The sequence below is a fragment of the Arthrobacter sp. TJ-236 genome (genome assembly GCF_058269235.1).
Genome location: NZ_JBZCNI010000002.1, coordinates 281,185 through 393,643, shown reverse-complemented (window position 1 = coordinate 393,643; position 112,459 = coordinate 281,185). Strand labels below are relative to the sequence as shown.

Sequence of the window (112,459 nt, the reverse complement as noted above, 5' to 3'; positions counted from 1 at the left end):
CGCCGGCTCCTCGTCGGAGGACTCCTCGATCTCGATGTCCTCGGCGATCCTGACGCCGTGACCGAGGCGCAGTGCGCGTCCGGCGACGAGCGCGTCCGCGATGCTGTCGAGGCCCGCGGCCTCACCCGCGTGGATCGTGACCGGGAACTGCTCGGAGGCGAGGTAGGTGAACGCATCCGCGAAGCGGGAGGGCAGGAAGCCGTTCTCCGCACCGGCGATGTCGAAGCCCACGGCGCCGCGCTCGCGATGCCGCACGGCGAGCTCCGCGATCTCCTGGCCACGGTCCGCGTGGCGCATCGCGGTGATCAGCTGACCCACCTGGATGACGGACCCGGCCGCGATCGCCGCCGCCGCGCCCGCCTCGAGCCCCTCCTGCACGGCCTCGACGGCCTCGTCGAGTGTCAGGCCGTTCTGGAGATGCTGTTCCGGCGCCCACCGCACCTCGGCGTAGATGACGCCGTCGGCCGCGAGGTCCTCGACGAACTCGCGGGCCACCCTGATGAGGCCCTCGCGCGTCTGCATGACAGCGATCGTCTGGTCGAAGGTCTGAAGGTACCGCTCGAGCGATCCCGAGTCGGCGGACTCCCGGAACCAGGCACCGAGGGACTCGGCGTCCGTGGCGGGCAGGGAGTGGCCGATCTCCGCCGCCAGCTCGAGGATCGTGGCCGGCCGCAGCCCGCCGTCCAGGTGGTCGTGGAGGGAGATCTTCGGCAGGGTCCGGATGTCGATCGCTGAGTCTGAGGGTGTCTGGTTCACGCAGGAAAGACTACGCGATGCCTGTGGGGCCGGGCCGGTCATGCACCGTCGGCAGGGGCGACTTGCGGAGCGCCGAGCCGGGTCGCTGCCGACTGCGAGGAGCCGGGAACGAGGACCGGCTCAGTGGCTGGGTCATCCTTTGCGACGTCGCGGTGATCCGCCCCCGGCGTCGGCGTGGGCCCCCGGAGCCACGCGATCACGCGGTCCACCACGACCCCGAGGGAGACGGCGATGACGACGGCCACAACGACCCCGAGGAGGTGGTTGTTCTCGAACCAGGTACCCGCGAGGGCTCCGATCCCCACCGAGTAGGCCGCCCACACGACTCCGGAGAGCGCCGTCAGGGCCACGAACCGACGCTGTGAGTAGCCGGTGGCCCCCGCGGTCAGATTGACGGCCACGCGCCCGATCGGGACGAACCGGGCCACGAGGATCAGCGAGGCGGCGCGCTTCGAGAGCTCCTGGCCCGCCCAGCGGACCGACCGCTGCATGCGTGGCCGCCGCATCCACCGGAAGCGCGTGGTCCCGATGCTCCGGCCGATCACGTAGGCGATGTTGTCGCCGAGGAAGGCACCGAGGGCGGCGACGACGATCAGCAACCAGGGGTTGGGTACGCCCTGCGTGATGATCAGGGACGCGAGGCCGACGACGACCGACTCGCTGGGGAAGGGCGGGAAGAATCCGTCCACCACGCAGCAGATGAGGACCAGCAGGTACACCCAGGGCTGTTCGGCCGCCGCGAGGACGAAGGCGCTGATGCCGTCGAGTGCACTGGTGATGGTGTCCATCGGGGGCTCCTGCCGCTCGTCCGCCCCGCCGACCGCTCTCCGGCTGCTGGAGCCGCAGGAGCTTGGGGACGGGAACCGGCGCCGGGCGGCGCCACTCGGGTCGAGCCGCGCCGCGCTGCCGTGCGCCTGCCTTCGACGCTACCGGCGGGCCCCCGGCCACGTCGTCGCCCTTCCGGCCGACATCCGAGGCGGCCGGTGTCACCCCTGGGAATGAGACGGGCCGCCCCAACCCCTAGGGGGATCCCCCATGGTCGGAGCCTTCAGTGGCGGTGACCGCGGGGTCGCGCCGTGGGACCAGGACCGCCCCCGCGGTGTCAGGCGATGCGGTCGATGATGAGCTGCCGGGCAGGCCGTGAACCCTCCGGGGCGATCACGACGGCGTCGGCGAGAGCCGCCCGGGCGCGGTTGAACCTGTCCGGGGTGTCGGTGAGCAGCGTCATCAGCGGCTCCCCGGCCCGCACGTACGCTCCGGGCTTGGCGTGCAGGCGGACGCCGGCGCCCGCCTGCACCTGGTCCTCCTTGCGCGCACGGCCCGCACCGAGCCGCCACGCGGCAACGCCGACGGCGAGCGCGTCGAGGCCCACGAGCACGCCGTCGGCCGGGGCGAGAATCACCTCGGACTCCTTCGCGACGGGGAGGGTGGCCCGCGGGTCGCCACCCTGGGCCTCGATCATCCGGTTCCAGACGTCCATGGCCCGGCCGTCCCTCAGCGCGGCCGCGGGGTCGGCGTCGTGCACGCCCGCACAGGCGAGCATCTCCTCCGCGAGGCGGACGGTGAGCTCGACGACGTCGGACGGCCCTCCGCCGGCGAGGACCTCGACCGACTCCTCGACCTCGATGGCGTTGCCGGCCGTCAGGCCGAGCGGGGTACCCATGTCGGTGAGGAGCGCGACGGTGGTGACGCCGGCGTCCTTCCCCAGGGCCACCATGGTCTCGGCGAGCTCACGGGCCTGGTCGACGTCCTTCATGAACGCGCCGCTGCCCACCTTCACGTCGAGCACCAGCGAGCCGGTACCCTCGGCGATCTTCTTGCTCATGATCGAGGACGCGATGAGCGGGATGGCCTCGACGGTCCCGGTGACGTCACGCAGGGCGTAGAGCTTCTTGTCGGCGGGCGCGAGGCCGGTGCCGGCCGCACAGATGACGGCGCCCACCTCGGCGAGCTGCCGCAGCATGTCCTCGTTGCTGAGGTGCGCCCGCCAACCGGGGATGGACTCGAGCTTGTCCAGCGTGCCACCGGTGTGGCCGAGGCCGCGGCCGGAGAGCTGGGGCACGGCGACGCCGAACACGGCGACGAGCGGGGCCAGGGGCAGGGTGATTTTGTCACCCACGCCGCCCGTGGAGTGCTTGTCGCTGGTGGGGCGGCCGAGCGAGGAGAAGTCCATGCGCTCGCCCGAGGCGATCATGGCGGCCGTCCACCGGGAGATCTCGGCGCGGTCCATGCCGTTGAGCAGGATCGCCATGTTGAGGGCGGCCATCTGCTCGTCCGCGATGGCCCCGCGCGTGTAGGCGTCGATCGTCCAGTCGATCTGCTCGGGCGTGAGGGTGCCGCGGTCGCGCTTGATGCGGATGATGTCGACGGCGTCGAAGGCTTCGGTCATTGTGTGTCCTCGGGAAGTGGTGTGGAGGGCGGCTCGGCGGAGACGCTCAGGGGCACGGCGCGTCCTGCGGACGGACGCGCGGGCGATGCAGGGCGCTTCAGGCGAGGTGCTGGGGCCCGAAGGCGTCCGGCAGGACCTCGTCCATGGTGCGGATGCCGCTGACGGTCATGAGCACCATGTCGGGCGCCCGGAACTCGTACAGGAGCTGGCGGCAGCGGCCGCAGGGCATCAGTGTGTTGCCCTCGCCGTCCACACAGCTGAAAGCGCGGATGCGTCCGCCCCCGCTCATCGCGAGGGCGCTGACCAGGGCGCACTCGGCGCACAGCGTCAGCCCGTAGGAGGCGTTCTCGACGTTGCAGCCCGAGATGATGCGGCCGTCGTCGAGCAGTGCCGCGGCCCCGACCGGGTACTTCGAATAGGGAACGTACGCCCTGGTCATGGCCTCGCGCGCGGTGGCGGCGAGCTCGTCCCAGGGCAGATCGGTCTCGGTCATGCGGGTCTCCTAGCCCTTGATGTACGGGATGCCGCTGGCTCCGGGCGCGCGCGAGCGGCCGACGAGGCCGGCGACGGCGAACACGGTGACCACGTAGGGGAGCATGCGCAGGAACTGGTCCGGCACCGCAGTACCGGCCACGCTCAGGACGTTGGACAGGTTCGTGGCGAAGCCGAACAGCAGGGCCGCGAAGAAGGCGCCGATGGGGTTCCAGCGACCGAAGATCAGGGCCGCCAACGCGATGTAGCCCTGACCGGCGGTCATGTCCCGGCCGAAACCGGAGACGGCCACGAGGGTGAAGAAGGAACCGCCGATGCCTGCGACCACTCCGGCGAGCAGGACGTTCGTGAAGCGCATCCGGTTGACGTTGACGCCGAGCGTGTCCGCTGCCTTCGGGTGCTCCCCCACGGCTCGCGTGCGCAGGCCCCACCGCGAGTGGTAGAGAGCCACGTAGATCACGGCGACGGCCACGTACATGAGGTAGCCGACGATGGTCTGCGCGAAGAGGATGGGCCCGATCACGGGGATGTCAGCGAGGAGCGGGATCTCGACCACGGGCAACCGCGGAGGGGTGTTCCAGCGCTCGGGATCGGCGGTGAGCACCGTCGAGAAGAGGAAACCGGTGAGGCCCGAGACGAGGACGTTGAGCACGACGCCGACGATCACCTGGTTGACGACGTAGCGGATGCTGAACACCGCGAGGACCAGGGAGACGAGGGTTCCGGCGAGGGCCGCCGCGAGGAGCCCGACGAACGCGCTGCCCGAGAGCGAGGCCGCGACGGCCGCCGCGAAGGCCCCGAAGAGCAGCTGCCCCTCGATCGCGATGTTGACGACACCGGACCGCTCACAGAGGACACCCGACAGTGACCCGAAGATCAGGGGGACGGCGAGGCTCACCGATCCGGCGAGCAACCCGTAGAGGGCGATGTTCGGCGTGCCCGCGCTCCCGACCACCCAGGTCAGGAAGGCCACGACGAACAGGAAGGCGAACACCGCCGGCACCCACACGGGCACCACCCGGGCCGCGCGGGTCCGAAGGACGGCGACGACGGCCAGCGCGACCATGGCGAGTGACATGACCCAGCCGATGATGGGCGCGGAGACGACGATCGACGGCAGGACGAAGCGGTCGGCTTCCTCCGACAACCGGAAGGTGACGTCGTTGTCCGGAGCCCCGAGGGCGAAGACCAGGAGCGAGACGAGGGCCACCACGGAGAGGATCACCGGGTTCTTCCAGTTCCGCACCGTCGCGGTCGCGGGCGTGGGCTCGGGTGCGTCCGTGGTCCGGGCGGTTGCTGTACTGGTGCTCATGCTGCTGCTCCGGTCGAGGCTGGCGTGCGTGCGGGGGTGCTGCCCTTGCCGGAGCTCAGCGCACCGGGCGTCGGCAGGCGGAACAGCGCGCGCACCAGCGGCGGTGCGGCGATGAAGAGGACGATCAGCGACTGCACCACGAGGACGATGTCGATGCTCGTCCCGGTCTGCGCCTGCATGGTCACGCCGCCGGCACGGAACGCCCCGAAGAGCACCCCCGCCGCGAACGTTCCCCAGGGCGACGAGCGCCCGAGCAGGGCGACGGTGATGGCATCGAATCCGAAGCTCGCCGCGACGCCGGAGGTCAGCACCTTCTCGGTGCCCGCGACCTGCGCCACTCCTGCGAGGCCCGCGAGGGCACCGGCGATGGACATCGCGAGGATGTAGCCCTTGCTGACGCTCACGCCCGCCGTGCGGGCCGCGCTGGCATTGGCGCCGACCGCGCGCAGTTCGAAGCCGACCGTCGAGCGGTTGAGGAGCCACCAGACGAAGACCGTCGCGAGCACGGCGACCACGAAGCCCCAGTGCAGGCGGAAGTCCGGACCGAGCAGCAGCGGGTAGACCGCGGACCCCTCGAGCTGGGGGCTGATGGGGTTGGTCGAACCGGGGCGCTGGAACGAGGGGGTGCTGAGGAAGTACAGCACCAGGTTCGTGGCGATGTAGTTGAACATGATCGTGAGGATGACCTCGTTGGCGCCGGTGCGTGCCTTGAGGAGACCCACGAGACCGGCCCAGACGGCTCCGCCCACCATGCCGGCGATGATCACGAGCAGGAGGTGGACGCCCACGGGGAGGTCCAGCGTGAAGCCGATCCAGCCGGCGAAGGTGGCACCGATGAGGATCTGACCCTGGGCGCCGATGTTGAAGAGGCCCGCCCGGAAGGCCAGAGCCACGCCGAGGCCCGCGCAGATGAGCGGGGTCGCCACGGTGAGGGTCTGCGTGAGCGGGTAGATCATGCGGCTGAACGTCTCGCCCTCGGCGTTGAACACCGATCCCTGGAACAGAGCGAGGTAGGCGCTCGACGCAGCGGTCCACGCCGCCAGGAGGGTGTCCTGGGGGCGGCTGAAGAAGTACGACGACGCCGCCGCCACGTTCTCGTCGGTCACCGCGATGAGCAGGCCGCCGAGGATCAGGGCGAGCACCACGGAGAGGAACGCGACGAGCGCGTTCCCCGTCATGATGCGCTGGAGGATCCCGGCGGCGCTCGGGGCGCCGGCTCCGAGAGCGGCCGACGTGGCCGGCACGGCGGGCGGGGGCACGTCTCCCCCGGCGGTCTCGACGGCGATGTCGAGGCGTACCTCGTCCTGCCGCGCGGCCTCCTTCGCCTCACGTCGCGTCAGCGACGCTCCGGCGTCGCCGTCCGACCCGGGAACGCCCGGCTTTCCGTCCTGCGCACTCACAGGTCTCCTCCTTGAACGTCGTGGGCCTGCGGCAACGCCTCGTCGGCGTGCATCCCGGCCATCATGAGGCCGAGCACATCGCGGGACACCGTCCCGGGCACGATGCCCATGAGGCGTCCGCGGTAGAGCACCGCGATTCGGTCGGCGAGTTCGAGCACCTCGTCGAGCTCGGTGGACACGATGATCACGGGCGTGCCGCCGTCGCGTTCGGCGACGATGCGGCGGTGCAGGAATTCGATGGATCCCACGTCCACGCCGCGGGTGGGCTGGGACGCGATGAACAGCTTGAGGGGCCGCGAGAACTCGCGGGCCATGACGACCTTCTGCTGGTTGCCGCCCGAGAGCGTACCCGCGGCAGCGGACGACGACTGCGTCCGTACGTCGTACTCCGCGATCTTCTCATCGGCGTTTTTCCCGATGGCCGACGGCGACATCGAGAGTCCGCGCGCGAAGGGCGCGGTGTCGTAGCGGTTGAGGATGAGGTTCTCGGCGACCGTGAACGTGCCCACGAGACCCTCCACGCTGCGGTCCTCGGGCACGAACCCGACGCCGGCATGGATGATGTCCTTCACCCGGCGCCCCACGAGCTCCTCGCCACCCAGGGTGATGGACCCTGTGACATGGTCCTGCAGCCCCATGATGGCTTCGGTGAGCTCGGTCTGGCCGTTGCCCTGGACACCGGCGATCGCGAGGATCTCGCCCTCGGCGACGTCGAAGCTCAGGCCGTCCACCACCCGCTGACCGTTCGGGGCCTGCACCGTGAGGTCGCGGACCCTGAACGTGGCCTCGCCGGGGGTCGCCGGCTTCTTGTCGAGCGTGAGGCTCACCGACCGGCCGACCATGAGGGAGGCGAGCTCCGTGGTCGACGCGCTCGGGTCCGCCGTGCCGACCACCTTCCCGCGACGGATCACGGTGATGACGTCCGAGACGGCCTTCACCTCGCGCAGCTTGTGCGAGATGAAGACGATCGAGGTGCCGTCGGCCTTCAGCTGCGCCATGATGCCGAGCAGCTCGTCGGTCTCCTTCGGCGTGAGCACGGCGGTCGGCTCGTCGAGGATCAGTACCTCGGCGTCGCGGACGAGTGCCTTGATGATCTCCACGCGCTGCTGCACGCCCACGGGGAGGTCCTCGACGACCGCGTCGGGGTCGACGTCGAACCCGTACTGGTCGGAGATCTGCCGGATGCGTGTGCGCGTCTCCTGGAGATTGAGCATTCCGCCGGCGGACGTGGCCTCGTTGCCGAGCGCCACGTTCTCGGCCACGGTGAAGACCGGGACGAGCATGAAGTGCTGGTGCACCATCCCGATGCCCGCGGCCATCGCGTCGCCGGGCCCCTTGAAGGTCACCGGCCGGTCGTTCACGCGGATCTCGCCCTCGGTGGGGTCGTACAACCCGTAGAGCACGTTCATCAGCGTGGACTTGCCGGCTCCGTTCTCGCCGAGCAGGCTGTGGACCTGACCGGGTTCGACCACGAGGTCGATGTGATCGTTGGCGACGAGCGAGCCGAAGCGCTTCGTGATGCCGACCAGTTCGAGTTTCACTCAACAGCCTGTTCTGTGTCGTTGACGTCCGCTGGGACGTCCGGTGGGAACCTGCGAGGAGGCCCCGTGAAGGATACCGGTTGCCGTGGCGATGCGCTCACCCGGTACAAACGCAAACCGCCCTCCCCCCGGCGTTGCTCCGCGGGAGGAGAGCGGCGTGCACTGCGTGGAACTACTGGGGGCTTGCCGCCGACTCGACGGTGATGTCGCCCGCGATGATCTGCTCCGTGAGTTCGTCGAGCGTGGTCTGCAGGTCCGCCGGTACGTTGGCCTCCTGGTCGTGGAACGGCGCGAGGGCCACCCCGCCGTTCTCCAGAGTGCCCACGTACGGGGTGTTGTCGAACTCACCCTCGACGTCCGTGGTAATGACGTCCTCGACGGCGTCGCCCATGAGCTTCATGACCGAGGTCAGGATGAACTCCTCGCCCTTCCCAGCCGTCTCGTAGCCGTCCGAGTCGACCCACACCGCCTTCGCGTTGGCGCCGGCACCGTTGGCCTCGATGATCGCATCGAGTGTGCCGAGTCCCACGGGTCCGGCGACCGGCATGATGATGTCGGCACCCTCATTGAGGAAGTTCTGCGTGTTGGTGGCTCCGGCCGCCTGGTCGTCGAAGTTACCGATGAACGTACCGTTCTGGCTCTCCTTGTCCCAGCCGAGCAGTTCGACGTTCTCGCCCGTCTCCTCGTTGTAGTACGCGACGCCGTCGGCGAAACCGTCCATGAAGATGGTGACCGTGGGGATGTTGATGCCGCCGTACGTGGCCACCTTGCCTGTCTCGGTCGTTGCCGCGGCGGCGTAGCCGGCGAGGAACGCTGCCTGCGCCGTGTCGTAGATGATCGGCTTGACGTTGGGCAGATCGATCGAGTTGTCGTCGACGATCGCGAAGTTCGTCTCGGCGTTCGCCTCCGCGGCCGCCTTCGTGGTGTCCGCGAGCAGGAAGCCCACGGTGACCACGAGGTTGCAGCCGCCCTGGACCATGCTGTCGACGTTCGGGCCGAAGTCGGTCTCGCTCTGGGACTCGGCCTGGTTGATCTCGATGCCGAGGTCGGTCTGCGCAGCTTGCAGGCCCTCGTAGCTCGACTGGTTGAACGAGCGGTCGTCGAAGCCTCCGGCGTCGGACACGATGCAGCCGAGGTAGTCGGTGGTTGCGGCGCCACTAGCGCCGTCGGCAGCCGGGGCGTCCGCAGGGGGCGGGGCGCCGCAGCCGGACAGCACGAGGGCGGAGACGCCGAGCACGGCGGCGGACAGGCCTGTGCCGCGCGTGATCTTGCGCAGTGAGTTCTTCAAAATGCCTCCAGGAGAAAGATGCGCCACGGGGACGACCACCCGTCGACCGAGAACAGGGACAGGGAAGCCGTGTTTTCGCTGAGTGACCGCGGCGCCGCCGCACCATCGGTGCAGCGCGTATGCGAACATCCTAAGGGCTCACGTGACGGACGACACTACGAGGTTCCGCAGGCCCGGGGGAATCGTTCAGGTTTCGTTATCCGGGCGTTCACGCCGCCCCGCCCAGCGGTGCCGCGACTCGCGCACTGCTCAGGCGCCGCCGTCGTACACGGCCTGCAGGGCGGCCGCCGCCATGACCCTGATGCCACACCCGATGGCGCGCTCGTCCGGCAGGTAGTCGCCGCGGTGGAGATCGAAGGTCTCCCCGCCCGGCGTCCGTGTGCCGAGCCGCATCATGGCTCCGGGCACCTCCTGCGTCATCCAGGCGAAGTCCTCCCCGCCCATGGACTGCGGGGTCAGGACGACGGCGCCGCGGCCGAGCTCGGCGCGTGCGGCGGCTTCCAGCAGCCCCGTCTCCGCCTCCTGGTTGACCACCGGAGGCACACCGCGGATGTGCTCGAGCTTGACGTCGACGCCGAACGGCGCCGCGACCTGCCGGACCACGCTGTCGAGGAGTTCGCCCGCGGACTCCCAGGCCTCCCCGTCGAGGCAGCGCAGCGTCCCGGACATGAAGCCGTGAGCGGGGATCGCATTCGGCGCCGACCCTGCGTGGATCTGACCCCAGACCACGGAGACCGCGCTCCGGACGTCGATACGGCGGGAGAGGACGGCCGGGACGTTCACGGCGATCGACGCGAGCGCGAACACGAGGTCCTCGGTGAGATGCGGCCGCGAGGTGTGCCCTCCCCGGCCGGTCAGCTCCACGCGGATGGTGTCGGAGGCGGAGGTGATCGCCCCGATGCGCGTGCCAACCAGACCGACGTCGATGCGGGGATCGCAGTGCAGCGCGAGGATGCGCGGCACGCCCTCGAGCACGCCCTGGGCGATGACGTCGATCGCCCCGCCGGGCATCATCTCCTCGGCGGGCTGGAAGATGATGCGCACGGTGCCGGGCAGGGGGTCCGCCGCGTGGAGTCGGGCGATGACGAGTGCCACGCCGAGCATCACGGTGGCGTGGATGTCATGACCGCAGGCGTGCGTCACGCCGGCGGTCGAGGAGGAGAACGGCAGACCCGTCTCCTCGACGATCGGCAGGGCGTCGATGTCCGCGCGCAGGCCGATGCGCAAGGGCCCGTCCCCGATGTCCACGAAGGCACCCGTGCCCTCGAGCACCTGCGGCTCGAGCCCCGCACGGCGGAGCCGCTCGACGATCAGCGCCGTGGTGCGGTGCTCCTTGTAGGACAGCTCCGGATGGCAATGGATGTCGCGTCGGACCTCCGTCAGCTCGTCGAGGAGAGGATCGAGCTCGGCGCCCACGCGTGTCGGCAGGGGTGTCTGTTGGCTGGGCGTGTCCACTTCTCAAGCCTACCGATCGCAGCAGCGCTGCCCGTCCGCCTCAGAGGACGTCCGTGTCCCCACTCGCCCGCAGGCGCTCGACCGCGGTCTTGACCTCCTGCGCGTGCTCCTTCGTGGTCACGAGCAGGGCGTCCGGCGTGTCCACGATGACGACGTTCTCGATCCCGATGAGCGCGATGACCCGCTTGGTGTCCGAGACGACGATGCCCGAGGCGTTCTCGGAGAAGACCCGGGCCCCCTCCCCCATGACCGTCAGCTCGCTGTTCTCCTCGGCCGGGTTCAGGCGGCCGATGGCCGCGAAGTCACCGACGTCGTCCCAGTTGAACTCGCCCGGGATCATCGCGACGTCGCCCGCGGCGGCCGCGGGCTCGGCGACGGCGTAGTCGATGGCGATCTTCGGGAGGTGCGGCCAGACGCGGCGGGCCACCTCGACCCGCCGGGGGGTGTCCCAGGCGCCGGCGATCTCCATGAGGCCCGCGTAGAGCTCGGGCTCGTTGGCGGACAGGTGCTTGAGCATGAGATCCACGGGCGCCACGAACATGCCGGCGTTCCAGGAGTAGTTGCCGCTCTCGATGTACCCGTCGGCCACCTCCTGCGACGGCTTCTCCACGAACTCGATGACGGCGCGGGCGCTGGGCGCACCCTCGGACGCGAGGGACTCGCCGGCGCGGATGTACCCGAAGCCGGTGGAGGCGTGGGTCGGCTTGATGCCGATCGTGACGATGTATCCCCGGGCGGCGGTGTGGATGGCCTCGCGGACGGCGGCCTGGAAGACCTCCACGGGTGCGATGACCTGGTCCGCGGCGAAGGAGCCCATGATGATGCTCGGGTCCCGCTGGTGCAGGATGGCGGCGGCCAGGCCGATCGCGGCGCCGGAATCCTTCGGCTCCGATTCGAGGACCAGGTTCATGTCCTCGATCTCGGGCAGCTGCGCGAGGACCGCCCGACGGTGCACGATCCCCGTGACCACCATGGTGCGGCCGTCGCACAGGGGGCGGAGCCGGTCGTAGGTCGCCCGGATCAGGGTGCTGCCGGAACCGGTGAGGTCGTGGAGGAACTTCGGAGCGGCCGCCCGCGAGAGGGGCCAGAGCCGTGTCCCGGTGCCTCCGGCGGGGATCACGCCGTGGAAGCGGGCCATCACCGGGTCGCTCGCGGCGTGCGCGGTGGCGTCCGCCGTGGGATCCGTCTCGGTGTCCGCCGGTGCGTCGGGCAGAGGGTCAGGGGTGTGGGCAGCCGCCCGCTCGGTACTCATCCGTTCCACGGTAACGGACGACGTCACGGTATCGCCCTCCGCCGCCTCGGAGGATCACCGCGCTCCCGGTCCCGCACCCAGGCGGCGAGCACGAGGGCGGCGACGGAACCTTCTGCCGCGCGCACGTGTTAACAAGGTCACAGGTGAGGGACCCCTAAATTGAACGGGGAGTGTCACCGCCCTACATTATTCTTACTAGAAGAGTGCTGTCGCACCGGCGTCACCCCTGCGCATCACGCGCGAACGCCCTCGCGATGCAGGGAGGTAATTTCAATGCCGAAGACACTGACTAAATCGCTGGTTCCAGCGGGCACCCTCTACCGCGGCCGCGAAGGTCAATGGTCCTGGGTTGCGCATCGCATCACCGGGGTCGTGATTTTCTTCTTCCTCCTCGTACACGTCCTGGACACCTCGTTGGTCCGCGTGTCCCCCGAGGCCTACGACGCCGTCATCGCGTCCTACAAGAACCCCATCATGGGCCTGGGTGAACTCGGTCTCGTGGCAGCCATCGTGTTCCACGCCTTCAACGGGATCCGCGTCATCCTCGTCGACTTCTGGAAAAAGGGGCCCAGGTACCACCGTCAGATGCTGTGGAGCGTCGTCGGTCTCTGGGCTGTCGTCATGATCGCCTTCTCGATCCGCCATCTCTCGCACGTCTTCGGAGGTTAGAACGCCATGGCTACCCCAACCATCGAGAGCCCGCGCTCGGGTCGAGTGACCCCGGGCTACTCACGCTCCACCGGATCGCGCGGCAACTTCGAGATGATCGCCTGGCTGTTCATGCGGCTCTCCGGCGCCATCCTCGTGGTCCTGATCTTCGTGCACCTCTACGTGAACCTGGTGGCCGGCGACGGCATCAGTGGGATCGACTTCGGTTTCGTCGCGGGTAAGTGGGCGGACCCGGTGTGGCAGATCTGGGACCTCACCATGCTGTGGCTGGCCATGCTGCACGGCACAAACGGCATCCGCGTGATCATCAACGACTACGCCGAGAAGAACAGCACGCGCATGTGGCTCAAGGGAGTCCTGTACACCTCCACGGTGGTCATCGTGGTGCTCGGCACCCTCGTGATCTTCACCTTCGATCCCTGCCCGGTCATCGACGGCGTGGCACACGTCGCGGAGTACTGCCCCGCTCCGTAAGCAGGATCGTCGCCTGCCGCAGGTCGGCAGTTCCCGCATGACAGGCCCGACGGAGCGCCCTCATGCACTCACACCGGTTTCAACAGAAAGAGCGACCAGCATGCAGGTCCACAAGTACGACGTCGTCATCGTCGGAGCGGGCGGCGCAGGGATGCGCGCAGCCATCGAGTCCGGCCAGCGCGCCCGCACCGCCGTCCTGACGAAGCTCTACCCCACGCGGTCGCACACGGGTGCGGCCCAGGGCGGCATGTGCGCCGCCCTCGCCAATGTCGAAGAGGACAACTGGGAGTGGCACACCTTCGACACCGTCAAGGGTGGCGACTACCTCGTCGACCAGGACGCCGCAGAGGTCATGGCGCGGGAGGCGATCGAGGCCGTCCTCGACCTCGAGAAGATGGGGCTGCCCTTCAACCGGACACCCGAGGGCCGGATCGACCAGCGTCGCTTCGGCGGTCACACACGTGACCACGGCAAGGCTCCCGTCCGCAGGTCCTGCTACGCGGCCGACCGCACGGGCCACATGATCCTCCAGACGCTGTACCAGAACTGCGTCAAGCACAACGTCGAGTTCTACAACGAGTACTACGTCCTCGACCTCCTCATGGTCGACGAGGAAGTGGTCGTCGACGGCGAGACGCGGATCCAGAAGCGCGTCGCCGGGGTCGTCTCCTACGACCTCGCATCGGGCGAGCTGCACGTCTTCCAGGCGAAGTCGATCGTCTTCGCCTCGGGCGGCGTCGGCAAGGTCTACAAGACGACCTCCAACGCGCACACCCTCACCGGTGACGGCATGGGCATCGCGTTCCGTCGGGGCATCCCCCTCGAGGACATGGAGTTCTTCCAGTTCCACCCGACCGGACTCGCCGGTCTCGGCATCCTCCTCTCGGAGGCCGCCCGCGGTGAGGGTGCCATCCTCCGCAACTCGGAGGGCGAGCGCTTCATGGAGCGCTACGCACCGACCATCAAGGATCTCGCTCCCCGTGACATCGTGGCGCGGTCCATGGCGAACGAGGTCCGCGAGGGCCGCGGTGCGGGGCCGAACAAGGACTACGTCCTCCTCGACCTCACCCACCTCGAGCCCGCCCACATCGACGCGAAGCTCCCGGACATCACCGAGTTCGCCCGGACGTACCTCGGCGTGGAGCCCTACACCGAACCGGTCCCCGTCTTCCCGACGGCGCACTACGCGATGGGCGGCATCCCCACCAACATCAAGGCCGAGGTCCTCGCGGACAACGACACCGTGGTGCCGGGGCTGTACGCCGCCGGCGAGGTCGCCTGCGTCTCGGTGCACGGATCGAACCGACTCGGCACCAACTCACTGCTGGACATCAATGTGTTCGGCAAGCGCGCCGGCCTGGCTGCCGCGGAGTACGCCCTGACAGCCGACTTCGTGGAGATCCCCGAGAACCCGACCACCGAGACCGAGGAGCTCCTCAACCGGGCCCGCAGCTCGGAGGGCGGCGAGCGCGTGGCCCTCATCCGCAAGGAACTCCAGGACATCATGGACGCCAACGTGCAGGTGTTCCGCACGGAGGAGACCCTCCTCGAGGCGCTGCGCGTGATCGACTCGCTCGAGGAGCGCTACACACGCATCACCGTGCAGGACAAGGGCAAGCGGTTCAACCTCGACCTCCTCGAGGCCGTGGAACTGGGCTTCCTGCTGGACATGGCGAAGGTCATGACGGCAGCTGCACTGCACCGCAAGGAGTCCCGTGGCGGTCACTTCCGGGAGGACTACCCGGAGCGCGACGACGAGAACTTCATGACCCATTCCATGGCCTACAAGGACCCCAGCGCCGTCGAGACGAGCGGTGTGCGCCTTGAGACCAAACCGGTGATCTTCACCCGATACCAGCCCATGGAGCGAAAGTACTGATGAGCACCGAAACGATGGAGAAGGAGCCGGCCTCCAAGGTCGAGCTCGCACCGGGTGTCGGCGGTGGCGGAGAGATCCCCACGTTCGACATCACCCTGAAGGTCCGCCGCTACGACCCCGAGATCTCCGACGAGGCGCGGTGGGACGAGTGGCAGCTGACCATGTACGGCACGGACCGCGTGCTGGACGCCCTGCACAAGGTGAAGTGGGAGCACGACGGTTCGGTGTCGTTCCGACGGTCCTGCGCCCACGGCGTCTGCGGGTCCGATGCCATGCGCATCAACGGCCGCAACCGCCTGGCGTGCAAGACGCTTCTGAAGGACCTCGACACGTCGAAGCCCATCCTCGTCGAGCCCATCAAGGGCCTGCCCGTGGAGAAGGACCTCATCGTCGACATGGAGCCGTTCTTCCAGTCGTACCGCGAGATCATGCCGTTCCTCGTCACGAAGGGCCACGAGCCCACGAAGGAACGGCTGCAGTCCGCCGAGGAGCGCGAGCGCTACGACGACACCACCAAGTGCATTCTCTGCGCGGCGTGCACGTCGTCCTGCCCCGTCTTCTGGACCGACGGTCAGTACTTCGGTCCCGCAGCGATCGTCAACGCACACCGCTTCATCTTCGATTCACGTGATGACGCCGGTGACATGCGCCTCGAGATCCTGAATGACAAGGAAGGCGTGTGGCGCTGCCGCACCACCTTCAACTGCTCCGAGGCCTGCCCTCGCGGTATCCAGGTCACCAAGGCCATCTCCGAGGTCAAGCAGGCCATCCTGACCCGCAGGGTCTGATTCGCACGCAGGGTCAGATCCGGCCGGTAACGCCGGCCGGCACGATGAAGGGCGGTCCGTCACCGACGGGCCGCCCTTCGTCATGTCCGGGTCGGATGCTTCGTCACGTCAGGGGCAGGCGACCGGCCGGAACGATCATCCTTCGGAATCCTGCTTCCGCCGGCTGCGCTGCTGCAGGCTGCCCGTCCTGGCCCCGCGCCGTCGATCCTCCCTGACCTCGCGGTCGGCCGTCCCGATGGCGCACCACGCCGTCGCCAGCAGGTACACCTGGTTCAGGAAGAAGAACCAGATGAAGAGCCCGAGGATCACGGCGAACTGCAGCAGGATGACGTTCCGGCCGAGGCCCGCGAGGAGGAGCGTCGAGAAGGACCGCAGGAGGGTGCTTCCGATACCGGCGATCACAGCTCCCTGCAGGAGCACGGGCCGCGGCATGTCTATGGCGGACGCCGAGCGCAGCAGGACGACGGCGACGAGCGTGTCGAGGACCACCATGACGGCGAACCCCGCCACCTGGGTGAGCCAGCGGCTCGCGTCGGTCAGGTGGAGGAAGGTGAGCACGGCGCCGAGCGTGGTGTTGGCGAGTACACCGACCACCGTGGTCACGAGCATCACCACCGCGAGCAGGGCGAGCGTCCCGAGGTCCTTGAGCTTGATCACCACAGGGAGCCCCACGAGCGGCGGCAGGTCGAAGATCCGCCGCATGGCCTCCCTGATCCCCGCCACCCAGCCGAGGGCCGTGGCGAGGGTCACCACGGCCGACACGAGGAGGGCCAGACCGAACCCGGTGTCGCCGTCGAACAGGACCTCCGGTCGCACGAGCCCCTCCTGATCGCCCTCGGCGATCAGCCCGGGCACGGCCGCGTCAAGGGCGCCGATGACGATGCGCTGGAGCGTCTCGTTGCCGGCGAGCACGAGCCCGAAAATCGCGAAGCCCACGAACAGGAGTGCGGCGATGGTGAAGAAGAGCCGGTAGGCGAGCCCGGCGGCCATCAGGGGGCCGCTCCGCACGAGGTAGAGCTGGAACACCCGGACCGGACGGAGGGTGTTGAACCGCGACAGGGCGAGATCGGTCCGCGCGAGGAACAGCTCCGCTCCCCCGCTGCCGGATCGTCTCAACCGACCGAGCCGCACCTGTGCGTCGATCACCTTGCGGTGGAGCTCGGGCAGGCTGGCGGGTGACGGCTGCTCAGGAACAGGGGGTTTGGGAGCGGTCAGCGATGCCAAAGTGCAGCTCCTCCCGCAACCTCCACAGGCCCGAGGGCAGGTGTTCGTAGAGCCCCATGGCTCCCACCTCGAAGGACGCCTCGAAGTCCCCCAGCTGCTCGAGCGCAGCATCCATCCCGGCGTCCGAGACGTCGTGGGCCACGGTCACGTGGGGGTGGAACGGGAATTCGAGGTCGCGCTCCAGGGGGCCCGTCTGGAGCCGCGTGTGCAGATCCACGCACTCCTCGTAGCCCTCGACGAGGTTCAGGAACACCACCGGTGACACCGGACGGAAGGAACCGGTTCCCCTCAGGGTCACACCGAAGGACTGTTGACCTTGCGCGACCTCCCGCACGTGGTCGATCGTCGCAGTCCAGTCCGTGGCCTGGGTGGTGGTGATCAGGGTGACGTGGGGCGGCACCACGGACGCCATCGGATCACCGAAGGAGGCGCGCCAGGTCACGAGCCTGCCGGCGAGCGGCTCCGGTATCGGGATGGTGATCCCCACGCAGCTCTCCGCCCGCAGTGCGTCCGCAGCGTCTGCAGAGGACGGACGACCGGCGAGGGCACACATGGGTCAGCGAGCTCCGGCGGCGGGCAGGAAGCCCACGCGCGCGTACACGTCGGCGAGTGTGGGTGCTGCCAGCGCCCGTGCCTTCGCGGCTCCCTGGGCCAGCAGCCGGTCGAGCTCCGCCGGATCGGCGAGCAGTTCCTCGGTCCGCGAGCGGATCGGCGCGAGCGCCTCGACCACCACGTCGGCTAGGTCGACCTTCAGATGGCCGTACATGCGGCCGGCGTACTCGGCCTCGAGCTCGGCTACGCTCCGACCCGACAGCAGGGAGAAGATACTGAGCAGGTTCGAGACGCCGGGCTTCTCGGCCCGATCGAAGCGGATCTCGGTACCCGCGTCCGTGACGGCCGACTTGATGCGCTTGGCCGTGACCTTCGGGTCGTCGAGCAGGTTGATCAGGCCTGCGACGGACGGTGCGGACTTGGACATCTTCGCCGTCGGGTTCTGGAGGTCGTAGATCTTCGCCGACTCCTTCTGGATGAAGGGCTCCGGCACCACGAAGGTCTCCCCGAACCGGGCGTTGAAACGCTGTGCGAGGTCCCGGCTCAGCTCCACGTGCTGTCGCTGGTCCTCACCGACCGGGACGCCGTCGGGCCGGTACAGCAGGATGTCCGCGGCCTGCAGGATCGGGTAGGTGAAGAGCCCCACGCTCGCCGCGTCGGTGCCCTGCTTGGACGCCTTGTCCTTGAACTGCGTCATGCGCGAGGCCTCACCGAAGCCGGTGAGGCAGTTGAGGACCCAGGCGAGCTGGGCGTGCTCCGGGACATGCGACTGCACGAACAGTGTTGCGGTGTCCGGATCCACACCGCCTGCGATGTACTGCGCTGCAGTGAGGCGGGAGCGGTGCGCCAGTTCCTGCGGGTCCTGCGGCACCGTGATCGCGTGCAGATCGGGGATGAAGTAGACGGCGTCGAAGGTCTCCTGCAGACGGACCCAGTTGACGAGCGCGCCGAGGTAGTTGCCGAGGTGGAGCGAGCCGGCCGAGGGCTGCATGCCGGACAGGACGCGCTGGCGGGCACCCTGTGCGGCAGGCGCCGCGGAAGAGGTGGTGGGAGCTGCGGTAGGGATGGTCATGGTGCGTCTGCGTCCTCGGGTTGTATCCGGTAGTCGACGACGAGCGGCGCGTGGTCCGAGAACCGCGTGTCCCAGCTCGGCGCCCGGTCGACGTCGGCGCTCACGGCGCTCTCCGCGAGGGCCTGCGTGGCCAGCTGGTAGTCGATGCGCCACCCGGTGTCGTTGTCGAAGGCCTTTCCACGCCAGGACCACCAGGTGTACGGCCCGTCGATCGGCCCGGCGAGGGATCGCGCGACGTCGATGAAGCCGCACTCGTTTGAGAAGAACCTGTCGAAGTACGCGCGTTCCTCGGGCAGGAAGCCGGCGTTCTTCACGTTGCCCTTCCAGTTCCGGATGTCCAGCTCCGTGTGCCCCACGTTCAGGTCACCCATCACGACGGCGTGGTCCGCGCGGTCCCGCAGGTGCGGCAGGCGGGCGGCCATGGCGTCGAGGAACCGGTACTTGTCGTCCTGTTTCTGGGTGCCCACCTCGCCGGAGTGCACGTAGGCGCTGACGACCGAGAGCGCCGTGCCGTGGATCTCGAAGTCGGCCTCGACCCAGCGTCCGGCGGTGTCGAAGTAGGAGTCACCGATGCTGGTCCTCGTGGCGACGGGCTCCTGGCGGGATGCGATGGCTACCCCCGCGCGGCCCTTCGCCTCGGCCTCGGTGTGGAGGATGTGCCAGCCGTCACCGAGCAGGGAGCGGACCACGGCATCGGGCGCACGGACCTCCTGCAGACACAGGATGTCGACGTCGCGCCCGTCCAGCCACTGCTGCATGCCGCGCTTGTAGGCGGCGCGGATGCCGTTGACGTTCACGGAGGCGATGCGCAGGGGCTTCAGCTCTGGGGTGGATGCCGGACTCACTCGATCCACCTTACCCCGCAGTTTTGCGCGCATCACGTCCGCCGGAACGGCCTCCACTCAGTCGACCACGGTGCCTTCGACAGGGCCCTCCGACGAGCCCTTCATCATGGACCGGGCGTTGTGCGAGGTGATCTCGATGGTCTCGAGCGCACGCTCCACCATCCCCTCGTCCTTACCCAGGTACTCCCTGACGACACCCACCTGCACCTGCACGATCTTGAAGCTGTGGTCCAGCTTCAGATCCCGCGAGCGGTCGATCGCGGCTGGTGGCACACTCCCGCGCGCATCGAATCCCCCGTGCGTCTGAAGGCGGGCCGCAGCCTTGCGAGCAGCGGACCGCAGGCTGACCACCACATAGCTGAAGATGAGCAGCCAGCCGAGCGAGATGAGGGCCACGAGCCACCCGATGACGTCGTTCTGGTTGGCCGCGAACACCACGGCCACCAGGAAGACGATCACCATCACGGCCATGCCGGCGGTACCCATGCGCATACTCACGCCCCGGCCCGCGGGCCGTCCGTTGTTCCCGATGCTCTGCATACGGTCATTGTTCCGCATGCGCGCCACGAGCCGCCGAGCTTCCACCGCTGGCGAACTGCCAGCCCCTTCAAAGATTTTTCACATCTTCCCCCATCCGTGATGGGTGTCACCCCGAATCAGGGTTACGCGCGCCCTCTCGGTGCGCTTCACTCGCACTATGGAGGAATACCCCATGAACAAGAAGATGCGTCTCATCGCCGTTCCGGCCCTCGCCCTCGGCGCTGTCGCCATGGCAGGTGCCCCCGCGATGGCCGACCACGCCACAGGCACCTACTCGTCCACGCTGGGCCAGCTGAACGGCACCACGGGCACCGGAACCATCACGGTCGACGTGAAGGGCGCCAGCGCCACCATCAACCTGCAGGTTTCCGGCCTCGCCGAGACCTTCATGGACATGCCGTACCCCCACGTCCAGCACATCCACGGCGGCGCTGCAGGCGTCTGCCCCACCCCCGCCAACGACGCCGATGCCAACGGCATCGTCAGCGTTTCCGAGGGTGCAGCCGGCTACGGAGGAATCCTCACCACGATCACCACCTCCGGTGCAACCACGCCTGCCGAGGGCCTGAACCTCGCTCTCGGTGGCCAGGGTGGAACCTACTCGGTCGAGCGCAAGATCGAGCTCGACCAGGCCACTCAGGACGCCCTCGCCGCCGGCACCGCCGTCGTCGTCGTCCACGGTCTGGATCCCGCAACCACCCCCGCAACGGCTGAGGTCTTCAACAGCCGTAGCGACCTGACCCCCGAGCCCCAGGAGGCGCTGCCCCTCGGCGCCACCTCGCCCGCACTGTGCGGCACGCTCGTGAAGACCCAGATGGGCGAAATGCCGTACGGCGGAGCCGACACCGGTGTTGCCACCGAGTCCTCCAACACCGCAGGCATGATCGCCCTCGGTGGCGGGCTCGTCCTCGCAGCAGCAGCCGGTGGCACCTACGCCGTTCGTCGCCGCGCCAACGCGTAATACCTATCCTTCACTGTGATCGGTAAAGCAATCGGCCACCGCTGGGGCTTCACGGCCCCGGCGGTGGCCGCCCTTTTTCTCCTGACCGGCTGTGGCTCCGGGGACGCCCCTGCCACCACAACCGAGACCTCCGTCAGCGCGGCGCCCACCGTGGCGCCGACGTCGCAGGCTCCTACGCAGGCTCCCGCCGCGCCGTCGTCCCCGCCCGCTGCGGCTCCCGCCCCTGCGGAACCCGCCCAGCCGGCGGTCCTCCCGGCATCGGAACCCGTCACCCTGGAGATTCCGACGATCGGCGTGCGGACGGACCTCCTCAGTCTCGGTCTCCGCGAGAACCGGAGCCTCGAGGTACCGCCGGACGGACCGGGCGCACCGGCGAGCTGGTACAACCAGTCCCCCACCCCGGGTGATCGCGGGCCGGCAGTGATGCTCGGGCACGTGAACGCTACCGATGGCGGCAAGGGCGTCTTCGCCGATCTCCGCGCCCTGAAGGCGGGAGACCGCATCAACGTCATCCGTCAGGACGGCTCGACGGCGGAGTTCGAGTTCCAGCGTGGCGAGCAGTACGAGAAGGACAACTTCCCGACCTTCACGGTCTACGGCAACACCCCGGGCTCGGAACTGCGGCTCATCACATGCGACGGCTACAACCCGGACACGGGCGAGTTCGACGACAACTACGTGGTGTACGCGACACTCGTCATCTGAACGACACGTCCCACGGCCGAGCGGTCCTGACGACACTCGATCCTGACGATGGCATGGTCGGGCACCGGTAGGACCCGCACCGCCGCGACGGGTCACAGCACACGAAGCGACGGCCGGGCCCCAGCCCCGACCGTCGCTTCGTCGTTGCGCGTACCGCCCTGTCCACCAGGACCAGACCGGACAGTAGCCGGCTGTGCGCCTGCGCACGGCGGACGACGTCGCTCACTCCCGCCGTCCCGACAGTCGTCGGAAGCCACTCCGCCACTCTACTTCTGGAAGAGCGTCCGCAGCCGGAGAGTCGTCAGGAACAGTCCCACGGCGATCATCACGAGGAAGTAGCTTACGTGGATGACCGTCGCCGGCGTGAAGGACGCGATGCTGATCTGCCGGAGGAGCTCGACACCGTGCCACAGCGGCAGGGCCTGGATGAACCACTGGATCCCCTGCGGGTACACGCTCAGGGGGTAGAAGGTGGCCGAGAACAGGAACATCGGCAGCATGACGAAGTTGATCCACTCCATCTGCTGGAAGGTCTTCATGAAGCTCGTGATGCCCATGCCGAAGGAGGCGAACCCGAAGGCGATGAGCACGGCCGCAGGGATGACGAGCAGCGCCACCGGGCTGGTGATCAGACCCATGAGAGCCATCACCGCCGTGAAGCCCGTCGCATACATGGCACCGCGGAGCAGGGCCAGGACGATCTCCCCGATCGCGACGTCGAGCGGACCGAGCGAAGTGGACAGCATGCCCTGGTAGAGCTTCGCGAAATTCATCCGGAAGAAGACGTTCCAGGTGCTGTCGTACACGGCACCGTTCATCGCCGAGACCGCGAGGAGTGCCGGGGCGATGTACGCGGCGTAGCTGATCGGCTGCCCGTCGGGTCCCTCGACGGTTCCGACGAGGGCTCCGAGTCCGACGCCCATCGACAGCAGGTACAGCACGGGCTCGAAGAAGCCAGAGACCATCACCAACCAGTTGTTGCTGCGCGTGGCCAGCAGGCCCCGGGCGATCACCGCCTTCGCGTTGCGCGAGTACAGGGCCGCGAGCGGTCTGCGCGACCCCTCGAGCGCGTAGTCGGCGGCCGTCAGCTGCGTGGTCATTTCCCCAACCGCCGTGCATAGACGCGACGCGCGAGCCGCAGGCCCACGATCGCCAGGACCACCAGGAAGGCGACGTGCACGACGGCGAGCCACGCCGGCAGGTCCTGGCCGTAGGTGAGCGCCCGGCCCAGCTCCGTGCCGTGCCAGAGCGGGGAGATCCACCCGATCCACTGGAGGAAGACGGGAAGTGTGGTCAGCGGGTAGAAGGTGCCGGAGAAGAGGAACAGCGGCATCACGATGAAGCGCATGACGAGGGCGAACTGGCCCTTGTCGTTCTCCACGCTCGCGGCGTAGGCCATGAGCGGCAGACCGAAGGCAAGGCCCGTGAGGACGGCGACGGGGACGGCGAGGACACCCGTCGCCTCGGGTGAGGCGCCGAAGGCTGCCACGATGAGGAAGTAGATCACCGTGGTCACCGTCAACCGCGTGGCGATCGCGAGGACGTGGCCGTGGACGATCTGGTCGGTACTGAGCGGGGAGGCGTGCGGCCCGTAGTAGACGCGCCGCCACTTGAAGCCGTCCATCACCGGGTAGGTGAACTCGGTGGCCGCGGTCATGATCGTCGCCGAGGCGAGCAGGGCTGGTGCAATGAAGGCGAGGTAGCTCACGCCCCCGAAGACGCTGCCGGAGGTCTGGTCGACGAGTGTCGCGAGCCCGACGCCCATCGCGAAGAGGTACATGACGGGCGTGCCGACGCTCGTCGCGAGCAGCGTCCACTTGTAGCTGTTCATGGCGCGCAGGACGTGCTCCGCGTAGTACAGCGACCCGAAGGTCCTGGCGCGGCGGGCCGAGACCTGCGGAGGGTGGGCGTGCAGGCGGTACGGCGTGCCGGGAGGGGCGTCGGGCGTCGCGGGTGTCACAGGAGCGGCGGCTGTGGGGCGTGGATCAGTCAACGAGGCTCCGTCCCGTCAGGCGGAGGAAGACGTCCTCGAGGGAGGATCTCCGGACGAGCGAGGTCACGGGCCGGAGCCCCCGCGAGATCACCTGCTCGAGGGCCGCTTCGCCGTCGTGCGCGTAGATGAGCACGCGGTCGGGCAGCGGCTCGAGCCGGTCACCGATGTCCAAGAGTTCGGCGGCGACGGTGGTGTTGCGTTCGGAACCGAAGCGCAGCTCGAGGACCTCCCGGGTGGAGTGCTCGCGGATGAGCTGCGCGGGTGACCCCTCGGCCATGATCCGGCCCTTGTCCACGACGACGAGCCGATCGCAGAGCTGTTCGGCCTCATCCATGTAGTGGGTGGTGAGGATCAGGGTCACGCCGGATTCCTTGAGCCGGAACAGGCGGTCCCACAGGATGTGGCGGGCCTGGGGGTCCAGCCCCGTGGTCGGCTCGTCGAGGAGGAGGATCTTCGGCTCGTTGATGAGCGAGCGTGCGATGGTCAGGCGCCGCTTCATGCCTCCGGACAGCGCATCCACCTTTGCGGAGGCCTTGTCCGTGAGCTGGGCGAATTCGAGGAGCTCGTCCGCCTTCGGCTTGAGGTAGCTCATGGGGAGCCCGAAGTAGCGCCCGTAGACGAGCAGGTTGTCGCGTACCTTCAGTTCCTCGTCGAGGTTGTCCTGCTGCGGCACTACGCCGAGGTGCGCCCTGACCTCGGGGCCGTGCTCCTCCGGGTCCAGGCCCATGATGGTGAGGTCACCGGAAGTGCGCTGCGACACCCCGCCGATCATGCGCATGGTCGTGGACTTGCCTGCGCCGTTGGGTCCGAGCAGCCCGAACGACTCCCCCGCGGGCACCTTGAACGAGATGCCGTCCACCGCCCTGAAATTGCCGTAGTGCTTGTGGAGGTCGACAGCTGAGATGACCGGCGGACCGGCGGGGGTGATGGGCACCCGTCCAGCCTAGGCGAGTGGAGCGATTGGCAGAAGCCAAGTGCCCCTCAGAGGCCGGCCAGGCGCTCCGCTGCCTCGACCACGTTCGTGAGCAGCATCGCGCGGGTCATGGGACCCACTCCGCCCGGGTTCGGGGAGAGCCAGCTGGCCACACCCGTGGCTGCCGGGTCGACGTCGCCCGTCAGCTTCGCCTTGCCCGTCTGCGCGTCCTCGACCCGGCTGACGCCGACGTCGAGCACGATCGCTCCCGGCTTCAGCTGGTCCGCCGTGATCATGTGGGGGATGCCTGCTGCGGCCACGACCACGTCCGCACGGCCGAGGTGGCCTGCGAGGTCCACCGTGCCGGTGTGCGCGAGTGTGACGGTCGCATTGATCTGCTTGCGGGTCAGGAGCAGCCCGAGCGGCCGGCCGACGGTGACGCCCCGCCCGACCACGAGTACGTCGAGCCCCTTGAGCTCGATGTCGTGACGCCGCAGGAGCTCCACGATGCCGTGCGGCGTGCACGGCAGGGGCGAGTCCATCGGCGCGTTGACGTTGAGCACCAGCTTGCCGAGGTTCGTCGGATGCAGGCCGTCCGCGTCCTTGGCCGGTGTGATCCGCTCGAGGATCGCGTTCGTGTCGATATGCGCGGGCAACGGCAGCTGGACGATGTACCCCGTGGTCGCATCGTCGTCGTTCAGTTCGTCGATGACTGCTTCGAGCTCGTCCTGCGTGACCGTGGCCGGGAGGTCGCGCCGCACCGACGTGATCCCCACCTGTGCACAGTCGCGGTGCTTGCCGGCGACGTACGAGTGGCTGCCCGGATCATCACCGACGAGCACGGTGCCGAGACCGGGGGTGATGCCACGCTCGCGGAGGGCGCTCACACGCTCGGCGAGTTCCTCCTTGATGCGGGCTGCTGTGGCCTTGCCGTCAAGGATGCGTGCGGTCGTGGTCATGGGAACCGTCCTTCTGGTACTCGTCGAGCTGCTCGAGGAGGAACGCCTTGCCCCGGTCGCAGCACCCGGTGAAGCAGCATTCGCTGGTGGGGATGTCGTAGTCCGACGACGCGGCCGCCCTCGAGGAGAGTGCGGCGGGCGGCAGCGGGTCTACCACTCCTCCTGGCCCGGGTAGAGCGGGAAGTCCGCGGCGAGCGCGGAGACGCGCGCGCGCAGGGCGGCGACGTCGGGAGACGGCTTCAGCGCTGCGGCGATGATCTCGCCCACCTCACTGAACTCCCGCGCGCCGAAGCCCCGGGTGGCCAGTGCCGGCGTACCGATGCGGAGCCCCGAGGTGACCATGGGCGGGCGGGGGTCGAACGGCACGGCGTTGCGGTTGACGGTGATGCCGACCGAGTGGAGCACGTCCTCCGCCTGCTGGCCGTCGAGCACGGAGTTCCGCAGGTCCACCAGCACGAGGTGGACGTCGGTGCCACCGGTGAGCACCGAGACGCCGTGCTCGGTGACGTCGGATGCCGTGAGGCGCTCGGCGATGATGCGCGCACCTTCGAGGACGCGCTCCTGCCGCTCGCGGAACTCCGCGGACCCGGCGATCTTGAAGGCCGTCGCCTTACCGGCGATCACGTGCATGAGCGGCCCGCCCTGCTGACCGGGGAACACCGCGGAGTTGAGCTTCTTGGCCCACTCCTTCTTCGCGAGGATCACGCCGGAACGCGGACCCGCGAGGGTCTTGTGCACCGTGGAGGTGACGACGTCGGAGTGCGGCACGGGGCTCGGGTGGACGCCGGCTGCCACGAGGCCCGCGAAGTGCGCCATGTCTGTCCAGAGGAGCGCTCCGACCTCGTCGGCGATGGACCGGAAGGCGGCGAAGTCGAGCTGCCGCGGGTAGGCGGACCAGCCGGCGATGAGGACCTGCGGCTTCTCCGCGATCGCCTGCGCGCGCACGCGGTCCATGTCGAGGCGGTGGGTGTCCTCCTCGACCCCGTAGGCCGCCACCTCGTAGAGCTTCCCGGAGAAATTGAGCTTCATGCCGTGCGTGAGGTGACCGCCGTGGGCGAGCGAGAGGCCCATGATCTTGTCACCGGGCGTGATCATCGCGGCCAGGGCAGCGGCGTTCGCCTGCGCACCCGAGTGCGGCTGGACGTTCGCGAACTCGGCACCGAACAGGGCCTTGACCCGCTCGATCGCGAGGTTCTCGGCGACGTCCACGTGCTCGCAGCCGCCGTAGTACCGGCGTCCGGGATACCCCTCGGCGTACTTGTTGGTGAGGACGCTCCCCTGGGCCTCGAGGACGGCACGCGGCGCGAAGTTCTCGGAGGCGATCATCTCGAGGGTGTCGCGCTGCCGGGCGAGCTCGTCGCGGAGCACGGCGGCGATCTCCGGATCAACTTCGGCGAGCGGCGCGTTCGTCACCGAGTTCGCGTGCACCGGGGTGGGAGCGGAGTGGGACGGAGCCATGGATGAGGTGGTCATCGGTTGATCCTTCTCTGGGTCTCGCGGGAGGTCAGTCTGACTCGCGGGCGGCACGGGTACCCCGGCCGCTCGAGAAACGTGACCCGCGGCCCAGGCGTGCGATCCGTGGTCTGCACCGGCGCTCGTCCCTGCGGTGCTGCTGGGACCAACTCCATGCCGCTTCCTGGTGGTTGCCCACCCTACGCCAGTCGCGACGCTCCCATGCTAGCCGCAGCGTCGATGCAGCCGCCACCGGGCCGCAGGTCACGGCAGGCTGGAATAGCCGCGACGCCGGTGCGGTTCCGGGAGGCAGAGCACCCTCGGGAGCGTATGCCGGAGCCGGCACATCGTCCGGTCGGGTGAGGAGAGGTTGATCGTGATGGACGAGGCACCGAGGGCAGGGGCAGCAGGACTCCCCGGCGTGGGCGAGGAACGGCGGGTCCGTGTGGTGGTGATCGGCGCGGGTCAGGCCGGCTTGAGCAGCGCTCACCACCTCCTGCGCCGCGGCCTCGCACGGCACGAGGACGTCGTCGTCCTGGATGCGAACGCCGCCCCCGGCGGCGCCTGGCTGCACCGCTGGCCCTCCCTCACCTTCGGGACCGCCCACGCACTCCACGACCTCCCCGGCCTGCCGCTCGGAACGCCGGATCCGGCAGAGCCGGCGTCGGCTGTGGTCAACCGGTACTACGGGGAGTACGAGCGGACCTTCGACCTGCCGGTGCTCCGCCCGGTCGGCGTGACCCGGGTGGAGGCGGACGGCGCGGACGGCCCCCTCCGCGTGGTGACGAGCAGCGGCACGTGGGTGGCCGACGTCGTCATCAGCGCCACCGGGACATGGGACCGCCCGTACTGGCCCTACTACCGTGGGCGCGACGTCTTCGCCGGTCAGCAGCTTCACACCCACGACTTCCGGTCCGCCGCCGCGTTCGCGGGGCGGCGGGTCCTGGTGGTGGGCGGCGGGACGTCCGCCGTGCAGTTCATGCTGCAACTCCAGGCAGCCGGGGCCCTGCCGGTCTGGTCGACGCGGCGGCCGCCGTCGTTCACGCGCCGCACGTTCGATCCCGAGTGGGGGCGGCAGGTGGAGTCCGACGTCGATGCGCGGACGCGGGCCGGGCTCCCTCCCGCCAGCGTGGTGTCCGTGACGGGGCTCGCCCTGACCCAGGAGTACCAGCGCGGTATCGAGGCGGGAGTGCTGGTCTCCCGCGGGCCACTGGCAGAGCTGCGCGAGCACTCCGCGGTGTTCACGGACGGCACGGTGGCGGAGATCGACGTCGTCCTGTGGGCCACGGGGTTCCGTGCATCCCTGGACCACCTGGCTCCGCTGCGCCTCCGCGAGCCGGGCGGCGGGATCCTGATGGACGGTGTGCGGGTGGTGCGCGAACCGCGCCTGCTGCTCGTGGGCTACGGCGCCTCGGCGTCCACGTTGGGGGCCACGCGGGCGGGCCGCGCCGCTGCGGTGGCCGCCGTCACGAAGGTGAAGGAACGTCCACCCCTCGGGACATCGACCGGTAGCCTCGCCTAGGTGACCTCCTCCGCGCCGCGCTCCCCCTCCTCCTACTCGCTGACCCTCTCCTGTCCGGACCGCCCGGGAATCGTCCACGGCGTCTCGGGGGCACTCGTGGACGCCGAGGCGAACATCACCGAGTCCCAGCAGTACGGCAGCCCCGACACCGGGACCTTCTTCATGCGGGTGGCACTCACCACGCCCACCGACGAGCAGGCCCTCCACGCGGCGCTGCAGCCGGTGGCGGAGTCCTTCGGCATGACGTGGTCACTCGTGGAGGCGCAACGCCGCACCCGCACGCTGATCATGGTGTCGAAGGCTGCGCACTGCCTCAACGACCTCCTCTTCCAGCACCGCTCGGGCACACTGCCCATCGACATCCCCGTGATCGTCTCGAACCACCCCGACCTCGCCGACCTCGCGGCATTCTACGGCGTCGAGTTCCACCACATCCCCGTGACACCGGACACCAAGGAGGACGCCGAGAACGCCCTTCGCGCCGTCATGCGGCGGTACGAGATCGAGCTGGTGGTGCTCGCCCGCTACATGCAGATCCTCAGCGACGACCTCTGCCGGGACCTGCTGGGGCGCGCCATCAACATCCACCACTCGTTCCTGCCCTCCTTCAAGGGCGCGCGGCCCTACCACCAGGCACACGCCCGCGGCGTGAAGCTCATCGGGGCGACGGCGCACTACGTCACGGCGGCGCTCGACGAGGGGCCGATCATCGAGCAGGAAGTCACCCGCGTGGACCACGTGCGCACCGCGGAGCAGCTCGCCACGATCGGTCGCGAGCTCGAGGGGCGCGCCCTCGTCCAGGCGGTCCAATGGCACGCCGAACAGCGCGTGCTGCTCGACGGGCGCCGGACCATCGTCTTCAACTGACGCGTGCACCCGGTAGGAGCGGCCGCGCGCCGACGACACGTCGCCTAGGCTGACGGGATGTCCCGGCACACCTTCCGCGGGAAGACGCCCGTCGTCGCCCCCTCCGCCTTCATCGCCCCCACCGCGACCCTGATCGGCGACGTCACCGTCGGGGACCACGCGAGCGTCTTCTTCGGCGCTGCCGTCCGCGCCGACGCCGCGACGATCAGCATCGGCGCGGGGTCCAACCTGCAGGACAACGTAGTGGTGCACGCCGACCCCGGCTTCCCCGCGCGGATCGGCGCGCGCGTCAGCGTGGGCCACGCTGCCGTGGTGCACGGCTGCACCATCGAGGACGACTGCCTCATCGGCATGAGCGCCACCGTCATGAACGGCGCGGTGATCGGTACCGGCTCACTGGTGGCCGCCGGCGCCGTGGTGCTCGAGGGCACCGTGGTGCCTCCGCGCTCGCTGGTCGCAGGAGTACCGGCGAAAGTGCGGCGGACGCTCGCCGACGGCGAGGTGGACGGCGTGAAGGAGAACGCGACGAGTTACCGGAAGCTCGCGCAGGAGTACTTCACTGCGTTCACTTCTTGACGGCAACGGGTCGGTCCTGCACCCTTGGTTCCATGCCCGCTGAAACACCCTCGACGGCGAGGACACCGTGAGTGCCGCCCGCAAACCCGGTTCGCAATCCGCCCTGCGCGAGCAGAACCAGCAGCGCGTCATCGGGGCCCTCCGCTCGGGCGGACCACAGACGCAGGCCGAACTCTCGCGACAGACCGGCCTCTCCACGGCCACCATCTCGAACATCGTCAAGGTGATGGCGACCTCGGGGATCGTGCGCACGGCTCCGACCACGAGCTCCGGTCGCCGCGCGCTCTCGGTGATGCTCACCGACAACGGCCAGGTGGCGGTCGGTATCGACATCGGGCGGCGGCACCTCCGGGTGGCCCTCGCCACCCCGGATTACCGCGTGCTGCAGGAAGCATCGGTGGCACTCCCCCTCGGGCACTCGGCAGCCGACGGGCTGTCCGCGGCAGCCGACCTCATGGAGACCCTCCTCGAGAACAGCCGCGTGGACCGACGCGCCGTGCTCGGAGCCGGGATCGGCATCCCGGGGCCCATCGACCGGCGGACGGGGACCGTGGTGCAGGGTGCGATCCTCCCCGAATGGGTGGGCATCAACATCCGACAGAGCTTCGGCGAGCGGTTGCAACTACCCGTCCTCATCGACAACGACGCGAACCTCGGCGCTCTCGCACAGGTGACCTGGGGGCCCCACAGCGCCGTGGAGAACCTGATGTTCATGAAAGTGGGCACGGGCATCGGGTCCGGTCTGGTTCTGAACGGCGCGCTCTTCTACGGCAATGTCGGGGTGACGGGCGAGATCGGCCACACCACCATCAACGAGCAGGGCCTCGTATGCCGGTGCGGTAACCGCGGGTGCCTCGAGACCGTGGCATCGACCGCGACCATGATCGAGCTGCTCGGCCGCGGGAGCACGGAGGCGGTGGACACCCAGCGCATCATCGACTGGGCACTGCGGGGAGACACCGCGGCGCTGCGCGTGATCGACGACGCCGGCGTGGCCATCGGGCGGGCGATGGCGCACGTCGCCAACCTCATCAACCCGGAGACCATCGTGATCGGTGGGCCGCTGACGGAGCTCGGCGAGATCCTGCTCGCGCCGGTACGTCGCGGACTCGCGCGCCATGCGGTCCCGATCATCGGGGAGACGACGAGCGTGTGCATGTCCTCGCTCGGGGATCGCGCGGAGGCACTGGGCGGGGCCGCCGTCGTTCTCGCGCACCTCGGCGGGAAGCCCGCGCTGGCCATCCCCGCATAAAGATTCGGCGTACTTTTCCCGATGTTTGCGTTCACTAGTTGACGGCAGCTGGCTGCTACGTGTTCAATCCTTGTGGGCCGCACTCCGGCCAGCATCATGACAACGCCGTCGCCGCGGGAGGGCCCTTTGAACAACCACACCATCCTCGAGATGCGATCGATCACGAAGGAGTTCCCCGGAGTACGGGCTCTTTCCGAGGTGTCGCTCGAGGTACGGGCCGGCGAGATCCACGCCATCTGCGGCGAGAACGGTGCCGGCAAGTCCACGCTCATGAAGGTGCTCTCGGGGCTCTACCCCTACGGCGACTACAGCGGCGAGATCGTCTTCCAGGGCGAGGAGGTCCGCTTCAAGGACATCCGCTCGAGCGAAGCCGCCGGGATCGTGATCATCCATCAGGAGCTGGCGCTCATCCCCGAACTCTCCATCGCCGAGAACATCTTCCTCGGCAACGAGCCCACGCGCTTCGGCGTGATCGACTGGGACTACGTGAACCGGACCACCCTCGAGCTAATGGCCCGAGTGGGCCTCGACGAGGACCCCCTCACGAAGATCAAGGACATCGGGGTGGGCAAGCAGCAGCTCGTGGAGATCGCGAAGGCGCTGAACAAGTCCGTCAAGCTCCTCATCCTCGACGAGCCCACGGCCGCGCTCAACGAAGCGGATTCGCAGCACCTCCTCGACCTCATGGCCGGTCTGAGGTCCAAGGGGATCGCGTGCATCATGATCTCCCACAAGCTGAACGAGATCGAGCGGATCGCCGACTCCATCACGATCATCCGCGACGGCCGATCCATCGAGACCCTGCACGTCAAGGACGACGGCGTGGACGAGGACCGCATCATCCGCGGCATGGTGGGGCGCTCCCTCGAGTCCCGCTTCCCCGACCACACGCCGTCGATCGGCGAGACCTTCTTCGAGGTACGCAACTGGACCGTGGGGCACCCCACGGTGCCGGACCGGCTGGTCGTCAAGAATTCCAGCTTCCACGTGCGGCGAGGGGAGATCGTCGGTATCGCGGGGCTCATGGGGGCTGGACGCACCGAACTCGCCCGCTCCGTCTTCGGTCGGTCCTACGGCACGTTCCAGTCGGGTCAGATCCTGATCGACGGCAAGGAGGTGACGCTGAAGTCCGTGCCGCAGGCCATCAAGGCCGGGCTCGCCTACGTCACCGAGGACAGGAAGTCGCTCGGACTCAACCTGCTCGACGACATCAAGACCACCACGGTGTCCGCCGACCTCAAGAAGATCACGCACGGCCTGGTGGTGGACCGCGACGAGGAGTTCCGCGTCGCCGAGGAGTACCGGACGTCCCTGCGCACCAAGACCCCGAGCGTCAACGAGGGGGTCGCCAAGCTCTCCGGGGGGAACCAGCAGAAGGTGGTCCTCGCGAAGTGGATGTTCACCGACCCCGAACTCCTGATCCTCGACGAACCCACACGCGGCATCGACGTCGGCGCCAAGTACGAGATCTACGGGATCATTCAGCGGCTCGCGGACCAGGGCAAGGGCGTGATCGTGATCTCGTCCGAACTCCCCGAACTGCTCGGACTCTCCGACCGCATCTACACGATCTTCGAAGGGGCCATCACGGGCGAACTCACCCGTGAGGACGCCAACCAGGAATCCCTGATGAAGCTCATGACCGCCAGCCGAACCGCTGCCTGACCGAAGACCCCCAAGGAAAGCCACATGAACTCCCTCAAACAACTCTTCGGCGGCAACGTCCGCCAGTTCGGGATGATCTTCGCGCTGGTCGCGCTCGTCCTGTATTTCCAGTGGGCCACCGGCGGCAACGTCCTGACGCCCGGCAACTTGATGAACCTGTTCAACGGCAACTCGTACATCCTGATCCTCGCGATCGGTATGGTGCTCGTCATCATCGCCGGGCACATCGATCTCTCGGTCGGCTCGATCGCCGCCTTCGTCGGGATCGTGGTGGCCATCGCCATGCGTGACTGGGGCATCCCCTGGTACCTCGGAGTGTTGCTCGGCCTCGCCCTCGGAGCCCTGATCGGGATCTGGCAGGGCTTCTGGGTGGCCTACGTCGGCATCCCCGCGTTCATCGTGACGCTCGCCGGCATGCTCCTGTTCCGGGGCGCGAACCAGGCGGTCGGCAACTCGCTCACCGTTCCGGTGCCCGAGGGCTTCCGGTACCTGGGAGCCGGTTATCTGCCGGAGGTCGGGCCCGACCTCGGGTACAACAACCTCACGCTGCTCATCGGATTCGCGCTCGTGGCCTTCGTCATCTACAACGCGATACGCGCCAGGCGGAAGCTCGAGACGATCGGGGCCGCCGTGCCACCGGTGTGGGTACCCGTCGTGAAGGTCGGGCTGCTCTCCGCCGTCATCCTCTATGCCACCTACATGTTCGCCACGGGTCGCCCGGGAACCTCGTTCCCCGTGCCCGGGATCATCCTCGGCGTCCTCGTCATCATCTACGCCTTCGTCTCGAACAAGACCATCCTCGGGCGCCACGTCTACGCCGTCGGCGGCAACCGCCACGCCGCCGAGCTGTCGGGTGTGCAGAGCAAGCGCGTGAACTTCGCGGTCATGATGAACATGTCGGTGCTGGCAGCCCTCGCCGGCATGATCTTCGTCGGACGCTCCACCGCGTCCGGACCGTCGGACGGTGTCGGGTGGGAGCTCGACGCCATCGCAGCCGTGTTCATCGGCGGCGCCGCGGTCTCCGGCGGCGTCGGCACCGTGGTGGGGTCGATCATCGGCGGACTCGTCATGGCCGTCCTCAACAACGGCCTGCAGCTGCTGGGCATCGGCACCGACACCACGCAGATCATCAAGGGCCTCGTGCTGCTCGCAGCAGTCGCCTTCGACGTCTACAACAAGAGCCAGGGCAAGCCGTCCATCATCGGCCTGCTCACTCGCAACTTCGGAGGCGGGTCGGGCAAGGGCACGGCGGCCTCCGCCACCCCCGCGACGCCGGCACCCAACCAGCAGCCCGTCGGGACCAAGGAAGTCATCTCCCACGACGTCTAGGGCGAGCCGCTCCCCCGGAACCTCCCTGTCCGCTCCATCCATTCCACTCGAGCAAGAGCAACAGAAAGAGAAAGCAATGCGTAAGTTCGCACAATCCTTCGCAGCGATCGCTGCAATTTCAGCACTGGCGCTGACCGGTTGCGGCCGCGAAGAAGCAGCCCCTGCCGCGGAGGGCGGCGAGTCCGCCGCCGCCGGATTCGAAGAAGGATCCGCCATCGGCGTCGCGCTGCCGCAGAAGACCTCCGAGAACTGGGTCCTCGCCGAGCAGCTGTTCAATGACGGCCTCACCGAGGCCGGCTACGAGCCCAACGTCCAATTCGCCAACGGCGGTGTCTCGGAGCAGCAGAACCAGATCAGCTCCATGATCACCAACGGCGTGAAGGTCCTCGTCGTCGGCGCGATCGACGGCGCTCAGCTCGGCACCCAGCTGGCTCAGGCCAAGGAGGCCGGTATCACGGTCATCGCCTACGACCGGCTCCTCACCAACACCGAGAACGTGGACTACTACGTGGCCTACGACAACTTCCAGGTCGGCGAGCTGCAGGGTCAGGCCCTGCTGGACGGCATGAAGGCGAAGAAGCCGGAAGGCCCTTACAACATCGAACTGTTCGCCGGATCCCCCGACGACGCCAACGCCCAGGTCTTCTTCGACGGCGCGATGAGCATCCTTCAGCCCGAGATCGACAACGGCAACGTCGTCGTGGTGTCCGGTCAGACGGACTTCAGTGCTGTGACGACGCAGGGCTGGACGGCTGAGAACGCCCAGGAGCGCATGGACACCCTGCTTTCCGGGAACTACGGCTCCACCGAGCTCGACGGCGTCCTGTCCCCCAATGACACGCTCGGCCGCGCGATCATCACGTCGGTCGAGAGTGCCGGCAAGCCCGTTCCCGTCGTAACGGGCCAGGACTCCGAGGTCGAGTCGGTGCGCTCGATCATGGAGGGCAAGCAGTACTCCACCATCAACAAGGACACCCGTGCCCTCGTGGAGCAGGCCATCACCATGGTCGGCGCCCTCCAGGCGGGCGAGGAGCCGGAGATCAACGATCCCGACTCCTACGACAACGGCGTGAAGACGGTTCCCGCGTACCTGCTCGAGCCGCAGATCGTCACCCGGGAGAACGCGGCAGAGGCCTACGCCGACAACCCGACCCTCTCCGCCATCACGAACGAGTAGAGCTTCCCGTTCTTCTCGACAGGAACGCCCCGGCGACAGCCGGGGCGTTCTTTTCGTCCCGAAGCTAAAGGACTCTTGCGCAAGAAGTCTTTACCGGCGAGGATCGTCCCATGACCGACCTGGTGACGAAGGACCCCGTGCGTATCCGCGCTCTCGCCCATCCACTGCGGCTGACCCTGCTCGACGTCCTCGACGACGTGGGTCCGGCCACCGCCACACAGTGCGCCGAGGCAACCGGGGAATCGGTGGCGAGCTGCTCCTACCATCTCCGGATCCTCGCGCGTCACGGCTTCATCGAACGGGCCGAGGGTTCGGGGCGGGACCGGCCGTGGCGTGCCGTGTCGACGAGCCGCACGCAGTCGATCGACCGCGACGTCCCCGGGTCGGTGCACGCCGTGGCCGCACTCGCCGGCACCGAGGTCCGGCGGCAGTACGAGAGGATCGCAGCCTGGCTGGAGCGTGCGCCCTCACGCCCCTTCGACGAGGTGCAGCTCTCCTGCATCACCACGAGCCTCATCCACGCCACCCCGGCCGAACTCGAGGAGCTCCGGGCACAGCTGATCGCGCTCACCGCCCCCTTCGAGGACCGTCGGCAGCACGCCGATCAGCGGCCGGAGGGCACGGTACCTGCCCGCTTCTTCGCCGTTCTGAACGTCGAGTCGCCGACCGACCCCTCAGCCCACCCCACGACGGCCACCTCGTGACGCACGCCACCGCACCGGGCGATGTCGCGACCAACCGCGAGGTCCTCGCCGTCCCGGCCTTCCGCCGTCTCACGCTGACCTGGTTCTTCACGAACCTCGGCGACTCCGCCCTCTACATCACCGCCGCCATCTGGGTGAAGAACCTGACGGGCAGCGACGCCGCCGCAGGGCTCGTCTTCGCAGCGCTCGGCCTGCCGGCGCTGCTCGCTCCGATCGTGGGGCAGCTCGCCGACCGCTTCCGCCGGAAGCCGCTCCTGATCGTCAACAACCTGGCCGCGGCCGCCGTCGTGCTGCTCCTGCTGACCGTCGACACGGTCGACGACGTGTGGATGGTCTACCTCGTCATGTTCCTCTACGGCACCGCCTCCTACCTGACGGCGGCGGCGCAGTCCGGCATCCTCAGGACCATGCTCGAGGACCGGTTCCTCGCACCCGCGAACGGGCTGCTCAGCAGCATCGACCAGAGTCTGCGGATCATCTCCCCCTCGTCGGCGCTGCCCTGTTCACGGTGGGCGGCATGGACGCCGTCACGCTGCTGACGGCGTCGAGCTTCGTTGTCGCCGCCGTGGTCCTGACCACGCTGAAGCTCACGGAGCCCCGTCCGCACCGCGAGGCCGGGGAGTCGTTCTGGCAGAGCACCACGGCGGGGGTGCGCTTCCTCGCAGGCCACCCCTTCCTCCGGAGGGGAGCCCTCGCGATGATCATCGCCGTCGGAGCGACCGGCGTCATCAACATCACGATCTTCGCCACGATCGAACAGGGCCTCCAACTCCCGCTGCAGACCCTCAACATCGGCATCGCCGTGCAGGGGGTGTTCGCCGTCCTCGCGGGGCTGATGGTCGGCACGGTGATCCGGAGACTCGGCATCAGGGGCACGATGATCGCGGGGCTGCTGATGCTGTCCGTGGCCGTCGCGGGCCAGGCGACCACAATGGTGCCCGTTGCGCTGGGAGCCGTCGCGATGACCGGGGCAGGCGTGGTGTTGGCCCTCGTCGCCTTCGTCACCACGCGTCAGCAGCTCACGCCACCCGGCATGCAGGGACGGACGTCCGCCGCTGCCAACATGCTCATGAACGTGCCGCAGGTCCTCACGGCGCTCGTCACGTCCACCCTGATCGGGCTGGTCGACTACCGCGTGCTCATCATCGGCACGGCGGTGCTCTGCGCGACCAGCACCGTCCCACTCCTGTTGACACCCAGAGCGCTCCTGACAGATGGACGCCCGAGTGGCCAGCAGCAAGGATAGGGTCATGAACCCACAGATACGCATCGCCGTTCCCCCCTGCGCCGAGGTCGGCGCTCCCAGCCCGATCGTCGCCACAGGAAAGCCCCTGAAGTGGGGGGTCATCGCGACGGGTGGCATCGCCACGAAGGTCACCGAGGATATCGCGCTCCTCGAGGACGCTGTGCTCCACGCCGTCAGCTCGCGGAGCGCGGACAGCGCAGCGGCGTTCGCTGAGCGTTTCGGTTTCGCCGTCAGCTACGGGAACGACGGCGACACCCCCGGTTACCAGCGCCTCATCGACGACCCCGAGGTCGACGTCGTGTACATCACGACCCCGCACGGTCAGCACTACGACGTCGCCAAGGCCGCCCTGACGGGCGGCAAGCACGTGCTGTGCGAGAAGCCCTTCACCATGAACGCCGCGGAAGCCGAGGACCTCGCCGGCCTGGCCGCCGAGCGGGGTCTGTTCCTCATGGAAGCCGTCTGGACGCGTTTCCTGCCCACGGTGAACCGCGCCTGGGACATCATCCACTCCGGCGAGCTGGGCGACGTCCGATGGATCCAGGCGGACCTCGGCTTCGCGGCTCCCGATGATCCGACCAGCCGGCTCTGGGACCCGAAAGCGGGCGGTGGTGCCCTCATGGACCTGACCGTGTACCCGCTGACCTGGGCCCTCGGTTCGGTCGGATTCCCGGACTCCGTCACCGCCATCGGAACGCTCAACGACGACGGCGTGGACCTGCAGACCGCGGTCACCCTCGGGTACTCGAGCGGCGCGTACGCCCAGCTGTCGTCGTCGTTCATCGCCTCGTGCCCCGGCCAGGCGACGGTCTGCGGTTCGCAGGGCTGGCTCAAGACCGGCGGAGGCAACCTGCACAACCCGACCGAACTCAGCGTGAAGGCCGGGCACGGCGAGGTACGGGTGGAGCAGTTCGAGCAGGTCGGAGCGGGTTACACCTACGAGCTGCGTGAGGTGACCCGCTGCATCCAGCAGGGGCTCACGGAGAGCCCGACGATGCCCGTGGCAGACACGCTGAAGACCATGCACCTGCTCGACGACGTGCGCTCGCAGATCGGTCTGCGCTACGCGAACGACGACGCCTGACGCTCTCCCCGGAGATCGAGGAGCGCACCTCAGTGTGTGCTCGAGGTGCCCTGAACGCACGAGAACGGCTCCCGCGGCGTAGGCCGCGGGAGCCGTTCCTCATGGAGCGCCTCGGTCAGAGGGCGGCCTTCGAGCGGCGGGCGGCCGCGAGGCCACCGATGCCGCTCAGCAGGAGGAGTGTTCCGAACAGCATGATCTGCTGAGCGTCGAAGCCCGTGGATGCGAGCGTCTTCGAGGAGTTCGACCCAGCGGGGGCCGAGACCTTGGCTGTCGGCGCAGCGTTCGTCATGGTCACGCCGGCGCTCGCCACCGAGACCGTTCCGGGAGCAGTGGCGATGCCGGTCGTGACCGGTGCTGCGGGCGTCGTTCCTGGGGTCCCGTCGACCGTGCCCGGCGTGGTTCCGCCGTCGCCCGGACCATCAGTACCCGGCGTGGTTCCGCCGTCACCGGGTCCATCAGTACCCGGCGTGGTTGCGCCGTCGCCCGGTCCGTCCGTACCCGGCGTGGTTCCGCCGTCGCCCGGTCCATCCGTACCGGGATCGGTCGGCGTCGTGGGAACGATCGGGCCAGTGGGCGTGGTTGCTCCGCCACTGCAGGCGGGGTTGCTGTTACCGATCACGGTGACCGTGTTACAGCCGACGTTCACCGGGATGGTGACGATGGGCGAGATGACGTTTCCGTCGAGGATCCCGCCACCGACGATTCCGCCACCGGTGCCGCCACCAGTACCGCCAACCGTGCCGCCACCGGTCGAGCCCGTGGTGCAGTCCGAGCCGCTGTCGCCGATCACGGTGACCGTGTTGCAGCCGACGTTCACCGGGATGGTGACGATGGGCGAGATGACGTTTCCGTCGAGGATCCCGCCGTCAAGGATGCCGCCGTCGAGGAGCCCTCGGCCGGTCGAACCGTCAGTGCCGCCGGTACTGCCACCCGTGCCACCGGTGTTGCCACCAGTCGAACCCGTGGTGCAATCCGAGGAGATGTCTCCGATGATCGAGACCGTGTTGCAGCCGACGTTCACCGGCACCGTGACGATGGGCGAGATGACGTTTCCGTCGACGATCCCGCCGTTGACAGTGCCGCCATCGAGGAGCCCTCCGCCAGCCGAACCGTCAGTGCCACCATCAGTACCGCCACCGGTGCCACCGGTGCTGCCGCCGGTGCTGCCACCGGTCGAACCCGTGGTGCAATCCGAGGAGGTGTCTCCGATGATCGAGACCGTGTTGCAGCCGACATTCACCGGGACCGTGACGATGGGCGAGATGACGTTTCCGTCGAGGATCCCGCCGTCAAGGATGCCGCCATCGAGGAGCCCTCCGCCAGCCGAACCGTCAGTGCCACCAGTGCCACCGGTCGAGCCCGTGGTGCAGTCCGAGCCGCTGTTCCCGATCACGGTGACCGTGTTGCAGCCGACATTCACGGGGACCGTGATGACGGGAGTCAGCACGTTCTCGTTGAGGAGCCCGCCATCCAGCAGGCCTCCGTCAGCAGGAACGGGGGCAGGAGCCGGGGCGGGCGTGGTGCCGCCCGTGGAACCCGTCGACCCGGAGGTGCCGCCCGACGTGGAGTCGCCGATCACCGAGACCGAGTTACCGGGCACGTTGATCGGAGCGACGACCACCGGCGAGACCACGTTCTCGTTGAGCAGTCCGCCGTCGAGCAGACCGTCGCCCGCAGGAGCAGGTGCCGGCACAGCCCCGGTGTCGCTCGTCGTCGTGCCGGTGGTACCGGACTCCCCGGTGGACGATGAGTCCCCTATTACTGACACAGAGTTACCGGACACGTTGATCGGAGCGACGACCACCGGCGAGACGACGTTGCCGTTGAGCAGACCGCCGTCCAGCAACCCGCCCTCGATGAGACCCGCGCCCGCAGGAGCAGGAGCAGGTGCAGGAGCAGGTGCGGGAGCGGGCGCAGGAGCCGGCGCAGTGCCCGCTCCGATGCCGAGGTCCACGCCCAGATCGAGCGACGCGTCGAGCGCCACGACGGCCTCGTCGAGGATCGAGGAGCTGGTGGTGCCGCCCTGAAGCGGGGTGGAGATGATGCTCCCGAGGCCCGATGTGGACTGGGAGGTGGACGTTGTCGACAGGTCGGCAGCTGTGGCCGACCCTGCCGCGAGGACTGCGAAGCCCCCTGCGAGGATGACTCCGTAGAGCCCTCGCTGCACGCATGTGCGCATGGTATTTCTCCTGGTATGAAAGTGGGTTGGAGGCGCCGGAACGCCGAGAGCCGTCAGCCGCGCGAGGGCGCGGCAAGGCCACCACTAATCAGGAGATGAGCCGGGATCGAACGTCGGAGCGGCAGGGAGATGAGCCGTGGCGTCGCGACGGGCACGCCCGCCGACGAGTAGGACGAGGAGGAACAGCGCGCCGCCGAGGGCCGCCACGGGGGCGGCAGAACCGGCTCCGGTGATGGATGCGGACCCGCCGAAGGCACCAGCCGGGGCGAAGGAGAGCGGTGAGGAGTCCAGCGTCACCGAGCCGGCCGCTGCGAGGACCGGCAGGACGGCGATGTCCATGACGCTCGCGGCGCCCGGCGTGGCTGCGACGCGGACGGCGGCCGTGGTGAGCTCGGCGAGAGCCGTCCGAGCCTCGATGGTGGCAGCGGCAGTGAGCTGGACCGGTGCGTCCACAGCCGCACCCTGCGCTGCCACGGGTGTGGCGACCTCGGGCGCAGAAAGCGCCGCGGGCGCCTCGGGTGCAGCATCGGTGGTCAGCACGGGAGCCGGGGCCGGAGCGGCATCCGGCAGGACGGTCTCCGGCTGGGCGGCGGGAGCGGGAACGACGACGGGAGCGGGAACCACGACCGGAACGGCCACGATGGCGGGAACCGGTAGGAGCTCGACCACGGGGTCGATGACCTCGGCGACGGGTGCCAGGACGACCGGCTCCACGACGTCTAGCACGGGCTGCGTCACTCCACCGACGACGGCGTCGACCGTCCCCACGACGGGGCTCGTCACTTCGGTCACGGTGTTCTGCGGGACGACGGACCGGACGATCGGTACCTGAGCGATGACGTTGTCGACGGTAGCTGTCACGGGAGGGAGGACGGAGCCCACGGGCTCCGTGAGGAGCTGAGTGACCTGCGGCGCCACGGGGGCGGGCGCCTGAGCGCTCCGGGCCGCTGACGCGAGGGGGTCCGTGAGGGCCGTGACGGGTGCGGCAGCGGTCTGGACGACGTCGGACACGGAACCGAGAAGACCTGACGAGGCGGGAAGTTCGGCTGCGGACGCTCCGCCGGCTCCGAGGGCCATCCAGCCGAGGGCGCCGGCTCCGGTGAGGAGGGAAAGGCGCAGGGTGGTAGCGAGAGACCGACGCTTTTGCATCTTCATCGCACTTACACCACCCAGGCTGAGACCGTTGAGCAACCATAAGCCCACTGCCGAGCGCCTGTAAACACCCGGCCGGAACGAGATCAGCCGGTGGGCCCCGAAGGGACCACCGGCTGATGGAGGAGGGACTGCTACGAGGCGAGGTGCTCGAGGACCTCGGAGAGCTTCGCAGAGGGTCGCATGACCTCCGTGACCTTCGTGACGTCCGGGTGGTAGTACCCGCCGATGTCCACCGGGGAGCCCTGCACGGCGAGCAGCTCGGCCACGATGGTGTCCTCGTTGCCCGTCAGCGCCTCGGCCACGCGGGCGAAGCTCTCGGCGAGCTCGGCGTCGTCGTCCTGCTTCGCCAGCTCCTCCGCCCAGTAGCGGGCGAGGAAGTAGTGGCTCCCCCGGTTGTCGATCTCCCCCGCCCTGCGGCTCGGGGATTTGTTCTCGAGCAGGAACGTTCCGGTGGCGCGGTCGAGCGTGTCCGCGAGGACCTGCGCGCGCGGGTTGTCCGTCGTCGTCGCCAGGTGCTCGAAGCTGACGGCGAGAGCAAGGAACTCACCGAGGCTGTCCCAGCGGAGGTGGTTCTCCTTGACGAGCTGCTGCACGTGCTTGGGTGCGGAGCCCCCCGCGCCGGTCTCGAACAGCCCGCCGCCGTTCATGAGCGGGACGACCGAGAGCATCTTGGCGCTCGTACCGAGCTCGAGGATGGGGAACAGGTCCGTCAGGTAGTCGCGGAGCACGTTGCCGGTGACCGAGATGGTGTCCTCACCCTTGCGGATGCGCTCGAGGGTGAAGGCCGTGGCGTCCACCGGCGTCATGATCTCGAGCTGGATGTCCTCCACGCCGTGCTCGGTGAGGTAGGCCTTCACCTTGCCGATGACGTTGGCGTCGTGGGCCCTGGTCTCATCCAGCCAGAAGACGGCGGGGGTAGCGGAGGCACGGGCGCGGGTCACGGCCAGCTTCACCCAGTCGGTGATGGCGGCATCCTTGGTCTGGCACGCGCGCCAGATGTCCCCGGGGGCGACGTCGTGCTCGATGAGGACGGTCCCGGCGGCGTCGACCACCTGCACCTTGCCCTCGGACTGGATCTCGAACGTCTTGTCGTGGCTGCCGTACTCCTCGGCCGCCTGCGCCATCAGGCCGACGTTCGGCACGGTGCCCATGGTGGTGGGATCGAACGCGCCGTTCGCGCGGCAATCGTCGATGACCACCTGGTAGATCCCTGCGTAGCTGCTGTCCGGCAGCACGGCGAGCGTGTCAGCCTCCGAGCCGTCGGGGCCCCACATGTGGCCCGAGGTGCGGATCATCGCGGGCATCGAGGCGTCCACGATGACGTCGCTCGGGACGTGCAGGTTGGTGATGCCGTTGTCGGAATCGACCATGGCGATCGCCGGGCCGTCCTCCATCCCCTTCGCGATCGCCGCTTCGACACCCTCGCGGACGTCCGCGGGCAGCTTGTCGAGGCCCCCGAGGATCGACGCGAGGCCGTTGTTGGGGCTCAGGCCTGCTGCAGTGAGCTGCTCGCCGTAGGTCGCGAAGAGCTCGGGGAGGAACGCACGCACCACGTGACCGAAAATGATGGGGTCCGAGACCTTCATCATGGTGGCCTTGAGGTGGGCGGAGAAGAGCACGCCCTCCTCCTTCGCGCGGGCCACCTGGGCGGTCAGGAACTCGTTGAGGGCGGCAGCGCGCATGACCGTGCCGTCGACGACCTCGCCTTCGAGGACCCGGATGGCTTCCTTGAGCACGGTCACGGCGCCGTTCGCCCCGACCTGCTGGATGGTGATGGTGGTGTCCGCGTCGATGACGACGGACTGCTCGTTCGAACGGAAGTCGTCGCGCGTCATGTGAGCCACGTTCGTCTTCGACTCCGACGTCCACGCCCCCATGCTGTGCGGGTTCTGGCGTGCGTAGTTCTTGACGGAGAGCGGCGCGCGGCGGTCGGAGTTGCCCTCCCGCAGCACCGGGTTCACGGCGCTGCCCTTGACCTTGTCGTACCGCGACCGGACGTCCTTCTCCTCGTCGGTGGACGGGTGGTCGGGGTAGTCCGGCAGCGCGTAGCCCTGCGACTGCAGCTCGGCGATGGCCGCCTTGAGCTGCGGGATGGAGGCACTGATGTTCGGCAGCTTGATGATGTTGGCCTCCGGCGTCTTCGCCAGAGCCCCCAGCTCCGCGAGCGCATCGGGCATCTGCTGTTCCGGCGTGAGGCGGTCACCGAAGAGTCCGATGATGCGTCCGGACAGTGAGATGTCGCGGATCTCCACCTCGACGCCGGCCGTGGACGCGAACGCCTCGACGATCGGCAGGAACGAGTAGGTGGCCAGCATCGGCGCTTCGTCGGTGTGGGTGTAGATGATCTTGGCCATGCGGTGGCGTCTCCCTGGTGGTCTGCGTACTGCGGTCGGGTGGGGGTCGGGCATCGGCTCTAACTTACCGAGGTGGCGCGGGCTTCGCCTAACAACTGGGAACGCCCGACGACGGCCTCGACAGGCCGACCATGCGTCAGTGGAAGAAGTGGCGGGCGCCCGTGAGGTAGAGCGTCACGCCGGCGGCGTTCGCGGCGTCGACGACCTCCTGGTCGCGCACGGACCCGCCCGGCTGGACCACGGCGCGGACACCGGCGCCGAGCAGGATCTGCAGGCCGTCGGCGAAGGGGAAGAAGGCGTCCGACGCGGCGACGGAGCCGCGGGCGCGCTCGGTGTCGGCGAGGGTGTTGGCCCGCTCGACGGCGAGGCGGCAGGAGTCCACGCGGTTGACCTGACCCATGCCCACACCCACGGAGGCGCCGTTGGAGGCGAGGAGGATCGCGTTGGACTTCGCGGCGCGGCACGCCTTCCAGGCGAAGGCGAGGTCGGCCAGCGTGGCGTCGTCGGCAGGCTCACCGGCGGCGAGGGTCCAGCCCGAGGGGTCGTCGCCGTCGGCGTCGAGCCTGTCCGCGACCTGCATCAGCACTCCCCCGGAGACCTGGCGCATCTCCAGGGGGTTCCGGCCGTACCCCTCCGGCAGGGTGAGCAGCCGGATGTTCTTCTTCTGGGAGAGGATCTCGACGGCCTCGGCCGAGAACGACGGCGCGATGACCACCTCCGTGAAGATGTCCTTCACACTCGCCGCCATGCCCGCCGTGACCTCGCGGTTCGCGGCGATCACGCCGCCGAACGCCGAGACCGGGTCGCAGGCGTGCGCCTTCGCGTGGGCGTCCGCGATCGGGTCCGCGGCGTCCGCGGAACCGACGGCCACGCCGCAGGGGTTGGCGTGCTTGATGATCGCGACGGCGGGCTCGTAGAAGTCGAAGGCTGCGCGGAGGGCGGCGTCGGCGTCCACGAAGTTGTTGTAGCTCATGGCCTTGCCGTGGAGCTGGTCCGCCTGGGCGATGCCCGGCGTCGCGCCCCTCTCCACGTACAGCGCGGCCTCCTGGTGCGGGTTCTCGCCGTAGCGGAGCACCTCGGAACGCTCGAGCGCGAGGCCCGCGTAGCCGGGGAAGGTGAAGGCGTCGTCGTCCGTGTCGAACTGCTCGGCCGTCCAGGAGGCGACGGCGGTGTCGTACGCGGCGGTGTGCGCGAAGGCGAGCGCGGCCAGCCGGCGTCGCGCCCTCAGATCGAAGCCGCCCTCGGCGGCGGCGGTGACGACGTCGGCATAGCGCGCCGGGTCGACGACGACGGCGACCGACGGGTGGTTCTTGGCGGCGGACCGCACCATGGCCGGGCCGCCGATGTCGATCTGCTCGACGACGGCGTCGGAGTCCGCACCCGAGCGGACCGTCTCCACGAAGGGGTAGAGGTTCACGACCACGAGGTCGAAGGCCTCGATGTCGAGCTCCGCCAGCTGGTCCACGTGCTCCTGGCGACGGCGGTCCGCGAGGATTCCGGCGTGCACCTTGGGGTGGAGGGTCTTCACGCGCCCGTCGAGGGTCTCCTGGAACCCGGTCACCTCGGACACCTCGGTCACGGGGACGCCTGCAGCCGCGATGCGCTGCGCCGTCGAACCGGTGGAGACGATCGAGACGCCGGCGCGATGCAGTCCCTGGGCCAACTCCTCCAGACCGGTCTTGTCGAACACCGAGATGAGTGCTCGTCGGAGGGGGACGCGGTCGAGGTGGGTCAGGCTCACGCAGGTGTCCGTTCGTGGTGGGTCGCCGGGGTCGCCCACGAGTCTATCGGGGCGGACGGCGGGGCCCGGGGCCGGTGCTCGACGATGTCGGTGGTGGATGGCACGCTGGGAGCCATGACGGACGCGCGTCCTGCCCTCACCGAGGACCTCTCGGGCAACGAACTGCTGCGCTGGTACTGGCTACGGAGCGAACTCGCGGCCTTCGCCCGGTCCGTCGGGGTCAGCACTGCGGGCGGCAAACAGGATCTGACGGCGACGCTCGTCGCGTACCTCGATCGCGATGCGTCCTTCTCCGGGTCGACGCCGGACGCGGGGTCGACGCCGGCCGTAGGGCGGGCAGTGCCCGTGAAGCCCCGGCGGCCCGCGGCAGCCGCGGCCCTCGTGGAGCCCCTGACTCCCGGGACGGTCCTCCCCGCGGGCCAACGCTGCTCCCAGCAACTCCGCCGGTACTGCACCGAGGTGATCGGGCCCGCCTTCCGCTTCGACGAGGCCATGCGCGAGTTCATCGCGACCTCCGGCGGCCGCACGCTGGGCGACGCGGTGGAGCACTGGTACGCCACCCGATCGACGCCGGGCAGGGAGATCGGTGCGCAGTTCGAGCTCAACCGCTTCATGCGTGAGTGGCACCGGGGCCACCCGGGCGAACCGCGCTCGGCCGGGCTCGATGCCTGGGCGGTGCACCGATCCCTCCCCGTCGAGGCGCGCGGGCAGACCACCTGAGCGCCTCCGGGCAGGCCGGTCGCGCCGCACCGACGCCCGTCCAGGAGCCCGACGTCGCACGCCGTCACCCGTGAAGCGGGGCAGCAGCACGGCGGTACAGTTCTCCCAGACACCCGCCCCTTCCCCGGAGGCTTCATGAGCATCGACACCCAGCTCCCCACAGGCGACCAGGTGGTCCAGGAGCTTCCCTGGCGCTGGAAGGTCCAGGGGAAGATCTTCCTCATCGGCGGCCTCGGCTTCATGTTCGACGCCTGGGACGTGACCCTCAACGCCTATCTGATCCCGCTGCTCATCGCCGACTGGGGCATCGAACCGGGACAGGCCGCGTGGGTCGCCACGTCCAATCTGCTCGGCATGGCGATCGGCGCCTTCGCCTGGGGCTCGATCGCGGACATCATCGGCCGCAAGAAGGCCTTCGCGCTCACGCTGCTGGTGTTCTCGATCTTCACCGTGCTCGGCGCCTTCTCCCCCGACATCGTCTGGTTCTGCGTCTTCCGCTTCTTCGCGGGCGTGGGCCTCGGCGGGTGCATCCCCGTGGACTACGCCCTGGTGGGCGAGTTCACGCCGCGACGCCAGCGTGGCAGGGTCCTCACCGCGATGGACGCCTGGTGGCCCATCGGTGCGTTCCTCTGTGGCGTGGTGACGACGGCGGTCATCGCGAACGGCGGGGACTGGCGCCACGCCATGCTGGTCCTGGTGCTTCCCGCGCTCCTCGTCTTCTGGGTCCGGCGCGGAGTGCCGGAGTCACCCCTCTACCTCGTGCAGCGCGGCCGGAGCGAGGAGGCCCGTGCCGTCATCGACGACCTCGTGGACCGCACGGGCGCGAAGCGGCGTGCGTGGCGCCTGCCCGAGCCCGAGGCGACCCCGAAGCTCTCGATCGGCAGTGTGTCCGGGCAGCTGACGGGCCTCTGGCGCTTCAACTGGCGCATCACGCTCACGGCCTGGAGCCTGTTCCTCACCATCCTGCTGGTGTACTACGGCGCCCTGACCTGGATGCCGCGCATCCTGATCCAGTCCGGCTACGGGCAGTCGGTGGCCTTCATCACGACGACCTTCATGACCGGCGTCGGGTTCCTCGGGGTCGTGGCCGCCGCGCTGCTCGTGGAGCGCGTGGGCCGCAAGTGGCTCCTCGCCATCACCGGCCCGGGGTCGGCGCTGCTCCTCGTGATCTTCGCCCTGACGCTCGACCTCCCCGCCGTCGCGACGGCCTGGCTGCTCGGCTTCGGCTTCGTGGTGCAGGTGGCCATCCCGGTGCTCTACACCTACGTCTCCGAGCTGTACCCCACGGAGCTGCGCGGCAGCGGCTTCGGATGGGCGTCCACCATCTCGCGCATCGGCGCCGGCCTCGTACCGCTGATCTTCGGCACCCTGCTGTGGCCCTACCTCGGCCTCCCGCTCACCTTCGCGCTGATCGGCGGCCTGGTTGTCCTCGCGGTGGTCTTCATGGCGTTCAACGCGCCGGAGACCAAGGCCGAAACCCTGAGGTGACCGCGGGTCCCCCGACCCGCGTCCCGACCACGGAAGGAGTGCCACCCGCGAGGGTGGCACTCCTTCCGTTCGTGGTGATGCCGTGGTGCGGTGGTGCGGGTGGAACCGTGGCCGACTACGCCTCCGGCAGCTCCGCGTCCGGGGTCTCCTCGAGCGAGACGAGGGCCCAGGCGCCGTCCGCGTAGCGGACCGTCGCGGTGTAGATGGTTCCCTCGGACGAGTACGGGCGCTGCTCGGTGACCGAACCGTCCTCGGCGAACTCCGTGTAGGCATCGGGGTTCACCGGGATCAGCGCGGTGACGTCGGCGCCCTCCGTGACGTCCTCCTCCGCCGTGGTCAGCAGCACGTTCTCGACCTTCGGCTGACCGCCCAGCACCCAGCCGCCGTCGTCGTACACGCCCTGCAGGCGCTCGGCGTCCTCCTGCTCGGACGCAGCGCCGTCGAGGACCTCGGTGACCGCAGCGGAGTCGCCGGTCTGCAGCACATAGGACTTGAGGTCGAAGTAGTAGTAGAGGAAGGCCTTCGCTCCCGCGGGGGTCGCCTCGGCCACGAGGTCGTTGCTCGCGGGGCGCGAGATGTTGGCTGCGGCCGCCGTCGAGCTCGCAGGCGAGGGGCGGGTGTCCGCCGTCGTAGCGGGCGTGGACTCGGGGGTGCCGGCACAGGCCGTGAGTGCCAGGAGGGTGATGGCGGCGGTGGCCGCCGTACGTGCGAAGTTCATAGTGGTCCCAACGGAGTTCGAGAACGGAAGTGGCGCGAAAGCCCTCTCCACTTTACCGATGCCCAAGGCAACTTCCCGACGCCGACCGCCACCGCATGCCCGAGGTGCGCACATTCGGCCCGGAACGTCGGACGTGCCCATACTGGATCGATGAAATCCCTTCTCATCGCCCTCGCCCTGATCGCCCTCGTGCTCCTGGTTCTCGGAATTGCAGTCGAGACCCTGAAGTTCCTGCTCTACATCGGTCTCGTCGTGCTGGTCGCGTCGGCCGTCCTCCTCGTGCTCCAGCGCGTCCGTTCGCGGGTGCAGCGATAGTTCGCAGGTCGGCCGGACCGGCCGTCGATCCGCCGACGGCCGGGCTCCTGTCCGGGAGCCGGTTCCTGCATCAGAGCCAGTTGTTGCGCTTGAAGGCCCAGTAGAGGCCGCCGCCCATGGCCAGCATGAGGACGAGGGCGAACGGGTAGCCGAGCGTCCAGTGCAGTTCCGGCATGACGTCGAAGTTCATGCCGTAGATCGAGGCGATCAGGGTGGGAGCGAAGAGGATGGCCGCCCAGGAGGAGATGCGCTTGACGTCCTCGCCCTGGTGGAGCGACGTCTCGCTGAGGCGCGTCATCTCCTCGTTCTGGCGCTGCGCGACGAGCGTCGAGTGCACCGTCAGCGCGTTCTGCAACAGTGCCCGGAAGGTGTTCACGCGCTCGACGACGCGGATCACGTGGTCCTGTACATCGCGGTAGTTCCGGCTGAGCTCGGCGTCCAGCTGGTATTTCTCCGAGCCCCTCAGAAGCGCCTCCATCATGTTCTCGAGTGGCTGCGTTGCCCGCTGGAACTCGATCACCTCCCGGTGCAGTTCGTAGATGCGCCGCGAGACGTCCGGTGATCCGCCGAACAGTTCGTCCTCGATCTCGTCGATGTCGTTCTCGAGGCCCTGGACCACGGGTTGGTACTCGTCCACCACCTGGTCCAGCAGCGCGTAGAGCACGGCCTGCGGACCGAGGCACAGCAGCGTCGGGTCCGCCTCGAGCCGGCGGCGCACCACCGCGAGGTCCGGTGACTCGGCATGGCGCACGGTGACCACGAAGTCGTGTCCCACGAAGATGTGGAGCTCCCCGAACTCCACCTTCTCCTCGGCGTCGAGGTAGCGGGCCGGGCGGAGCACCACGAACAGCGTGTCCTCGTAGCGCTCCAGCTTGGCGCGCTGATGCCCGTTGTGGGCGTCCTCGACGGCGAGCGGGTGCAGGTTGAACTCCGCCTCGACGGCGCGCAGCTCCTCGCGCTCGGGCCGGTACAGCCCTATCCACCCCATGCCGCCGCTGTCCCTCATCAACTCGAAGGTCTGGTCCAGCGTCTCGGGGTTGATGCGTTTGCGTCCGTCCACGTAGACGGCGTTGGCCACGAGGGTCATCGGCGCGGCGCCTCGGGTGCCCCGGCCGCGAGCGCGGCGAGGGTCTCGATGAGCAGCCTGCGTTCCTCGACCTTGATGCGCTCGTGCAGTGAGGCCTCGGTGTCCCCGGGCAGCACGGCCACCGGCGCCTGCGCGAGGATGGGCCCGGTGTCCACGCCGGCGTCGGCGATCATCACCGTGCAGCCCGTGATCTTCACGCCGTAGGCGAGGGCGTCGCGGACCCCGTGGGCACCGGGGAAGCTCGGGAGGAGGGCGGGGTGCGTGTTCAGGTACCGGTCCGGGAAGCGGTCGAGGAACTGCTGGTCGACGATCCGCATGAAGCCGGAGGACACCACGTAGTCGGGTTCGTGCGCGGCGACGGCCTCCGTGAGTGCCCGGTTCCACGCGGCGCGGTCGTCGAACCGACGGAACTCGACCTCGAAGGTGGGGATCCCTGCGTCAGCGGCGCGCTGCACTCCCCCGGTGCCGGTCCGGTCCGCTCCGACGGCGGCGATCGTGACCGGCAGCGTGCCCTCGCCGACGGCGTCGATCACTGCCTGGAGGTTGGATCCGCTCCCGGAGACGAGGACTACGATGCGCATGGACCAACCATAGGGTCTCCCCTCACCTAGGGTTGAACCGGCGGACCACGGTCGCGGAACGATCCGCAGGCGGAGTCGGAACACGGAGGAATCATGGCGGGGCAGGGCACGCCGAAGGGCGCACGTACGACCGGGAGCGAACGCGAGCGGCCCGACGACCCCGCGAAGGCCTCCGCGCAGCTGTGGTTGAGGCTCTTCCTCCTGGCCCTCTTCGGCGCCGTCCTGACCAGCAGCCTGGCGCTTCCGTGGAAGGTGGCCGGGCTCGTCCTGGCGCTCACCGCACTGGCCCTCGGCGTCGTCGCCCTCGTGAAGGTGCTCGGCGCGAAACTCCACCGCATGGTGCTCATCGCGACCTGCCTCGGGCTCGCCGCCTCGCTCTTCCTGGCGGCCGGCGTGGGCGCCTCGGTTCTCCTCTGGCCCGTGACCGAGCGGTACGAGGACTGCATGTCCCGTGCCCTCACCCTCCAGGCCACGAGTGAGTGCGAGGAGGGGCTGCGCCGGCTCGACGGCGTGAGCGGCTGACGCCTCCAGACAGCCGTAGAAGCCCACGCGAGCGCGAGCGGCCCGGTCCTCCCCGGCGGCGGTTCGGTCAGCAGCGGTTCGTCAGCGGCGGCGCGGCTCCCGTTCGAGGAGCGGCCCGACGGCGTGTCCGAGCACCGCTCCGACGAAGACCTCCAGCGCGAGCCACAGCCCCACCAACAGGGGATCCGGCCCGAGGTCCGTCAACCGGCCGAGTCCGAGCGATGCCCGCGAGAGCAGCGCGACGCCGGCGCCCGCCAGGCCCGCGGTGACACCGATGAGGAGCGCGAGCGCGAGCGTCGAGGCGGTGGACGTCAGCCAGCGGAGGTCGCTGTGGAGGACGAGCCATTCGTCGAAGTGGTTCTCCCCCTCGCGGAAGAACCACCAGCCGGCCAGCAGCCCGGCGAGGACGGGGATGGCGAGGGCCGCGTAGCCGTACTCCAGCACCCCGGCGGGCAGGGCCCCGAGCACGGGCAGCGCCGGCAGCGGACCCACGCTGCTCGCCAGCGGCGTGATGGCGCTGCCGCTGCCGAGAGCGAAACCGGCACCCGTGGACCACGCCATGGTCCACGCGGCAAAGTTGGGCAGCAGGCCGAGCTGCACGAGGGTGACCACCGAGGCCCCGGCGATCCCGCCGTCGATGCGCTCGTACACGGCCGCGATCTCCGCCCAGTTCCAGCCGACGGCGACGGCCAGCAGCACGGACGCGAGCGCCAGCGTCACGAGGACCGCGAGGAGACCGGCGCGGATCACGGACCACGCGTAGGAGCCCGCCCAGCGGGAGTGCTGACTGGTGCGCGACACCCAGGCCGCGGCGTCGACCCCCACGAGTCGGCTCCACGCGCCCGCCTCGCGGTAGGCACCGCAGAGCAGGCCGACGGCGGCGGAGACCGGCGGCACCAGGGCCCCTGCGACGACCGGCGCCGTTGCCGCGGACGTGCTCGAGAAGGAGGCCACGAGGGCTCCCACGCCGGCGTAGGTCACGAGGGCGCCGAGCAGCGCCTGCCACAGCTGGTCCGTGTAGGAGGCACGGGCGAGCCGTCGGCCCGCGCGCCAGGCGAGGGCGAGCGGGATCAGCACGAGCCCGAAGGGGATCACGTGCAGGACCCCGGCCTCCGGCGAGCCCTGCAGGACGAGCGGCACACCGTGCATCACGAGCCACGCCTGGCCGGCGAGGCGCGCGGCGGTCTCGGCCGAAGCGTCGGCGAAGCCGCCCGTGAGCCACACGGCAGCCACGGGGATCACCACGAGCAGCGCGGAGATCACGGCTGCCTGGCCGAGCTCGAACACTCCCTGCAGCCACAGGGGCATGGGAAGGGCACGGGGTTTCACGGGGAGTTTCATCCCCTCCATGGTGCCACCGGGCGTCCTCATGAGCGCCGACCGACGCGGCTCCTCGCGGTGTGCGGGTGAGGACGTGCAGGTGTGGTCAGCCCGCGATGTCGACGAGTCCCTTGACCACGGCGAGGCCTGCTCCGACGAACGCGATCACGACGACGAACAGGCGCGCCTGGTCGTCGCGCACGAACCGCGCCAGCTTCTCGCCCACGAAGATCCCCGTGATGATGGCCACGAGGATGGCGATCCACATCCACACCGCGAGGACGGGCGCCTGAGTGGGGTCGATCAGCAGCTTGGTCACCAGCGTCACCAGCCCGATGGTCATGAAGAACGGCTGGAGCGTCGCCGCGAAGGACCGCTGCGGCCAGCGTGAGAGCACGGCGTAGGCACTGACGGCGGGGCCGCCGACCCCCGCCATCGAGTTGGTCACGCCGGCGGTGAATCCGGCGACGACCTTCGGCGGGTTGCCGCGGACCACGACGTCGGACCGCTGGAGCACGAGGGAGATGGTGAGAGCCACGAGGACCACGGCGCCCACGGTGACGGACAGGGGCGCCGAGGGGACCGCGACGGCGAGGATGGAACCCGGGATGGAGCCGAAGAGGGACGGGACCACGAGCCACCGGAACATGCTCCAGTCGATGTCCCGCCACACGCGCCCGAGGATGATCGCCGAGGACACCACACCGCAAATGTTCACCAGCAGCACGCCCGCGTGGGGTCCGAGGATGATCACGAGGAAGGGGGCGATGAGCAGGGCGAACCCGAGGCCCGCGATGCGCTGGGCGACGGCCCCCACGAGGATGGAAACCAGCACGATGCAGAAGATGCCGAAGGTCACCCGAGCTACAGTACGCCGGGGCAACGAACCACTCCCGACCGCACCGCACCACCCCTCCTCTGTGACGTGACCGGCGGTAGCCTGATGCCATGACCGCCCTCACCACGGCCCTGGCCACCGCCGACTGGCGCCGCCGCGTCTTCGGACTGTACGAGGAGGTCCGCGTGTGCGCGGCGACCGAGTCGCCGGAGGCGGCCCACGGCCTCTGGGTGCTGGGGCGCAACGAGCTGTTCCGTTCCCACACGGCGTCGGCCCTCTCCGCGGACGCGAAGGCCTCCTTCGCCGGGCTGGCGGTGGCGCCCTACGACCCAGCGTTCCGCTTCGAAGCGGTACTGGAGGACGACGGCGCAGGCCAGGTGATGGACGTCGAGACGGGCACCGACGGCGTGGTGCCGTTCCGCCGCCTCGGGTCGCTCACCCTGGCCGGTCTCGGGAAGCTCGCCCTCTGGAAGCTCGCGTCCTACGGCGGAGGCCTGTTCCTGCCGCTGCGCGACGGCACCGCGGGTACACCGGGCGGCACCTACGGCGGCGGCCGGTACGTCCTCGACACCATCAAGGGGGCGCACCTCGGCGAGGGCAGGGCCGCCGGCAGCCTCGTGGTGGACCTCAACTTCGCGTACAACCCGTCCTGCGCCTACGACGAGGCGTGGGCCTGCCCGCTCCCCGGGCCCGACAACAGGCTGCGCGACGACGTCCCGGTCGGGGAGCTGTACCGCGAGTACTGACGGCGGATCCGCCGCACCACCGCGCCGGAACAGTACGTAGGCTGATCACTTCCGGCGGAATCGTTCCGCCTCAGGACGTCCGAGGAGCGACCGTCGGTGAAGCATCCGGTGAACAAGGCGATCAACCAGGCGATGGACCCACCGACGGACCCGGCAGCGGATCAGGCGGCGGAACAGGCGCTCTCCCGGCAGTCCGCGTGGCGGCGGCGCACCGAGATCCCCCTGATCCTCGCCGCGCTCGCGTATCTCGCGGCGTACTCGGTGCAGGTGACCCTGGATCCGGAGCCCGCCCTCGCCGTCGTGCTCGAAGCGGTGATCTGGGGCGTATGGGCCCTCTTCCTGCTCCACTACGTGGCCACGCTGCTCCAGGCTCCCGAGCGCGGCCGGTGGTTCGTGCGGCACCTGCACGAGTTGGTCATCCTGCTCCTGCCCGTCCTCCGGCCACTGCGACTGCTCCGTCTGGTGCCGCTGCTGCGGGTGCTCAACCGCTCGGGCGGGGACGTGCTGCGCGGGCACATCGTCCTGTACGTCGTCTCCGCGATGGTGGTGCTCGGCTACGCCGGGGCACTGGCCGTGCTCGACGTGGAGCAGGAGGCGCCCGGAGCGACGATCACCACCCTGCCCGACGCCCTGTGGTGGGCGCTGACCACCGTGACCTCCGTGGGCTACGGCGACTACTATCCGGTGACGGGAGCCGGACGCTTCGTCGCGGCCGGGCTCATGATCGGCGGGATCGGCGTCCTCAGTGCGGTCACGGCGGCGTTCGCCTCGTGGCTCGTGGAGAACGTGGCGTCGGCGCGCGCCGCCGAGGCCCAGGACCCGGGGTCCGACCAGCGCGTCCAGCAGCGGCTCGACAGCGTGAGCCTGCAGCTCGACACCCTGACGCGGCAGCTGGCGCACGGCGCCCACGCCGGCCGCGAACACGCGGGTACCGACCACGCTGCCAACGACCACGCGGGCCGCGACCACCCGGAGCAACGCACGGGGAACAGCCCGGATCGCAGCGCGACCTGACAGGGCGCGTCCGCGCCCCATTTTGCCGACTGTTCACCCGACCTCCACCCGGTGGTGGCCCCCCGAGCGTCGGGGAGCGGGACGCTTGAAGGGTGAGGATCGCTGTCGTCGCTGAATCATTCCTGCCCCACATGAACGGGGTCACCCATTCGCTGCTCAAGGTGCTCGCGCACCTGAGGAGCCGCGGTGACGACGTCCTGGTCATCGCGCCGTCGTCGTCCTGGCTCGACGACGAGGCGCCCGCCACGGTCGAGGGGTACCCGGTGAACACCCTGCCGTCCGTGCCCCTGTCCGGGTACGCCAACGTACGGCTCGCCGCCGGGACGGTGGCGCGGGTGCGCCGCATCCTCGCCGAGTTCGGGCCCGACGTCGTCCACATCGCCTCGCCCTTCGTGCTCGGCTGGCGTGCCGTCCAGGCCAGCGAGCAGCTCGGCATCCCCTCCGTGTCCATCTACCAGACCGAGGTGCCCGCCTACGCGGCGCGCTACGGCTTCCCCTGGCTGGAGTCCTTCCTCTGGCAGCGCGTCGAGAACATCCACGACGCCTCCACCCTCACCCTCGTGCCTTCCTCCTTCGCGCTCGACCAGCTGCGCTCCCACGGCGTACAGCGCCTGAACCTGTGGCGGCGCGGCGTGGACACGGAGCGCTTCAGCCCCACCCGGTACGACGCCGAGTGGCGGGCCTCCGTGGCCGGCCCGGAGGAGCGCCTCATCGGGTACGTGGGCAGGCTCGCGGCGGAGAAGCAGGTGGAGGACCTCGCGGTGCTCGACGCCATGCCGGGCACGCGCCTGGTGATCATCGGTTCCGGGCCCCTGAAGGAGAGCCTCCGGGCGAAGCTCCCCCGCGCGTACTTCGCCGGGTTCCAGAGCGGACTCGACCTCGCCAGGATGGTCGCGTCCCTCGACCTCTTCGTGCATCCCGGCGAGTCGGAGACCTTCTGCCAGACCATCCAGGAGGCCATGGCGTCGGGGGTGCCGGTGGTGGCCGTCGGCCGCGGCGGGCCACTGGACCTCGTGGACCCCTCCCGGACCGGGTGGCTCTACCGGCCGGGGGATCTCCCCGGCCTGCGGGACGCCGTCGCGGACCTGACGGGTGATGACGCCAAGCGCCGGGCCTTCGGCCGGGCAGCGCACGCCTCCGTGCAGGGACGCACCTGGCCGGTCCTCTGCGAACAGCTCGTCGGTTTCTACGAGAAGGCCATCGCTGTGCAGGCGCGCCGCGCCGAAGTGGCGGACAGGGTTCGGCGCGCTCCGTAGCAACACGCACCTCCGGTTCCCCTCCTCTGGACCCTGCACCCACTGTGGGGGTAAGGTGCCCGCCGACAGAGCGGACGGGTAGCAGGACCTATCATGGGGAAGTCACACGCCCATCCCTGGAGGTTCCGATTACCGATACCGCTGCCCAACACGACATCTACTTCGGCGCACCCGAGCCGGAGAACGAAGCCGAGATCCTTGAATCGGCGTCGCGCGCGGCGGTGGCGCGCCTCGAGGGCCGCTCGGACATCACGACGGTCAAGCGACGGTTCACCCTGGTGAACCGCGACCGCACCCCCCACCAGGCCATGGTGGAGGACCTCCTGTTCATCCGGGCAGCGCTCGATGCCGCGGGCATCGGCTTCCTGCTGGTGCGCGGCAACGACCAGCGTCCCGTCATCGCCGTCAACCTCGACGACCGCGAACGGCTCCGTGCCGCCCTGGTCGAGGCCTGCCGTGACGAGCCCTTCTACTCCCGCTCCGTGGACACCAAGCGCCGCACCACGCTCCTGGTGGGCGACGGCCAGCTCTCCTCGAGCAGCAAGGCCCGGATCTTCCGGCTCTTCCGGCCGCGGATCGAGCCGCTGGGCGGCCTCGCGTACGGCCCGTCGGCCGGCGTGCAGATCGAACTGTGGACGCTCGGCGCCACCTCGATCGAACTGCCGATGGAGAACTCGCTCACGCGACGCACCCTGCCGGCCGCCGAGGTGGTGCGCGGTGAGGTGGTGCGTCACGGGCTCACCTGGCCCACCATCGACAACATGTTCGCCGACCACGCCACGGACATCGATTTCGACATCGACATCGTCTTCTCCTGGGTGGACGGCAGCAGCCCCGAGTACCAGGCCGCCCGCGCCGCGCGCCAGAAGGGCGTGATGGTCGGCGAGGGCGACGACCACGAGGCGCGCTTCCGGCAGATCGACGAACTGAAGTACGCCCTGCGCTCGGTGTACATGTTCGCGCCCTGGGTGCGCCGCATCTTCATCGCCACGGACTCGGACCGGCCCGTATGGCTCGCCGATCACCCGTCGGTGACCCTGGTGCGCTCGGAGGAGCACTTCACGGACCCCTCGGTGCTCCCGACCCACAACTCCCAGGCCGTCGAGGCCCAGCTCCAGCACATCCCGGGACTGTCCGAGTACTTCCTCTACTCCAACGACGACATGTTCTTCGGCCGGCCCGTGGCCCCCGACATGTTCTTCTCCCCCGGCGGTGTCACGAAGTTCATCGAGGCCGCCACCCGCATAGGCCTCGGTGAGAACGACGCCGAGCGCAGCGGCTTCGAGAACGCGGCCCGCGTGAACCGGCGTCTGCTCCACGAGCGCTTCGGCCGCATCACCACGCGGCACCTCGAGCACACGGCCGCCCCTCTGCGGAAGAGCGTGCTGCTCGAGATGGAGCGCGAGTTCGCGGACGAGTTCACGGCGACGGCAGCTTCCCGCTTCCGCGCCAAGGACAACATCTCGGTCACCAACTCGCTGTACCACTACTACGCGCTCCTGACCGGGCGCGCGGTCACGCAGGAGATGGCGCGGGTGCAGTACGTGGACACCACGCTCCGCTCCGGGCTGAAGAGCCTCAACAAGATGCTCGACAAGCGGAACCACGACTTCTTCTGCCTGAACGACGGCAGCTTCCCCGAGGTCGCAGCGGAGGAGCGGGCCCATCTCGTCACGGACTTCCTCGAGAAGTACTTCCCGGTCAAGGCTCCCTGGGAGGTCTGACCGACCCGTGTGAGGGGCTCGGTCAGCAGCCGGGGTCGCTGTGGAAGGCCTTGACGTCGTCGACGAGACCGCCGATCCCGGCGCTGTCGCAGTTGGTGGCGATCAGCGTCAGGTAGAGGGCGGCCGAGACCACGGCGCAGACGAGGGCGATCAGCAGCGGAACGAGCGTCGCGAGCCGTCGGGTCTTTATGGACACAAGATGGTACCGGCTCGGATCGTCGTTGTCCCGCCTCGCCGGCGACCGGGTGCAGGGCGGCGCGGGAACCAGCGGACGACGCCGCATTGCCACGTCCGGCCTCGAAACACCAGACCTCCGGAACACGCGCCGGCACCCGTCGGAGGGTCTGGGTCGCGTGTCAGACTGCCGCCATGCAGACCTTCCTGCCCTACCCCGACTTCGAGGCCAGCGCCCGTGTGCTGGACCAGGCCCGGCTCGGCAAGCAGCGCGTCGAGACCCTGCAGGCGCTGCGCGCGCTCGTGATCCCCGACTACGGCTGGCGCCAGCACCCGGCCATCCGGATGTGGATGGGGTACGTCCCCGCCCTGACGGTCTACGGGCTGGCGATGGTGTCCGAGTGGGTGTCCCGCGGTCACGCGGATTCCACCCATCGGCTGATCCTCGAGTTCGCCCCCCACGTGCTCGACGACCCCGACGTACCGATGCCGCCCTGGCTCGGCGACCCGGCGGTGCATGTCAGCCACCAGTCGAACCTCGTGCAGAAAGCACCCGAGTTCTACCGCAGCCGCTTCCCCGGCGTCCCGGAGGACCTGCCCTACAGCTGGCCGGCGCCCGAGCAGGAACTCATTCCCGCCGAGCCGACCGCGAACCGGCTCTGGGTGTGGCGTGCGGCCCAGCACCCTCCCGAGGGCGACGCCACACTCCTCATGCCGCCCGAACCACCCGGCGGCCGGGCTGCTCCGAAGTGGGAGCGGCAACTGCACACCTTCGAGGAGGCGGTGGCCGCCGGCGACGCCGTCGCCATCGCCGATCCTGACGGCGAGCACTTCCGGACGGGGCACGTGGGGGACGTCCTGATGCACGAGGACGGTCTTCTGCGTCCGGCGCACCTGCACGGATGGCTGCGGCGCTCCGACTTCGATCCGCCCGCCCTGCTGCAGGACCCGCGGACGCTGTTCAGCGTCGGGCTGCCTGCCGGCGTCACCGTCTGAGAAGGCCCCGGCCTCGTCCCGGGGGCCGGACACCCATTCTGCATCTTCGTCGGCTGATCGGAGCACGCTGACGAAGCGGCGGAACGCTCGGCGCGGACCGCCTCAGGCGGAGGTGAGCTGGCGCGCGCCCTCCGGGAAGGTGACACCGTGCGCCTCGAGCCGTCGGCGCGTCTCCTCCCGCGGAACCACCTCACCGACGGACGAGTGACGGCCGGCGGGCACCACCGAGTGCACGATCGTCTCCTCGTACACGTGCACGAGGTTGTAGGACTGGGCGCCGTCACGGCCGCGGGTGCCACCGCCGTCGAACAGGAGGTCCTGCGTGTAGCAGGTGGCGCTGGCCACCGAGACGGGCACGCCGGCGAACATCGCCGTCGTCGAGTAGTGCAGGTGCCCGGCGAGGATGCTGCGGACGTCCGAGCCGCGCACCACGTCCGCGAGCGAGCGCTGGCCCCGGAGCTCCACCAGCACGGCGAGATCCTGCACGCTGGGAACGGGCGGGTGGTGGAGGGCGAGGATGGTGCCGTGGGGTGCCGGGACCTCGAGCTGGTCCGCGAGCCACCGGAGCTGCGCGCCCGTGAACTCACCGTGGTGATGACCCGGCACGGTGGAATCCATGGTGATGATCCGCAAGCCGTCGATGAACTGCACCTGATCCACCGGGGCGTCGGTGCCGTGGGCGGCCGGTCCGTGGAGCAGGCCCGCTCGGAAGGCGGCGCGGTCGTCGTGATTACCCATGGCCCAGATGACCTGGGCGCCGAGCCGGGCGGCGGCGGGCTCCACGATGGCCCGCAGTTTCGCGTAGGCGCCGGGCTCCCCCTTGTCCGCGAGATCACCGGTGAACACGATCGCGTGGGGCCGGACGCCGGATGCCTCGAGGTCGTCGAACACCTCGCGGAGCCGCTGCTCGCTGTCCACCGCGCCGTAGAGGGGATCGTCCCCGCCGAGCAGGTGGGTGTCGCTCATGTGCAGGAGGAAGTGCTGGGGCCGGGGATGTTCCGCTGTCCGGGGGACCATGAGACCTTTTCCGATGGCTGGGGCGAGCTTCGCTTGTTCCCATCAAAACAGACCACGATCGGTGCCCCGTGAACTTTCTGCGGCAGGTCGAGAAACATTGCGGAAACTTCGAGCCGGTGGGCCATCGGGGTTGGAGCTTCGGCGCCCGTGCTGTTCACTGAGGCCTAAGGGGCTCAGTGATCAGGTCAAGGGAGATGCCGAGGGTGACACCTCCTCAACGAAACATCCAACTGGGCGCACTGCCCGACGCCGTGCTCTGTGAACGCGCCACCGACGGCGACACCGCGGCATTCGAGGTCCTCGCCCGCCGCTACGGCCCCATGATGCGCGGTTACGCGCTGCGGCTCACGGGCTCGACGGCGGACGCCGACGACGCCGTGCAGGAGACCCTCATCCACGCCTGGGACCACCTCGACGAACTGCGTGACGGCAGCGTGGTGAAGTCCTGGCTCATGCGCATCTGCGGGCGGAGGAGCATCGACATCGTGCGTCGGCGGCGGGACCACGCGGACTCCGAGACCCTCGCCGAGGTGCCGGACCACGCGCCGAGTCCCGAGAGCGCCACCATCGCCGGCTCGGGGCTGGACTCCCTGGCCGCGGCACTCGCAGCGCTCCCTCCCGAGCAGCGCCAGTGCTGGGTGCTGAAGGAGATCGGGGGTCTGTCCTACGACGAGATCGCGGCTCAGCTCGGCCTCAGCAGTGAGAGCGTCCGGGGACGCCTCGCACGGGCCCGCGCTACGCTGATGAAGGACATGGAGGGCTGGCGATGAGCGAAGCACCTGCGGACGACGCGCGCCGCGAGGACGATCCCTCCGTCGCGGACGACTGTGGCCACTCCCTCGACGAGCTCGACGATTTCCTCGCCAGCGGCGCCTCACCGTACGAGGGGCACTACCGCCAGTGCCCGCAGTGCCAGGCCGGCCTCGCGAGTCTCCGCTCCCTGAGCGAGCTGACGCGACGGCTCGCCGAGGAGGACACCCGCCAGGCCTCGGAGTCGGACGGCTGGCTCCAGGACATCCTCGCCAACCTGCGCCTCGAGACCCGCGCCGGGCGCTCGATCCCCGTCGCGTCCGAGGACCCCGACGACGGACTCTCGGCGACCGAGGGCGCCGTGGTGGCACTCATCAGGAGCACGGGTGACGCGATCGACGGCGTCACGATCGGCAAGTGCAGGCTGCACGGGGAGATCACCGAACCCGGCGCTGAGACCCGCGTGGAACTGAGCGTCACGGCTCTGCACGGCTATCGCCTGCCCACCCTCGTCGAGACGCTCAGGGATGCCGTGACCGAGGCGTTCGCGGTGCATACCGAACTCGTGCTCACCGCGGTGGACATCACCGTCTCCGACCTCCTCGAACTCGAGGAGGGCCCCGAGGACGACGACGTCACCGACACGGATGGCACGGACGACGCCCGGAAGGACCAGCCATGAGCACGGAGCTGGAGAGGCTCGCCGACCGGATCGAGCAGACGGTCCTCGCGACCGACGGCGTCGCGGGCCTCTACCCACCCCATTCCGCCCTGAAGACCATCCTCACCGCGGGCCGTGCCCGTGCGGTCTCCACCGACGGCGAGGGACAGGTGGGACTGCGCGAGGAGGGTGGTGTCCTCGTGGTCCACATCCGCTTCGCAGGACTGGCGACGCACGCGGCGCCGGCGCTGGTCCGCAGCGTCGCGGCCTCCGTACGGAACGCTCTCGGTCCTCAGTCCACGGGCGCGGAAGTGCGGGTGCAGCTCTGCGCGATCGTCGCCGGGACCGATCTGCCGCGCGTCGTCGACGCCCTCCAGGACACCTAGCACCGCGCCGCCCGCGCCCCGTAGGCTTCTTCAAGCGCACCACCCACTTCAGCGAAAGGCACCACCATGGGTTTCCGCCCGAGCCACATCCCCCTCCGCCTCACCACCGGCGCCTTCATCCTCAACTCCGGCCTGGGCAAGACCAGCCTGGACGAGGGCACCGCGGGCTACCTGCAGTCCATGGCGTCCAAGGCGTTCCCCCAGTTCAGCCAGCTCGAGCCGCAGCAGTTCGGGAAGGTCCTCGCGGCCTCCGAGATCGCCGTGGGATCCGCCCTCCTCGCCCCGTTCGTCTCCAGCAAGCTCGCCGGCCTGGGCCTGCTCGCATTCTCCGCAGGCATGATGACCATGTACTTCCGCACGCCTGAGCTCACGCAGGAGGACGGCGTCCGTCCTACCCAGGACGGGACGTCGGTCGCGAAGGACATCTGGATGGTCGGGATCGCCCTCGCGCTGGTCCTCGACCGCTCGAAGAAGTAGCCCGGACGGCGGGAAGGGACCCGGGGCCTGCTGATGTGCGGACGCTTCGTCATCGCGGGGAACAAGGCCGACCTCATCGACGCCTTCGAGGTGGACGAGTCGGTCGAGGACGAGATCGAGCCCTCCTGGAACGTCGCCCCGACCGACACCGTCCAGCTCGTCGTCGACCGCCTCGACCCGGAGACCGGTGAGCTGACCCGCAGGCTCGAGACGGCCACGTGGGGCCTCATCCCCTCGTGGTCCAAGAGCGCGTCCGTCGGGTCACGCATGATCAACGCACGCAGCGAGACGGTGCTCGAGAAGCCGTCCTTCCGCGCCGCCGCACTCAAGCGGCGCGGACTGGTGCCCGCGGACGGCTACTACGAGTGGCGGAAGAACGACGACGGCTCGAAGACCCCCGTGTACCTGCACGGGCCGGAGGGCGCGCACCTCGGCTTCGCGGGCCTGTACGAGTTCTGGCGCAACCCTGCGACAGTGTCCGAGGACGAGCCGAAGGGCCGCTGGGTGGTGAGCTGCACCATCATCACGCGCCCCGCGAGCGACGCGCTCGGGCAGATCCACGACCGCACGCCCGTGATCGTGCCGCCCGAACTGCGGGCCGACTGGCTGGACCCGCGGCACGACTCCCGGCCTGCCGTACAGGAACTGCTCGACGCCCTCCCCGATCCGCACCTCGTCCCCCGACTCGTGGGCCCGCGGGTCGGATCGGTGCGGAACAACGGCCCGGACCTGATCGAGCCGTTGCCCGAGGACCCGACCGCCGACGCCGAGCAGCAGACCCTGCTCTGACACCTTCCTGGTCCTACCGACGACACCTTCCGGGGCTCGCCGGGCTTCCCCGACGTTCCCCCGGCCGCCGATCCGCGCGCGTAGCCGTCCGGGCCGCTCCTGGGAAGGCCGGCCTCCCGCTGATCCCTGCTTGTCGCTCCGGGCGCTGCCGCCCTAGATTCGTGACCTGGACGCAACGGGACGGATCCGAGGAGACGCATGATCAGGACGGACATCGCGCCGGGTGTGCACTACGTGGAGCACGCGCGGACCAACGTGTACCTCGTCGAGGACGACGACGGCGTGCTGCTGGTCGACACGGGTCTGCCGCGCTCACGCACGGTGATCCTGGAGGCGCTCTCGAGGATCGGGCGCGGCATCGAGGACGTCCGTGCCGTCGTCCTGACGCACGGTCACTTCGACCACGTCGGGACGGCACGGCATCTGCAGACAGTGCACGGCATCCCCGTGTACTGCCACCCCGATGACACCGCGATCGCCGCGCATCCCTACCGGTACGAGCGCGAACGCACGCCCTTCGTGTACCCGTTCCTGCACCCGCGAGCCGTCCCCGGGCTCCTCGCGATGACGGCGGCTGGCGCGCTCGAGGTCAAGGGCATCCACGACACCCTGCCGCTGACCCCGGAGTCCGCAGCCGCGCTCCCCGGGTCGCCACTGCTCGTGCCCACGCCGGGCCACACCAAGGGTCACTGCGGGCTGCACTTCCCCGACCGCGACGCCGTCGTCAGCGGTGACGCGCTGGTCACCCTCGACCCGTACACCGGCGCGCCGGGGCCGCAGGTGGTGGCGCGCGCTGCGACCGCCGACACCGCGACCGCCCTCCGCTCCCTCGCCGCCCTCGAATCGACGGGAGCGCGGACGGTGCTGCCGGGGCACGGCTTCCCCTGGCGCGCCGGTGTCGGCTCCGCTGTCGCGCAGGCACGCGAGGTGGGCGGCCACTGAGCCCTCCCCCGTCCACCGCACACGCGCCGCGCGGCCGCCGTCGCATCCGGGGGACCGAGCCGGGACGATACGCTGGGCGCATGGGCTGGTTCAAGCGCACAACGGTCATGGGATTCGCGCGCGTCACGGTGAAGCGAGCGGTCCTGGGCCTGGCGACCGCGCAGGGCGTGGTGATCGCCGGGCTCGTGGGGATCGATGCCTTCCAGAAACGGCGGCGCACCAGGCGCGAGGGTTTCCCCCAGCCGGGCACATTCCACACGAGGATCGCGGATACCGACACCACCGTCTACACGTACGGTGAGGACCTGTTCGACGCGATGATCGCGGCCATCGACGCCGCCGAGCACCAGGTGCTGCTCGAGACCTACATCTGGAAGGGTGACGCCGTCGGCGCGCGCTTCCGCGACGCCGTGAACCGTGCCGCCGAGCGTGGCGTGAAGGTCTTCGTGATCTACGACGGCTTCGCGAACCTGGTGGTGAACCCGCTCTTCTACCGCTTCCACCCGGGCGTCAACGCCTACCGCTTCCCCGTCCTCCGCCCGTCGATCGTCTTCACGAACATCCGCGGGACGGGCTTCGACCACCGCAAGGTGCTCGTGGTGGACGACAGCGTGGGGTTCGTGGGCGGCTACAACATCGGCTCGCTCTACGCGACCAAGTGGCGCGACACCCACCTGGAGGTCCGCGGCCCATCCGTCTGGGAGCTCCGCGAGGCGTTCGTCAGCCTCTGGAACCTGCGCGGCTTCCCCCGGCGCGAGCCGCTGCCGGACATGAGCGCCTCCTTCTGGGAACCGCGCATCCGCGCCGTCAACAACATCCCGGCCTACCTCGTCTTCCCGATCCGCGGCGTGTACCTCGACGCGATCAACCGGGCCCAGCGGCACATCTTCATCACCACGGCCTACTTCATCCCGGACCGGCAGATCCTCGATGCGCTGCTGCGGGCGAGCCGGCGGGGCGTGGACGTCCGGGTGATCCTGCCCGAGGACTCCAACCACGTTGTCTCCGACTGGTTGTCCCGTGGCTTCTACTCCTCGCTGATCGGCGCCGGTGTGCAGATCCTGCTGTACCAGAACTCGATGATCCACGCGAAGACGGCCACCGTGGACGGCGAGTGGAGCACGGTGGGCACCGCGAACATCGACCGCCTCAGCCTCACCGGCAACTACGAGATCAACCTCGAGATCTTTGACCGGGACCTCGCGGCCACGATGGAACGGATCTTCGACGTCGATTCCTCGAACAGCCGCATCCTGACGCGGGAGGAGTGGGAGAGCCGGCACATCGTCGCGCGCGCCAGCGAACTCATCCTCGCGCCGCTGCGCCCGTTCCTCTAGGCACCTCCAGCCGCCGCGCGGGTCGGTCAGCCGGCCTCGCCCGGATCGGGGCGCGACGCCGAGAAGCGCTGCATGTAGCCCTCGTGCGAGGACGAGACGTGCCCCGCCATGAGCCGCTCGGCCTCGGTGGCGTTCCCGGAATCGACCGCGGCCATGATCAGGCGGTGCTCGCCCCACGACTGCTTGCCGCGGTTGTCCACGTCCGCCGCGTAGAGCCACTCGATCTTCCCCGAGATCTGCCGCAGGAGCGCCGCGAGTGACGTGCTGCCGCTCAGTTCGGCGACGCCGAGGTGGAAGCGGTTGTTGAGTTCCGGCAGGTCGCGGAGGGCGCCCGCCTGCACGGCGCGGTCGCCGTCGTCGAGCACCTCCGAGATGATCCGCCGGGCCGTCCACCACTCGGCGTCCGGGCCGCTCCGCGCACCGGGCGCGAACTGCGCGGCGGCACGGCGGGCCGCCCGGCGTGCGATGGTCGCCTCGATGATCCCGCGGACGGCGAAGAGGTCCTCGGCGTCGTCGAGCGGCACCTCCGCGACGGTGGAGCCCGCGTAGGGCCGTGAGTCGACGAATCCCTCCGCCTCGAGGGCGCGCAGCGCCTCCCGGACGGGCACGCGCGAGACCCCGTACTTCGCGGCGAGCGCCGCCTCGGTGACGCGCACCCCCGGGAGCAGGGCACCGAAGATGATGTCCCGCCGGATGGCCTCGAGGACACGCTGCGGTGCCGCCTCCTGGTCAGGCCGCAAATGCCGCTCCCGGGATGGCGCCGAGGAGTTCGCGCGTGTACTCCTGCTGCGGCCGTGAGAAGACGTCCTCCACCGTGCCGGCCTCCACCACGTCCCCCGATCGCATGACGACGACGCGGTGCGCGATCTGCCGCACCACGGAGAGGTCGTGGGTGATGAAGAGGTACGTGAGCCCCAGCCTCTCCTGCAGGTCGGCGAGCAGCGTGAGGATCTGGTCCTGGACCAGGACGTCGAGCGCCGACACGGCTTCGTCGCAGATGAGCAGTTCCGGCTCCAGCGCCAGCGCGCGGGCGATGGCCACGCGCTGCCGCTGCCCGCCGGAGAGCTCGTTGGGGCGCCGCTGCGCGACGGAGCGCGGCAGGGCAACCTGGTCCAGGAGCTCGCCGACCCGCTGCTGCCGGCTCGCCCTGTCCCCCACCCCGAAGATCCGCAGGGGCTCGTCGATGAGGCGCTCGATGCTGTAGGTGGGATCGAGCGAGCCGTAGGGGTCCTGGAAGACGGGCTGCACCTTGCGGCGCAGGGCCCGGCGCTCCCCGCCGCGCGTGGTGGTCAGTGATGCGCCGTCGATCAGTGCCTCACCCGAGGACGCCGTCTCCAGACCGAGGATGATGCGCGCCACCGTGGTCTTGCCCGATCCCGATTCCCCGACCACCGCCGTGGTGGTTCCGCGCTCGACGTCGAACGAGACGTCGTTCACGGCGCGGACCGTGGTGCCGCGCTGCCCGCGGAGCGCGAACTCCTTGACGAGGTTCCGCACCACGAGGATGGGCTCCGACGCCTCGGCCGGGGCGTCCGCGAGGGGCTCGGCGTCCAGGGCCGCCGCGACGGACGGTGCTGCTGCGACGAGCTGCTTCGTGTAGTCCTCCTGCGGGTCCAGCAGGATCTGGCGGGGTGTCCCGACCTCGACGATCCGCCCCTCGGACATCACGATGATGCGGTCGGTGCGGTCCGCCGCCAGCCCGAGGTCGTGGGTGATGAACAGCAGCGAGGTGCCGCGGGCGTCCACGAGGGACTGCAGGTGGTTGAGGATCTGCCGCTGCACCGTGACGTCGAGGGCGGACGTCGGTTCGTCGGCGATGAGCAGCTCCGGCTCCCCCGCGAGGGCGATGGCGATCAGCACGCGCTGCCGCATGCCGCCCGAGAACTCGTGCGGGTACTGGCCGTACCGCCGTTCGGCGTCCGGGATCCCGGCCTCGGTGAGCAGCGCCACGGAGCGTCGCTTCACCTCCGCGCGGTCCAGTCTGCCCTCGCCCCCGAGGTCACGCCGCGAGGCGACGAGGGCGTCGGCCACCTGCGGCCCGATCTTCATGGCGGGGTTCAGGTTGGACATCGGATCCTGCGGGACGAGGCCCACGCGCTGGCCGCGGATGGTCCGCAGCACCGGCTCGGAGGCGGTGGCGAGGTCCTCGACGTCGCCCCTGGTGCGGCCGGCTCCGAGCACGATGGACCCATGGGTGATGCGCCCGCTGCCGGGCAGGAGCCGCAGGATCGCACCGATGGCGGTCGACTTGCCGGAGCCCGACTGGCCCACGATCGCCACCCGCTCACCCCGCCGCACGGAGAAGCCGATGCGGTGGAGCACGGGCGCGCCGTTGAAGGCGACCTCGAGGTCCGTGACCTCGAGAATGTTCTCAGCGTCCTGCAGCATAGCCCTGGACTCCTCGCGGGTTGGCGGCGGCGGACAACACACCGGTGGCATGGTCCCTGGACACGGAGGAGAGCCGCCCGAGCGACCAGTCCCCCGCTCGCGTGATGACGTGACCGCGGCGTTCGAGGTCGCTGATGACGTCCTCGCCGAGGCGGTCCTCGACGACGGCGCCACCCGGCTCCCACGTCCGGGGCCAGAAGGAGCCGGGGATCGACGTCGTGTGGAGCGACGGCGCGTCGATGGCCTGCTGGGGCGTGTACCCGCCGACGATCGTGCGGAGGATGTAGAGCAGCTGCCACTGGTCCTGCTGGTCACCTCCCGGGGACCCGAGGGCGACGACGGGCCGGCCGTCCTTCAGGATCAGGGTGGGGGTGAGCGTGGTGCGCGGGCGCTTGCCGGCCTCGAGCGTGGACGGGGCGCCCTCCTCGAGCCAGGTCATCTGCAGGCGCGAGCCGAGGCAGAACCCGAGCTCGGGGATGGTGGGCGAGGACTGCAGCCACCCGCCGCTGGGCGTCGCGGAGACCATGTTGCCGTGGGAGTCGACGACGTCGATATGGCAGGTGTCGCCGCGCGTCTCACCGCTGCGCGAGACCGTCGGCTCGCCGACCCCGGCGAAACCCGCGCCGCCGACGAGGGCGGGCGGCGTGTACTCGGTCCGCAGCGGCGGGGTGAAGGGGGTCCGGCCGGGTACGGTGCCCGGACGGAACTCGAGCGACGCCTCCTCGGTGATGAGCGCGCGCCGCTCTGCCGCGTACTCGGCCGAGAGCAGGTACTCCAGGGGCACGTCGGCGTCGCCGTAGTAGGCCTCGCGGTCAGCGATGGCGAGCTTCTGCGCCTCGAGGATGGTGTGCGCGCCGAGTGCCGTGGACGGGTCGAGGCGGTCGTCGTCGAGCCCGTCGAGGATCGCGAGGGTCTGCAGCAGGGCCGGGCCCTGGCCCCATGGTCCCGTCTTCGCGATGGTGTGGCCACGGAACTCCAGCGTGGTCGCCTCCTCGTAGCCCGCCTCGAAACCCGCGAAGTCCTCGACGGTGATGACCCCCGCGTGGTCGAGTCCCGAGGAGTGCCGGTGGGGTGTCCTCACGAACTCGGCGGAGGCCTGCGCCACGAGTCCGGTGCGCCACTCCAGCCGGGCGGCATCGATGCGTTCCTCGCGCGTACCGCCGTCGGCCCCCGCGCCCACGAGCGAGTTGAGCACGCGGGCGTACGCCTCGTTGCGGATCATCTCGCCCTCCCGCGGCGCCCTGCCCTCGGGCATCCAGAGCGCGGCCGAGGTGGGCCAGTGCTCCGTGAAGAGGTCGGCGACGGCGGCGATGGTGGCGCCCACGCGGCCCACGACCGGGTGGCCGTCGCGGGCGTACCCGACGGCGAACGCGAGGACGTCCTCGAGCTCCCACGTGCCGTGGTCGCGCAGGAGCAGGAGCCAGGCGTCGACGGCGGCGGGGACCGCCGCGGCCAGGGCGCCTGCGCCCGGCACCAGTTCGAGACCCTCCGCGACGTAGTGCTCACGCGTTGCCGCGGCAGGAGCCGGGCCCTGCCCCATCAGGACCACCGGCCGCCCCGGCTCCTCGGCCGTGGCGAAGACTCCGGTCATGTCGCCACCGGGGCCGTTGAGGTGAGGTTCCACCACGTGGAGCACGAAGGCACCGGCCACGGCGGCGTCGAACGCGTTGCCGCCGCGCTCCAGGACGGCCTGCGCGGAGGCGGTGGCCAGCCAGTGCGTGGACGCGCTCATGCCGAAGGTCCCCTGCAGGGTGGGCCGGGTGGTGAAGGACGGTGGGGGCGTGTACGTCGTCGCTGTCATGGGGAAGTCACTTCCGTGTGGTGTTCGTGGGATCGAAGGCATCGCGCAGCGCGTCGCCGAACAGGTTGAAGGCCAAGCAGATCACGGCGATCGCGATGCCCGGGAAGATCGCCGCGCTCGGGGCGCGGAAGATGTACTGCTGGGCGTCGGAGAGCATGATGCCGAGGCTCGGCGTGGGCGGCTGGATGCCGAGGCCGAGGAAGGAGAGCAGCGCCTCCCCGATCACCGCGACGGGCATGATGACCGTGGCCTGGACGATGATCGCCGAGGTGGCGTTGGGCAGGACGTGCCGCAGCATGATCCACGTGGGCGAGGCGTCCATGGTGCGGGCGCCGAGCACGAAGTCGCTCTCCTTGATGCGCAGCGTCTCGCCGCGGACCACGCGGATCATCGTGGGGATCTGCGCGATCCCGAGCGCGATCGCGGCATTCGTGAGGCTCGGTCCGCTGATGGCGGCGAGCCCGACGGCGATGATGAGGAACGGGAACGCGAGGGTCACGTCGGTCAGGCGCGAGATGACGGCGTCGAACCCGCGCGAGTAGCCGGCGAGGAGCCCGAGGGGCGTCCCGACGACGACGGCGAGCAGCACGGACAGCACGCCGACCTGCAGGGAGGTCTGGATGCCGAAGAGGAGCCGCGAGAGGACGTCGCGCCCGAGATCGTCCGTGCCGAGCGGGTAGCCGACGGTGAGGGGCTGCTGGAACGGGGTGTCGAAGTGCACCTGCGTGGGCGAGTAGGGCGCGAGCACCGGCGCGAGGACGGCGGCGAGCACCACCGCGACGAGCATGATGCCGCCCGTGATGCCGAGCGGGTTGTGGCGGAGCGAGGTCAGGATGCGGCCGCGACCCGAGCCGAGGCCCTGACCTCCGCCGGCGCCCGCTGCTGTGCCCGGGGGCAGTGTCTCTACGGCCATCAGTTGGCTCCTCCGACGCGGATCTTGGGGTTGACCACCGAGTACAGGATGTCCACGGCGAGGTTGATGAGGATGTAGCTGACGGTGATGATGAGCACCACGGCCTGGATCACGGGGTAGTCGCGGGTGAAGACGGCGTCGAGCGTGAGCTTCCCGAAGCCCGGGAGCGCGAAGATGCGCTCCGTGACCACGGCGCCCGAGATGAGCCCGCCGAGCTGGAGACCCACGATGGTGACGACCACGATCAGCGAGTTGCGGAGCCCGTACCGCACGAGCACGCGGCCGCGGCCGAGCCCTTTCGCGCGGGCCGTCCGCACGTAGTCGGTGGTCATGGTCTCGATCATCGAGGCCCGGGTCTGGCGCATGATGACGGCGGCGAGACCGGTGCCGAGGATCAGCGCCGGCAGCGTGAGGTAGTAGAGCCCGCGCAGGGGTTCGGACATCACGTCCACGTACCCCGAGGCCGGGAACCAGCCGAGGATCACCGCGAGGTACAGGATGGCGAGGATACCGAGCCAGAAGTTCGGGACGGACAGGCCCACCAGCGCGAAGGCGTTCGCCACCCACTCGGGCCACCGGCCGCGGAACCGCTCGGCGATGACGCCGAAGACGATGCCGATGACCACGGCCACCACGATCGCGTAGGCCGAGAGCCACAGTGTGACGGGCAGTGTCGTGGCGATCAGCTCGGTGACGGGCGTGCCCGTGCGGGTCGACTCGCCGAAGTCGCCCCGGAACATGTTGCCCACGAAGGTGAGGAACTGGGTGATCAGCGGCTGGTCCAGACCCATGTCCGCACGGACGGCGGCGAGCTGCTCCGGCGTCGCCTCCTCCCCCGCCATGGCGAGCGCCGGGTCCCCGGGGAGCTGGCGCACGCCGATGAAGACGACGATCGCGGCCAGGACGAGCGTGACCACCGACTGCCACAGCCGGGTGAGGAGGTAGCGGCCCATGTCAGTTCTCGCTCTCGGTGGTCGGCTCGATGAAGGCGGCACCGCTCAGGTGCACCACGCCGTCGGCGAAGGTCTCGACGCCGGCAATGTCGGTGCTGTAGGCGGTGAGGTTCCGCTGCCGGTACAGGTAGAGGATCGGGTTGTCCTGCTGCACCAGCTCGACCGCCTGCCCGTAGATCTCCGCACGTTCGTCGACGTCATTCACCTGCGCGGCACTGGTCAGGAGGTCATCCACCGCCGGGTTGCTGTAGCCGGAGTAGTTGTTTCCACCTCCGGTGGACAGGAAGTTGAACATGTTGCCGTGGGGATCGATCCGCCCGGACCAGCCGAGCTGCAGCGCTTCGAAATCGCCGCGGGACTGCACGTCGAGGAGCGTGGAGTACTCGACGGGCACCACGGTGAGATCGAAGCCGCCGTCGGCCACCGCCGCCTGCAGGGCCTGGCCGTAGCGGAGCGTGTCCGGGGTGTTCGTGACCTGCATCTCGATCGGGTACGGGGTCTCGACGCCGGCGTCCTCGAGGAGTTGCTTCGCCCCCTCGGGATCGTACGGCGGGCAGGCCTCGCTGAGGTCCGAGGCGTACGGGCTGTCCGGTGAGATCGGCGAGCATGCGGGCTCGAACCAGCTGTTGAACACCGTGTTGACGAGGGCTTCGCGGTCGATCGACATCGAGAGCGCCATCCGGATGGCGCTCTCCTGCGCGAGGGGCGTCTCGATGATTCCCGGCGGCTCCCCCGTACCCTCCGTGTTGCCGACGTTGAACGTGAGCGCCTGGTACCCCAGGGATCCGACCTGCAGCACCCCCACGCCGTCCTCCCGCAGGAGCGCGTCGACGTCCTGCGGCGAGATGGTGTCCGCCACCTGGACGTCCCCGGACCTGAGATTCGCCGCCCTGATGTTGGCGTCGGTGATGATCCGGTAGGTGATGGTGTCGAGGTGCACGTTCTCGGCGTCGTAGTAGAGAGGGTCGCGCTCCACGGTGATGGAGGTCTGCGGCACGCGGTCCACGAACTTGAAGGGGCCGACGCACACCGGGCTGAGCCCGAAATCGGCGCCCTGCGCCTCGATGGCCTGCGGCGAGAGCATCATGCCGGCGCGGTCCGCGAGCGCCGCGGTCAACGGGGCGAACGGCGTCTCGTAAGTGATCTGCACCCGGTCCGGCGCCACGGCGCGGATGTCCGAGATGGGCCCCAGCTCGCTCCTCCGGGTGGACCCCTCGAGCGTCAGGTGGCGCTCGATCGTCGCGCGGACGGCCTCGGCGTCGAAGGGCACACCGTCGGCGAAGACGGCGTCGGTCCGCACCGGGATGGTGACCGTCAGGCCGTCGGCGGAGACCTCCGGCAGCGCGGTGGCGAGCTGCGGGACGATCTCACCCTCGGCGTCGATGTCGTAGAGCTTCTGGCACATGGTCTGCATGACGTAGCGCGTGTAGAGGGAGGACGACGTCGTCGGGTCCAGCCTGTCTGGCTCCGCCGAGAGCGCCATCACGAGGTCCCCGCCCTCGCGGATGGTGGCGTCCCCGAGGGGGACGCTCGTGACGTCGTCGCGCACCGGCGCGGCCGGCAGCGGCTGGATGGGCTGGCACGCGGTCAGGGTGGTCAGGGCGACGGTGGCGGCGGCCACGAGGCGCGCCACACCGCCGGCCGGGGTGCCTCGACGGCGGACGCGCTGTGCGTGCTGTCTGCTGTGCTGCATGGGGTTCCTCACGGACGGGCGGGATGGAACTGCTTCTGCACCGTGACCGATTCCACATTGAATACAATCACTCGTACGACGATAAGCTTCGTATACATTCGTTTCAAGACTATTTCCGAGGGGATACGTGAAGAAGAACCGGGTGGCGACGGATCGCCTTCATCTCTGGCTCATGCTGGGCCTGACGTTCTCGACCGGCGTGATCGATGCCGTCGGCTACCTGGGGCTCGACCGCGTCTTCACGGGCAACATGACCGGCAACGTGGTGCTGCTCGGCATGGCGTTCGGCGGAGGTGCAGACCTGCCCATCCTGCGACCGGCCCTGGCCCTCGTGTTCTTCATGGTCGGCGCGGCCCTCGCGGGCCGCCTGCTGCGCAAGGCCCCGGAAGGCTGGAGCGGCCGTACCTCGCTCGCCCTGCTGTCGGTCACCGTGGGCCTCACCGCCCTCGCCGTCTACGTGGCGCTCGTCGACGTGCACGCCGAGGAGGTCCTGGGCAGCATCACCACCTCGGTGCTGGCCGCCATGATGGGCGTCCAGGCCGCGACGGCCAAGCGCCTCAAGGTCGCGGAGATCACCACCGTGGTGGTCACCTCCACCATCACGGGCCTGGCCTCCGATTCCCGCCTCGCGGGCGGGAAGAGCCCGTTCTGGGCCCGGCGGTTCCTCGCCATCGCGCTGATCCTCGTGGGCGCCGTCGTCGGGGCCCTGACGCTGAGGGTGGACCTCTGGCTGGGCGTGGCGGTCTCCGCCGTCGTCTCCGCCGTCGTCACCCTCCTGGGCCACCTCCGGCACCGGCGCGACCGCCGTGACCAGCAGGCCGAAGGGGCAGGGAACGTCGAGGAAACCGCATTACGGTAGAACCATGGAACAGGTAGACCAGCAGTTCGCATTCCACCGCCTGGCCCGCTCGTGGCCCGCCTACCGCTGGTGGAAACCGCTGGTGACGGGCCTGCTCGGCATTGCGATCTACGTGGCCTTCACCGTGATCCTCATCCTGGTCTCCGCGGTGCTGGCGCTCGCCACCTCCGCCGACGCCGAGCAGTACCTCGATGCGGCGGCGGCGATCGATCTCAGCGACCCCGTGATCTTCGCGTTCACCCTGGCGTCGCTGATCCTCATGATCCCGGCGCTCGTCCTTGCCACCCTGATCATCGGCCCGAAGCCCATCGGCCTGCTCTCCTCCGTGACCGGGCGCCTCCGCTGGCGCTGGCTCGGGCTGTGCACGCTGGTGGCACTCGGGATCTACGCGGTCAGCCTTCTCGTCTCGACCGCCATCGGAGCCCTGTTCCCCACGGAGGCCGCGCCGATCCCGCAGCCCGACACCTCGACCATGGTGATCCTCCTCGCGCTCACGCTCCTGGCGGTCCCGTTCCAGGCGGCGGCCGAGGAGTACGTGTTCCGCGGCTACCTCATGCAGCTCGTGGGCAGCTGGCTGAAGCACCCCGTCTTCGCGATCCTGCTCCCGGTACCCCTCTTCGTGCTCGGTCACCTCTACGACCCGCTCGGGCAGGTGGACATCGCCATCTTCGCGATCTTCGCCGGCTGGATCACCTGGCGGACGGGCGGCCTCGAGGCGGCCATCGCCGTCCACGCCATCAACAACATGACCATCTTCGCCCTCGGGGCCCTGGGCCTCGTGGACGTCAATGCCTCGGAAGGGTCGATCGGCGGCCTTGTGGTGTCCGTCCTGACGATGGGTATCACGGCCTTCGTGATCGTGCGCCTCGCGAACCGGCGCGGCATCGAGCGGACGCGGACCGTGACCCCTCCGCCGGTCCAGCAGCCGTTCGGCGGTGCACCGGGCATGAGCCCCTTCCCCGCGGGCGACGGCGTCTGGCACCAGAGCGCTCCCCAGCTCCACCAGGGCGGGGGCCCGCAGCCGGTTCCGGGGGCCGACGCAGGTAGCCCGCGGTACGACCCCTCCCAACCCGACCGCGTCCAGTACGACGCCTCGCAGTACGACCCCTCCCAGTACGACCCCGCGCGCTACGGGTCGGTTCGGGAGGCTCCTGCCCGGCAGGAGCAGGTGCGGAACGACGCCGGCGGCACGAACACGCATGCCGGCTCACACGCCATGCCCCGCGACCTGCTTCGCCCAGCGCCCGACGTGATGCGCGAAGCGGCGTCCGGCTCGAGTTCCCATGCGGCGCGCGATGCGTCCGCGTCCCCTGCCCGTTCACCGTTCGCGCGGCCCGATGGCACGGTCGAGTCCGGGGCGCCCGCCCAGGTGGAGACCGGGAGCGGTTTCGGCGACCGGAGGCACCCCTCCGGCCCGGTCTTCCCTCCCGGCCCCGGCCACCCCGCAGGCACACCCTTCCCCGCGGGCCCCGGATTCCCTGCCGCGGGCGCCACGTCAGGCGCGGCGAGCCCCTCCGGCGCCCGCGGCACGGACGACGACGCGCAGACGACCAACCAGCGGGATGAGCACGGCGACGGGAACGGGCCGGCGTCCTGACCATGGAGGTGACGGGGCGCGCGCGGGCGTGGGACTGGGCGATCGGTGCGCTCGGAATGCTGCTCCTGCTCCTGATCGGGGTCGCCGTGCTCTGGTTCATGGTGAGCACGCCGACCGGGAGCGAGGCCGGCGAGCGGACCGTTCCGACCGATTCGCCCGACGGCCCTGCGGCTGGAGCCCCCGCTGATCTTTCGGAGGACGAGGTGTGGTTCGGTGACCTCGTCCTCGACTCGGCGTCGGCCGTCGCCGCCGGCTCCGACCTCCGCGATGTCCGGGCGGTAGGCCGTGACGTCGTCTCCGGTCCCCGCGGGCTCGTCGCGCAGCAGCTGACGGTCGACGCCACGGTGCCGTTCGACGTCGTCGCGGACGAGCTCGGCGGCGGCGCCCGGATCCGCGCCGCGGAGGACGGGCAGGCGACGGTGGAGCGCAGCGTCGAGGCACTCGGGCGGGACCTGCCTGTCACCGCCACCGGCACCGTCGAGGCGCAGGACGGCACGCTCGTCGTGGAACCCACGTCGATCGACGTCGGCGGGCCGGGGTTCCTCTCGGACGGGATCGCCGCCGTCGTCCGCAGGTTCGTGACCATCGAGCACCGCATCGAGGGCCTGCCGGAGGGACTCGAGCTGCAGGACGTCACGGTGCAGGAAGACGGCTTCCGCGCCACCCTGACAGGGCAGGACGTGACCCTGGGCCAGTGAGGCGCCGTGTGGAGCGAACCTGCGGAAAACCTGCGCACCGCCGCTCCGGCAGATGTTCTAGGGTCAAAAGGAACCGGTCAGGAATCAGCGAGGGGCACAGTGCATGGCATGTGAGGGTTGCTCGACGTCCAGCAAAATGGACTTCGACTTCAGTATGGCGTTCCAGCCCATCTACGACGTGATCGACGACCGCGTCTGGGGCTACGAGGCGCTAGTGCGGGGGCTTCAGGGCGAAGGGGCTTTCGACGTGCTCTCGCGGGTGCTCCCCGAGCAGAAGTACCGTTTCGACCAGGACTGCCGGGTCAAGGCGATCGAACTGGCGTCGCGCCTGTTCCCCGCCGATCAGGACCTGAAGCTCTCCATCAACTTCATGCCGAACGCGGTGTACGAGCCGGCGGCCTGCCTGCGCGCCACCCTGCTGGCGGCCACGCGGTGCAACTTCCCGACGACGTCGATCATGTTCGAGTTCACGGAGGACGAGGAGGTCACGGACACCGACCACCTCATCAACATCATCACCGAGTACCGCAAGCAGGGCTTCACGACCGCGATCGACGACTTCGGGGCGGGTCACGCAGGCCTCGGCCTCCTGGTCGAATTCCAGCCGGACGTCATCAAGATCGACATGAAGCTCGTGCGTGGCATCGACGCCAGCCGCCCGCGTCAGGCCGTCGTGGCGGGGATCGTGGGCATCGCCCGGCAGTTGGGGATCACGGTGCTCGCCGAGGGCGTCGAGACGGAAGAGGAGTTCCTGTTCCTGAAGTCCCAGGACATCCGCCTCTACCAGGGCTACCTGTTCGCCCGGCCCGAGTTCGAGGCCCTCCCGGCTGTGCAGCTGCGGCCGGCACCCGAGATCAGCGCCGTGGCCTGACGCCGGGCGGTCGCGCGGATCCTCAGCCCTCGACCCGGAGGCCCATGCTCTCGGCCAGGAAGGGTGCGAGGATCTGCAGCTGGTACTCGTCGATCGTGGCACCACGCAGGCCGTCGAGGCCGTTGATGCTGCGGAAGCTGCTCGTGCGGAGATCGGCGTCCTTGAGGGTGGCGCCGTCGAGCGTCAGCGTGCCGATCGTGCAGTCCTGCAGGGCGAGCCGCGTTGCCCGCGCGCCGGTGAGATCGAGCTCGCCGATGATGCACCCGCTCAGGAGCACGTCCGTGAGCGTGGCGGCCCTCAGATTCACGTAGTCGAGCTTCCCGCCGTCGAGGTGAACCGCGTCCAGCCGGCCGTCGTACAACTCCGCCGAACCCCAGCGCGTCCCTCGGAGGGACGTCTCACGCCAGCTGCTGCGCGCAGCACGGAACACGGGCGCGAAGAGGTCCTCGATGGAGCACTCGACGAATCTCGCGCCCCGGAGCTCGGTGTCGTCGAGGGACAGTCCGCGGAACAGGCACTCCTGGAACGTGATGCCCGCGAGGTCCTCGCCGTCGAGCGCCAGGCGGTCGTAGGACTCCCCCTCACGACGGTCGCCGTCGAGCAGCCGGGGTGCGTCGACCGCCGTCAGGTTGCGCGGCTCGCGCAGTGACAGGCGCGGTGGGGCGGTGGCGCCGCGCGCGGATCGCGGTGGCATGGGGATCTCCGATCGGACGTGGAGCGGTTCTGCGGGCGAGCTCCATCCAAGCACCTGCCACGGTCGAAACACTCCCCGCAGGGGCCGGTGACGCCCTACAGTGGTCGCACCCCGAATCCGCCCACGCGGTGGACCGCCACCGAGAACGGAGCCGCTCATGTCACGGACGAACAGCACACCGAGCGCCACGGACGGGCAGGACGCCTCGCTCCTGAAGGTCCTCGGCAATTGGGACGCGCTCGCCCTGGGTTTCGGCGCGATGATCGGCTTCGGTTGGGTGGTCCTGACCGGCGGCTGGATCGCCTCGGCCGGTACGGGCGGCGCGGTCCTGGCGATGGTGACGGGCGGGATCATCATGGGCGTCGTCGGCCTGACCTACGCGGAACTGACGGCCGCGATGCCGAAGGCCGGCGGTGAACACAACTTCCTGCTGCGCGGGATGGGGCCACGATGGTCCTTCATGGGCTCGTGGGCCATCACGGGCGGGTACGTCACGATCGTGGCGTTCGAGGCCGTGGCTCTCCCCCGGACGGCCGAGTACATCTTCCCCGGCCTGAGCCGGATCCCGCTGTGGACGGTCGCCGGTGACGAGGTGCACCTCACGTGGGCGCTCGTGGGTGCCGTCGCCGCCGTGGTGATCACCCTGATCAACATCCGCGGCGTGAAGATCGCCGGTGCCGCGCAGACGTTCGTCGTCGTCTTCCTCCTCGTCATCGGGCTCGTCCTCGTGGTCGGGAGTTTCACGGGCGGCTCGACGGCGACCATGCAGCCCTTCTTCACGGGCGGTTCCGCCGGGTTCTTCGCCGTCCTCGTGGTGGTGCCGTTCCTCTTCGTCGGCTTCGACGTCATCCCGCAGTCCGCGGAGGAGGTGAACATCCCCGCACGGCAGATCGGCCGCCTCGTCGTCGTCGCGGTGGTGCTGGCCACCATCTGGTACGTGATGACCATCCTGACGACGTCGTCGGCCATGCCCGCGAGCGAGCTCGCGACCGCTGACATCGCGACGGCGGATGCGATGGGCACCATGTTCGGCTCGGGGATCGCGGCGAACATCCTGATCGCCGGGGGTATCGCGGGCATCCTGACGTCCTGGAACTCCCTCCTGCTCGGGGCGTCGCGCCTCATGTACTCGATGTCGCGCTCCGGCATGCTCCCCCGCTGGTTCGGCGTGCTCCACCCGACCTACCGCACGCCGGTCAACGCGCTGATCTTCATCGGCGCGCTGTCTTTCCTGGCGCCCTTCTTCGGTACGCAGATGCTCGGCTGGCTCGTGGACTCGGGCGCCCCGAGCATCGTGCTCGCCTACATCCTCGTGTCGCTCGTCTTCGTGATCCTGCGGCGTCGCGAGCCCGGCATGGACCGCCCTCTGCGCATCGGTGGCGCCGGGAACGGCGGCACGGTGATCGGCTGGATCGCCGTCGTCCTCTGCGTGGCCCTGCTCAGCCTGTACCTGCCCGGGATGCCCGCGGCACTGACGCCCCCGCCGTGGATCCTTTTCGGCCTGTGGTGGGTGCTCGGCATCGTGTTCCTGCTCCGGATCCCCCGCGGGATCGTACCGGGGCACGACGCCGAGGAGCGGCTGCTCGCCCGGCTCGCCGACCGCCCGTGACCCCTCGTCCCGCCGAGACCACCGTGCTTTACTGGGGGCAATCAGCTTCGGGGGAGGACGATCGATGAGCACGGACCAGCAACCGGCTTCGTACGATCCGCGCTACGACGGCATCTACCAGCGCGGCGGCACCTCGTCGACGGGGGCAACGCCGCAGCCGGACCACGCGCCATCCGCACCACAGCCTGCACGGACTGCAGCGTGGTCGTCGACTCCCCCGGCGGACGAGGACCTGCCCGCGGCCCCGCGGGAGGCGGCGCGGGAGGCCCCGCCCGTCGCGCCGTCGTCGTACTCCTCGCCTGCCCCGCTCGGACGTCGGGACGGCACCGCCTCCTCGCCGTCGATGATCCGTGAGGTGGGTGCCGCATCCGCCGTGACCGAGTCGCGGCTCCGGAACCCGTTCGACGTCTGGGTGTGGGTAGTGGCGGCTGCGCTGACAGCAGTCGGCGTCGTGTTCCTGACGGCACCCATCTTCGCCGCGGAAGCCTACGCGGAGCAGATGATGTCGCAGGCGGGCACGAGCACATACATGCCGCCGTGGTGGCAACATACCCAACTCGCGTCACTGCCACTGATCCTCCTCGGCGCCGGCACCGCGGTCGCGCAACTGTTCGTGCTGTCCATCCGGCACACCCTCCGTTCTCGCTGACGGCGCCCGGGGCGGCGAAGGCTCCGGGTGCCCGTCGGCGCCGCCTCTACCCGTGGTTGCGCTGCGCAGCCACGGTCACTGCGATCGCGACGGCAAGCAGCGGCACGACGATGATGCCCATCTGGAGCATCGACCAGCCGAGAGCCAGGAACAGCAGGACCGCCAGGAGCAGCACCGCCCACACGGCACCGGCCAGAGGCGCGTTCGAGAACTTCCTGAACCCGGTTCGTTCGATGTCACATCTCCTCGCAAGTGCTCGCTCGAGTCAGCCGAAGCACGACGCAGCCGCTCCGGTCATCCCACCGAAAATGCCGCCGCCGATCAGGCCGACGGCGCCTGCACCGACCGTACCGACGATTGGCAGGGGCACCGTACCCACGGCCGCGCCTCCGAGTCCACCGGCAACGGCGCCCGCACCGGCGCCGCCCACCGTACCGGGTGCGCACTGAATTCCCTCTCCTCTGCGGTGGTCAGCGGCACGAGCTTGGCCTGATACGGACGAGCATCGCACCGCAATTCGAGTGTCATCGGACGTTCGAGATGAATGCTCCGATCCGGCGTAAGCCACCAGCTCGGCACTTCCTCCGACAACGCCAATGAAACACGCGCGAAGTGTGTCGGCGCTCGGTGGTTTTTTCAGAGGGCATGGACAGGAAATTCGCCGCGGATTGGTCGGTCCGCCGCCGCCGGAAGCGACGACAGCGCTGCTCCGGAACCGCTCGGCCGTAGGGTGGAGGGCATGGAATCCCCGATCGAGACCTACCTGCGGACCATCCACCGGGAGATCTCGGATCTCAAGGACGGCAAGCCCTACAGCACCATCCCGGCGATGGCGAACGTGGATCCGGACAACTTCGGCATCTGCCTGACCACGGTGGACGGCTACATGTACGAGGTGGGTGACACGCGCGAGGAGTTCACCATCCAGTCCATCTCCAAGCCCTTCACGTACGGCCTCGCCCTGGCCGATCTCGGCATGGACGCGGTGGACGAGAAGGTGGACGTGGAGCCCTCGGGCGACTCGTTCAACGAGATCTCGCTCGCACCCGGCACGGGCCGCCCGTCGAACGCCATGATCAACGCGGGAGCGCTGACCGCAACCTCGCTGGTGCAGTCGCGTGGCGGGAACCGCCGCTTCAAGCGCATCCTGCGGACCTACTCGGACTTCGCGGGCCGCCAGCTCGGCGTCAACGAGGAGGTGTTCAACTCCGAGCTGGAGCACGGCCACCGGAACCGGGCGCTCGGCTACCTGCTGCGCTCCTTCGGCATCATCGAGGCCGATCCCGAGCCGGTCATCGCCGACTACTTCCGCCAATGCTCGGTGATGGTCAACTGCATGGACCTCTCGGTGATGGCCGCGACGCTCGCCAACTCGGGGCGGAACCCGATCACCGGCGTCGAGGCGATGGACCTCCTCGCCGTCGAACGCGTGCTCTCCGTCATGACCACGTGCGGCATGTACGACGACGCCGGCTCCTGGATCAGCACCGTCGGCATGCCGGCGAAGAGCGGTGTGGGCGGCGGCACCATCGCCGTCCTACCCGGCCAGGTGGGGCTCGCCGTCTACTCCCCGCCGCTGGACGAGCACGGCAGCAGCGTGCGCGGCATGGCCACGAGCCAGCGGCTCTCACGTGACATGGAACTGCACTTCGTGCGCGCGGCACGGGCCGGGAAATCCGCCATCCGCGCCACCTACGACATCACGGCGGCTCCCTCGGGCATCCGCCGGAACGACGACGCCATGGACCTCCTGCGCGACGAGGGCCACCGCGCCATGGTGATCGAACTCAACGGCGACCTCCTCTTCGCGGGCACGGAATCGATGGTGCGTGAGCTCAGCGGGCTCGACGACGACGTGGACTTCGTGGTGCTGGACCTCCGCCGGGTGGACGAGGTGGCGGACGTCTCGCTCAGGCTGCTCGGCGAGGTCCGCGAGAACCTCGCCAAGGTGGACTGCGACCTCGTGCTGATCGACGGCGAGGGCACGCTGGCGGAGACCTTCAAGCACGTGGACCGCCCCGTACCCACGTTCGACACCCGGACCGCCGCGGTGGAGTGGTGCGAGAACGAGCTGATCCGCCGGTACGGCAGCGATCTGATCCTGCCGGCCGAGGTGGAGGTGGCCCAGTGCCCCGCGCTCAGCCCGCTCGAGGAGGACGACGTCCGTGCGCTCGCCGCCCGGATGGAGGACCGCAGCTACGAGAAAGGCCACGTGGTGCGCCGCGTGGGGCAGTCCTTCGGTGGTGTGTTCTTCATCCTCTCGGGGAAGATCGTCACGTCCGTACCCGGGCCGAGCGGCGAGCGCCTGAAGCTGACCACCCTCAGTGCCGGCATGACCTTCGGCGAGCTGGCCCTCGGCAGCGACGACCGCCAGGAGACCACGGTCAAGGCCCTCGAGGACGTCCGGGTGAAGGTGCTCACGGCGCAGGCCATCAGGACGCTCGAACGCGAGGACCCGCGCCTCGCCGTCGAACTGTGGAAAGCCCTGACGCGGGATGCCTACACGCGCGTGGACCTGTACCTGCGCGAGACCGCCGTCCGGATCCGCGACTAGCGGTCCGGACGGCAGCTGCCTGAACGGGTGGCGGGTCCGGCGTCCAGCCCGCCACCTAGACTGAGCCCGGACAAACGGGGACCACGAGCACGAGGACGAGGGACGGGACGCATCCGATGACGGTACTGATCGCGGGGTGCGGGGACCTCGGCACGGAGGTCGGCCTGCGGTTGGCCGCGCAGGGCGAACGCGTGGTCGGCTGGCGGCGCTCCGCCCACGTGCTGCCGCAGGCGATCGAGGGCGCGAGTGTGGACCTCACGGGAACCCTGCCGCGCATCCCCGGGGACACGGGCGTGGTGGTCATCGCCACCGCGGCGGGCGGGCGCACCGAGGAGGCCTACCGCAGCGCCTACGTGGACGCGACCGGTAACGTGCTCGACGCCCTGGAGCGCGACGGCGTACAGCCGCGGCGCGTGCTCTTCGTGAGTTCGACGGCGGTCTACGGGGATTTCGACGGCGGCTGGGTCACCGAGGAATCGCCCGCCGAGAGCACGGCGCCGACGGCCCGGCTCGTCCGCGAGGCCGAGCAGGTGCTCCTCGCGCGGAGCGACGCCGGGACGGTGCTCCGGCTCTCGGGGATCTACGGCCCCGGGCGCACCCGCCTGATCGACCAGGTGACCGGCGGCTCGGCCCGCCTGCCCCTGGAGCCGCAGTGGACCAACCGGATCCACCGGGACGACGCCGCCGCCGCGATCGTGCACCTCGTCATGGGCGTACCCGCACCGGCCCCGATCTACCTCGGCAGCGACGAGCTACCCGTGGACCTCGGCGAGGTGCTCCGCTTCCTCGCCGCCGAACTCGGCCTGCCCGCACCAGCGCCGGGCGAGGCGTCGTCCACCCGGGGTGGCGCCCGCCGCGTGGACAGCAGCCTGCTGCGCGCCACCGGTTTCTCCTTCACCTACCCGACGTACCGCGAGGGGTACCGGGCGGTGCTCGCGGGCGAGGGCGTCAGGCACCCGTGACGGCCGCAGCGGGCTTCCGTGCCTGCGCGGTGAGGCGCCCGAGCCGCACGAGCGACCACACGAAGATGGTCACCACGAGCACGTTGCGGAGCGTGAGCAGCACCGCGACGGCGGGGTTCAGCTCGTACCGCAGGGCGTCGTAGAACACGGGGTACACCAGGGTGGTCAGGCCGGCCGTCGCGAGCATGGCGAGGGCCGGGTACCGCCACTCGGCTGCCCGGTCGAGCACCAGTCCCGCGGCGATCACCGCGGTGATCCACAGCATGAACTGGGGGGAACCCACCTTGTTGAAGACCACGAGGGTGCTCACGAGCGCCAGTGACCCGGTGGCCAGCAGGGCTCCGGCCGGCGCTCCGCGGTGCAGGGCGACGGCGAGGAACGCGGCGACAAGCACCACCGTGAGGGCGAGCAGCGGCGTCATCAGATCCCCGACGAGACCGCTCAGCGCGCCGCGCACCTCCATGGTGTTGATGACCTCGTCCTCGAAGAAGTAGGCACCCGAACTCGCCGTGATCGCCTGCCACACCCCCGGGGTGCTGAGCGGGGCCTCGAGCTGCATGCCGCGCGCGCCCTGCGCGGTGAGGAATCCGGTGAGGTTGCGGACGTCCCCGAAGATCGCGACGACCACCGCGATCCCCGCGGTGAGCGCGACGCCCGCCGCGAGGATCCGCAGCCGTCCGCGCCGCACCACCACGAGGGCGGCCAGCACGACGGCGGCCGGCCACACCTTGATCCAGGTGGCCGCGCTGAGCAGGAGGGACGCGGCGAACGGGCGCGCGGCGACGATCAGCAGCCCCAGGATCACGAGCGGGGCGGTGAGGCCGTCGATGCGGCCCACGGCCACGGGCCCGAGCAGCGCCGTGGCGGTGAGCCACCAGTAGGCGGCGGTGTACGACGACGGCGTGCCGCGCCGCAGGAGGGCCGAGGTACCGACGGCGTTGAGCCCGGCGAAGAGCAGGAACCAGGTGAGCTGGTAGAGGTAGGGCCCGAACACGGCGGCGAGCACCATGGGGACGAGTGCCCCGACCGGGTAGACCCACGCGGTGTCGACGCCCTCCCAGACGCCGTCGCCCAGCGCGGCGAAGGCCCACTGCCGGTAGAACCGGACGTCGCTCAGCACTCCCCCGCTGACGACGAAGGGGATGAGGCGGGCGAGGAACCCGACGTGGATGATCGCGAAGAAGAGCCAGACCGTGCGGGCGCTGTTGCGGGTCTCCGGTCGGGGCAGTCGGATGCGCACTGATGGCTCCTGGTCGGCGGGCGGCGGCAGCGGCAAGTGTCTCACCCGGCGCGCCGGCCGTGCGAATCCCGGCTGCTACGGCGCGCGCAGCCCGAGCTGGGCGGCGAGCCGGTCCACCGTGTAGGCGTACAGCGCGTCACGGTCTGCGAAGGTGTCCGCCCCGTACTGCCCGAACACCTCGAAGGACACCGCGCCGAAGAGCGCGGACCACGCCTGGACCGTCGCGGCGATGGCGGAATCGGGTGCGCCGAGGGACAGCTGGTCGCGGATGGCCTGGAAGTCCCCGGCGAGGGTGGGGGGCGCGACGCCGTCGATCGGCAGGACCTCCCCCGCCGTCCAGGCCTCGTCCATGGTCCGGGCGAGCAGCGTGATCACGCGGGTCCCCTGTTCCACGGTGCGCTCCGGCGCTCGGTACCCGGGGACCGGGCTGCCGAACAGCAGCGCCCAGCGGGAGGGCTCGCGCAGCGCCCAGGTGCGCACGGCGTGCGCGAGCGCGCTGAAGCGGTCGACGCCGGCTCCACCTGCCGCCGCGACGGCGGCGTCCACCTCGTCGCCGAGCTCCGTGTAGGCGTCGACGACGAGCACCGTGAGGAGTTCGTCGCGGTTGGCGACGTACCGGTACACCGCGGAGGAGACCACCCCGAGTTCGCGGGCCACGGCGCGCAGGGACAGCGCGGCGGCACCGACCTCCGCCAGCTGCTGACGGCCGATCCTGGTGATGTCCTCGAGCGTCCGCTCCCGGGCGCGTTCGCGTGGTGTTCCTGGCATGACCCCACTGTGGCAGCGGCATCAGAGCAGTGTCAACAAATGAGAGCAGTGCTCTTGACTTCGGGTGAGGAGGCGCTCACTCTTGGTTATGAGAGCACCGCTCTCGCTTTTCCCTCAGCTTCGCCCTACAGAAGGACATGCCATGACCCAGTACGTCGTCACCGGAGCAGGACCCGTCGGCTGGACCGTCGCCGAGCAGCTGGCGGAGCGCGGACACACGGTCCGGATCCTCACCCGATCCGGGACCGGGCCGGACCACCCGCTCATCGAGAAACTGCGCGTGGACGCTTCGGATCCCGTGGCCCTCGGAGCCGTCGTCGCCGGGGCCACTGCCGTGTTCCACTGCATCCATGGCAGCGCCTACTCGGCGGCGGCGTGGGAACGGGAGCTGCCGGCCGCGGAGGCCGCGGTGCTCGAGGCGGCAGGGCGGCAGGGCGCCGTGGTCGTCTTCCCGGAGGGTCTCTACTCCTACAGCCGCCCCGATCAGGTCATGACCGAGACGTCCGAGCGAGCCGCGACCGGCGGCAAGCGCGGGGTCAGGACGGCCCTGCTCGCGGCGCGCGCCGCATCCACGACGGACACCGTCTCGGTGGTCGCCGCGGACTTCTTCGGTCCGCGGGTCCGCACGGCGCACGCCGGGGAACGCATGATCCTGCCCCTCCTCGATGGCAAGCGCATCCAGGTCATCGGTGACCAGGACGCCCCCCACTCGTTCACCTACGTCCCCGATCTCGCCGCCGCGATGATCGCCGCGGCATCCCTTCCGCGTGAACGGGACCGCGTGCTGCACGCACCGACCCTCCCCGCGCTGTCGCAACGGTCGATGTCCGCGGCCTTCGCCCGGGCAGCGGAGATCAACCCGCCGAAGGTCTCCGCCGTGCCCGCGTGGCTGGTACACGTCCTCGGGACCGTCATGCCCTCCATGCGGGAGCTCGCGGAGATGGTGTACCAGTTCGACCGCCCGTTCGTGATGGACTCCACCGCGTCGGAGCGGACGCTCGCTCTGGCCCCGACAGCGATCGACGAGGCCGCCACGAGGACCGTGCGGTGGTGGCAGGAGGAGCGCGCTACGTCGTCGCACGCGAGCCGCTGAACGGGCCGTTCAGACGGCCAGGCGGTTGAGGCGGTCAGCCCGTCGGTGCCGGACGCTCAGCGCGAAGACGGGACGAAGCCCAGGCGCTTGTCGACCACGCCGGTCAGGGGCTTGCCGTCGAGCCAGAGCAGCAGGTTGCGTTCGAACTGCGCGGCGAGCTGGTCCAGCCAGGACCCGGCGTTGCTGGCCAGGTGTGGTGTCACCAGGACGGTGGGCAGGGACCACAGCGGGTGCGCCGGGGGCAGGGGTTCGACGGCGAACGTGTCCAGGACCGCCCCGGCGAGCGCGCCGGAGCGCAGCCGTTCCACGAGGGCGTCCTCGTCCAGGAGCTTCCCCCGGCCGGCGTTGACCACCACGCACGAGGGCTTGAGCGCGGCGAGCACCGCGGCGTCCACGAGGTTCTCCGTCGCCGGGGTCAGGGGTGCGAGGAGCACGAGCCAGTCGGCCCCGCGCGCCACGTGCCGCAGGTCCGCGGACGCGTGGATCCGGCCGAAGTCGTCGTCGTGCTCCCTCGCCGTGCGGCCCACACCCTCCACGTGGACGCCGACGGCGCGGAGCAGCTGCGCGGTGCGGCGCCCGATGCTCCCGGTGCCCACCACCAGCGCCGTGGTCCCTGCAAGGGTGCGGCCCTCCTGCCAGGCCCAGCGTGCTTCGCGCTGGGCGTCGCGCAGCGGACCGAAGCCCTTCGCGGCGTGCAGCATGGCGCCGAGCACGTACTCGGCCATGGGCTGGTCGAACACGCCGTGCGCGTTGGTGACCACGACGTCGGACTCCACGAGCTCGGGGAAGAGGAGCTTGTCCACGCCCGCGGCGGCCACGTGCAGCCACCGGAGCGACCCCGCGGCATGCCAGGCTGCGGGCAGCGCTCCGGAGAAGTAGTCCCAGAGGTAGAGGACGTCGGCACCGTCGAGGGCCGCGGCGAGGCCGTCCGCCGTCGTGACCCTGACCTCCGCCCGCTCGGCGACGCGCTCGAGGCCGCGCACGGGGCGCGCCCCCTGCAGGACGGCGACGACCGGCCGCTCAGGCACCCTGCGGCTCCGCGCGGTGCCCCACCGGTCCGGAGTCCGTGAGGTCCTGGCGCTCGCCGGCGTCGGGCCCGGGATCGGGCGGGACCGCGTTCGGGTCCCCCGAGGCGACGCCGGTCTCGGGCCGGTTCTCGATCGACTGGTCCCGCAGGTAGCGGAGCACCACGATGCCCACGGCCGTGGTGGGCACGGCGAGGAAGGCGCCGATGATCCCGAACAGCGTGCCGCCGGCCGTCACCGAGGCGAGCACCACGGCCGGGTGGATCTCCAGCGTGCGCCCCACGAGCAGCGGCTGGATCAGGTTGCTCTCGAGCTGCTGCACCAGCACCACCAGGCCGAGGACGGTCAGGGCGCTCACCCAGCCGTAGGCGAGGAAGGCCACGAGCGTTGCGACGAGACCGGAGACGATCGCCCCGACCACCGGGATGAACGCGGCGAAGAACACGAGGACCGCCAGCGGGATGGCCAGCGGGATGTCCAGCAGCACCAGGCCCAGCCCGATGAACACGGCGTCCACGAGCGCCACCGTGGCCTGCGCCAGGATGTAGGAGGAGAGCGCCTTCCACGTGCCGCCCGCGATCGTCGAGGCGTGCGCGAACGCCGTCGAGTTGGTCCAGCGGGAGGCCCACGGCATGAAGCGGTCGCCGTCCTTCAGGCAGAAGAACGTGAACACGAGCGCGAGGAGCACCACCACGGTGCCCGAGGTGAGCTCCCCCAGCCCGGTGGTGATGCCCGTGACCACGTTGCCGGCGTTGGCCTGGAGCTGCGTGAGCGCGGTGTCCACCACGGTGTCGAGGTCCGAGAGCTGGAGGTTCAGCGGCGGGCCGGCCGCGAAGTCGGCGAGGTCGGCGATGTTGTCCCGGGCCAGACCGGAGAGCTCCGTGATGCCGCTCGCGATCGCGGGGATGGTCAGCGCACCGATCCCCACCACCACGCTGATGAAGCCGATCAGGGTCACGAGGGCCGCGAGGACCTTCGGCAGGACGCGCCGGAGGATCCGGTTGAGCGGCCACAGCACCGAGGCGAGCAGGAGCGCGAACAGGGTGGGCAGCACGATGGACCAGAGCGTTCTCGTCACGTACCAGAGGATCACGAGCCCCGCGATGACGATGATGCCGCGGCCGGTCCAGGCTGCGCTGACCCTCAGTCCGTCCGCGAAGGCTCCGGGCCGGAAGCGCCGCGCCACCGAGGAACCGTGCGACGCCGGGACGGGAACGGGCCTCGGGCGCAGGCGCCGGCGCTTCCGCGCGGGTTCGGGAGGGTGTTCGTGCTCGGGCGCACCGGTCTCGTCAGCTGTCACGAGTTCATCCTGCCCTAGTCGGGGAAGCCGCCGGGACTAGGGTTGGAGCACCGTCCCGACATCAGCAAAGGTGACCTCATGCGCTACGTGAAACTCGGCTCCACAGGCCTCGACATCTCGCCCATCGCCCTCGGCTGCATGAGCTACGGCACGCCGGACCGCGGCAACCACGCGTGGACCCTCCCCGAGGAGGAGAGCCGGCCGCTGATCAGGGCGGCGATCGACGCCGGCATCACCTTCTTCGACACCGCCAACGTCTACTCGGACGGCTCGAGCGAGGAGATCGTGGGCCGGGTGCTCGCCGAGTCCACGCGCCGCGAGGAGATCGTGATCGCCACCAAGGTGCACGGCCGCATGCACGAGGGGCCCAACGGCGCGGGGCTCTCCCGGAAGGCGATCATAACGGAGCTCGACGCCAGCCTCCGCCGCCTCGGCACCGACTACGTGGACCTCTACCAGATCCACCGCTTCGACCCGCTGACCCCATTGGAGGAGACCCTCGAGGCGCTGCACGATGTCGTGAAGGCCGGGAAGGTGCGCTACCTCGGGGCGTCCTCGATGTACGCGTGGCAGTTCTCCAAGGCCCTGTACCTCCAGCAGCAGCACGGGTGGGCCCGCTTCGTGACGATGCAGGACCACTACAACCTCATCAACCGCGAGGAGGAGCGCGAGATGTACGGACTCTGCGCGGACCAGGGCATCGGCGTGCTGCCGTGGAGCCCCCTCGCACGCGGCAAGCTCGCCCGCGCGTGGGACGAGACGACGTCGCGCTCGGAGTCGGACCAGTTCGGGAAGACCCTCTACGGCACGCTCGAGTCCGACCGCCTGGTGGCGGACGCCGTGGGGCGCGTGGCCGAGAATCGCGGTGTGACGCGCGCGCAGGTGGCCCTCGCCTGGGTGTCGCGGAACTCGGTGGTGTCCGCGCCGATCGTCGGGGTCGGGAAGCCGCACCACCTCGAGGACGCCCTCGCGTCGCTGGACCTCGAGCTCACCGCCGACGAGGTGCAGGCCCTCGAGGAGCACTACGTGCCGCACCCGCTCGTCGGGTTCTGAGACCGCGGTGACCCTCGGCCTCACACCCGTGGTGCCCGACGACGCCGCGCAGCTCGTCGACTTCCTCGCCTCCAACGCCTTCCCGTTCCACGTGGTCACGCAGCACACGCGCGAGACCGCGCGCACCTTCGTGGCGAGCGGCCGGTTCCACCGGGAGGACTCCCGAGGCTTCTGGATCGACGACGACGCCGGGCGGCACGGCGTGGTGGTCCTCGAGGACCCCGAGGACGAGACCGCCATGATGGACCTCCGGCTGGCCGAGGCCTCGCGCGGCCGGGGCCTCGGTACTGCGACGCTGCGCGCCCTCGCGGACCTCGTGTTCGGCACGCTGCCCCCGCGCCGCCTCGAGGGGCAGACCCGGGAGGACAACGTGGCGATGCGGCGCACCTTCGTGAGCGGGGGTACGTCCAGGAGTCCTACTACCGGCAGGGCTGGTCCGCGGACGGCAGCGGGTCCGTCGCGTCCGTCGGCTACGCACTGCTGCGCGACGACTGGTCCCGGGGCACCGTGACGCCCCTGCCCGCGCACGAGCCGCACCGTGGACCGGAACCGCATGCCGGCTGACCTCGTGCTGCGCGGCGGCCGCGTGTTCGACGGCCGGGACGTGCACCCCACCGCGACGGCGGTCGTTGTCGAGGGCGGCGTCATCGCTCGGGTCGGGTCCGATGCCGACGCCCTGCGACACACGGGCCCCGCCACGCGCGTGGTGGACCTCGACGGCCGCATGGTGACGCCGGGGTTCATCGACGCACACGCCCACACGTTCATGGGCGGGCTCGAGGCCCTCGCGTGCGACGTCATGTCCTGTGACACCCCGGCCGAGGTGCAGGACGCCGTTGCCCGGTACGCCCGCGCGCACCCCGCCCCCGAGTGGATCACGGGAGCGGGCTGGTACAAGGGCCACTACGACGGCGGCTTCCCGGACGCCGCGCTGCTCGACGCCGCGGTGCCGGACCGCCCGGTGTACCTCATCAACCGAGACCACCACAGCGCGTGGGTCAACAGTGCCGCCCTCGCGCGCGCGGGCATCGACGGCACGACGCCGGACCCGCACGACGGCAGCGTGGGACGCCGCGCCGACGGCTCGGCGAGCGGGATCCTGCACGAGGGCGCGATGTCACTCGTGACCCGGCTGCTGCCACCGATCACCCGGGAGGCCGTGGAAGCGGGGATCCTGCACGGCCAGCGGCACCTGCACGCGCTCGGGATCACGGGCTGGCAGGAGGCCATCATCGGCGACTACGCGGGCTACCCGGATGCCGCGCCGGCCTACCGGGCCCTCGCGCGGTCCGGCCTGCTGACGGGCAGGGCCACAGGGGCGCTCTGGGTGCCGCGCGACCTGACCCTGGAGGGCATCCCGGCGCTGCTCGAGGACTTCCACGAGCACCGCCGGCTGAACGCGGAGGCGGGCTTCCCGACCTCGAGCGCCAAGATCATGATCGACGGCGTCCCCGAGAACCGTACGGCCGCGATGCTGGACCCTTACGAGCCCGCCGGATGCGGGTGCGTGCCCGGCACACCCTCGGCGTCCGCCGACCGCGGGCCCACCTACCTGCCGACCGAGGTGCTCCACGCCGTCGTGGCCGCGCTGCACGCCGCCCGGTTCGACCTCCACCTCCACGCCATCGGTGACCGCGCCGTGCGGACGGGTCTCGACGCCGTGGCAGGCGCCGTCCGGGCCGGGTCCTCCCCCCAAGGCGCCGGGGCCTCCACCCGAAGCGCTGGGGCTCGCGGCTGGCAGCACCGCCACACCATGGCGCACGTGCAACTGGTCCATCCGGCGGACGTCCCGCGGTTCGGCGAGCTCGGCGTGACCGTCAACGCGCAGGCGCTCTGGGCCTGCAGCGACGAGCAGATGCGCTCCCTCACCCTGCCGCTCATCGGTCCCGAGCGGGCGCGGTGGCAGTACCCCTTCGCGTCGATGGTCGCCGGCGGAGCACCTCTCGCCCTCGGGTCGGACTGGCCGGTCTCCGACGCCGACCCGTGGCAGGCCATCCACGTCGCCGTCCACCGGATGCACCCGGACCACGCGGGGGTGCCCCCGCTCGTGGCCTCGGAGGCGCTGACGCTCACGGCGGCACTCGCTGCCGCCACCTCCGGTTCGGCGCGCGTCACGCGCACGCGTGGCGGGGCGGTGCGGGAGGGGGCGACGGCGGACCTCACGGTTCTCTCGGCCGATCCGTACGACGTGGCACCGGCCGGACTCCACTCGATGGGCGCCGATCTGACCGTCGTCGGGGGCACCGTGGTGCACGAACGGTAGCCTCCCACATTGTGGGACTCGTGTTGTACGTTGTGTAGAAAACTGACCCGGAAGGTACGACGATGACCATTTCCAGACGGCAGATCCTCGGCGGAGCAGGTTTCCTCGCGGCAGCAGCGGCGCTCAACGGCTGCGCAGGTTTCTCCGGTGGCGGAGGGACCAGCGGCGGCGGCGAGGAGGGCGGGGAGAACACCCTCACGTTCACCACCTGGGGCAGTCCTGCCGAGGAAGAGGGCTTCCGCCGCGGCATCGAGGCCTTCCAGGCCGCCAACTCCGGCGTCACCGTGGAGCTGAATCTCGTGCCGTACGAGCAGATCTTCACGAACATCGACGCCCAGCTGCAGGCGGGCACGGCCCCGGACCTGTTCCGCGTGGACTACGGCACCATCGGCGCCTACAGCAGCCAGGACCAGCTGCTCGACCTCACCAGCTACTTCGACACCGCGGAGGCGGAGGCCTTCCTCCCGGCCATGTGGCAGGCCGTGCAGTTCGACGGCAAGCCCTTCGGTGTCCCCCACCAGACCGACACCTCCGCCCTCGTCTACCGCACCGATCTCTTCGAGCAGGCCGGCATCACGAGTGTCCCGACGAGCCTCGACTCCGCGTGGACCTGGGACGAGTTCCGCCAGGTCGCCGAGCAGCTCCGCGGAGAGCTCCCCGACGACCTCTTCCCCTTCGTCTACAACTGGCAGCTCGGCGGCTCCACGCGCTGGCTGAGCTGGCTGTTCCAGGCCGGTGGCCGCCTGTTCGACGACGCCCTCACCGGCTCGGCCATCGAGTCCGACGCCGGGATCAAGGCCCTCGAGTTCACACAGGGGTTCTTCACCGACAACCTCGTGCCCCCGAGCAGTTCGGTGAAGTCCTCGACCTACGCGGACGACGCCTTCTCGGCCGGCACCACGGCGATGGCCTTCGTAGGGAACTTCGTACTCCCCGCGCTCGACGAGAACATCACCGACTTCGAGTGGGGCGCCACCTACCTCCCCCGGGACGAGCGCGGCGCCTGCGACCTCGGCGGCAACGCGCTCGTGGCCACCAAGAACGCCCGGAACCCGGAGCTGGCGGCGCAATTCCTGAAGTTCATGACACAGCCGGAGCAGATGTCCGACTTCTGTGCCCGGGCCATGGAGCTGCCCACGCTGAACAGCCTTGTGGGCACCGAGCTGGACTACCAGACGCGCCCGGACATCGCGGGCATCTTCGTGGAGCAGGCCACCACGCTGGAGCCGAGCGACGTGCAGCAGCTCACCTCGCCGGCCATGGCCACCATCAACCCGACCCTGCGTGACGAGCTCGAGCTCGCCTTCACGCAGGGCCAGCCGGTCGAGCAGACGCTCGCCAACATCGCCGCGGCCGTCAACGAGGCAGCCGGCTGATGTCCGCCGACACCTCGGCCCGCGAGGAGTCGACCGACGGCGGCGCCGGTGGCACGGCGACCGGCACGCTACCGCCGGCCGTCCCGGCGACCACCTACCTGGCGGCGACCGGCCGCCCCACGCGGCAGCACCGCTCCACCGGCGCTGCCGCGGGCTTCCTCGGTCCCAACCTGATCCTGCTCGGGATCTTCCTCTTCCTGCCGCTGGGGTGGGCGTTCCTCATCAGTTTCCAGGAGTCCAACGGCTTCGGCGCCAGCGGCTGGGTGGGCCTGGAGAACTACCAGCGCCTGCTCACGGACCCCACGTTCTGGCAGTCCGCCCTCAACACGGCCGTCTTCACCCTCATCACGGTGCCGCTGAGCCTGGCCCTCGGGCTCGGGCTCGCCGTGCTGATGAACTCGGTGCTGCCCGGCCGCCGGCTGTTCCGGACGCTGATCTACCTGCCCATGGTCATCTCCGGCATCGCGACCGCCCTCATGGGCGTGTTGCTCTTCGACGAGGCGACGGGCATCATCAACAAGCTCCTGAGGGAGGGCGGCCTCGCCACCATCCCCTGGCAGTCACAGGGCTCGGCGGCCTTCGCGTCGATCATCCTCGTGACCCTCTGGATCCGCGTGGGCTTCAACATGGTCATCTACCTGGCCGGGCTCCAGAGCATCTCGCCCGAGCTGTACGAGGCCGCACGGTTGGAGGGAGCGAGTTCATGGCAGCAGTTCCGGTATCTCACGGTGCCGCTCGTGGGACCGTCCACCTTCTTCCTGCTGATCATGGACGTCATCTACTCGTTCCAGGTGTTCGACACCATCTTCGTGATGACCGGCGGCGGTCCCGGAAGGTCCACATCCGTGCTTGTCACCTACGCCTACGAGAACGGCTTCGTGACGCGCGACCAGAGCTACGCGGCAGCCATCGGCATCGTGATCTTCCTGATCACGCTGGTCTTCACGGCCGTTCAGTGGAAGGGCAATCGCTCAAGGGACGAGGTGGGTTAGATGACAACTTTCGTGCCGCGCGTGAAGAAGGTCTCCCCCGCCCAGCGCACCTCGTCGATCCTCCGCGTGGTGATCGCCGTCGTCGTGGGGCTGGTCATGATGTTCCCGCTCTACTGGATGATCACCATCGCGTTCTCGCCGAGCTCCGACGTGGTGAGTCGGGAGCTGCGCATCTGGCCGTCGCAGTGGACGCTCGACAACTTCCGCACCATTTTAGGCACCTTCCCCACCCTGACCTGGTTCGGGAACTCCGTGGTCATCACGGCGATCGTCACGGCCCTCACCGTGACGGTGAACCTGCTGGCGGGCTACGCCTTCGCCAAGCTCGACTTCCGGGGCAAGGGCTTCGTCTTCCTGCTGGTACTCAGCACCATGATGGTGCCCGTGCAGGTGCTCATGGTGGCGCAGTTCCGGCTCGTGACCGAGCTCGGCATCTACGGGACGTTCTGGGCGGTGATCTTCCCCTCGGCGGCCTCGGCGTTCGGGATCTTCCTGGCCCGCCAGTTCATCATCGCCATCCCGAACGAGCTGATGGAGGCGGCGAAGATGGACGGCGCCGGCACCCTCCGCATCTTCCTGCAGATCGTCCTGCCGCTCTGCAAGCCGCTCATCGCCGTGCTGGTTCTGCTCACCGTCATGTACCAGTGGAACGACTTCGCCTGGCCCCTGATCGCGCTCAAGGACGCCCAGCTCTTCACGCTGCCTATCGGGCTGCTGTACCTGCAGGGCCAGTACGGCGCGGACTACGGCGCCATCATGGCCCTGGCGCTCATCTCGATCACGCCGATCGTCATCATGTTCCTGGCGTTCCAGAAGTACTTCGTGCAGGGGCTCGCGCGCAGCGGTATCCGCTGAGCCGAAGCGCCCAGGAGCCGGTCACCACCGGCGGAAGCCGCCCTCCGTGCTGAGCACCTGCCCCACCATCCAACGGCCCTCGTCGCTCACCAACCAGGCGATCAGGCGCGCGGGATCGTCCGGCTCGCCGAAGCGCCCGCCCGGGAAGTGCTCGAGCACGGCCTTCACCACCTCGGACGGGCGGTCGCGCGTGTCCTCGTCGAGGTACCCGGTGTTGACGGGCCCGGGATTCACCGTGTTCAGGAGGATGCGCCGATCCACCAGGTGGTCGGCCACGGACGCCGTGAGGCCCGCGAGCGCGGCCTTCGACGCCGCGTAGGCGATCTCGTGGGGCATCGGCCCCGAGTGCTGACCGGACGTCATCCAGATCACGCGGCCGCCCTCCCGGCCGTCGTGCTGCTCGGCGAAGTGCTTGGTGGCGAGGATCGTGGAGCGGGTGTTGACCTGCCAGTGGGCGTCGAGGTGCTCCCAGTCGATCTCGTCGAGCGGCCCGTCACCGCCGCTCCTCGCGTGGTTGCAGATCAGTCCGTCCAGGTGTCCCAGCGCGTCCCGTGCACCGGAGATGAGCTGCTCCCCGCCGTCGTGCCGTGACAGGTCGAGGCTCAGGTCCGCGAGCTGCGCTCCGTCGCCGAGCTGTTCCCTGATGCCGCCGAGCACGTCCTCGAGGCTCTCGGCCCCCCAGGGCTGCTCGGCGTCGTGCGGTGCGAAGTGGTGGAGGACGAGCGAGGCGCCCATGCGGGCCAGGCGCGAGGCGACTCCGTAGCCGATGCCCTTGCGGCGGCTCACGCCGGTGACCACGAAGGTGCGCCCCGTGAGGGCCTGGTGTGGGTACATGGCTCCCAGCCTAGGTCGGTGCTGCTCGGTAGGGTGGGAGCAACGTCCACGACGAGCCGAGGAGTCGCATGCACCGCCTGCCCATCCGATCAGCGGCGCTCCTTGCCGCCGCAGTGCTGGGCCTGGCGGGGTGCTCGGGCGGATCCGTGATGGGCCTGCTCGACGAGGAGCAGACCGAGAGCGACGTCCTCACCGTCCAGTCGGACCTCGACGGCATCGATCTCGGCAGCACACGACTGCTGGCCGAGCGCGACGGCGTGGAGTACTTCGCGGCGCGCCCCACGGGCACCGCGGTCACGGAGGCGGACGCCGGCGAGAGCGAGGGTGTCTGCCTGCTCGTGGAGGAGGGCATCGGCGTGGGCCTGGAGTGCGCCGCGCTGGAGGCCGGAGCCACCGGCGCCACCATCCGGGACAGCCGCGTCACGGCGGTGCTGCTGCCGGACGAAATCGACCGCAACGCGCTCGTCGACGAGGGCTTCGAGCTCCTGCATCCCAATCTCGCGGTTCGCCCCGCGGAGGCGGGCTGACCGCCTGGCATGGCAGCACGCACACCGCCGACCGGAGGAGGAACCATGGCCATCGCAGAGGACGACGGTGGGGAGATGATCGTCGGGGACGTCACCCACAGCGGTGGCCGGGCACTCGCCGTCGGGGTCTCGGCGCCCGCCGGGGGCGACGGCGCCTCGCACGTGAGCATCGGCTAGGTGGAGCAGGGCGAGCGCCTGGAGCTCACCGTCCGGGAGGCCACGGCGCTGAGGGACGAACTCACGCGGATCCTCGGCGACCTCGCAGAACACGAGGAGCACGGCCGGCGCTAGGCCTGGACCTGGGTCTCCCCCACGACGATGCGGTGGTTCAGGTCGCACTGGAAGACGGCGATGGTTCCGGGGGGCACCGGGCCCTCCGCGGGCCACTGGTCCTCACTCAGCTCGATCAGGGCCGAACCGCAACTGGGGCATCGGGCTTCCATGCGTACGTCCTGTCCTCTCGGGGCGGAGCCGCCTCCGGTCTCCTGCCTCCCCACCTGTTCAGTACACACCGGACGCCGCTCCGGCACCAGCGGCGCGGCTTGGGAGCCGGGCACCCCGTCTCATGCGGTGCGCCGCCGTCCGAGCACCGCGACGGCCGCCACCCCCAGGGCAGCGGCCCCCACAAGGAGGGCACCCCAGGGAAGCGAGGGCTTCCCCGCCAGGGATCGTGTGGAGGAATCGTCGCCGGAGCGCATGATCGGCAGGAGCTCGACGGCGTGCGCTGCACGGGCCAGTGCCGAGCTGCCGCGGTGGAGCGAGGGCGTGAGCGACGCCAGTGCTCGCAGCACCAGGGTGTCGACGACGTCGCGGGCGCGGTCGAGGACGGACAGCGGGAGGGCGGTGACGACGTTCCCGGGCGGCCTGCGCGCCACCAAGGGGTGGACGCGCGTGGGTGCGATGCGGCGCACGAGCTCCCAGAGCACGCTGAGGACCTGCAGCTCGAACCGTGACAGCTGCTCCTGCAGGCGGGGGAACAGGGCGTACTCCTCGTCACGGACGTCGTCGTCGAGCACCTCCGTGAGCCGTCCCAGCAGCTGTGCCCGTTCCGGCGAGCCGTCGTCGAGCCCTTCGAGGGTCGTCACCAGTTCGTTGATCTCCTGGTGTTCGCGTTCCACGGCGAGGGTCAGCTCACCGCCGTCGCTGAGGACGCGGCGCATCACGGGCCAGAGAACGGACTCCTCAGCGAAGGCGTGCGGGAACACGAGGCGGTAGATCGCGAGCAGCGTGGCCGCCTGCTCCTCACGGGAGCTTCCGCGGAGGCGCTGCACGAGGGCGTCGAGCTTCTCGTGGTCCCGCTTCTGCCGCACGAGCACGCTGAGCCGCCCGCCGAGCTGCAGCCTCCATCCCTACCCGCTGCCCACCTGCGCGGCACCCCTTTTCCGCCCTGTCCCCGCCACACTCCGATGCCTATAATTGGGGGTGCTCACAGCCGGAGTGGACCTCGCAGCCGAGACGAAGGGCACGGCCCTCGCGGTGCTCGACTGGTCGCAGCCGACCGTCACGGTGGAGCTCGAACTCGGTGCCTCCGACGCCCGCATCGCCGCGACTGCGCCGTCGGTGCGCAGCCTCGGCATCGACTGCGCCTTCGGGTGGCCCGACGACTTCGTGGCCTTCCTCGTCCGCCACGCCGCGGGTGACCGCGTTGCTCCCGCCGAGGATGCGGGGATGGACTGGCGCCGCCGCCTCTCCTACCGCGTCACCGATCGCGCCACCCGCGAGATCACCGGCAGGTGGCCGCTCAGCGTCGCCACGGACCGGCTGGGCCTGACCGCGATGCACTGCGCGGTGCTGCTCGACCTCGTGGGCGACGCCCTCGGGGCGCCGGTGGACCGCTCGGGCGGGGGCACCGCCGTCGAGGTGTACCCGTCGGCAGCGCTGCGCGGCTGGGATTTCGACACGCGCGGCTACAAGAACGACGCCGGGGTGCGGCGTGCACTGCTGTCCCACCTCCTCGCCCGCGCGCCCTGGTTGGTCCTCACCAAGGCGGACGAGCAGCTCATGATCGCCTCGGACGACGCCTTCGACGCCGTCATCGCAGCCCTCGCCGCCCGCGCGCACGCTCTCGGCCGGACGCACGGGGTGCCTGACGAGCACCTCGAGCAGGCGCGCCGCGAGGGCTGGATCGCCCTCCCGTCGGGCGCCTTCGAGGACCTCGCGCCGTGAGCGGCCCCGACGACACCACGTTCGACGCCGATCTCACCGCGAGGGCGAGGGATCTGTACGCGCTGGCCCTCGATCAGTTCATCAGTGGCCGGAACGCGGCCGCCGCGGACGCGAAGCGCTCCGGGGACAAGGATCTGGCCGCGGCGCTCCGCGGACTGCCCAAGCCGGCGTCCGCGGCGTGGCTCGTCAACGTGCTCGTGGACCGGCGTCGCGCGGAGGTGGAACAGGTGCTCGAGCTCGGGGCGTCGCTCCGGGAGGCGCAGGAGGGGCTCGACCGCGCGCAGCTCAACGCCCTCGGCCAGCAGCGTCAGAGGCTCCTCGCCGCCGTGGCGCAGGAGTCCCTCGCGGCGGCGTCGGAAGCCGGGCACGAGGTGGGGCCGGCCGCGCTTCCCGGCGTGGAGCAGACCCTCCGCGCGGCTCTCGCGGACCCCGGTGCCGCTGCGGCGGTGCTCACCGGACGGCTGGTGCGGACGCTGGAGGCCAGTGGCTGGGACGCCGTCGACCTCGACGGAGCAGTCGGGGGTCCCTTCACTCCGCCCGGAGCCGAGGGGGACGAGGGGAACGGCTCGGACGAGTCGGACGACTCGGACGGGGACAGCAGCGCGGACGGGAGCAGCGGCGGCGCCGACGGTGCCGGTAACGGGGCCGACTCCGGGGCCCGCGGCCCACAGGACGACGGCGCGCCCGACGCCCGGTCCGCGGCGAGGGCCGCGCGGCGCCGGAAGCAGGCCGAGGCGGCTCTCGCGGCGGCCCGCGCATCACGGGAAGCCGCCGAATCCGCGGCGGCCGAAGCGCACCAGGAGGTCGAGCGGGCGGCCGCACGGCGCACGGAGGTGAAGGCCTCCATCGAGGATCTCGAACGGCAGCTGGACGCCCTCCGGAAGTCGCTCTCGGATCTCGAGAGCTCCTCGCCCGACCTCACTCAGCGGGCGGACGAGGCGGACGCCGAACTGGCGGAGGCCCAGGACGAGGAGGACGCGGCGTCCGACGATCTCGACCAGCTCACCGGGTGAGAGGCCGAACGCCCCGCGACCGGTGGCTGCGGGGCGTTCGGAATGGAACAGGTTGCCGGGCGCCGTCCTCGATGGCCGGGCCGGCGCCCGTCCGGCCGGGAGCGGAGGCTCCCACATCGGCGTCCGATCCGGCCGGGCGGGGCTCAGAACCCGCAGGGGCTCTGGTACGCCGAGATCGCGGTGCTGGTGGCGGGGGCGGGGCAGAGGAACTGGGAGTACCGCAGGTCGTCGTCCACGAAGCGCTTCAGCCACGAGATGCTGTAGGACGCGATGGTGGTGTTGCTCGAGGTCGGCGCGTAGTGCGAAGCACCGCGGAGCTCCAGGTACGCCTTCTGCGACAGGTTCGTCAGCCCGTTGTAGAGCGGGATCGCGTGGCGACTGGTGGATGCGACGTTGTCGTTCTGCGCGCCGATGATCAGGCTCGGGGTGGTCACCTCGGGCCAGCTCTTGTCCACGTTGTACGGCGTCATACCGATGGTGGCCTGCAGCGCCGGGTTGTCCTTCGCCGCTTCGAGCGTGCCGCCGCCGCCCATGGAGTGGCCCATGACGGCCAGGCGGGTGGGGTCGATCCGGTCGCGGACGGTGCTGGACTGCGTCAGGTAGGTCAGCGCCGCGTTGAGCTGGTCCCCGCGCTCGGAGGGCTGGTCGTAGCGTGAGCGGGTGTCGATGGTGAACACCACGAAGCCCTGCGACGCGAGGCGCGGGCCGAGCCACGAGATGCTCGACTGGGACGCCGTGTACCCGGGGGCGATCGCCACGGCGCCGAACTTCCCCGCCGTCGTCGTCGTGGGGTAGTAGATGGTGCCGCCGCCGAAGGTGCGGGCGGCGAAGGAGGACACCGTGGTGGTGGCGGTGGCGAAGCTGCCGCGGGTGGCTTCGATGCTGGCACGGGTGGGCGCGGGCCCACGCTCGTTGACGTTCGCCACCACCATCGTGGCCGGCGCGACGGCGGACGGTGCAGAGACGGGAGCTGCGGAACCGCTGAGCGCGGTGCCGAGCAGGAGCGAGGTGACGGCGGCCGAGACGGCAGCCGCGCGGGTGAGGCGGAAAGATGGCACGGGGAGGGCTCCTCTGGGGATGGTTCGAACGGGGGCGCGACGGATCGCGGGTGGTACCCGGACAAGGGCCGAACGTGGGTGGGACCGGGTGGGTCCGCCGGCGGCGCGACACCGGTGGAACCTGATCCCATCGTGAGAGTAGGACCCGCCTCCGACATCGGCAACAGCAATCTCGCCGGTCTGGTTTTTCCCTCGCGTGCATGAGAAAGTTCGCCGCCGAGGTGTCGAGTACGTAACTTTCGTGTGGTCACGGCGGGTTGATGGGGTGGCGGGCTACTTTTCGGGGCGGTGCATGCCTACGCTGAGGCGAAGCGCCCTGATCGGCGTGCCGCTCACGCATCGATGCACGTCCTGTGCTGGAAGGGCCGGCCTCCTGGGGCCGGTGAGGTCTCACATGTACGTCGAGAAGAACACGCCTGCGCCCCATGACGACCGGCTGTATGCCCTCGAGGCGGCGCGGCTCCGGCTGCTGGACACCATGCTGGTGCTGCGCTGCGACTGCGCGGATGTCTTCTCCGACCCGCGGCGCACCGCGTCCGAGCGCGACGTCGCCGCCCTCGAGCTCGCGCAGGTGGTCGGGCAGATCCGCAGATGCGACGACGAATTACACCTTCTGCGTGAGCAGGCGCGGGATTCCCTCGCCGCACCCGCTGCGCCGGAAGGCTGGTTCGGATGACTGCCGGCACCACGGGATCGGCCGAGAACACGAGCGCGACCGACGGCACACCGACGGGCAAGCAGAAGGGCACGTCGAAGGGCACCTCCACGAGCTCGGCGAAGAGTGCGGTGAACGGCTCGACGGAGAGTGCGACGAAGAGTGCCACGAAGAGCCCTTCGAAGGGCACCTCGAAGGCGTCCTCGAAGATGTCCTCGAACAAGGGCAAGGCGGCCATGGGCAAGGCCGCGACGCTCGCACGGCTCCTGGAGCGCGTGGCGGCCGGTGACCGCGCCGCGTTCGAGAAGCTGTACCGCCGTACGGCGGCCAGCGTCTACGCCCTGGTGCGCAGGCTGCTCCCCGACGAGGCCGCGAGCGCGGCCGTGACGGAGGAGGTCTACGTCCGCGTGTGGGCCGGCGCCCACGCCTACGAGCGCACGCGGCACAGTGCCGAGCACTGGCTCCTGAACCTGACGCACCGGTGCGCGGTCGAGAGGATCCGCACGGCCGGGCCGGCTCCCGCGGTGGCGCCCGAGGCCTCGCTGCTCCCCTCGCTCGCCGGTGCGTCCGCGATGCATGCCATCTCCCTTCTCACCCCCGAGCAGGCGGAAGCGCTGGAACTGAGCTACCTCGGCGGCCGCACGCACGCGGAATCGGCGCGTGAACTCGGCGTCGATCAGGCCACGTTCCGGCTGCGCGTCGGCACGGCGCTCTCGCGGCTGCGTCAGGGCATGGAGGCGGACGCCGGGAACCTGCGGGGCTCCGGAACCGACCTCCGTCAGGATCCTCGCTGAGGGCGGAGCACTTCCCCTCCGCGCGCAGGACGTCCGTGGGGCGTGTCACACTGCGAACATGACGATCCCCATCGAGGCCTACGCCCACGTCCGCTTGACGGTCACCGACATCGACGTCTCACGGGCGTTCTACGACGCCCTCTTCGGCCTGCCCGTGGCTTTCGAGGTACCCGAGGGCGCTGACGAGCAGACGCGTGAGCAGCTGGGTTTCCTCTACGGCGGTGTCATCTATCAGCTCGGCGGCACCCTCCTGGGCCTGCGACCGGTGGCGTCGGACAGCTTCGACGAGGACCGCGTGGGTCTCGACCACGTCGCCTTCACGGTCGCGAGCAGGTCCGTGCTCGACGACGCAGCGAGCCTGCTCGAGAGCCGCGGGATCACCCACGCCGGAGTCAAGGACATCGGCGCCGGCCACATCCTCGAATTCCGGGATCCCGACAACATCGCGCTGGAACTCTTCGCCCCGAACGGCTGACCACCGCGGCCGATTATGAGAGAGCCTTCATCGGCACCTCATGTTCGGCTCACATGGGCCCGTCACTGTTGATCCACACCCTGCTGGATCAATCGTGAAGGACTTGCACCCATGCGCCTGCCCGCCCGCTCCCTCGTCACCCTGACCGCCTCCGTCGCTACGCTCGGACTCGTGGTGGGCTGTAGTGCGCCCGCGCAGGATGTCGACCTCCAGACCTCGGGAGCCACGCCGTCCTCCTCGCCGGCCCCGGCTTCACCCTCCGCCGCGCCGTCGTCGGCCGCTCCGACCGCCGCATCATCCGCGACGCCCGGCTCCACCCCCGGCGCGCCCGGACAGGCCGCCGGGAACGCAGGCGGCGCCGTCGTCATCGGCGCCGGTGACGACTACTCGATCGACGCGTCGGGCTCCTCCGTGACCCTCACCTGTGACGGCGGTGGTGACGTGAGCATCGACGCCGACAACGTGACCCTGACGGTCACCGGCCCCTGCGAGGACATCGAGGTGGACGGCGACGCGAACACCGTCACGGCCGGCGACGCCGACGAGTTCTCCGTGGACGGCGATTCCAACACCCTCACCGGTGCGGCCGTCCGCGCGGTGGACCTCGATGGGGATGCCACCACCGTCACCGTGCGGTCCACCGACGAGGTGGACATCGACGGATCCACCAACACCGTGACCTACGCCGAGGGTGAGCCGCGGATCCAGGACGACGGCGACGGCTCGAACACGGTGACCCGCGGCTGATCCCGGTCCGCCCGCTCCTCCCCCGCACCAGCTCACTGCGCGCCGCGATCCACGTGCTCGCTGCACCACGGCGCGCGTGCTCGCGCGTCCCCGCCACACCCCCACCGCTTCCTCCTTCATGCCCCAGGAGTCCGTCATGGCCCTCATGCCCCGCATCCTCGCAGCCACCGGTCTGCTCGCTGTCCCCGCACTCCTCGCGGTGGCGAGCCAGTCCCTGGCGACGCCGGCCGACGTCCCGCCGGTGGAACCGCAGACGGTCGTCGTCGACCTCGCGCCCGCCGGCGCCGCGGACGACGGCGGCACCGCCGACCGCAGCACCGGGAACGGCGCCGCAGGCGACGACACCGGAGGGGACGGCACGGGGAACGGCACGGGGAACGGCGCCGCGGAGGAAACCGGACCGGGCACGCCGCCCGCAGCGTCGCCCGCTCCTAGCACTCCGAGCCCAGCGCCGACGGACGCCGAACCGGCACCCGCACCCGCACCTGCTCCGGCACCAGCTCCGGCACCAGCTCCCGCTCCTGCCCCCGCACCCGCTCCCGGCCCGGCCCCCGGGCTCGTGGAGCGTGAGGTGCTCGACGACGGACTGGAGGATGACGCCGGGGACGATACCGGGGATGACGACGGCTCGGACGGTGACGACTGATGGCCGCCGATGCACGTGACGCACTCCGGGCTCCGGGCACGGGAATGCCGGCGTCGCCCCTCCCCAGGAAGCCGCTCGGCGGCTCCGCCGTCTCGGCACGCTGGCGGATCGTCGGCTGGATCATCCTGACCACCGCCCTCGCCCTGCTCGCTCTCGTGGTGACGGTGCGTTCGCTGCTGATCGCGGGCGTGGACCGCGAGGCCAACGACGACGTGGTGCAGGAGGTCCAGGAGTTCACGACCTTCGCCTCCGAGGCCGTGGATCCGCAGACCGCCCAGGAGTACACGTCGGTGGGCGCCCTGCTGGAGCGCTATCTGTCGCGCCAGAACTCCTCGTCCTCGGAAGTGATCCTCGGACTCACCGGTGACGAGGTGCTCTACCTCGGCTCCTACGCGGGAACGGTGGACGACGGCGGCTACCGGCTCACGGACGATGCCGCCATCCTGCAGGAGCTGCGGCAGGACCCGGCGGCGTCCGGCGTCCTCGAGACCCCGGCGGGCATGATGCGCTGGGGGAAGGTGGATGTGCAGGCCGGCTCGGAGGACGGGTCGCTCGTCATCGCCAACTTCACCCGGGTGGGCTACGCCGAGGTGCAGGAGACCGTCACCGTGATCTTCTTCGTGGCCCTCGGCGGCCTGCTCTTCACGGCCGGCATCGCCTGGCTGGTCGCCGGGCAGATCCTCCGCCCCATCCGGGACGTCCGGCGGGTCGCGGCCGAGATCACCGAGTCCGACCTCACGCTGCGCGTCCCCGTCCAGGGGCGCGACGACGTCGCAGCGCTCGCCACCACCTTCAACGACATGCTCGACCGCCTCGAGCAGGCCTACGTGACCCAGCGACGGTTCATCGACGACGCCAGCCACGAGCTGCGGACGCCCATCACGGTCATCCGCGGGCACCTCGAACTCATCGACGACGAGCCCGCGAGCCGGAGGGCGACCCTCGCCCTCGTGGACGACGAACTGTCGCGGATGGCCCGGATCGTCTCGGACCTCCTGCTGCTCGTGAAGGCGGAGCGCGCCGACTTCGTGCGGCAGGAACCCGTGGACGTGGCGCACCTCATGCTCGATCTCGACGCGAAGATGCAGGCGCTCGGGGACCGCCGGTGGCTACTGATGGAGGTTGCCGAGGGCGTTGCGCCCCTCGACCGGCAGCGGGTCACCCAGGCGATGCTGCAGCTCGGCGCGAACGCGGTGCAGTACTCACCCCAGGGTTCGGCGGTGCGGCTCGGTTCGGCCTTCGAGGGCCGCGGTGCGGCACGTCAGCTGCGGCTGTGGATCGAGGACACGGGCCCCGGCGTCACCGAGGAGGAAGCGGGCGTGATCTTCGAACGATTCCAGCTCGGCACCGCGGGCGCGCTGCCTGCCGACCGGTTGGCCCAGGGCGGTCAGCGCGGCGGCGCGGGCCTCGGACTCTCGATCGTGCGCGCCATCGCCGACGCCCACGGCGGTTCGGCCTGGGTCCGCAGCGAGACCGGACACGGCTCCACCTTCGGCCTCCTGCTGCCGGCACCGCAGACGGTGACGCATCGCTCCGGGGACGCGACCGGTGCGCCGTCGCCGTCGTCGGCTCCACCCGCTCCTGGCGGTCCGGCCGCACCGCCGGCGCCACCCGCGCATCCACCGCTGCTCGTCGCCGCGCGGACCGGTACGAACGCCGCGTCGGGCGGCCGCCCGGTGACGGCCCAGCTCCCGATCCAGCAGCCCCGCCCCGACCGCCTCCCGTCCGACCAGCCCCTGCGGGACACCCTGAAGGAGACACCATGAGCCGCGTCCTGATCGCCGAGGGGAACGCCGCCCTCGCCTCCCGGCTCTCCGCGGCCCTCGAGGATGCCGGGTACAGGACCGAGCAGGCCGACGACGGCGAGACGGCGCTCTTCCTGGCCCGCGCCGCCGGGTTCGACCGCCTCATCCTCGGAGCCGATCTGCCGCTCCTCGCCGGCCCCGAGGTCCTCGCTCAGATCCGCAGCGAAGGCGTGACCACTCCAGCGATCGTGCTGACGCGTGGTGAAACCGCCGGCGGAAACGAGCACGGAGCCGGCTCCACCCGGCACCTCACCACGCCGTTCCTCCTCACGGACCTGCTGGCCCTGGTGCGGCTGCCATGAGCGTCGTCGAGCACTCCACCACTCCCCCGCAGCGCACCGGCGGCAGGCCGGACCGCCGCCCGGAGGCGAAGCTGCCGGGCGCGGGCCGACCGGCTGTCGTGCGAGTCGCTGGGGCCGCGGTCGGGCTCGCCCTCGCGGTGGGCATCATCCTCGCCGCGCAGCAGCCCGGCTCCGGACTGACGCCGCAGGGTGCCGTCACCCTGATGGTCTTCGTCCTGGCCGTCTGGCTGTGGATCTTCACATCGATCGACGACACCTACGTGGCCCTCGGCGCGGCCACGGTCCTGGTGCTCACCGGGACCATGGACACCGGTGCGCTGTTCTCCACGCTCGGCGAGGAGACGGTCTGGCTCCTGCTGGCGGCCTTCGTGATCGCCGCAGGAGTGCGAGCGTCCGGACTCGCCACCCGTGGTGCCGCGTTCATCATCACGGGCGCCTCCACCCCGCGGCAGCTCGCGCACCTCACCACCCTGGCGCTCGTGGTCACCGCATTCGCGGTGCCCTCGACGTCGGGCCGCGCCGCCCTCGCCCTGCCGGTGTTCCTCGCTATTCGGCAGGCACTGCCCGGCCGCACCGCCCTGGTGCGGGCGCTGGCCATCCTCTTCCCGTCGGTGATTCTCCTCTCGGCCGTCGGCTCGTTCCTCGGCGCGGGGGCGCACCTCATCACGAGCCAGATCCTCGAGACGGCCACCGGCAGCGGCTTCGACTTCGCCACCTGGCTGCTCCTCGGCCTGCCCCTCGCCCTCGTGGCGTCGCACAGCTGCGCCGAACTGGTGCTGCACCTGTTCACGACGGGCGCGGAACGCCGCGAGCGCCTGAGCATCAGCACGGCCGATCTCGAGGAGCACTCCGCCACACCCGTCACGGGGCCGCTCACCGTCGCCGAGTCGCGGGCCGCGCTCCTGCTCGGGGCCGTCGTCGTGCTGTGGTGCACCGAACCCCTCCACGGGCTGCACCCCGCGCTCGTGGCGCTGATCGGGGCGCTCATCGCCGCATCACCGGCCTACGGCTCCGTCGATCTCGCGAAGGGGCTGAAGTCGGTCCCGTGGTCGCTGCTGCTGTTCATGGCGGCCACGCTGGCCCTCGGCAACGCCCTCGTCTCCACCGGCGCCGCCACGTGGCTCGCAGGCGGGGTTCTCGAACCCATCCGGGCGCTCGGTGCCGCTGCCGCGCCGCTGTTCGTGGTGCTCGTGGTGGTGCTGTCCACCCTCGCCCACCTCGTCATCCAGAGCAGGTCGGCGAGGTCCGCGGTGCTCATCCCCCTCGTGATCGCCCTCGCCCCCGCCGTGGGTGTGGACCCCATGGCCGCGGCGTTCGCCTCGACCGCCGCCGCCGGCTTCTGCCATACGTTGCCCAGCTCGGCCAAGCCGGTCGCGATGTTCGCCGCCGTGGACGGTGTGGAGACGTACTCGCCGAAGGACCTGCTGCGGCTCTCGACCGTCCTCGCGCCCGTCAACCTGATCCTCGTGCTCGCCTTCAGCTTCCTGGTGTGGCCGCTGCTCGGCCTCCCGCTCTTCCCCTGACCGCCGTCCTGACGACCACCCGACCCCCATCAACATCGCCGAACACCGACCGACACCGACCGAGGAGAACCACCATGGCAGTCCCCCAGCGCATCCTGATCGCACCCAGCGGTTTCAAGGAGTCCCTCGACGCGGAGACCGTGGCCCGATCCATCGCCGCGGGGGTCCGCCGCGTGCTGCCGGGGGTGCAGATCACGGCCGTCCCGATCGCCGACGGCGGTGAGGGCACCGCCGCCACGCTCGCTGCCGCGACGGGAGGCGTGCTCGTCCCCGTCAACGTGACCGGGCCGGTGGGTACCCCCGTCGAGTCCCACTTCGCGCGCCTCGGCGGTGCCGCGACCGGTACCGCGGTCGTGGAGATGTCCGCCGCCGCGGGCCTCCGGCTCGTACCGCGCACGCTCCGCGACCCGGGCGCCACCACCACCTACGGCGTGGGCGAACTCATCCGGGCGGTACTCGACGAGGGCATCCGCACCATCGTGGTGGGATGCGGCGATTCGGGCACGAGCGACGGCGGTGCGGGCGCGCTCCAGGCGCTCGGCGCGAAGGTGCTCGACGGCAAGGGACGCGAGCTGCCCTTCGGTGGGTCCGCACTCATCCGGGCCGAACAGCTGGACCTCTCCGGCCTCCACCCCGGCGTGCGGGAGGCGACGATCGTGCTCGCGTGCAACCAGCACAACGTGCTCTGCGGGAAGAAGGGGGTGGCGCGCGTCTTCGGGCCCCAGAAGGGCGCCTCACCGAAGCAGGTCGAGGAACTCGCGAAGGCCATGCGCCAGTGGGCGCGGGTGCTGGAGCACGACGGCGTGGGCGCCGGCGTCGACTACCGGACCGGGCCGGGGACCGGCGCCTCCGGCGGTCTCGGCGCGGGTCTCGCCGCCGTCGGCGCGAGCCTCGTCCCCCGGTTCGAGGCGCTGATCGACAGCGGACTCGCGGGGCTGGACCTCGACGCCCTCATGCAGAAGGCCGATCTCGTGATCACCGCCGAGGGAGCCATCGACTTCCAGACGCCGAACGGCAAGGTGCCCGCCGTCGTCGCGCACCGGGCGCAGCTGGCCGGGGTACCGGTGCTGGCGCTCGCGGGATCGCTCGGCAAGGGTGCCCCGGACGTGCATGACATCGGGATCGACGCGATCGCCTCGATCATGACCATCCCGATGAACCTCGAGGACGCGGTGGCGAACGGCGAGCAGCTGCTGATCGAGGCGACGGAGCGCACCATGCGGCTGCTGCTGCTCGGCGCCGCGGTGTCGTCCTCCGTGGATGCGAAGCGTCGTGAGGCGCCGGTGCTCTGAGCTGTCACACCCAGAGGCGTCGAAGGGCGTGCAGGCGGCAGGACGGGCTCCGAGGGGGCGGATGGAACCCGTCCTGCCATCTGTAGGTCGTTGCCCGGCCACCGAACCGCACGCACTGTCTCTTGTGATGCGTGGCACACGTGCGGCTCGGTGGTCTGGTTCTGCAGGGTCCGACGGCGGACGAGCGTCAGGGCAGCTTGACCGCCAGGACGTTGCAGCGGGCGGTCAGCAGGATTGTCTGCGCCGTCGAGCCCATGATCAGCTTCCCCACGGGCGTGCGGTGCCGCAGGCCGATCACGATCAGCTCGGCCCCCACCTCGGCGGCGACGTCGACCAGCTCCTCCGCCGCCGTCGCCTCCGAGAGGCTGTGGCGGATGGCGTAGGGCACGCCTGCACCGCCCAGCATGGCGTCGAGGCGAGCCACATCGGCGTCGTCGGCGTAGGCCGGGTTGACCAGCCGGTCGGCACGGGCGGTGTTGATGACCACGAGATCGGCCTGCCGGAGGCGAGCCTCCTCGATGGCCGCCGCGACGGTCGCCTCGCCGAGCGGATTGGGGACGAATCCCACCACGATGGTGCTCATCGATCGGTGTCCTTCCAGGTGGTGTCGGTGGCGGTGGTGTCGGTCGCCACAGCGGGCACGTCCGTTCCGCGGACGACGTCGGCGGCATCGGTGTTCGCCGCCACCATCGCCTCGAACTGGCGCTGGCGCCGCTTGAGGAGGAACGAGAGCGCGAAGATGACGATCAGCGCCACGTAGATGACCGCAGCCACCGGCGACTGGATGAGCGCCACCGGGTCACCCTGCGAGATGGCGAGCGAGCGCCGCAGCTGGCTCTCGAAGATCGGCCCGAGGATCAGGCCCACCACCATGGGGGCGATCGGGTATCCGTAGCGCCGCATGAAGAAGCCGAGGATCCCCACGATCAGGAGGATGATCACGTCGATCGGCGTGAAGTTCACCGAGAACGCGCCGAGGACGGCGAACACCAGGATGCCCGAGTAGAGATAGGGCCTCGGGATCTGCAGGATCTTGACCCAGATGCCCACCAGCGGCAGGTTGAGCACCAGCAGCATCAGGTTGCCCACGTAGAGGCTCGCGATGAGCGCCCACACGAGGGTGCTGTTGGACTCGAACAGCTGCGGCCCCACGGGGATCTGGTAGCGCTGGAACGCGACGAGCATCATGGCGGCGGTCGCCGTCGTCGGGATGCCGAGCGTCAGCAGCGGCACGAGCACGCCCGCGGCGGCCGCGTTGTTCGCGGCCTCCGGACCGGCCACACCCTCGATGGCGCCCTTGCCGAACTCCTTCTTGTTCTCGCCCTTGGCGAGCTTGCGCTCGGAGGCGTAGGAGAGGAACGTCGCGACGTCGGCGCCGCCCGCGGGGATGGTCCCGACCGGGAAGCCGATCATGGTCCCGCGCAGCCAGGGCCGCCACGAGCGGCGGAGGTCGTCCTTCCGGAGCCAACTGGTCCAGCCGCCCGTCACCGGGATGATCTTGATCGGGCCGTGCCGCAGGCGGGACGCCACGTACAGGGCCTCGCCGACGGCGAAGAGCGCCACCGCCACGAGGACGACGTCGATCCCGTCCGCCAGGAACGGACTGCCGAAGGTGTAGCGCTGCTGCGCGGTCAGGGCGTCGAAGCCGACGAGCGCGATGAACAGGCCGAGGCCCAGCGAGGCGAGGCCCCGGAGCACCGACGAGCCGAGTAGCGCGCCGACCGTCAGGAAGGCCACCACCATCAGGGCCACGTACTCGACCGGGCCGATCTGCACCGCGAAGGCCGCGACGTACGGGGCCACGAAGCTCAGCAGCACGGTGGCGATGGTGCCGGCCACGAAGGACCCGACCGCCGCCGTCGCCAGCGCCGCCGCTCCCCTGCCGGCCTTCGCCATCTTGTTGCCCTCGAGCGCCGTGACGATCGAGGAGGACTCCCCGGGGGTGTTGAGGAGGATCGACGTCGTGGACCCTCCGTACATACCGCCGTAGTAGATGCCCGCGAAGACGATGATCGCCGCCGTCGGCTCGAGGCTGTAGGTGATGGGCATGAGCAGGGCCACGGTCATGGCGGGGCCGATGCCGGGCAGCACGCCCACGGCGGTGCCGACGAGCACGCCGCCGAGCGCGAAAAGCAGGTACATGGGCTGCATCGCCGTGGCGAAGCCGTCCATGAGGAGCATGAAGTTATCCACCGAACACCTCGATCCCGGAGAGCAGGCCGGCGGGCAGGGAGACGCCGAGCAGCCCGGCGAACACGAACTGCAGCACGAGCGCGAGCACGACGGCGGTCACGAGGTTCCGCCACCAGGGGCGAGCCCCGAGCGACCACGCGGCGCCGAAGAACAGGATCGCTGCCGCGACGGGCCAGCCGAGCGGCACGATCAGGAAGGCGTGGAGCAGCACGAAGCCGGCGAGCTTGCCGACCGTGAGCCAGTCGGTGCCGGCCTCGAGGTCCACGTCCTCCCCCTCGTCGGGGGCGCCGCGCTTGCCGCGCAGCACCTGGAGGACCAGCCCGGCGCCGACGACGACGAGCAGTGCCGAGACGGCGAACGGCCAGGCACGAGGGCCGATGTCGCTCGCGGAGGGCGGGGTCTGGATCCCGGCGCCGGCGACGAACCCGACGACGCCGATGCTCACGATGATGAGCGCGAAGACGAGCTCACCCACCGCAGGGCCGGGAGCAGCAGCCGTGCTGCTCCCGGGCGCGTTCTGCACGGAGGTGCTCATGGGCTAGAGCAGACCGATGTCGGTGAGCGTGGCCTTGACCTCGGTGATGTCCTCGTTGAGGAAGGTCT

Annotated in this window: 113 protein-coding genes (2 of these 113 running past the window's edge); 62 read left to right on the top strand and 51 right to left on the bottom strand. The window is 70.0% G+C overall.

Going from position 1 to position 112,459, the window contains the following annotated elements; all coding sequences use genetic code 11:
• From AC4D16_RS10590 to AC4D16_RS10545, 10 genes are all read right to left on the bottom strand, one after another.
• Positions 1-756, bottom strand: the 5' portion of a protein-coding gene (locus AC4D16_RS10590) for an adenosine deaminase (protein WP_490950269.1). Its footprint begins 390 nt before the window's first position; the window shows 756 of its 1,146 coding nt (coding positions 1-756); it begins with the start codon at positions 754-756; its stop codon lies off the left edge, out of view.
• Between the two features lie 38 nt (positions 757-794).
• Complete coding sequence (locus AC4D16_RS10585) at positions 795-1,544, bottom strand: DedA family protein (protein ID WP_490954963.1); 750 nt, start codon at positions 1,542-1,544, stop codon at positions 795-797.
• A gap of 314 nt (positions 1,545-1,858) precedes the next feature.
• Entirely contained in the window at positions 1,859-3,145 is a 1,287-nt protein-coding gene (locus tag AC4D16_RS10580; RefSeq protein ID WP_490954962.1) for a thymidine phosphorylase, read from the bottom strand.
• 97 nt (positions 3,146-3,242) lie between these two features.
• On the bottom strand, positions 3,243-3,638 hold the full coding sequence (locus AC4D16_RS10575; RefSeq protein WP_490950272.1) for a cytidine deaminase: 396 nt from the start codon (positions 3,636-3,638) through the stop codon (positions 3,243-3,245).
• Positions 3,639-3,647: 9 nt separating this feature from the next.
• Positions 3,648-4,949: an ABC transporter permease gene (locus AC4D16_RS10570; RefSeq protein WP_490950273.1), complete on the bottom strand. Its 1,302-nt coding sequence runs from the start codon at positions 4,947-4,949 to the stop codon at positions 3,648-3,650.
• A complete protein-coding gene (locus AC4D16_RS10565; protein ID WP_490950274.1) occupies positions 4,946-6,349 on the bottom strand; it encodes an ABC transporter permease in 1,404 nt (467 codons plus the stop codon). Before AC4D16_RS10565 ends, AC4D16_RS10570 begins: the two co-directional genes overlap by 4 nt.
• Positions 6,346-7,890, bottom strand: coding sequence for an ABC transporter ATP-binding protein (locus AC4D16_RS10560; protein WP_490954961.1), 1,545 nt, complete (start codon positions 7,888-7,890; stop codon positions 6,346-6,348). Before AC4D16_RS10560 ends, AC4D16_RS10565 begins: the two co-directional genes overlap by 4 nt.
• Before the next feature lie 172 nt (positions 7,891-8,062).
• Complete coding sequence (locus tag AC4D16_RS10555; RefSeq protein WP_490950276.1) at positions 8,063-9,178, bottom strand: BMP family lipoprotein; 1,116 nt, start codon at positions 9,176-9,178, stop codon at positions 8,063-8,065.
• Between the two features lie 249 nt (positions 9,179-9,427).
• Positions 9,428-10,633 (bottom strand): amidohydrolase, encoded by a 1,206-nt coding sequence (locus AC4D16_RS10550; RefSeq protein ID WP_490950277.1) that lies wholly within the window; start codon positions 10,631-10,633, stop codon positions 9,428-9,430.
• Positions 10,634-10,673: 40 nt separating this feature from the next.
• Positions 10,674-11,771, bottom strand: coding sequence for a mannose-1-phosphate guanylyltransferase (locus AC4D16_RS10545; RefSeq protein WP_490950650.1), 1,098 nt, complete (start codon positions 11,769-11,771; stop codon positions 10,674-10,676).
• Between the two features lie 387 nt (positions 11,772-12,158).
• On the opposite strand from AC4D16_RS10545, the gene sdhC reads away from it, so the two are divergent.
• From sdhC to AC4D16_RS10525, 4 genes are all read left to right on the top strand, one after another.
• Positions 12,159-12,554 carry a succinate dehydrogenase, cytochrome b556 subunit gene (gene sdhC / locus AC4D16_RS10540; protein WP_490950278.1) on the top strand — a complete coding sequence of 132 codons (396 nt, stop codon included), beginning with the start codon at positions 12,159-12,161 and terminating at the stop codon, positions 12,552-12,554.
• Between the two features lie 6 nt (positions 12,555-12,560).
• The gene (locus AC4D16_RS10535) at positions 12,561-13,028 is read left to right on the top strand and encodes a succinate dehydrogenase hydrophobic membrane anchor subunit (protein ID WP_490950279.1); all 468 of its coding nucleotides are present in this window, start codon (positions 12,561-12,563) and stop codon (positions 13,026-13,028) included.
• Between the two features lie 100 nt (positions 13,029-13,128).
• Positions 13,129-14,907: a succinate dehydrogenase flavoprotein subunit gene (sdhA, locus tag AC4D16_RS10530; RefSeq protein WP_490954960.1), complete on the top strand. Its 1,779-nt coding sequence runs from the start codon at positions 13,129-13,131 to the stop codon at positions 14,905-14,907.
• On the top strand, positions 14,907-15,695 hold the full coding sequence (locus AC4D16_RS10525) for a succinate dehydrogenase iron-sulfur subunit (protein WP_490950281.1): 789 nt from the start codon (positions 14,907-14,909) through the stop codon (positions 15,693-15,695). The genes sdhA and AC4D16_RS10525 overlap by 1 nt, the downstream gene beginning before the upstream one ends.
• A gap of 135 nt (positions 15,696-15,830) precedes the next feature.
• Here the strand turns inward: AC4D16_RS10525 and AC4D16_RS10520 are convergent, their stop codons facing one another.
• The 5 genes from AC4D16_RS10520 to AC4D16_RS10500 form a co-directional block, all read right to left on the bottom strand.
• The gene (locus AC4D16_RS10520; protein WP_490954959.1) at positions 15,831-16,919 is read right to left on the bottom strand and encodes a YihY/virulence factor BrkB family protein; all 1,089 of its coding nucleotides are present in this window, start codon (positions 16,917-16,919) and stop codon (positions 15,831-15,833) included.
• Positions 16,882-17,406 carry a 2'-5' RNA ligase family protein gene (locus AC4D16_RS10515; RefSeq protein WP_490950283.1) on the bottom strand — a complete coding sequence of 175 codons (525 nt, stop codon included), beginning with the start codon at positions 17,404-17,406 and terminating at the stop codon, positions 16,882-16,884. Before AC4D16_RS10515 ends, AC4D16_RS10520 begins: the two co-directional genes overlap by 38 nt.
• Positions 17,407-17,475: 69 nt before the next feature.
• Positions 17,476-18,543: a tryptophan--tRNA ligase gene (gene trpS / locus AC4D16_RS10510; RefSeq protein WP_490954958.1), complete on the bottom strand. Its 1,068-nt coding sequence runs from the start codon at positions 18,541-18,543 to the stop codon at positions 17,476-17,478.
• Positions 18,540-19,397, bottom strand: coding sequence for an exodeoxyribonuclease III (locus AC4D16_RS10505; protein ID WP_490954957.1), 858 nt, complete (start codon positions 19,395-19,397; stop codon positions 18,540-18,542). The genes trpS and AC4D16_RS10505 overlap by 4 nt, the downstream gene beginning before the upstream one ends.
• A 48-nt stretch (positions 19,398-19,445) precedes the next feature.
• On the bottom strand, positions 19,446-19,928 hold the full coding sequence (locus AC4D16_RS10500) for a hypothetical protein (RefSeq protein WP_490954956.1): 483 nt from the start codon (positions 19,926-19,928) through the stop codon (positions 19,446-19,448).
• A gap of 172 nt (positions 19,929-20,100) precedes the next feature.
• Here AC4D16_RS10500 and AC4D16_RS10495 point away from each other — a divergent pair, with 172 nt between their 5' ends.
• Positions 20,101-20,889, top strand: coding sequence for a GVDTG sorting domain-containing protein (locus AC4D16_RS10495; protein ID WP_490954955.1), 789 nt, complete (start codon positions 20,101-20,103; stop codon positions 20,887-20,889).
• 15 nt (positions 20,890-20,904) lie between these two features.
• Positions 20,905-21,594, top strand: coding sequence for a class F sortase (locus AC4D16_RS10490; RefSeq protein ID WP_490954954.1), 690 nt, complete (start codon positions 20,905-20,907; stop codon positions 21,592-21,594).
• Between the two features lie 266 nt (positions 21,595-21,860).
• On the opposite strand, the gene AC4D16_RS10485 is transcribed toward AC4D16_RS10490, so the two are convergent.
• Genes AC4D16_RS10485 through glyA form a run of 6 tightly spaced genes read right to left on the bottom strand, consistent with a single transcriptional unit; the run spans position 21,861 to position 26,932 of the window.
• Positions 21,861-22,694 carry an ABC transporter permease gene (locus tag AC4D16_RS10485; RefSeq protein WP_490954953.1) on the bottom strand — a complete coding sequence of 278 codons (834 nt, stop codon included), beginning with the start codon at positions 22,692-22,694 and terminating at the stop codon, positions 21,861-21,863.
• The gene (locus AC4D16_RS10480; protein WP_490954952.1) at positions 22,691-23,587 is read right to left on the bottom strand and encodes an ABC transporter permease; all 897 of its coding nucleotides are present in this window, start codon (positions 23,585-23,587) and stop codon (positions 22,691-22,693) included. The genes AC4D16_RS10485 and AC4D16_RS10480 overlap by 4 nt, the downstream gene beginning before the upstream one ends.
• Positions 23,580-24,521, bottom strand: a complete 942-nt coding sequence (locus AC4D16_RS10475; RefSeq protein ID WP_490954951.1) for an ABC transporter ATP-binding protein — start codon at positions 24,519-24,521, stop codon at positions 23,580-23,582. The genes AC4D16_RS10480 and AC4D16_RS10475 overlap by 8 nt, the downstream gene beginning before the upstream one ends.
• A gap of 47 nt (positions 24,522-24,568) precedes the next feature.
• On the bottom strand, positions 24,569-25,459 hold the full coding sequence (locus AC4D16_RS10470; RefSeq protein WP_490954950.1) for a bifunctional methylenetetrahydrofolate dehydrogenase/methenyltetrahydrofolate cyclohydrolase: 891 nt from the start codon (positions 25,457-25,459) through the stop codon (positions 24,569-24,571).
• Entirely contained in the window at positions 25,434-25,616 is a 183-nt protein-coding gene (locus tag AC4D16_RS10465; protein WP_490950293.1) for a hypothetical protein, read from the bottom strand. Before AC4D16_RS10465 ends, AC4D16_RS10470 begins: the two co-directional genes overlap by 26 nt.
• Positions 25,610-26,932, bottom strand: coding sequence for a serine hydroxymethyltransferase (gene glyA, locus AC4D16_RS10460; protein WP_490954949.1), 1,323 nt, complete (start codon positions 26,930-26,932; stop codon positions 25,610-25,612). Before glyA ends, AC4D16_RS10465 begins: the two co-directional genes overlap by 7 nt.
• A 358-nt stretch (positions 26,933-27,290) precedes the next feature.
• Here glyA and AC4D16_RS10455 point away from each other — a divergent pair, with 358 nt between their 5' ends.
• The 11 genes from AC4D16_RS10455 (at position 27,291) to AC4D16_RS10405 (ending at position 38,333) form a co-directional block, all read left to right on the top strand.
• Entirely contained in the window at positions 27,291-28,433 is a 1,143-nt protein-coding gene (locus AC4D16_RS10455; protein WP_490954948.1) for an FAD-dependent oxidoreductase, read from the top strand.
• On the top strand, positions 28,434-29,300 hold the full coding sequence (gene purU, locus AC4D16_RS10450) for a formyltetrahydrofolate deformylase (protein WP_490950296.1): 867 nt from the start codon (positions 28,434-28,436) through the stop codon (positions 29,298-29,300).
• Positions 29,301-29,357: 57 nt separating this feature from the next.
• Complete coding sequence (locus AC4D16_RS10445) at positions 29,358-29,876, top strand: gamma carbonic anhydrase family protein (protein WP_490954947.1); 519 nt, start codon at positions 29,358-29,360, stop codon at positions 29,874-29,876.
• Between the two features lie 67 nt (positions 29,877-29,943).
• Positions 29,944-31,128, top strand: coding sequence for an ROK family transcriptional regulator (locus AC4D16_RS10440; RefSeq protein ID WP_490954946.1), 1,185 nt, complete (start codon positions 29,944-29,946; stop codon positions 31,126-31,128).
• 150 nt (positions 31,129-31,278) lie between these two features.
• Positions 31,279-32,793 (top strand): multiple monosaccharide ABC transporter ATP-binding protein, encoded by a 1,515-nt coding sequence (gene mmsA, locus AC4D16_RS10435; protein ID WP_490955186.1) that lies wholly within the window; start codon positions 31,279-31,281, stop codon positions 32,791-32,793.
• 24 nt (positions 32,794-32,817) lie between these two features.
• Positions 32,818-34,122 (top strand): multiple monosaccharide ABC transporter permease, encoded by a 1,305-nt coding sequence (gene mmsB / locus AC4D16_RS10430; protein WP_490954945.1) that lies wholly within the window; start codon positions 32,818-32,820, stop codon positions 34,120-34,122.
• 76 nt (positions 34,123-34,198) lie between these two features.
• Positions 34,199-35,299, top strand: a complete 1,101-nt coding sequence (locus AC4D16_RS10425) for a substrate-binding domain-containing protein (RefSeq protein ID WP_490954944.1) — start codon at positions 34,199-34,201, stop codon at positions 35,297-35,299.
• 110 nt (positions 35,300-35,409) lie between these two features.
• On the top strand, positions 35,410-36,003 hold the full coding sequence (locus tag AC4D16_RS10420; protein WP_490954943.1) for a helix-turn-helix domain-containing protein: 594 nt from the start codon (positions 35,410-35,412) through the stop codon (positions 36,001-36,003).
• On the top strand, positions 36,000-36,542 hold the full coding sequence (locus AC4D16_RS10415) for an MFS transporter (protein WP_490954942.1): 543 nt from the start codon (positions 36,000-36,002) through the stop codon (positions 36,540-36,542). Before AC4D16_RS10420 ends, AC4D16_RS10415 begins: the two co-directional genes overlap by 4 nt.
• On the top strand, positions 36,521-37,249 hold the full coding sequence (locus tag AC4D16_RS10410; protein ID WP_490954941.1) for an MFS transporter: 729 nt from the start codon (positions 36,521-36,523) through the stop codon (positions 37,247-37,249). Before AC4D16_RS10415 ends, AC4D16_RS10410 begins: the two co-directional genes overlap by 22 nt.
• A gap of 4 nt (positions 37,250-37,253) precedes the next feature.
• Positions 37,254-38,333, top strand: coding sequence for a Gfo/Idh/MocA family protein (locus tag AC4D16_RS10405; RefSeq protein ID WP_490950303.1), 1,080 nt, complete (start codon positions 37,254-37,256; stop codon positions 38,331-38,333).
• 115 nt (positions 38,334-38,448) lie between these two features.
• On the opposite strand, the gene AC4D16_RS10400 is transcribed toward AC4D16_RS10405, so the two are convergent.
• From AC4D16_RS10400 to purH, 4 genes are all read right to left on the bottom strand, one after another.
• Positions 38,449-40,512: a hypothetical protein gene (locus tag AC4D16_RS10400; protein ID WP_490954940.1), complete on the bottom strand. Its 2,064-nt coding sequence runs from the start codon at positions 40,510-40,512 to the stop codon at positions 38,449-38,451.
• An 84-nt stretch (positions 40,513-40,596) separates the two neighbouring features.
• A complete protein-coding gene (locus tag AC4D16_RS10395; RefSeq protein WP_490954939.1) occupies positions 40,597-41,667 on the bottom strand; it encodes a hypothetical protein in 1,071 nt (356 codons plus the stop codon).
• A gap of 131 nt (positions 41,668-41,798) precedes the next feature.
• Positions 41,799-44,021, bottom strand: coding sequence for an NADP-dependent isocitrate dehydrogenase (locus AC4D16_RS10390; RefSeq protein ID WP_490954938.1), 2,223 nt, complete (start codon positions 44,019-44,021; stop codon positions 41,799-41,801).
• Positions 44,022-44,157: 136 nt separating this feature from the next.
• Positions 44,158-45,762 carry a bifunctional phosphoribosylaminoimidazolecarboxamide formyltransferase/IMP cyclohydrolase gene (gene purH / locus AC4D16_RS10385; RefSeq protein WP_490954937.1) on the bottom strand — a complete coding sequence of 535 codons (1,605 nt, stop codon included), beginning with the start codon at positions 45,760-45,762 and terminating at the stop codon, positions 44,158-44,160.
• A gap of 114 nt (positions 45,763-45,876) precedes the next feature.
• Here purH and AC4D16_RS10380 point away from each other — a divergent pair, with 114 nt between their 5' ends.
• Positions 45,877-46,482: a DUF6434 domain-containing protein gene (locus AC4D16_RS10380; RefSeq protein ID WP_490954936.1), complete on the top strand. Its 606-nt coding sequence runs from the start codon at positions 45,877-45,879 to the stop codon at positions 46,480-46,482.
• A gap of 135 nt (positions 46,483-46,617) precedes the next feature.
• Positions 46,618-47,970 carry an MFS transporter gene (locus AC4D16_RS10375; RefSeq protein WP_490954935.1) on the top strand — a complete coding sequence of 451 codons (1,353 nt, stop codon included), beginning with the start codon at positions 46,618-46,620 and terminating at the stop codon, positions 47,968-47,970.
• A gap of 115 nt (positions 47,971-48,085) precedes the next feature.
• On the opposite strand, the gene AC4D16_RS10370 is transcribed toward AC4D16_RS10375, so the two are convergent.
• On the bottom strand, positions 48,086-48,688 hold the full coding sequence (locus AC4D16_RS10370; protein ID WP_490950310.1) for a DUF6318 family protein: 603 nt from the start codon (positions 48,686-48,688) through the stop codon (positions 48,086-48,088).
• A gap of 150 nt (positions 48,689-48,838) precedes the next feature.
• Here AC4D16_RS10370 and AC4D16_RS10365 point away from each other — a divergent pair, with 150 nt between their 5' ends.
• Positions 48,839-49,003 carry a hypothetical protein gene (locus AC4D16_RS10365; protein WP_490950311.1) on the top strand — a complete coding sequence of 55 codons (165 nt, stop codon included), beginning with the start codon at positions 48,839-48,841 and terminating at the stop codon, positions 49,001-49,003.
• 70 nt (positions 49,004-49,073) lie between these two features.
• Here the strand turns inward: AC4D16_RS10365 and corA are convergent, their stop codons facing one another.
• Together corA and purN are read right to left on the bottom strand one after the other, a co-directional pair.
• Entirely contained in the window at positions 49,074-50,090 is a 1,017-nt protein-coding gene (gene corA / locus AC4D16_RS10360) for a magnesium/cobalt transporter CorA (protein WP_490950312.1), read from the bottom strand.
• Positions 50,087-50,671, bottom strand: coding sequence for a phosphoribosylglycinamide formyltransferase (gene purN / locus AC4D16_RS10355; protein WP_490950313.1), 585 nt, complete (start codon positions 50,669-50,671; stop codon positions 50,087-50,089). Before purN ends, corA begins: the two co-directional genes overlap by 4 nt.
• 93 nt (positions 50,672-50,764) lie before the next feature.
• On the opposite strand from purN, the gene AC4D16_RS10350 reads away from it, so the two are divergent.
• On the top strand, positions 50,765-51,193 hold the full coding sequence (locus tag AC4D16_RS10350) for a hypothetical protein (protein WP_490954934.1): 429 nt from the start codon (positions 50,765-50,767) through the stop codon (positions 51,191-51,193).
• 81 nt (positions 51,194-51,274) lie between these two features.
• Here the strand turns inward: AC4D16_RS10350 and AC4D16_RS10345 are convergent, their stop codons facing one another.
• Together AC4D16_RS10345 and AC4D16_RS10340 are read right to left on the bottom strand one after the other, a co-directional pair.
• Positions 51,275-52,534, bottom strand: a complete 1,260-nt coding sequence (locus AC4D16_RS10345; RefSeq protein ID WP_490954933.1) for a cell division protein PerM — start codon at positions 52,532-52,534, stop codon at positions 51,275-51,277.
• An 85-nt stretch (positions 52,535-52,619) separates the two neighbouring features.
• Positions 52,620-53,372: a TSUP family transporter gene (locus tag AC4D16_RS10340; RefSeq protein ID WP_490954932.1), complete on the bottom strand. Its 753-nt coding sequence runs from the start codon at positions 53,370-53,372 to the stop codon at positions 52,620-52,622.
• A gap of 89 nt (positions 53,373-53,461) precedes the next feature.
• Between AC4D16_RS10340 and AC4D16_RS10335 the strand changes: the two genes are divergently transcribed.
• From AC4D16_RS10335 to AC4D16_RS10320, 4 genes are all read left to right on the top strand, one after another.
• Positions 53,462-54,097: a DUF1684 domain-containing protein gene (locus AC4D16_RS10335; RefSeq protein WP_490954931.1), complete on the top strand. Its 636-nt coding sequence runs from the start codon at positions 53,462-53,464 to the stop codon at positions 54,095-54,097.
• Positions 54,098-54,193: 96 nt separating this feature from the next.
• Positions 54,194-55,111 carry a potassium channel family protein gene (locus AC4D16_RS10330; protein ID WP_490954930.1) on the top strand — a complete coding sequence of 306 codons (918 nt, stop codon included), beginning with the start codon at positions 54,194-54,196 and terminating at the stop codon, positions 55,109-55,111.
• A 92-nt stretch (positions 55,112-55,203) separates the two neighbouring features.
• A complete protein-coding gene (locus AC4D16_RS10325) occupies positions 55,204-56,367 on the top strand; it encodes a glycosyltransferase family 4 protein (protein ID WP_490954929.1) in 1,164 nt (387 codons plus the stop codon).
• 308 nt (positions 56,368-56,675) lie between these two features.
• Positions 56,676-58,091 (top strand): stealth family protein, encoded by a 1,416-nt coding sequence (locus AC4D16_RS10320; RefSeq protein WP_490955185.1) that lies wholly within the window; start codon positions 56,676-56,678, stop codon positions 58,089-58,091.
• 22 nt (positions 58,092-58,113) lie between these two features.
• On the opposite strand, the gene AC4D16_RS10315 is transcribed toward AC4D16_RS10320, so the two are convergent.
• Positions 58,114-58,287, bottom strand: coding sequence for a hypothetical protein (locus AC4D16_RS10315; RefSeq protein WP_490954928.1), 174 nt, complete (start codon positions 58,285-58,287; stop codon positions 58,114-58,116).
• A 173-nt stretch (positions 58,288-58,460) separates the two neighbouring features.
• Here AC4D16_RS10315 and AC4D16_RS10310 point away from each other — a divergent pair, with 173 nt between their 5' ends.
• Positions 58,461-59,261 carry an MSMEG_6728 family protein gene (locus AC4D16_RS10310; RefSeq protein ID WP_490954927.1) on the top strand — a complete coding sequence of 267 codons (801 nt, stop codon included), beginning with the start codon at positions 58,461-58,463 and terminating at the stop codon, positions 59,259-59,261.
• A 102-nt stretch (positions 59,262-59,363) separates the two neighbouring features.
• On the opposite strand, the gene AC4D16_RS10305 is transcribed toward AC4D16_RS10310, so the two are convergent.
• Positions 59,364-60,227: a phosphodiesterase gene (locus tag AC4D16_RS10305; RefSeq protein ID WP_490954926.1), complete on the bottom strand. Its 864-nt coding sequence runs from the start codon at positions 60,225-60,227 to the stop codon at positions 59,364-59,366.
• 245 nt (positions 60,228-60,472) lie between these two features.
• Between AC4D16_RS10305 and AC4D16_RS10300 the strand changes: the two genes are divergently transcribed.
• The 7 genes from AC4D16_RS10300 to AC4D16_RS10270 all read left to right on the top strand — a co-directional run bounded on the left by AC4D16_RS10300 (position 60,473) and on the right by AC4D16_RS10270 (position 65,620).
• Positions 60,473-61,048, top strand: a complete 576-nt coding sequence (locus tag AC4D16_RS10300; RefSeq protein WP_490954925.1) for an RNA polymerase sigma factor — start codon at positions 60,473-60,475, stop codon at positions 61,046-61,048.
• Complete coding sequence (locus tag AC4D16_RS10295; protein ID WP_490954924.1) at positions 61,045-61,710, top strand: Asp23/Gls24 family envelope stress response protein; 666 nt, start codon at positions 61,045-61,047, stop codon at positions 61,708-61,710. Before AC4D16_RS10300 ends, AC4D16_RS10295 begins: the two co-directional genes overlap by 4 nt.
• On the top strand, positions 61,707-62,075 hold the full coding sequence (locus AC4D16_RS10290) for a hypothetical protein (protein WP_490950325.1): 369 nt from the start codon (positions 61,707-61,709) through the stop codon (positions 62,073-62,075). Before AC4D16_RS10295 ends, AC4D16_RS10290 begins: the two co-directional genes overlap by 4 nt.
• Before the next feature lie 66 nt (positions 62,076-62,141).
• A complete protein-coding gene (locus tag AC4D16_RS10285; protein WP_490954923.1) occupies positions 62,142-62,552 on the top strand; it encodes a hypothetical protein in 411 nt (136 codons plus the stop codon).
• A gap of 33 nt (positions 62,553-62,585) precedes the next feature.
• Positions 62,586-63,341 carry an SOS response-associated peptidase gene (locus AC4D16_RS10280; protein ID WP_490954922.1) on the top strand — a complete coding sequence of 252 codons (756 nt, stop codon included), beginning with the start codon at positions 62,586-62,588 and terminating at the stop codon, positions 63,339-63,341.
• Between the two features lie 198 nt (positions 63,342-63,539).
• Complete coding sequence (locus tag AC4D16_RS10275) at positions 63,540-64,283, top strand: MBL fold metallo-hydrolase (RefSeq protein ID WP_490954921.1); 744 nt, start codon at positions 63,540-63,542, stop codon at positions 64,281-64,283.
• Between the two features lie 80 nt (positions 64,284-64,363).
• Positions 64,364-65,620 carry a phospholipase D-like domain-containing protein gene (locus AC4D16_RS10270; protein WP_490954920.1) on the top strand — a complete coding sequence of 419 codons (1,257 nt, stop codon included), beginning with the start codon at positions 64,364-64,366 and terminating at the stop codon, positions 65,618-65,620.
• 26 nt (positions 65,621-65,646) lie between these two features.
• Here AC4D16_RS10270 and AC4D16_RS10265 read toward each other — a convergent pair whose 3' ends face one another.
• From AC4D16_RS10265 to AC4D16_RS10240, 6 genes are read right to left on the bottom strand one after another with little or no spacing between them, the layout of a single operon-like run.
• Positions 65,647-66,360 carry a GntR family transcriptional regulator gene (locus AC4D16_RS10265; RefSeq protein WP_490954919.1) on the bottom strand — a complete coding sequence of 238 codons (714 nt, stop codon included), beginning with the start codon at positions 66,358-66,360 and terminating at the stop codon, positions 65,647-65,649.
• On the bottom strand, positions 66,350-68,008 hold the full coding sequence (locus AC4D16_RS10260) for a dipeptide ABC transporter ATP-binding protein (RefSeq protein ID WP_490954918.1): 1,659 nt from the start codon (positions 68,006-68,008) through the stop codon (positions 66,350-66,352). Before AC4D16_RS10260 ends, AC4D16_RS10265 begins: the two co-directional genes overlap by 11 nt.
• Positions 67,992-69,809 (bottom strand): gamma-glutamyltransferase family protein, encoded by a 1,818-nt coding sequence (locus tag AC4D16_RS10255; protein WP_490954917.1) that lies wholly within the window; start codon positions 69,807-69,809, stop codon positions 67,992-67,994. Before AC4D16_RS10255 ends, AC4D16_RS10260 begins: the two co-directional genes overlap by 17 nt.
• 7 nt (positions 69,810-69,816) lie before the next feature.
• On the bottom strand, positions 69,817-70,722 hold the full coding sequence (locus AC4D16_RS10250) for an ABC transporter permease (RefSeq protein WP_490950333.1): 906 nt from the start codon (positions 70,720-70,722) through the stop codon (positions 69,817-69,819).
• Positions 70,722-71,675 carry an ABC transporter permease gene (locus AC4D16_RS10245; protein WP_490954916.1) on the bottom strand — a complete coding sequence of 318 codons (954 nt, stop codon included), beginning with the start codon at positions 71,673-71,675 and terminating at the stop codon, positions 70,722-70,724. Before AC4D16_RS10245 ends, AC4D16_RS10250 begins: the two co-directional genes overlap by 1 nt.
• Before the next feature lies 1 nt (position 71,676).
• Entirely contained in the window at positions 71,677-73,368 is a 1,692-nt protein-coding gene (locus tag AC4D16_RS10240) for an ABC transporter substrate-binding protein (protein ID WP_490954915.1), read from the bottom strand.
• Between the two features lie 127 nt (positions 73,369-73,495).
• Here AC4D16_RS10240 and AC4D16_RS10235 point away from each other — a divergent pair, with 127 nt between their 5' ends.
• The 4 genes from AC4D16_RS10235 (at position 73,496) to AC4D16_RS10220 (ending at position 77,393) form a co-directional block, all read left to right on the top strand.
• Positions 73,496-74,227 (top strand): YoaK family protein, encoded by a 732-nt coding sequence (locus AC4D16_RS10235; protein WP_490954914.1) that lies wholly within the window; start codon positions 73,496-73,498, stop codon positions 74,225-74,227.
• Positions 74,228-74,231: 4 nt separating this feature from the next.
• Positions 74,232-75,824, top strand: a complete 1,593-nt coding sequence (locus AC4D16_RS10230) for a CPBP family intramembrane glutamic endopeptidase (protein ID WP_490954913.1) — start codon at positions 74,232-74,234, stop codon at positions 75,822-75,824.
• Positions 75,825-75,832: 8 nt separating this feature from the next.
• Positions 75,833-76,522 (top strand): LmeA family phospholipid-binding protein, encoded by a 690-nt coding sequence (locus AC4D16_RS10225; RefSeq protein ID WP_490954912.1) that lies wholly within the window; start codon positions 75,833-75,835, stop codon positions 76,520-76,522.
• 136 nt (positions 76,523-76,658) lie between these two features.
• Complete coding sequence (locus AC4D16_RS10220) at positions 76,659-77,393, top strand: EAL domain-containing protein (RefSeq protein WP_490954911.1); 735 nt, start codon at positions 76,659-76,661, stop codon at positions 77,391-77,393.
• Between the two features lie 22 nt (positions 77,394-77,415).
• Here AC4D16_RS10220 and AC4D16_RS10215 read toward each other — a convergent pair whose 3' ends face one another.
• Positions 77,416-78,087, bottom strand: a complete 672-nt coding sequence (locus AC4D16_RS10215; RefSeq protein ID WP_490954910.1) for a pentapeptide repeat-containing protein — start codon at positions 78,085-78,087, stop codon at positions 77,416-77,418.
• 157 nt (positions 78,088-78,244) lie between these two features.
• On the opposite strand from AC4D16_RS10215, the gene AC4D16_RS10210 reads away from it, so the two are divergent.
• The 5 genes from AC4D16_RS10210 to AC4D16_RS10190 all read left to right on the top strand — a co-directional run bounded on the left by AC4D16_RS10210 (position 78,245) and on the right by AC4D16_RS10190 (position 83,861).
• Positions 78,245-79,696, top strand: coding sequence for an APC family permease (locus AC4D16_RS10210; RefSeq protein ID WP_490954909.1), 1,452 nt, complete (start codon positions 78,245-78,247; stop codon positions 79,694-79,696).
• 64 nt (positions 79,697-79,760) lie between these two features.
• Positions 79,761-80,345, top strand: coding sequence for a hypothetical protein (locus AC4D16_RS10205; RefSeq protein ID WP_490954908.1), 585 nt, complete (start codon positions 79,761-79,763; stop codon positions 80,343-80,345).
• 52 nt (positions 80,346-80,397) lie between these two features.
• Positions 80,398-80,838: a hypothetical protein gene (locus AC4D16_RS10200; RefSeq protein WP_490954907.1), complete on the top strand. Its 441-nt coding sequence runs from the start codon at positions 80,398-80,400 to the stop codon at positions 80,836-80,838.
• Between the two features lie 246 nt (positions 80,839-81,084).
• Positions 81,085-82,899 (top strand): glutaminase A, encoded by a 1,815-nt coding sequence (glsA, locus tag AC4D16_RS10195; protein ID WP_490954906.1) that lies wholly within the window; start codon positions 81,085-81,087, stop codon positions 82,897-82,899.
• Positions 82,900-83,015: 116 nt separating this feature from the next.
• A complete protein-coding gene (locus AC4D16_RS10190) occupies positions 83,016-83,861 on the top strand; it encodes an NAD-dependent epimerase/dehydratase family protein (protein ID WP_490954905.1) in 846 nt (281 codons plus the stop codon).
• On the opposite strand, the gene AC4D16_RS10185 is transcribed toward AC4D16_RS10190, so the two are convergent.
• Positions 83,848-85,101 (bottom strand): glycosyltransferase 87 family protein, encoded by a 1,254-nt coding sequence (locus tag AC4D16_RS10185; RefSeq protein WP_490954904.1) that lies wholly within the window; start codon positions 85,099-85,101, stop codon positions 83,848-83,850. The two genes, AC4D16_RS10190 and AC4D16_RS10185, sit on opposite strands and share 14 nt — an antisense overlap.
• 75 nt (positions 85,102-85,176) lie before the next feature.
• The gene (locus AC4D16_RS10180; protein WP_490950348.1) at positions 85,177-85,869 is read right to left on the bottom strand and encodes a TetR/AcrR family transcriptional regulator; all 693 of its coding nucleotides are present in this window, start codon (positions 85,867-85,869) and stop codon (positions 85,177-85,179) included.
• 142 nt (positions 85,870-86,011) lie between these two features.
• Between AC4D16_RS10180 and AC4D16_RS10175 the strand changes: the two genes are divergently transcribed.
• Positions 86,012-86,962, top strand: coding sequence for an NAD-dependent epimerase/dehydratase family protein (locus tag AC4D16_RS10175; protein WP_490954903.1), 951 nt, complete (start codon positions 86,012-86,014; stop codon positions 86,960-86,962).
• 56 nt (positions 86,963-87,018) lie between these two features.
• Here the strand turns inward: AC4D16_RS10175 and AC4D16_RS10170 are convergent, their stop codons facing one another.
• Positions 87,019-87,990, bottom strand: coding sequence for a D-2-hydroxyacid dehydrogenase (locus AC4D16_RS10170; RefSeq protein ID WP_490954902.1), 972 nt, complete (start codon positions 87,988-87,990; stop codon positions 87,019-87,021).
• Entirely contained in the window at positions 87,983-89,287 is a 1,305-nt protein-coding gene (locus AC4D16_RS10165; RefSeq protein WP_490954901.1) for an AI-2E family transporter, read from the bottom strand. Before AC4D16_RS10165 ends, AC4D16_RS10170 begins: the two co-directional genes overlap by 8 nt.
• A 78-nt stretch (positions 89,288-89,365) precedes the next feature.
• Between AC4D16_RS10165 and AC4D16_RS10160 the strand changes: the two genes are divergently transcribed.
• The 6 genes from AC4D16_RS10160 to AC4D16_RS10135 all read left to right on the top strand — a co-directional run bounded on the left by AC4D16_RS10160 (position 89,366) and on the right by AC4D16_RS10135 (position 95,826).
• Positions 89,366-90,340: an aldo/keto reductase gene (locus AC4D16_RS10160; protein WP_490954900.1), complete on the top strand. Its 975-nt coding sequence runs from the start codon at positions 89,366-89,368 to the stop codon at positions 90,338-90,340.
• A gap of 7 nt (positions 90,341-90,347) precedes the next feature.
• Positions 90,348-90,851, top strand: a complete 504-nt coding sequence (locus AC4D16_RS10155) for a GNAT family N-acetyltransferase (protein ID WP_490954899.1) — start codon at positions 90,348-90,350, stop codon at positions 90,849-90,851.
• Between the two features lie 42 nt (positions 90,852-90,893).
• Positions 90,894-92,603 (top strand): amidohydrolase, encoded by a 1,710-nt coding sequence (locus tag AC4D16_RS10150; RefSeq protein ID WP_490954898.1) that lies wholly within the window; start codon positions 90,894-90,896, stop codon positions 92,601-92,603.
• A gap of 62 nt (positions 92,604-92,665) precedes the next feature.
• Complete coding sequence (locus tag AC4D16_RS10145) at positions 92,666-93,979, top strand: ABC transporter substrate-binding protein (protein WP_490950355.1); 1,314 nt, start codon at positions 92,666-92,668, stop codon at positions 93,977-93,979.
• A complete protein-coding gene (locus AC4D16_RS10140; RefSeq protein ID WP_490954897.1) occupies positions 93,979-94,971 on the top strand; it encodes a carbohydrate ABC transporter permease in 993 nt (330 codons plus the stop codon). The genes AC4D16_RS10145 and AC4D16_RS10140 overlap by 1 nt, the downstream gene beginning before the upstream one ends.
• On the top strand, positions 94,972-95,826 hold the full coding sequence (locus tag AC4D16_RS10135) for a carbohydrate ABC transporter permease (RefSeq protein WP_490954896.1): 855 nt from the start codon (positions 94,972-94,974) through the stop codon (positions 95,824-95,826).
• A gap of 21 nt (positions 95,827-95,847) precedes the next feature.
• Here the strand turns inward: AC4D16_RS10135 and AC4D16_RS10130 are convergent, their stop codons facing one another.
• Positions 95,848-96,660 carry an SDR family oxidoreductase gene (locus tag AC4D16_RS10130; protein WP_490954895.1) on the bottom strand — a complete coding sequence of 271 codons (813 nt, stop codon included), beginning with the start codon at positions 96,658-96,660 and terminating at the stop codon, positions 95,848-95,850.
• A gap of 68 nt (positions 96,661-96,728) precedes the next feature.
• Here AC4D16_RS10130 and AC4D16_RS10125 point away from each other — a divergent pair, with 68 nt between their 5' ends.
• Both AC4D16_RS10125 and AC4D16_RS10120 read left to right on the top strand, forming a co-directional pair.
• Positions 96,729-97,187 (top strand): hypothetical protein, encoded by a 459-nt coding sequence (locus AC4D16_RS10125; protein WP_490954894.1) that lies wholly within the window; start codon positions 96,729-96,731, stop codon positions 97,185-97,187.
• A gap of 45 nt (positions 97,188-97,232) precedes the next feature.
• Entirely contained in the window at positions 97,233-97,364 is a 132-nt protein-coding gene (locus AC4D16_RS10120; RefSeq protein ID WP_490950360.1) for a hypothetical protein, read from the top strand.
• A gap of 110 nt (positions 97,365-97,474) precedes the next feature.
• Here AC4D16_RS10120 and AC4D16_RS10115 read toward each other — a convergent pair whose 3' ends face one another.
• Both AC4D16_RS10115 and AC4D16_RS10110 read right to left on the bottom strand, forming a co-directional pair.
• On the bottom strand, positions 97,475-97,630 hold the full coding sequence (locus tag AC4D16_RS10115; protein WP_490950361.1) for a hypothetical protein: 156 nt from the start codon (positions 97,628-97,630) through the stop codon (positions 97,475-97,477).
• 120 nt (positions 97,631-97,750) lie between these two features.
• Positions 97,751-98,503 carry a hemerythrin domain-containing protein gene (locus AC4D16_RS10110; RefSeq protein ID WP_490954893.1) on the bottom strand — a complete coding sequence of 251 codons (753 nt, stop codon included), beginning with the start codon at positions 98,501-98,503 and terminating at the stop codon, positions 97,751-97,753.
• Positions 98,504-98,609: 106 nt separating this feature from the next.
• Between AC4D16_RS10110 and AC4D16_RS10105 the strand changes: the two genes are divergently transcribed.
• Complete coding sequence (locus AC4D16_RS10105; RefSeq protein WP_490950363.1) at positions 98,610-99,353, top strand: DUF429 domain-containing protein; 744 nt, start codon at positions 98,610-98,612, stop codon at positions 99,351-99,353.
• Positions 99,350-100,366, top strand: coding sequence for a hypothetical protein (locus AC4D16_RS10100; protein WP_490950364.1), 1,017 nt, complete (start codon positions 99,350-99,352; stop codon positions 100,364-100,366). The genes AC4D16_RS10105 and AC4D16_RS10100 overlap by 4 nt, the downstream gene beginning before the upstream one ends.
• A gap of 143 nt (positions 100,367-100,509) precedes the next feature.
• Here the strand turns inward: AC4D16_RS10100 and AC4D16_RS10095 are convergent, their stop codons facing one another.
• Positions 100,510-101,424 carry an alpha/beta hydrolase family protein gene (locus AC4D16_RS10095; protein ID WP_490950365.1) on the bottom strand — a complete coding sequence of 305 codons (915 nt, stop codon included), beginning with the start codon at positions 101,422-101,424 and terminating at the stop codon, positions 100,510-100,512.
• Between the two features lie 394 nt (positions 101,425-101,818).
• Between AC4D16_RS10095 and AC4D16_RS10090 the strand changes: the two genes are divergently transcribed.
• From AC4D16_RS10090 to AC4D16_RS10050, 9 genes are all read left to right on the top strand, one after another.
• A complete protein-coding gene (locus tag AC4D16_RS10090) occupies positions 101,819-102,100 on the top strand; it encodes a hypothetical protein (protein WP_490954892.1) in 282 nt (93 codons plus the stop codon).
• Entirely contained in the window at positions 102,097-102,873 is a 777-nt protein-coding gene (locus AC4D16_RS10085) for a sigma factor-like helix-turn-helix DNA-binding protein (RefSeq protein ID WP_490954891.1), read from the top strand. The genes AC4D16_RS10090 and AC4D16_RS10085 overlap by 4 nt, the downstream gene beginning before the upstream one ends.
• Before the next feature lie 58 nt (positions 102,874-102,931).
• Positions 102,932-103,348: a VOC family protein gene (locus tag AC4D16_RS10080; RefSeq protein ID WP_490950368.1), complete on the top strand. Its 417-nt coding sequence runs from the start codon at positions 102,932-102,934 to the stop codon at positions 103,346-103,348.
• A 111-nt stretch (positions 103,349-103,459) separates the two neighbouring features.
• Positions 103,460-104,095, top strand: coding sequence for a DUF3060 domain-containing protein (locus tag AC4D16_RS10075; protein WP_490950369.1), 636 nt, complete (start codon positions 103,460-103,462; stop codon positions 104,093-104,095).
• Positions 104,096-104,231: 136 nt separating this feature from the next.
• On the top strand, positions 104,232-104,741 hold the full coding sequence (locus AC4D16_RS10070) for a hypothetical protein (RefSeq protein ID WP_490954890.1): 510 nt from the start codon (positions 104,232-104,234) through the stop codon (positions 104,739-104,741).
• Entirely contained in the window at positions 104,741-106,507 is a 1,767-nt protein-coding gene (locus tag AC4D16_RS10065; protein WP_490954889.1) for a sensor histidine kinase, read from the top strand. Before AC4D16_RS10070 ends, AC4D16_RS10065 begins: the two co-directional genes overlap by 1 nt.
• Positions 106,504-106,848, top strand: coding sequence for a response regulator transcription factor (locus AC4D16_RS10060; RefSeq protein ID WP_490954888.1), 345 nt, complete (start codon positions 106,504-106,506; stop codon positions 106,846-106,848). The genes AC4D16_RS10065 and AC4D16_RS10060 overlap by 4 nt, the downstream gene beginning before the upstream one ends.
• Entirely contained in the window at positions 106,845-108,371 is a 1,527-nt protein-coding gene (locus AC4D16_RS10055) for an SLC13 family permease (protein WP_490954887.1), read from the top strand. The genes AC4D16_RS10060 and AC4D16_RS10055 overlap by 4 nt, the downstream gene beginning before the upstream one ends.
• A gap of 74 nt (positions 108,372-108,445) precedes the next feature.
• Positions 108,446-109,663, top strand: coding sequence for a glycerate kinase (locus AC4D16_RS10050; RefSeq protein WP_490954886.1), 1,218 nt, complete (start codon positions 108,446-108,448; stop codon positions 109,661-109,663).
• Between the two features lie 187 nt (positions 109,664-109,850).
• On the opposite strand, the gene AC4D16_RS10045 is transcribed toward AC4D16_RS10050, so the two are convergent.
• The 4 genes in view from AC4D16_RS10045 to AC4D16_RS10030 are tightly spaced (at most 3 nt apart) and all read right to left on the bottom strand, a layout consistent with a single transcriptional unit that may run on beyond the window.
• Positions 109,851-110,246, bottom strand: coding sequence for a universal stress protein (locus AC4D16_RS10045; RefSeq protein ID WP_490950375.1), 396 nt, complete (start codon positions 110,244-110,246; stop codon positions 109,851-109,853).
• Complete coding sequence (locus AC4D16_RS10040) at positions 110,243-111,856, bottom strand: tripartite tricarboxylate transporter permease (RefSeq protein ID WP_490954885.1); 1,614 nt, start codon at positions 111,854-111,856, stop codon at positions 110,243-110,245. The genes AC4D16_RS10045 and AC4D16_RS10040 overlap by 4 nt, the downstream gene beginning before the upstream one ends.
• Positions 111,849-112,391, bottom strand: coding sequence for a tripartite tricarboxylate transporter TctB family protein (locus AC4D16_RS10035; protein WP_490950377.1), 543 nt, complete (start codon positions 112,389-112,391; stop codon positions 111,849-111,851). Before AC4D16_RS10035 ends, AC4D16_RS10040 begins: the two co-directional genes overlap by 8 nt.
• A 3-nt stretch (positions 112,392-112,394) precedes the next feature.
• On the bottom strand, positions 112,395-112,459 hold the end of the coding sequence (locus AC4D16_RS10030) for a Bug family tripartite tricarboxylate transporter substrate binding protein (RefSeq protein ID WP_490950378.1). Its footprint extends 943 nt past the window's final position; the window shows 65 of its 1,008 coding nt (coding positions 944-1,008); its start codon lies beyond the right edge, outside the window; the stop codon is at positions 112,395-112,397.

Bases quoted from the DNA above. Each gene is read 5' to 3' on its own strand.
- AC4D16_RS10305 (WP_490954926.1), bottom strand. From the start codon at position 60,227: ATGAGCGACACCCACCTGCTCGGCGGGGACGATCCCCTCTACGGCGCG.
- AC4D16_RS10050 (WP_490954886.1), top strand. From the start codon at position 108,446: ATGGCAGTCCCCCAGCGCATCCTGATCGCACCCAGCGGTTTCAAGGAG.
- AC4D16_RS10280 (WP_490954922.1), top strand. From the start codon at position 62,586: ATGTGCGGACGCTTCGTCATCGCGGGGAACAAGGCCGACCTCATCGAC.
- AC4D16_RS10400 (WP_490954940.1), bottom strand. From the start codon at position 40,512: ATGCGCACATGCGTGCAGCGAGGGCTCTACGGAGTCATCCTCGCAGGG.
- AC4D16_RS10240 (WP_490954915.1), bottom strand. From the start codon at position 73,368: ATGCAGCACAGCAGACAGCACGCACAGCGCGTCCGCCGTCGAGGCACC.
- AC4D16_RS10180 (WP_490950348.1), bottom strand. From the start codon at position 85,869: ATGCCAGGAACACCACGCGAACGCGCCCGGGAGCGGACGCTCGAGGAC.
- sdhC (WP_490950278.1), top strand. From the start codon at position 12,159: ATGCCGAAGACACTGACTAAATCGCTGGTTCCAGCGGGCACCCTCTAC.
- AC4D16_RS10125 (WP_490954894.1), top strand. From the start codon at position 96,729: ATGCACCGCCTGCCCATCCGATCAGCGGCGCTCCTTGCCGCCGCAGTG.
- AC4D16_RS10060 (WP_490954888.1), top strand. From the start codon at position 106,504: ATGAGCCGCGTCCTGATCGCCGAGGGGAACGCCGCCCTCGCCTCCCGG.
- AC4D16_RS10335 (WP_490954931.1), top strand. From the start codon at position 53,462: ATGACCGCCCTCACCACGGCCCTGGCCACCGCCGACTGGCGCCGCCGC.
- AC4D16_RS10445 (WP_490954947.1), top strand. From the start codon at position 29,358: ATGTCCCGGCACACCTTCCGCGGGAAGACGCCCGTCGTCGCCCCCTCC.
- AC4D16_RS10390 (WP_490954938.1), bottom strand. From the start codon at position 44,021: ATGGCCAAGATCATCTACACCCACACCGACGAAGCGCCGATGCTGGCC.
- AC4D16_RS10150 (WP_490954898.1), top strand. From the start codon at position 90,894: ATGCCGGCTGACCTCGTGCTGCGCGGCGGCCGCGTGTTCGACGGCCGG.
- AC4D16_RS10090 (WP_490954892.1), top strand. From the start codon at position 101,819: ATGTACGTCGAGAAGAACACGCCTGCGCCCCATGACGACCGGCTGTAT.
- AC4D16_RS10455 (WP_490954948.1), top strand. From the start codon at position 27,291: ATGGACGAGGCACCGAGGGCAGGGGCAGCAGGACTCCCCGGCGTGGGC.
- AC4D16_RS10175 (WP_490954903.1), top strand. From the start codon at position 86,012: ATGACCCAGTACGTCGTCACCGGAGCAGGACCCGTCGGCTGGACCGTC.
- mmsA (WP_490955186.1), top strand. From the start codon at position 31,279: ATGCGATCGATCACGAAGGAGTTCCCCGGAGTACGGGCTCTTTCCGAG.
- AC4D16_RS10525 (WP_490950281.1), top strand. From the start codon at position 14,907: ATGAGCACCGAAACGATGGAGAAGGAGCCGGCCTCCAAGGTCGAGCTC.
- AC4D16_RS10485 (WP_490954953.1), bottom strand. From the start codon at position 22,694: ATGACCACGCAGCTGACGGCCGCCGACTACGCGCTCGAGGGGTCGCGC.
- AC4D16_RS10160 (WP_490954900.1), top strand. From the start codon at position 89,366: ATGCGCTACGTGAAACTCGGCTCCACAGGCCTCGACATCTCGCCCATC.
- AC4D16_RS10220 (WP_490954911.1), top strand. From the start codon at position 76,659: ATGGACTTCGACTTCAGTATGGCGTTCCAGCCCATCTACGACGTGATC.
- AC4D16_RS10140 (WP_490954897.1), top strand. From the start codon at position 93,979: ATGTCCGCCGACACCTCGGCCCGCGAGGAGTCGACCGACGGCGGCGCC.
- AC4D16_RS10575 (WP_490950272.1), bottom strand. From the start codon at position 3,638: ATGACCGAGACCGATCTGCCCTGGGACGAGCTCGCCGCCACCGCGCGC.
- AC4D16_RS10470 (WP_490954950.1), bottom strand. From the start codon at position 25,459: ATGACCACGACCGCACGCATCCTTGACGGCAAGGCCACAGCAGCCCGC.
- corA (WP_490950312.1), bottom strand. From the start codon at position 50,090: ATGACCCTCGTGGCCAACGCCGTCTACGTGGACGGACGCAAACGCATC.
- AC4D16_RS10245 (WP_490954916.1), bottom strand. From the start codon at position 71,675: ATGGGCCGCTACCTCCTCACCCGGCTGTGGCAGTCGGTGGTCACGCTC.
- AC4D16_RS10370 (WP_490950310.1), bottom strand. From the start codon at position 48,688: ATGAACTTCGCACGTACGGCGGCCACCGCCGCCATCACCCTCCTGGCA.
- AC4D16_RS10055 (WP_490954887.1), top strand. From the start codon at position 106,845: ATGAGCGTCGTCGAGCACTCCACCACTCCCCCGCAGCGCACCGGCGGC.
- sdhA (WP_490954960.1), top strand. From the start codon at position 13,129: ATGCAGGTCCACAAGTACGACGTCGTCATCGTCGGAGCGGGCGGCGCA.
- AC4D16_RS10310 (WP_490954927.1), top strand. From the start codon at position 58,461: ATGCAGACCTTCCTGCCCTACCCCGACTTCGAGGCCAGCGCCCGTGTG.
- AC4D16_RS10535 (WP_490950279.1), top strand. From the start codon at position 12,561: ATGGCTACCCCAACCATCGAGAGCCCGCGCTCGGGTCGAGTGACCCCG.
- AC4D16_RS10295 (WP_490954924.1), top strand. From the start codon at position 61,045: ATGAGCGAAGCACCTGCGGACGACGCGCGCCGCGAGGACGATCCCTCC.
- AC4D16_RS10255 (WP_490954917.1), bottom strand. From the start codon at position 69,809: ATGACAGCGACGACGTACACGCCCCCACCGTCCTTCACCACCCGGCCC.
- AC4D16_RS10290 (WP_490950325.1), top strand. From the start codon at position 61,707: ATGAGCACGGAGCTGGAGAGGCTCGCCGACCGGATCGAGCAGACGGTC.
- AC4D16_RS10035 (WP_490950377.1), bottom strand. From the start codon at position 112,391: ATGAGCACCTCCGTGCAGAACGCGCCCGGGAGCAGCACGGCTGCTGCT.
- trpS (WP_490954958.1), bottom strand. From the start codon at position 18,543: ATGACCATCCCTACCGCAGCTCCCACCACCTCTTCCGCGGCGCCTGCC.
- AC4D16_RS10345 (WP_490954933.1), bottom strand. From the start codon at position 52,534: ATGAAACTCCCCGTGAAACCCCGTGCCCTTCCCATGCCCCTGTGGCTG.
- AC4D16_RS10045 (WP_490950375.1), bottom strand. From the start codon at position 110,246: ATGAGCACCATCGTGGTGGGATTCGTCCCCAATCCGCTCGGCGAGGCG.
- AC4D16_RS10570 (WP_490950273.1), bottom strand. From the start codon at position 4,949: ATGAGCACCAGTACAGCAACCGCCCGGACCACGGACGCACCCGAGCCC.
- AC4D16_RS10120 (WP_490950360.1), top strand. From the start codon at position 97,233: ATGGCCATCGCAGAGGACGACGGTGGGGAGATGATCGTCGGGGACGTC.
- AC4D16_RS10270 (WP_490954920.1), top strand. From the start codon at position 64,364: ATGGGCTGGTTCAAGCGCACAACGGTCATGGGATTCGCGCGCGTCACG.
- AC4D16_RS10070 (WP_490954890.1), top strand. From the start codon at position 104,232: ATGGCCCTCATGCCCCGCATCCTCGCAGCCACCGGTCTGCTCGCTGTC.
- AC4D16_RS10320 (WP_490955185.1), top strand. From the start codon at position 56,676: ATGGTGGAGGACCTCCTGTTCATCCGGGCAGCGCTCGATGCCGCGGGC.
- AC4D16_RS10085 (WP_490954891.1), top strand. From the start codon at position 102,097: ATGACTGCCGGCACCACGGGATCGGCCGAGAACACGAGCGCGACCGAC.
- AC4D16_RS10300 (WP_490954925.1), top strand. From the start codon at position 60,473: ATGCCGAGGGTGACACCTCCTCAACGAAACATCCAACTGGGCGCACTG.
- AC4D16_RS10350 (WP_490954934.1), top strand. From the start codon at position 50,765: ATGGCGGGGCAGGGCACGCCGAAGGGCGCACGTACGACCGGGAGCGAA.
- glsA (WP_490954906.1), top strand. From the start codon at position 81,085: ATGGAATCCCCGATCGAGACCTACCTGCGGACCATCCACCGGGAGATC.
- AC4D16_RS10250 (WP_490950333.1), bottom strand. From the start codon at position 70,722: ATGGCCGTAGAGACACTGCCCCCGGGCACAGCAGCGGGCGCCGGCGGA.
- AC4D16_RS10130 (WP_490954895.1), bottom strand. From the start codon at position 96,660: ATGTACCCACACCAGGCCCTCACGGGGCGCACCTTCGTGGTCACCGGC.
- AC4D16_RS10395 (WP_490954939.1), bottom strand. From the start codon at position 41,667: ATGAAGATGCAAAAGCGTCGGTCTCTCGCTACCACCCTGCGCCTTTCC.
- AC4D16_RS10425 (WP_490954944.1), top strand. From the start codon at position 34,199: ATGCGTAAGTTCGCACAATCCTTCGCAGCGATCGCTGCAATTTCAGCA.
- AC4D16_RS10145 (WP_490950355.1), top strand. From the start codon at position 92,666: ATGACCATTTCCAGACGGCAGATCCTCGGCGGAGCAGGTTTCCTCGCG.
- purN (WP_490950313.1), bottom strand. From the start codon at position 50,671: ATGCGCATCGTAGTCCTCGTCTCCGGGAGCGGATCCAACCTCCAGGCA.
- AC4D16_RS10080 (WP_490950368.1), top strand. From the start codon at position 102,932: ATGACGATCCCCATCGAGGCCTACGCCCACGTCCGCTTGACGGTCACC.
- AC4D16_RS10285 (WP_490954923.1), top strand. From the start codon at position 62,142: ATGGGTTTCCGCCCGAGCCACATCCCCCTCCGCCTCACCACCGGCGCC.
- AC4D16_RS10365 (WP_490950311.1), top strand. From the start codon at position 48,839: ATGAAATCCCTTCTCATCGCCCTCGCCCTGATCGCCCTCGTGCTCCTG.
- AC4D16_RS10065 (WP_490954889.1), top strand. From the start codon at position 104,741: ATGGCCGCCGATGCACGTGACGCACTCCGGGCTCCGGGCACGGGAATG.
- AC4D16_RS10210 (WP_490954909.1), top strand. From the start codon at position 78,245: ATGTCACGGACGAACAGCACACCGAGCGCCACGGACGGGCAGGACGCC.
- AC4D16_RS10190 (WP_490954905.1), top strand. From the start codon at position 83,016: ATGACGGTACTGATCGCGGGGTGCGGGGACCTCGGCACGGAGGTCGGC.
- AC4D16_RS10380 (WP_490954936.1), top strand. From the start codon at position 45,877: ATGACGGACGCGCGTCCTGCCCTCACCGAGGACCTCTCGGGCAACGAA.
- glyA (WP_490954949.1), bottom strand. From the start codon at position 26,932: ATGACCACCTCATCCATGGCTCCGTCCCACTCCGCTCCCACCCCGGTG.
- AC4D16_RS10075 (WP_490950369.1), top strand. From the start codon at position 103,460: ATGCGCCTGCCCGCCCGCTCCCTCGTCACCCTGACCGCCTCCGTCGCT.
- AC4D16_RS10275 (WP_490954921.1), top strand. From the start codon at position 63,540: ATGATCAGGACGGACATCGCGCCGGGTGTGCACTACGTGGAGCACGCG.
- AC4D16_RS10545 (WP_490950650.1), bottom strand. From the start codon at position 11,771: ATGGCCCGCTTCCACGGCGTGATCCCCGCCGGAGGCACCGGGACACGG.
- AC4D16_RS10495 (WP_490954955.1), top strand. From the start codon at position 20,101: ATGAACAAGAAGATGCGTCTCATCGCCGTTCCGGCCCTCGCCCTCGGC.
- AC4D16_RS10260 (WP_490954918.1), bottom strand. From the start codon at position 68,008: ATGCTGCAGGACGCTGAGAACATTCTCGAGGTCACGGACCTCGAGGTC.
- AC4D16_RS10580 (WP_490954962.1), bottom strand. From the start codon at position 3,145: ATGACCGAAGCCTTCGACGCCGTCGACATCATCCGCATCAAGCGCGAC.
- AC4D16_RS10420 (WP_490954943.1), top strand. From the start codon at position 35,410: ATGACCGACCTGGTGACGAAGGACCCCGTGCGTATCCGCGCTCTCGCC.
- AC4D16_RS10500 (WP_490954956.1), bottom strand. From the start codon at position 19,928: ATGCAGAGCATCGGGAACAACGGACGGCCCGCGGGCCGGGGCGTGAGT.
- AC4D16_RS10115 (WP_490950361.1), bottom strand. From the start codon at position 97,630: ATGGAAGCCCGATGCCCCAGTTGCGGTTCGGCCCTGATCGAGCTGAGT.
- AC4D16_RS10205 (WP_490954908.1), top strand. From the start codon at position 79,761: ATGAGCACGGACCAGCAACCGGCTTCGTACGATCCGCGCTACGACGGC.
- AC4D16_RS10405 (WP_490950303.1), top strand. From the start codon at position 37,254: ATGAACCCACAGATACGCATCGCCGTTCCCCCCTGCGCCGAGGTCGGC.
- AC4D16_RS10410 (WP_490954941.1), top strand. From the start codon at position 36,521: ATGGACGCCGTCACGCTGCTGACGGCGTCGAGCTTCGTTGTCGCCGCC.
- AC4D16_RS10135 (WP_490954896.1), top strand. From the start codon at position 94,972: ATGACAACTTTCGTGCCGCGCGTGAAGAAGGTCTCCCCCGCCCAGCGC.
- AC4D16_RS10230 (WP_490954913.1), top strand. From the start codon at position 74,232: ATGGAACAGGTAGACCAGCAGTTCGCATTCCACCGCCTGGCCCGCTCG.
- AC4D16_RS10215 (WP_490954910.1), bottom strand. From the start codon at position 78,087: ATGCCACCGCGATCCGCGCGCGGCGCCACCGCCCCACCGCGCCTGTCA.
- AC4D16_RS10585 (WP_490954963.1), bottom strand. From the start codon at position 1,544: ATGGACACCATCACCAGTGCACTCGACGGCATCAGCGCCTTCGTCCTC.
- AC4D16_RS10375 (WP_490954935.1), top strand. From the start codon at position 46,618: ATGAGCATCGACACCCAGCTCCCCACAGGCGACCAGGTGGTCCAGGAG.
- mmsB (WP_490954945.1), top strand. From the start codon at position 32,818: ATGAACTCCCTCAAACAACTCTTCGGCGGCAACGTCCGCCAGTTCGGG.